This is a genomic window from Kordia jejudonensis (genome assembly GCF_001005315.1).
GTDB classification, from domain to species: domain Bacteria; phylum Bacteroidota; class Bacteroidia; order Flavobacteriales; family Flavobacteriaceae; genus Kordia; species Kordia jejudonensis.
The window spans coordinates 1-115,343 of the sequence record NZ_LBMG01000012.1; the positions used below are offsets into that span (position 1 = coordinate 1).

General features: G+C 33.2%; 96 protein-coding genes and 14 tRNA genes (1 of these 110 running past the window's edge). 44 read left to right on the plus strand and 66 right to left on the minus strand.

All coding sequences use genetic code 11. From position 1 onward, the window contains the following. The 22 genes from AA089_RS08410 to AA089_RS08520 form a co-directional block, all read right to left on the minus strand. Window positions 1-376 (minus strand): helix-turn-helix domain-containing protein (locus AA089_RS08410; RefSeq protein WP_046756506.1); only part of this gene is annotated, 376 nt, incomplete at its 3' end. A 203-nt stretch (window positions 377-579) separates the two neighbouring features. Beyond that, window positions 580-1,587: an RNA ligase, Rnl2 family gene (locus AA089_RS08415; protein WP_046756507.1), complete on the minus strand. Its 1,008-nt coding sequence runs from the start codon at window positions 1,585-1,587 to the stop codon at window positions 580-582. 130 nt (window positions 1,588-1,717) lie between these two features. After that, window positions 1,718-2,029, minus strand: a complete 312-nt coding sequence (locus AA089_RS08420) for a hypothetical protein (protein WP_046756508.1) — start codon at window positions 2,027-2,029, stop codon at window positions 1,718-1,720. A 95-nt stretch (window positions 2,030-2,124) separates the two neighbouring features. Next, window positions 2,125-2,197 (minus strand) — tRNA-Phe (locus AA089_RS08425). An 8-nt stretch (window positions 2,198-2,205) separates the two neighbouring features. Further along, a tRNA-His gene (locus AA089_RS08430) sits at window positions 2,206-2,278 on the minus strand. A gap of 6 nt (window positions 2,279-2,284) precedes the next feature. Further along, a tRNA-Ile gene (locus AA089_RS08435) sits at window positions 2,285-2,357 on the minus strand. A gap of 9 nt (window positions 2,358-2,366) precedes the next feature. Continuing rightward, a tRNA-Met gene (locus tag AA089_RS08440) sits at window positions 2,367-2,439 on the minus strand. A 4-nt stretch (window positions 2,440-2,443) separates the two neighbouring features. Then, a tRNA-Gln gene (locus AA089_RS08445) sits at window positions 2,444-2,514 on the minus strand. A gap of 6 nt (window positions 2,515-2,520) precedes the next feature. Beyond that, window positions 2,521-2,592 (minus strand) — tRNA-Arg (locus AA089_RS08450). Between the two features lie 28 nt (window positions 2,593-2,620). Continuing rightward, window positions 2,621-2,694 (minus strand) — tRNA-Leu (locus AA089_RS08455). Window positions 2,695-2,700: 6 nt separating this feature from the next. Beyond that, window positions 2,701-2,772: transfer RNA gene (locus tag AA089_RS08460), tRNA-Glu, on the minus strand. Between the two features lie 12 nt (window positions 2,773-2,784). Next, window positions 2,785-2,857, minus strand: a tRNA-Pro gene (locus tag AA089_RS08465). Between the two features lie 6 nt (window positions 2,858-2,863). Beyond that, window positions 2,864-2,936: transfer RNA gene (locus AA089_RS08470), tRNA-Asp, on the minus strand. A 170-nt stretch (window positions 2,937-3,106) separates the two neighbouring features. Then, window positions 3,107-3,179: transfer RNA gene (locus AA089_RS08475), tRNA-Cys, on the minus strand. A 106-nt stretch (window positions 3,180-3,285) separates the two neighbouring features. After that, window positions 3,286-3,358, minus strand: a tRNA-Ala gene (locus tag AA089_RS08480). Between the two features lie 710 nt (window positions 3,359-4,068). Continuing rightward, window positions 4,069-4,770: a hypothetical protein gene (locus AA089_RS08485; RefSeq protein WP_046756509.1), complete on the minus strand. Its 702-nt coding sequence runs from the start codon at window positions 4,768-4,770 to the stop codon at window positions 4,069-4,071. Window positions 4,771-5,092: 322 nt separating this feature from the next. Further along, the gene (locus tag AA089_RS08495) at window positions 5,093-6,163 is read right to left on the minus strand and encodes a nucleotidyltransferase domain-containing protein (RefSeq protein ID WP_046756511.1); all 1,071 of its coding nucleotides are present in this window, start codon (window positions 6,161-6,163) and stop codon (window positions 5,093-5,095) included. Beyond that, window positions 6,160-6,906: a nucleotidyltransferase domain-containing protein gene (locus AA089_RS08500; RefSeq protein WP_046756512.1), complete on the minus strand. Its 747-nt coding sequence runs from the start codon at window positions 6,904-6,906 to the stop codon at window positions 6,160-6,162. The genes AA089_RS08495 and AA089_RS08500 overlap by 4 nt, the downstream gene beginning before the upstream one ends. A 43-nt stretch (window positions 6,907-6,949) precedes the next feature. Beyond that, entirely contained in the window at window positions 6,950-7,510 is a 561-nt protein-coding gene (locus tag AA089_RS08505) for a 3'-5' exonuclease (RefSeq protein WP_046756513.1), read from the minus strand. Window positions 7,511-7,728: 218 nt separating this feature from the next. Next, complete coding sequence (locus AA089_RS08510; RefSeq protein WP_046756514.1) at window positions 7,729-8,607, minus strand: hypothetical protein; 879 nt, start codon at window positions 8,605-8,607, stop codon at window positions 7,729-7,731. A gap of 153 nt (window positions 8,608-8,760) precedes the next feature. Continuing rightward, the gene (locus AA089_RS08515; RefSeq protein ID WP_046756515.1) at window positions 8,761-9,243 is read right to left on the minus strand and encodes a hypothetical protein; all 483 of its coding nucleotides are present in this window, start codon (window positions 9,241-9,243) and stop codon (window positions 8,761-8,763) included. After that, window positions 9,240-10,628, minus strand: coding sequence for an RtcB family protein (locus AA089_RS08520; RefSeq protein ID WP_173427053.1), 1,389 nt, complete (start codon window positions 10,626-10,628; stop codon window positions 9,240-9,242). The genes AA089_RS08515 and AA089_RS08520 overlap by 4 nt, the downstream gene beginning before the upstream one ends. A gap of 223 nt (window positions 10,629-10,851) precedes the next feature. On the opposite strand from AA089_RS08520, the gene AA089_RS08525 reads away from it, so the two are divergent. Beyond that, window positions 10,852-11,466, plus strand: a complete 615-nt coding sequence (locus AA089_RS08525; protein WP_053002281.1) for a rhodanese-like domain-containing protein — start codon at window positions 10,852-10,854, stop codon at window positions 11,464-11,466. A gap of 148 nt (window positions 11,467-11,614) precedes the next feature. On the opposite strand, the gene AA089_RS08530 is transcribed toward AA089_RS08525, so the two are convergent. Together AA089_RS08530 and AA089_RS08535 are read right to left on the minus strand one after the other, a co-directional pair. Then, entirely contained in the window at window positions 11,615-11,911 is a 297-nt protein-coding gene (locus AA089_RS08530) for a hypothetical protein (protein WP_046756516.1), read from the minus strand. Between the two features lie 133 nt (window positions 11,912-12,044). Then, the gene (locus AA089_RS08535; RefSeq protein ID WP_046756517.1) at window positions 12,045-12,860 is read right to left on the minus strand and encodes a hypothetical protein; all 816 of its coding nucleotides are present in this window, start codon (window positions 12,858-12,860) and stop codon (window positions 12,045-12,047) included. A gap of 100 nt (window positions 12,861-12,960) precedes the next feature. On the opposite strand from AA089_RS08535, the gene AA089_RS08540 reads away from it, so the two are divergent. Continuing rightward, window positions 12,961-13,974 (plus strand): helix-turn-helix transcriptional regulator, encoded by a 1,014-nt coding sequence (locus AA089_RS08540; RefSeq protein WP_046756518.1) that lies wholly within the window; start codon window positions 12,961-12,963, stop codon window positions 13,972-13,974. A gap of 267 nt (window positions 13,975-14,241) precedes the next feature. After that, a complete protein-coding gene (locus tag AA089_RS08545) occupies window positions 14,242-15,060 on the plus strand; it encodes a T9SS type A sorting domain-containing protein (RefSeq protein ID WP_046756519.1) in 819 nt (272 codons plus the stop codon). A gap of 314 nt (window positions 15,061-15,374) precedes the next feature. On the opposite strand, the gene AA089_RS24675 is transcribed toward AA089_RS08545, so the two are convergent. Together AA089_RS24675 and AA089_RS08550 are read right to left on the minus strand one after the other, a co-directional pair. Then, window positions 15,375-15,548, minus strand: a complete 174-nt coding sequence (locus AA089_RS24675; RefSeq protein ID WP_156168953.1) for a hypothetical protein — start codon at window positions 15,546-15,548, stop codon at window positions 15,375-15,377. A 256-nt stretch (window positions 15,549-15,804) separates the two neighbouring features. Next, window positions 15,805-15,880, minus strand: a tRNA-Phe gene (locus AA089_RS08550). 99 nt (window positions 15,881-15,979) lie between these two features. Here AA089_RS08550 and AA089_RS08555 point away from each other — a divergent pair. The 7 genes from AA089_RS08555 to AA089_RS08585 all read left to right on the plus strand — a co-directional run bounded on the left by AA089_RS08555 (window position 15,980) and on the right by AA089_RS08585 (window position 23,713). Then, entirely contained in the window at window positions 15,980-16,717 is a 738-nt protein-coding gene (locus AA089_RS08555) for a type III pantothenate kinase (RefSeq protein WP_046756520.1), read from the plus strand. Further along, entirely contained in the window at window positions 16,710-18,023 is a 1,314-nt protein-coding gene (locus tag AA089_RS08560) for an outer membrane protein transport protein (RefSeq protein ID WP_046756521.1), read from the plus strand. The genes AA089_RS08555 and AA089_RS08560 overlap by 8 nt, the downstream gene beginning before the upstream one ends. Before the next feature lie 18 nt (window positions 18,024-18,041). After that, window positions 18,042-19,424, plus strand: coding sequence for a tetratricopeptide repeat protein (locus tag AA089_RS08565; RefSeq protein ID WP_046756522.1), 1,383 nt, complete (start codon window positions 18,042-18,044; stop codon window positions 19,422-19,424). A gap of 5 nt (window positions 19,425-19,429) precedes the next feature. Continuing rightward, complete coding sequence (gene lptC / locus AA089_RS08570) at window positions 19,430-20,005, plus strand: LPS export ABC transporter periplasmic protein LptC (RefSeq protein ID WP_046756523.1); 576 nt, start codon at window positions 19,430-19,432, stop codon at window positions 20,003-20,005. 30 nt (window positions 20,006-20,035) lie between these two features. Next, window positions 20,036-20,227, plus strand: coding sequence for a hypothetical protein (locus tag AA089_RS08575; protein ID WP_046756524.1), 192 nt, complete (start codon window positions 20,036-20,038; stop codon window positions 20,225-20,227). Next, window positions 20,228-21,505, plus strand: coding sequence for a hemolysin family protein (locus tag AA089_RS08580; RefSeq protein WP_046756525.1), 1,278 nt, complete (start codon window positions 20,228-20,230; stop codon window positions 21,503-21,505). A gap of 96 nt (window positions 21,506-21,601) precedes the next feature. Further along, a complete protein-coding gene (locus tag AA089_RS08585) occupies window positions 21,602-23,713 on the plus strand; it encodes a peptidylprolyl isomerase (RefSeq protein WP_046756526.1) in 2,112 nt (703 codons plus the stop codon). 143 nt (window positions 23,714-23,856) lie between these two features. Here AA089_RS08585 and AA089_RS08590 read toward each other — a convergent pair whose 3' ends face one another. After that, window positions 23,857-24,786 carry a GYDIA family GHMP kinase gene (locus tag AA089_RS08590; RefSeq protein ID WP_046756527.1) on the minus strand — a complete coding sequence of 310 codons (930 nt, stop codon included), beginning with the start codon at window positions 24,784-24,786 and terminating at the stop codon, window positions 23,857-23,859. Continuing rightward, window positions 24,786-26,111, minus strand: coding sequence for a hydroxymethylglutaryl-CoA reductase, degradative (locus AA089_RS08595; RefSeq protein WP_046756528.1), 1,326 nt, complete (start codon window positions 26,109-26,111; stop codon window positions 24,786-24,788). Before AA089_RS08595 ends, AA089_RS08590 begins: the two co-directional genes overlap by 1 nt. Before the next feature lie 313 nt (window positions 26,112-26,424). On the opposite strand from AA089_RS08595, the gene AA089_RS08600 reads away from it, so the two are divergent. The 4 genes from AA089_RS08600 to AA089_RS08615 all read left to right on the plus strand — a co-directional run bounded on the left by AA089_RS08600 (window position 26,425) and on the right by AA089_RS08615 (window position 33,429). Continuing rightward, window positions 26,425-28,596, plus strand: coding sequence for a S9 family peptidase (locus AA089_RS08600; RefSeq protein WP_046756529.1), 2,172 nt, complete (start codon window positions 26,425-26,427; stop codon window positions 28,594-28,596). 36 nt (window positions 28,597-28,632) lie between these two features. After that, window positions 28,633-30,519 (plus strand): peptide MFS transporter, encoded by a 1,887-nt coding sequence (locus tag AA089_RS08605; protein WP_046756530.1) that lies wholly within the window; start codon window positions 28,633-28,635, stop codon window positions 30,517-30,519. Between the two features lie 18 nt (window positions 30,520-30,537). After that, window positions 30,538-32,742, plus strand: coding sequence for a peptide MFS transporter (locus tag AA089_RS08610; protein ID WP_046756531.1), 2,205 nt, complete (start codon window positions 30,538-30,540; stop codon window positions 32,740-32,742). Between the two features lie 138 nt (window positions 32,743-32,880). After that, window positions 32,881-33,429 carry a thioredoxin family protein gene (locus AA089_RS08615; RefSeq protein WP_046756532.1) on the plus strand — a complete coding sequence of 183 codons (549 nt, stop codon included), beginning with the start codon at window positions 32,881-32,883 and terminating at the stop codon, window positions 33,427-33,429. A gap of 5 nt (window positions 33,430-33,434) precedes the next feature. Here AA089_RS08615 and AA089_RS08620 read toward each other — a convergent pair whose 3' ends face one another. The 5 genes from AA089_RS08620 to surE form a co-directional block, all read right to left on the minus strand. Next, the gene (locus tag AA089_RS08620) at window positions 33,435-35,480 is read right to left on the minus strand and encodes a ComEC/Rec2 family competence protein (RefSeq protein WP_046756533.1); all 2,046 of its coding nucleotides are present in this window, start codon (window positions 35,478-35,480) and stop codon (window positions 33,435-33,437) included. Between the two features lie 262 nt (window positions 35,481-35,742). Continuing rightward, the gene (locus AA089_RS08625) at window positions 35,743-36,258 is read right to left on the minus strand and encodes a C40 family peptidase (RefSeq protein ID WP_046756534.1); all 516 of its coding nucleotides are present in this window, start codon (window positions 36,256-36,258) and stop codon (window positions 35,743-35,745) included. Window positions 36,259-36,271: 13 nt separating this feature from the next. Then, a complete protein-coding gene (gene lpxB, locus AA089_RS08630) occupies window positions 36,272-37,378 on the minus strand; it encodes a lipid-A-disaccharide synthase (protein WP_046756535.1) in 1,107 nt (368 codons plus the stop codon). A 7-nt stretch (window positions 37,379-37,385) separates the two neighbouring features. Further along, on the minus strand, window positions 37,386-37,679 hold the full coding sequence (locus AA089_RS08635; protein ID WP_046756536.1) for a hypothetical protein: 294 nt from the start codon (window positions 37,677-37,679) through the stop codon (window positions 37,386-37,388). Next, window positions 37,669-38,448 carry a 5'/3'-nucleotidase SurE gene (surE, locus tag AA089_RS08640; protein WP_046756537.1) on the minus strand — a complete coding sequence of 260 codons (780 nt, stop codon included), beginning with the start codon at window positions 38,446-38,448 and terminating at the stop codon, window positions 37,669-37,671. Before surE ends, AA089_RS08635 begins: the two co-directional genes overlap by 11 nt. A 237-nt stretch (window positions 38,449-38,685) precedes the next feature. On the opposite strand from surE, the gene AA089_RS08645 reads away from it, so the two are divergent. From AA089_RS08645 to AA089_RS08655, 3 genes are all read left to right on the plus strand, one after another. Then, complete coding sequence (locus AA089_RS08645; protein WP_046756538.1) at window positions 38,686-40,812, plus strand: carboxy terminal-processing peptidase; 2,127 nt, start codon at window positions 38,686-38,688, stop codon at window positions 40,810-40,812. 14 nt (window positions 40,813-40,826) lie between these two features. After that, complete coding sequence (locus AA089_RS08650; protein WP_046756539.1) at window positions 40,827-41,936, plus strand: ABC transporter permease; 1,110 nt, start codon at window positions 40,827-40,829, stop codon at window positions 41,934-41,936. A 448-nt stretch (window positions 41,937-42,384) separates the two neighbouring features. Then, complete coding sequence (locus tag AA089_RS08655) at window positions 42,385-43,224, plus strand: DNA/RNA non-specific endonuclease (protein WP_046756540.1); 840 nt, start codon at window positions 42,385-42,387, stop codon at window positions 43,222-43,224. 70 nt (window positions 43,225-43,294) lie between these two features. On the opposite strand, the gene AA089_RS08660 is transcribed toward AA089_RS08655, so the two are convergent. The 11 genes from AA089_RS08660 to AA089_RS25655 all read right to left on the minus strand — a co-directional run bounded on the left by AA089_RS08660 (window position 43,295) and on the right by AA089_RS25655 (window position 54,037). After that, window positions 43,295-43,504, minus strand: a complete 210-nt coding sequence (locus AA089_RS08660; RefSeq protein ID WP_046756541.1) for a hypothetical protein — start codon at window positions 43,502-43,504, stop codon at window positions 43,295-43,297. 166 nt (window positions 43,505-43,670) lie between these two features. Continuing rightward, window positions 43,671-45,233 carry a vitamin K epoxide reductase family protein gene (locus AA089_RS08665; RefSeq protein ID WP_046756542.1) on the minus strand — a complete coding sequence of 521 codons (1,563 nt, stop codon included), beginning with the start codon at window positions 45,231-45,233 and terminating at the stop codon, window positions 43,671-43,673. A 209-nt stretch (window positions 45,234-45,442) separates the two neighbouring features. Further along, the gene (locus AA089_RS08670; protein WP_156168954.1) at window positions 45,443-45,925 is read right to left on the minus strand and encodes a hypothetical protein; all 483 of its coding nucleotides are present in this window, start codon (window positions 45,923-45,925) and stop codon (window positions 45,443-45,445) included. Between the two features lie 19 nt (window positions 45,926-45,944). Continuing rightward, complete coding sequence (rodA, locus tag AA089_RS08675; RefSeq protein WP_046756544.1) at window positions 45,945-47,237, minus strand: rod shape-determining protein RodA; 1,293 nt, start codon at window positions 47,235-47,237, stop codon at window positions 45,945-45,947. Then, window positions 47,230-49,113, minus strand: coding sequence for a penicillin-binding protein 2 (gene mrdA / locus AA089_RS08680; RefSeq protein ID WP_046756545.1), 1,884 nt, complete (start codon window positions 49,111-49,113; stop codon window positions 47,230-47,232). Before mrdA ends, rodA begins: the two co-directional genes overlap by 8 nt. After that, window positions 49,110-49,616, minus strand: coding sequence for a hypothetical protein (locus tag AA089_RS08685; RefSeq protein WP_046756546.1), 507 nt, complete (start codon window positions 49,614-49,616; stop codon window positions 49,110-49,112). Before AA089_RS08685 ends, mrdA begins: the two co-directional genes overlap by 4 nt. Then, on the minus strand, window positions 49,617-50,438 hold the full coding sequence (gene mreC, locus AA089_RS08690) for a rod shape-determining protein MreC (RefSeq protein WP_046756547.1): 822 nt from the start codon (window positions 50,436-50,438) through the stop codon (window positions 49,617-49,619). A gap of 13 nt (window positions 50,439-50,451) precedes the next feature. Continuing rightward, window positions 50,452-51,480 (minus strand): rod shape-determining protein, encoded by a 1,029-nt coding sequence (locus AA089_RS08695; RefSeq protein ID WP_046756548.1) that lies wholly within the window; start codon window positions 51,478-51,480, stop codon window positions 50,452-50,454. 67 nt (window positions 51,481-51,547) lie between these two features. After that, window positions 51,548-53,080, minus strand: a complete 1,533-nt coding sequence (gene purH, locus AA089_RS08700; protein ID WP_046756549.1) for a bifunctional phosphoribosylaminoimidazolecarboxamide formyltransferase/IMP cyclohydrolase — start codon at window positions 53,078-53,080, stop codon at window positions 51,548-51,550. Window positions 53,081-53,348: 268 nt separating this feature from the next. Then, on the minus strand, window positions 53,349-53,807 hold the full coding sequence (locus tag AA089_RS08705; protein ID WP_046756550.1) for a GAF domain-containing protein: 459 nt from the start codon (window positions 53,805-53,807) through the stop codon (window positions 53,349-53,351). Window positions 53,808-53,911: 104 nt separating this feature from the next. Next, window positions 53,912-54,037, minus strand: a complete 126-nt coding sequence (locus tag AA089_RS25655) for a hypothetical protein (protein WP_262495015.1) — start codon at window positions 54,035-54,037, stop codon at window positions 53,912-53,914. Window position 54,038: 1 nt separating this feature from the next. Between AA089_RS25655 and xrtF the strand changes: the two genes are divergently transcribed. Next, window positions 54,039-54,506, plus strand: a complete 468-nt coding sequence (xrtF, locus tag AA089_RS08710) for an exosortase family protein XrtF (protein ID WP_241479981.1) — start codon at window positions 54,039-54,041, stop codon at window positions 54,504-54,506. 7 nt (window positions 54,507-54,513) lie between these two features. Beyond that, window positions 54,514-54,954: an exosortase F system-associated membrane protein gene (locus AA089_RS08715; protein WP_046756552.1), complete on the plus strand. Its 441-nt coding sequence runs from the start codon at window positions 54,514-54,516 to the stop codon at window positions 54,952-54,954. Here AA089_RS08715 and AA089_RS08720 read toward each other — a convergent pair. The 11 genes from AA089_RS08720 to miaB all read right to left on the minus strand — a co-directional run bounded on the left by AA089_RS08720 (window position 54,951) and on the right by miaB (window position 68,816). Next, window positions 54,951-57,314, minus strand: a complete 2,364-nt coding sequence (locus AA089_RS08720; protein WP_082113239.1) for a hypothetical protein — start codon at window positions 57,312-57,314, stop codon at window positions 54,951-54,953. The genes AA089_RS08715 and AA089_RS08720 overlap by 4 nt on opposite strands. Before the next feature lie 289 nt (window positions 57,315-57,603). Further along, the gene (locus AA089_RS08725; protein ID WP_046756554.1) at window positions 57,604-59,970 is read right to left on the minus strand and encodes a hypothetical protein; all 2,367 of its coding nucleotides are present in this window, start codon (window positions 59,968-59,970) and stop codon (window positions 57,604-57,606) included. 156 nt (window positions 59,971-60,126) lie between these two features. Further along, window positions 60,127-61,761 carry a chaperonin GroEL gene (gene groL / locus AA089_RS08730; RefSeq protein WP_046756555.1) on the minus strand — a complete coding sequence of 545 codons (1,635 nt, stop codon included), beginning with the start codon at window positions 61,759-61,761 and terminating at the stop codon, window positions 60,127-60,129. A 27-nt stretch (window positions 61,762-61,788) separates the two neighbouring features. Continuing rightward, entirely contained in the window at window positions 61,789-62,067 is a 279-nt protein-coding gene (locus AA089_RS08735) for a co-chaperone GroES (RefSeq protein WP_046756556.1), read from the minus strand. Between the two features lie 151 nt (window positions 62,068-62,218). After that, complete coding sequence (gene secG, locus AA089_RS08740) at window positions 62,219-62,572, minus strand: preprotein translocase subunit SecG (RefSeq protein ID WP_046756557.1); 354 nt, start codon at window positions 62,570-62,572, stop codon at window positions 62,219-62,221. A gap of 6 nt (window positions 62,573-62,578) precedes the next feature. Then, a complete protein-coding gene (locus tag AA089_RS08745; protein ID WP_046756558.1) occupies window positions 62,579-63,553 on the minus strand; it encodes a hypothetical protein in 975 nt (324 codons plus the stop codon). Window positions 63,554-63,557: 4 nt separating this feature from the next. Next, window positions 63,558-64,061 carry an LptE family protein gene (locus tag AA089_RS08750; RefSeq protein WP_046756559.1) on the minus strand — a complete coding sequence of 168 codons (504 nt, stop codon included), beginning with the start codon at window positions 64,059-64,061 and terminating at the stop codon, window positions 63,558-63,560. Window positions 64,062-64,070: 9 nt separating this feature from the next. Continuing rightward, the gene (locus AA089_RS08755; RefSeq protein ID WP_046756560.1) at window positions 64,071-65,324 is read right to left on the minus strand and encodes a sigma 54-interacting transcriptional regulator; all 1,254 of its coding nucleotides are present in this window, start codon (window positions 65,322-65,324) and stop codon (window positions 64,071-64,073) included. Window positions 65,325-65,342: 18 nt separating this feature from the next. Beyond that, window positions 65,343-66,329: a hypothetical protein gene (locus AA089_RS08760; protein WP_046756561.1), complete on the minus strand. Its 987-nt coding sequence runs from the start codon at window positions 66,327-66,329 to the stop codon at window positions 65,343-65,345. A 43-nt stretch (window positions 66,330-66,372) separates the two neighbouring features. Continuing rightward, the gene (locus AA089_RS25445) at window positions 66,373-67,338 is read right to left on the minus strand and encodes a hypothetical protein (protein WP_046756562.1); all 966 of its coding nucleotides are present in this window, start codon (window positions 67,336-67,338) and stop codon (window positions 66,373-66,375) included. Between the two features lie 32 nt (window positions 67,339-67,370). After that, the gene (gene miaB, locus AA089_RS08770) at window positions 67,371-68,816 is read right to left on the minus strand and encodes a tRNA (N6-isopentenyl adenosine(37)-C2)-methylthiotransferase MiaB (protein WP_046756563.1); all 1,446 of its coding nucleotides are present in this window, start codon (window positions 68,814-68,816) and stop codon (window positions 67,371-67,373) included. A 167-nt stretch (window positions 68,817-68,983) separates the two neighbouring features. Between miaB and AA089_RS08775 the strand changes: the two genes are divergently transcribed. The 11 genes from AA089_RS08775 (at window position 68,984) to AA089_RS08825 (ending at window position 82,608) form a co-directional block, all read left to right on the plus strand. Continuing rightward, on the plus strand, window positions 68,984-69,808 hold the full coding sequence (locus tag AA089_RS08775; RefSeq protein ID WP_046756564.1) for a hypothetical protein: 825 nt from the start codon (window positions 68,984-68,986) through the stop codon (window positions 69,806-69,808). 73 nt (window positions 69,809-69,881) lie between these two features. Then, complete coding sequence (locus AA089_RS08780; RefSeq protein ID WP_156168955.1) at window positions 69,882-70,946, plus strand: hypothetical protein; 1,065 nt, start codon at window positions 69,882-69,884, stop codon at window positions 70,944-70,946. A gap of 41 nt (window positions 70,947-70,987) precedes the next feature. Further along, a complete protein-coding gene (locus AA089_RS08785) occupies window positions 70,988-71,533 on the plus strand; it encodes an RNA polymerase sigma factor (protein WP_053002286.1) in 546 nt (181 codons plus the stop codon). Continuing rightward, a complete protein-coding gene (locus AA089_RS08790; protein WP_046756566.1) occupies window positions 71,520-72,680 on the plus strand; it encodes a hypothetical protein in 1,161 nt (386 codons plus the stop codon). The genes AA089_RS08785 and AA089_RS08790 overlap by 14 nt, the downstream gene beginning before the upstream one ends. Window positions 72,681-72,784: 104 nt before the next feature. Then, on the plus strand, window positions 72,785-75,286 hold the full coding sequence (gene topA, locus AA089_RS08795) for a type I DNA topoisomerase (protein ID WP_046756567.1): 2,502 nt from the start codon (window positions 72,785-72,787) through the stop codon (window positions 75,284-75,286). Continuing rightward, a complete protein-coding gene (locus tag AA089_RS08800; protein WP_046756568.1) occupies window positions 75,286-76,455 on the plus strand; it encodes a formimidoylglutamase in 1,170 nt (389 codons plus the stop codon). Before topA ends, AA089_RS08800 begins: the two co-directional genes overlap by 1 nt. A gap of 151 nt (window positions 76,456-76,606) precedes the next feature. Beyond that, window positions 76,607-77,971 (plus strand): T9SS ring complex lipoprotein PorK/GldK, encoded by a 1,365-nt coding sequence (gene porK / locus AA089_RS08805; RefSeq protein WP_046756569.1) that lies wholly within the window; start codon window positions 76,607-76,609, stop codon window positions 77,969-77,971. An 85-nt stretch (window positions 77,972-78,056) separates the two neighbouring features. Then, window positions 78,057-78,689 (plus strand): type IX secretion system motor protein PorL/GldL, encoded by a 633-nt coding sequence (porL, locus tag AA089_RS08810; protein ID WP_046756570.1) that lies wholly within the window; start codon window positions 78,057-78,059, stop codon window positions 78,687-78,689. Window positions 78,690-78,739: 50 nt separating this feature from the next. After that, complete coding sequence (gene porM / locus AA089_RS08815) at window positions 78,740-80,299, plus strand: type IX secretion system motor protein PorM/GldM (RefSeq protein ID WP_046756571.1); 1,560 nt, start codon at window positions 78,740-78,742, stop codon at window positions 80,297-80,299. Between the two features lie 18 nt (window positions 80,300-80,317). Beyond that, entirely contained in the window at window positions 80,318-81,211 is an 894-nt protein-coding gene (gene porN / locus AA089_RS08820) for a type IX secretion system ring subunit PorN/GldN (RefSeq protein ID WP_046756572.1), read from the plus strand. Between the two features lie 332 nt (window positions 81,212-81,543). Then, window positions 81,544-82,608, plus strand: coding sequence for an NAD(P)/FAD-dependent oxidoreductase (locus tag AA089_RS08825; protein ID WP_046756573.1), 1,065 nt, complete (start codon window positions 81,544-81,546; stop codon window positions 82,606-82,608). 32 nt (window positions 82,609-82,640) lie between these two features. On the opposite strand, the gene AA089_RS08830 is transcribed toward AA089_RS08825, so the two are convergent. Then, a complete protein-coding gene (locus AA089_RS08830; protein WP_046756574.1) occupies window positions 82,641-83,030 on the minus strand; it encodes a DUF983 domain-containing protein in 390 nt (129 codons plus the stop codon). Between the two features lie 81 nt (window positions 83,031-83,111). Here AA089_RS08830 and abc-f point away from each other — a divergent pair, with 81 nt between their 5' ends. From abc-f to AA089_RS08845, 3 genes are all read left to right on the plus strand, one after another. Beyond that, window positions 83,112-85,034, plus strand: a complete 1,923-nt coding sequence (gene abc-f, locus AA089_RS08835) for a ribosomal protection-like ABC-F family protein (protein ID WP_046756575.1) — start codon at window positions 83,112-83,114, stop codon at window positions 85,032-85,034. Between the two features lie 17 nt (window positions 85,035-85,051). Continuing rightward, a complete protein-coding gene (locus tag AA089_RS08840; RefSeq protein WP_046756576.1) occupies window positions 85,052-85,234 on the plus strand; it encodes a CPXCG motif-containing cysteine-rich protein in 183 nt (60 codons plus the stop codon). A 57-nt stretch (window positions 85,235-85,291) separates the two neighbouring features. After that, window positions 85,292-85,364: transfer RNA gene (locus AA089_RS08845), tRNA-Met, on the plus strand. 405 nt (window positions 85,365-85,769) lie between these two features. Here the strand turns inward: AA089_RS08845 and AA089_RS08850 are convergent. Next, the gene (locus AA089_RS08850; RefSeq protein WP_046756577.1) at window positions 85,770-87,098 is read right to left on the minus strand and encodes a tyrosine-type recombinase/integrase; all 1,329 of its coding nucleotides are present in this window, start codon (window positions 87,096-87,098) and stop codon (window positions 85,770-85,772) included. 245 nt (window positions 87,099-87,343) lie between these two features. Between AA089_RS08850 and AA089_RS08855 the strand changes: the two genes are divergently transcribed. The 10 genes from AA089_RS08855 (at window position 87,344) to AA089_RS08900 (ending at window position 98,317) form a co-directional block, all read left to right on the plus strand. Continuing rightward, window positions 87,344-88,204 (plus strand): substrate-binding periplasmic protein, encoded by an 861-nt coding sequence (locus AA089_RS08855; RefSeq protein WP_046756578.1) that lies wholly within the window; start codon window positions 87,344-87,346, stop codon window positions 88,202-88,204. A 3-nt stretch (window positions 88,205-88,207) separates the two neighbouring features. Then, window positions 88,208-88,867, plus strand: a complete 660-nt coding sequence (locus tag AA089_RS08860; protein ID WP_046756579.1) for an ABC transporter permease subunit — start codon at window positions 88,208-88,210, stop codon at window positions 88,865-88,867. Continuing rightward, window positions 88,864-90,057 (plus strand): ATP-binding cassette domain-containing protein, encoded by a 1,194-nt coding sequence (locus AA089_RS08865; protein WP_046756580.1) that lies wholly within the window; start codon window positions 88,864-88,866, stop codon window positions 90,055-90,057. Before AA089_RS08860 ends, AA089_RS08865 begins: the two co-directional genes overlap by 4 nt. Continuing rightward, window positions 90,054-90,728, plus strand: a complete 675-nt coding sequence (locus AA089_RS08870) for a class I SAM-dependent methyltransferase (RefSeq protein ID WP_046756581.1) — start codon at window positions 90,054-90,056, stop codon at window positions 90,726-90,728. Before AA089_RS08865 ends, AA089_RS08870 begins: the two co-directional genes overlap by 4 nt. Then, window positions 90,725-92,026 (plus strand): NCS2 family permease, encoded by a 1,302-nt coding sequence (locus AA089_RS08875; RefSeq protein WP_046756582.1) that lies wholly within the window; start codon window positions 90,725-90,727, stop codon window positions 92,024-92,026. The genes AA089_RS08870 and AA089_RS08875 overlap by 4 nt, the downstream gene beginning before the upstream one ends. Window position 92,027: 1 nt before the next feature. Then, window positions 92,028-94,043 carry a hypothetical protein gene (locus tag AA089_RS08880; RefSeq protein ID WP_046756583.1) on the plus strand — a complete coding sequence of 672 codons (2,016 nt, stop codon included), beginning with the start codon at window positions 92,028-92,030 and terminating at the stop codon, window positions 94,041-94,043. Then, window positions 94,040-95,458 carry a hypothetical protein gene (locus AA089_RS08885; protein ID WP_046756584.1) on the plus strand — a complete coding sequence of 473 codons (1,419 nt, stop codon included), beginning with the start codon at window positions 94,040-94,042 and terminating at the stop codon, window positions 95,456-95,458. The genes AA089_RS08880 and AA089_RS08885 overlap by 4 nt, the downstream gene beginning before the upstream one ends. A gap of 122 nt (window positions 95,459-95,580) precedes the next feature. After that, entirely contained in the window at window positions 95,581-96,819 is a 1,239-nt protein-coding gene (locus AA089_RS08890) for a fatty acid desaturase (protein WP_046756585.1), read from the plus strand. A gap of 66 nt (window positions 96,820-96,885) precedes the next feature. Further along, a complete protein-coding gene (locus AA089_RS08895) occupies window positions 96,886-97,311 on the plus strand; it encodes a DUF2000 domain-containing protein (RefSeq protein ID WP_053002283.1) in 426 nt (141 codons plus the stop codon). Between the two features lie 4 nt (window positions 97,312-97,315). Next, window positions 97,316-98,317: a zinc-binding dehydrogenase gene (locus AA089_RS08900; protein WP_046756587.1), complete on the plus strand. Its 1,002-nt coding sequence runs from the start codon at window positions 97,316-97,318 to the stop codon at window positions 98,315-98,317. A gap of 50 nt (window positions 98,318-98,367) precedes the next feature. Here the strand turns inward: AA089_RS08900 and AA089_RS08905 are convergent, their stop codons facing one another. The 7 genes from AA089_RS08905 to AA089_RS25660 form a co-directional block, all read right to left on the minus strand. Beyond that, window positions 98,368-99,945, minus strand: a complete 1,578-nt coding sequence (locus AA089_RS08905) for an Eco57I restriction-modification methylase domain-containing protein (protein WP_046756588.1) — start codon at window positions 99,943-99,945, stop codon at window positions 98,368-98,370. After that, on the minus strand, window positions 99,932-100,525 hold the full coding sequence (locus tag AA089_RS08910; RefSeq protein ID WP_046756589.1) for an HNH endonuclease: 594 nt from the start codon (window positions 100,523-100,525) through the stop codon (window positions 99,932-99,934). Before AA089_RS08910 ends, AA089_RS08905 begins: the two co-directional genes overlap by 14 nt. Before the next feature lie 10 nt (window positions 100,526-100,535). After that, a complete protein-coding gene (locus AA089_RS08915) occupies window positions 100,536-101,180 on the minus strand; it encodes a hypothetical protein (RefSeq protein WP_046756590.1) in 645 nt (214 codons plus the stop codon). After that, window positions 101,177-103,609, minus strand: a complete 2,433-nt coding sequence (locus AA089_RS08920) for a sensor histidine kinase (RefSeq protein ID WP_046756591.1) — start codon at window positions 103,607-103,609, stop codon at window positions 101,177-101,179. Before AA089_RS08920 ends, AA089_RS08915 begins: the two co-directional genes overlap by 4 nt. A 461-nt stretch (window positions 103,610-104,070) precedes the next feature. Continuing rightward, complete coding sequence (locus tag AA089_RS25800) at window positions 104,071-104,265, minus strand: nuclease-related domain-containing protein (RefSeq protein ID WP_082113237.1); 195 nt, start codon at window positions 104,263-104,265, stop codon at window positions 104,071-104,073. 95 nt (window positions 104,266-104,360) lie between these two features. Further along, entirely contained in the window at window positions 104,361-107,561 is a 3,201-nt protein-coding gene (locus AA089_RS08925) for a zinc-dependent metalloprotease (protein ID WP_082113238.1), read from the minus strand. A 573-nt stretch (window positions 107,562-108,134) separates the two neighbouring features. Continuing rightward, on the minus strand, window positions 108,135-108,269 hold the full coding sequence (locus AA089_RS25660) for a hypothetical protein (protein WP_262495016.1): 135 nt from the start codon (window positions 108,267-108,269) through the stop codon (window positions 108,135-108,137). 71 nt (window positions 108,270-108,340) lie between these two features. On the opposite strand from AA089_RS25660, the gene AA089_RS23615 reads away from it, so the two are divergent. After that, window positions 108,341-111,583, plus strand: coding sequence for a M4 family metallopeptidase (locus AA089_RS23615; RefSeq protein WP_053002285.1), 3,243 nt, complete (start codon window positions 108,341-108,343; stop codon window positions 111,581-111,583). A gap of 122 nt (window positions 111,584-111,705) precedes the next feature. On the opposite strand, the gene AA089_RS08935 is transcribed toward AA089_RS23615, so the two are convergent. Continuing rightward, the gene (locus tag AA089_RS08935) at window positions 111,706-114,705 is read right to left on the minus strand and encodes a DEAD/DEAH box helicase (protein WP_046756593.1); all 3,000 of its coding nucleotides are present in this window, start codon (window positions 114,703-114,705) and stop codon (window positions 111,706-111,708) included. Window positions 114,706-114,991: 286 nt separating this feature from the next. Continuing rightward, a protein-coding gene (locus tag AA089_RS08940) for a hypothetical protein (RefSeq protein WP_046756594.1) crosses the window boundary here: on the minus strand, window positions 114,992-115,343 show its 3' portion. Its footprint extends 191 nt past the window's final position; 352 of the gene's 543 nt are visible here — the last part of the coding sequence; its start codon lies beyond the right edge, outside the window — the gene reads right to left on this strand; the stop codon is at window positions 114,992-114,994.

Genomic DNA, 115,343 nt, shown 5'->3' on the forward strand with positions numbered 1-115,343 from the left:
ATGTTTTTGAAAATACTTCACTACTTGTAAATCCCAACTTTTTAGCCAATGTTTTTACTGTTTTAGTTTTTAGCATTTGATCATTTTGCAATTCTTTTAAAAGATATTTTACACGTAAATCATTAATGTATGAATTGAAATTTTTTTCATAGTGAATGTTGATGATTTTAGATAAATATCTAGGATTTGTTTGAAGTTTCTTTGCTAATGAATGTAGTGAAACTGGTTTTAAGAAACCGTTTTTACATTCAAAATCAGTGAGTTTTTCTATGATATCCAAAATTACTTCTTGACGAATTTCTGGCACATAGTTTTCTGGTTCTTGTGATTTTCTGTTTAAGAACCGATTGAAGAACTTTTTTAATAAGCGTAACATTTTTTGTGTTTTATTCAGATACTAAAAATAGTCCTAGTAACTGTGTTGGTAGCACAGTTCTAGGACTGGATTAAAAACATAGTGATTATGTATCTTATACCAAAGCAGCTTTGCTTTTAAAGTCGCATTTTAGAGTAGGTTTGGTATTACTATCTTTATGATGACTGCCCAAAACTCCCTTTTTTTGGGCAGTCGCTTCTACATTACTTAAATAATAAAGCTTTCTTAACTATGGTTGCAGCTTCTCTATTTAGTATTTTTGTCATTACTTTTTGATGTTGCTTTTCCGTATTATTCCAATCCGTTTCATGATCTTTTACGAAATCTTCAAGCGCATCTTTTGCAAACAAACCAATGGTTTTTCCAGTTTGTTTTGGTGTAAATTCACCAAGTTTACTTTGTACATTCATCAAACGATTTTCATTTACATATCCTAAAAGTGTATGCATGAGTTCTTTTTCAAAATCTGATAGAATTTCTACAGCATTTGGTTTTTGAACATGATGTCTTTTTACACGTGACTTTTCCGTCCATTTTTCGTTTTTATTTTTGAAAATAACACGCTCGCCATTTCCGAAACGTCTACTAATTAATGGTTTAATGATGGTTCCTTCGCAAATATTATCTTCAATTGCTGGAAGTCCAAGCCATTCATGTAGTTTGGATTCAAATGCATTTGGATATTCCAAGCATTCGGTAAATGTTCCTGCAAAAAGTGTTTTTGCGTAAAACAATCCTACTTGTTCAAAATATGTATTCGCAATCGTAACATCTAAATATTCTGTGTGATTTAGACAAATGTCAAATGCATAAAAATCATTTTCAGGACTGTAAAAAACACCTTTTTGAATGCGTGTCATTCCTCTTGGAAGTTCAACATCAGGATGTGGATAACTTCCTCCGAAAATTTCCCCAAAAACAGTCATGATTTTAGTTTCTGGAAAATCATTCTTTACACGTTTGAACAAGTCCGTAATTGCTTTTTCATACTTGTTAAATACATATGTGTGATTGTTGAAATTTTCGCCTTCAGAAATCAAACTTGTACGTTTGGCAACTTTGATATCATTTCCATCTGTAATGAATGAAAAGTTTGCTCCGTGTACTTTTTCCTGAATTACAAAAACATCGTTTCCATAGTCGTGACGGTATACTTGTTCAACTGCTTTTTCGCGGTATGTATTTTCAATACTATTATATTTTTTAAACACGATTTCTTTATTTTTTTAATGAAACTCAATTTTGACAACCCTTTTAAGGTGTAATTAAAATGATTGATTGAATTAGCTCCGTTGAAAAACGGAATCTTTATTCAATTATGAGTTTCTATAGTTTTATATTTTAATTTTCTTCATACAATCGATCTCTGCGATCAATTTCTCCCAAAGGACTTCCTTTGAATGTGGAAATATTTTGGAAACCATTTTCTTCTGTAATTAGTGATTCTTCAGCCAAAACGGCGCCTCTTCTTTTATTTCCATAATCTCCAGTCAGTTTCTTTGTTACAGGATCTACATCTCCCCATAAAATTGCTGGTTTTCCAGTGTCTATTGGCTCAACAAAATAGATGACTCCTGTTCTTTTAGAAGTCACGAGAAATCTTCCTGAATCTTCAGTTCTATATAAGAATCTTTGTAATACATCTTGTCTCATAACTTTATTTTTATTGATGATAGAATGGCAAGATTTTCACTTGCGTCTTTGAGATATACACTCACTATTTTACATGTTAAACTACATTCTGTTTGTGGAATAAATAGGATTCGAACCTATATCTCTGGGACTTCAATCCATCGCATTGACCAACTCTGCCATTATTCCTTTTTTTTGGGTGACCTAGGGGATCGAACCCTATTCTTCTCATTCACAGTGAGACGTTTTACCAAATAAACTAAAGACACCATTTTGTAGTGATAGAAAGACTTGAACTTTCATCTGCCAATGTATCAGATTGACGCTTTACCAATTAAGCTATATCACTATTTTTTAGTGGCGATAGAAAGAGTCGAACTTTCAACTTCTGGCTTATGAGACCAGTGCTTTACCGATTAAGCTATATCGCTATTGTAGATCTGAGAGGAATCGAACCTCTTCTTCGAGAGTCAAAGTCTCGTGTGCTAGCCGTTACACAACAGATCAATTTGTAAGTTTAATAGGATTCGAACCTATACTCTTAGCTTCGTAGGCTAATGTGCTCTCCGTTACACCATAAACTTGTTGCACTCCTTTCTAAGATTGCGTTTGTACAGGAAGAGAGATTCGAACTCTCAAAAGACTGTTTCTAAGACAGCCGCGTATGCCAATTCCGCCATTCCTGTAAATTGTACTCCGTAAGGGAATCGAACCCTTATTATCTGCTCGAAAGGCAGGTGTCCTAGCCGTTAGACGAACGGAGCATTTATATGTTGTCTGGGAAGCAGGACTCGAACCTACATCCTCTCGCTTCCAAAGCGAGTAAACAGCCAATTGTTCTATTCCCAGATTTTGCAGTACCGACGGGATTCGAACCCGCAACTTCTCGAGAGACAGTCGAGCACTCTAGCCGTTGAGCTACGATACTATTTTGCGGAAGTAGTAGGACTCTAATACTGCATCAAGTGCGGCACAAGCTCTACATGCTTTAAAAGACCTGATTTTAACTCAAAGGAATCTATTTTTAATAGGTTTCGTTGAATTGACATTTCAGTCAAGCGAGCCACCAATTGCTCAATACTTCCATTGTAATTCTAGAGACAAGGACGAGAGTCGAACTCGTAAAAAACAGTTTTGCAGACTGCTGCCTTTGCCATTCAGCCACCTTGTCATTGCGATACTGTTAGGACTTGAATACTGAATTAAGTTCAGCACAGGCACCACAAACTCAGACTTAACAGGTCTTTATTCTACCATTGAGCTACAATATCATTTTGTGGAGACACGGAGACTCGAACTCCGTTCGGCGGGATGCAAACCCACTATTTTCGCCTGGTAAACTATATCCCCAAAATATGAACCACAAAAAAAGCATCTCTTTTTTGGGAGATGCTTTTATAAAGTTTGTATATAGTTACGATCAGCGTAACATATCTTTATCATACTCCCATTTTTTCATATATATAAAATCTACCTTCTGTTCTAGTGTAAACAGTCTGCAACTTCCCATCGGTCGGAGAATACTTGCTAAGGCGGATATGTGATTTATACTATGCTTCATGATGTCATTTTTTGTTTTTGACGTTGCAAATATGAAAACGATTTTTGAATTACACAACTATTTTTTGAATTTATTTTACTGATAATCAGTTGTTTATGTTTGAATTTAGACAAAGAAATTCCTGTCCGTTTTTAAACGAATATCGAACTTTTTCCAACTGTCTGTCTCTCAATTGCTTTTTGTTTCAACCTTTTATTTTTCTATCGAGTTATGCTTTCAACATTTTTTAAATTTTTTTCATAAAAAAAGCGCCCAATTTCTTGGACGCTTGTTGTTTTTATAGTTTTTGTGTTATTTCATCGTTTATTTCACTTATAAAAATCTACATAAAGCGTCCTGTTTCGTAAAAATGGTTCAACCATTCCACGATTTTTGTCTTGACTTTTCAGGCAAATAGCGGCTATATGTATATAATATCTTGTCATTAGTGTGGCAAATATGTGATTTTTATAGGGTTTCTTCCAAATTTGATGGTTTATTTATACTCAATCTAATTGATTTAATGATGATAATCTTCAAAAGGTTCTAAAAATCCAATGAGTTCTAGAGTATCTTTTTTCCAGCGAATTCCATGTCCACTTGCAATGCGAATTTCATATACAATATCGTGTTTGTAATGTGTAAATACATTCCACCAAGTTTTATGTTTGAGCATGTATTTGATGAGTTTTTGCACATTTTCTTCTTTTTCTTGCGTGCTTCCTTTGATGGTTCCCCAGAAATTATCAGAAGAACGTTGCGCATGTTTTTCCCAGGCACGAACTGCTTTTGAAATTTGATTGTTATGCGGTTTAAAACTACTTTTTATCAAATCTTTTCGTAAAGGAGGAATGGCGCGTTCATCTTGAATACTCGCTGAGGTCAATCGCTGACCAGTTAAGATTAATATATGTGCAAAAGGCGTTTGCTCTACTGCTGTAGCAAACGCCTTTCGTGTGATGACATTCCATTCAAAATTGTGTTTTTTGAGGATGTGAAATTGGGTTTTAAAGATTGAAAACGTTTCCTTCATATCGGGAATAATTTCTTCTTCAAAATGCGGTTTTCCATGAATTTTGCTAAAATCATTTCGATATAACGCGTAGGCATTTCGCGAAAGCAATGATACATGTTCATTTTGTAAAAATGCGCCATAATCTGCTTTCCATTCATCCGAAAGGAAACTTTTGATGGAGTATGCGATGTCTATTAATGCATTCATGATTTCTGTTCTAAAATGATCTATTTTCTAATGTTTTTACGAACAATATCTTTCTAGCGTTTTTTTGAATTTAGGAAATTCTACCCTTCGTCCTTCTAATTTTCTTCGAAGGACTACTTTACATTTTGCTTTGTATTCTCGGTTCAGTATTTTTCGATATACTTTAGAACCTATTTTCCATGGAATTGCTGCTTTTGCAGTTCTTTTTTTGCGTTTGTGAACTTTTTTGAAATTGTAAAATTTCTTGTTCTTGTACGTTTTCATTTTGTATTAAGTTATATGTTAAAAACTTAATACACTGTGCCTTTTTTGGTTTGCATGATTATATTTTTTTTGTGTTTTTATTGTAGAATTCAGTTCTAATATCAATTAGTAATTCGTTGATCTTTTCTAGGTTTGGACGATTGGGTAAACTAGAATTTACGTAAAGCGTTTCTAACTCAGTTTTTAATTCTGTTGCCCAAGTGACCAACTCATCATATTCAAATTTTCCTCGTTTTACATCAAGTAAAAATTCACGATCTGGACGTTTTACATGAATGTTATTTTCTTTTGCAATTTCTTTCGCCATGCGTAATAAGCGAAAGGTATGCATCATATTTTTAGCATCGTAATTTTTTCCATGTGAAATGGTGGTTTTATACCGTTCGTCATTACGTTTTTCAACCCAATCCCAATATTCTTTATATTTTTTACAATAGGAAGAATAGTTGTCTTTATTGAAAAATAACAATCCAATTGTTGGTTCTCCTTTCGGGATTGAACTCAGTGCCAATTCATTCGCGTTTTCACTTTTGATGATTCCTTTGTAGGGAACATTTTCATTGTGATATATATTGTAACAATTTTTTAAATGTGGAATGTTTGTAATGCCACAATGTGCTTGTTTGATATTTTTGTCTTGCAAAAACGTTCGTAATGGAATTGAAGTTCCTTTGTCATACATAAAACAAAAATCTAAGACTGATTTACGTTCTTTCTCCATTGGATTGACAATTTTCTTTTCCAATCCACGTGCTTTTTTTATTTGTGTAAACGCATAATTTGCAAATGATTTTTCACATTGTTTGGATAGAAATAACGACAACTTGATTTTATCAAATAATGGATCTTTTTGTAAAATGCAATCGTCCGAAATATTTAGTAATTCTAAAATATTTGGATTGTTTTTTGCACACAATGAAATGAATTTTTGTAATTCATAATATACAGTATCATTCGTTTCATCATTGATCTGATCAATGTAATCGAGCGAATAATACATCGATTTTGGCAATATAAAAACACCACGAATATCTATATCGGAAGTCGGCGTGTCTAATCCGTACGCACGACTTCCGCTAATACATTCAAATATGATATGTCCTGATTTTTTCAGTTCTGAGAGTGTCATGAGATTGATTTTATGAATAATCTATTGAAATCTTCAGGATTCGATTTTATCGTTTTCAAATCTTTTCGAACTTCATTATTTTCAGCTACGATGCGTTTTGCCAAATTAATCAAACGTTCATTTATAGGTTCATGACTTTTTTCGATGTGTTTGCTTTTTAGCAGAATTAATTCATCTAGCAACAAACGATATTCTTCATCAAGTAATGAATATAGTTCTCGAAATTCTACTGGCGGAATTGTTTCGTTTTTGTAAATCCAATTGGCACATAAGGCAGTTCGTATTGCATAAAAATAACTTTTTAGAGTCATTTCGCTAGAACCTAAGGTTTCTTCAAAGTTTTTATTCATACTGTGATAATGAAAGAAGCCTGCAACTGGGTTGAAATTGTGTTTTGCAACCGTTTTCATTTCTTCTAAAAACGTTCCAGAACTCCTGTAAACGATCGGAGAGAAGAGCCAACCCAACAACGAAGCATTTGATTTTGCTAGAAGTTTTAAAGCTTTTCGAATGTCCCAACCTGAACCGTCCAATTCGTCTTCTGTCATAAATTGAATCGTATCTTTTTGTTCCCAAAGATTCAAGTACCAATCGGTTTTGTGTTTGTAGACAAAACGGATGTCATAGTCAGAATCGGGAGAAGCAAAACCCCAAGCTCTGCTTCCTGATTCGACAGCGAATAAGATTTCGATATTTTTATCGCGTTCTATTTCGTTGAGTTTTTCTAGTATTCGTGTTTTCATCACTGTAATTTTTCTTTGAACAAAGATGAAATGTAACTGCGCACTATTTTTGCGTAGTTGAATTTTTCATACACCAATGTAAAATTTTGGCAATGTTTCTGGCATCATCAATTCCTCTGTGATGCGTTCCATCTAGAGGAATGTCTAATAGTTGCAAAGCACCTTTCATGCCTACTTTTTTACGAATGCCTTTTACTTCCGAAAACGTAGTTTTTACATTGATATGATTTTCGCCCATAGGATATTCCATGTTTCGCAATTTGCATTGACGTTTTAGCATGTTGAGATCGTATTGCCCGTAACTTGCCCACGTGTATTGCTTTGGATTGTATTCTACACGAAGTTTTGTACAAGCTTCTGCAAATGAAATTCCTTCTGAATCTAAGAGTTCTTGCGTGATGGTTGTTAATTCAGTGCAAAATTCACTGACTTCTGAACGTTCTGGTTTGATCAGAATTCCTTCGTTTTGCGTAATGTTTCCAGTTTCCGTATTTAATACACAGATACCAATTTCTATGATTTCATTGACCTGTCCGTCAGGAATTTTTCCGTTCCAGCAAGTTGCTTCTAAGTCAACGATGATTATATTTTTTGTATGATTCATTTTTATTTTTGATTATGTATGCCTTTTAGTTGATTTGCATTTCGACTGCGCTCAATGTGACAAATAAGAAGGCTTTTTTAAGTTGTTGAATTTGATTCAAAATCACATCCTTAGTTTTCCTTTCTACTACATTTTTCTGCAGAATTTATATGTAACGATATGGCAAACAGACGATCGTCACTTCCTTCTTTTTGGCTGCTTCGTGTTGGCACAATGGTTTATTTTTTCTTCTTTTTAATCTTCCAAAACATAAAACCAGCAGAAGCTAGCAATCCAATTCCTATGAGAAACGAAAGAGCGCCATATCCGTTAACATTTCCTTTGTTTGGAGCCATAATGAAGCTAATAAAGGATAAAATGGTTCCAATAGTTAATAATGCTGGAAGCTGTTTATTCATCGCTTCTTTGGAAGCACTTTCAGCTAGTTTCATGATGTTTGCAATTTCTTCATCCGTAAAACCATTTTCTTTCAGCATGCGCTTTACTTTTGATTTGGATTCTAAGTTTGCAAGTTCAGAAATTGCCTGTGAAATGATCGCTTCTTTTTGTTTGTTTTTGACAGATTCTTTGTGTTTGATAATCGTTAACGATGTATGCAAAAAATCAGACCATTGTTGTTTTTGCTTCGAATTATTGTATGCTTCTGTAACAGCTCTAGCACACTTTTTTATGTTGAAATAAACATCTTCCTCTTTCGTTTCAACTAAATCATCTTTTATGTACGATAGTTCTTCATTTAATCTATGAAAGTCATATACAATTTTATACTTGTGTTCGCTGTTAACAAATACTTCTCCCAAATTCACGGAATGATGAAAAGCAGTTTTTTGATCTGTTGTTTCAATTATGCGGATACAATCTTGATAAATTTTAAGACTGATCAATTCTTCTTTTGTGGTGTATTTTGAAATCACTTCAATAACTTGCTGTTTGTAATTATGATTTTCATAATGTACAAGCGATAAATCATACAATAATGAATCAGTTTTAGCTTTGTAAACATCTTGTAATAATAGGATGTCTTTCTTAAAATCTTCTTTTACTATTTTATCAAATAATAATTGATAGACTTTATTTTTTAGCTCTTTCTGATTCATTGTTTTGATGGTTTTGTTTTAAATAGTGTCGATTAAGATATGTAAACTTTCTAAATCTAATATTTCTTCATCTGAAAATTCATGATTTTCTTCCCAAAAAATACATTCTAACTTTGTTTTGACTTTATTTTTTGCGTCTTCATGACTTCAATTTTATACTTGTTTGTATGTTTCTTTTTTTAATTTTCGACTTGATAGTTTTATTTGTTTGTAAAAACTATATGGATTGTTATTCCGTTTTACCAATTGCTTGAAAGCTTTGTTAAGGTCTTTATAAATTAAGTTTTTACCATCAATTTTTACCAAACTAGGAAATGATGTTTCGGTACAATCTTTACTCAGATAATTACCAAAATCATTTTTTGCCTTCCCATCAGTTATTTTGATACATGAAATTGGTTTGTTATGCTTTTTGAAATAATTATCAAAGTCAAATTCATTATGATCTGCATATAATAAAAATATGTTACCACCATTGATTTTTAGTTCTTCGTTTAATGTAAGTTTTTTGAACATGTCTTTGTATAATAAGATTATCATGTAAAATGGACCTACAATAACACAAAAAAGTATACCTAATGGTACTATAAAAATAGTAAAACCAATGATGCTACATATTTTCTTTATTGTTTTCATTTTCTATTCTTTTTTCTACGTTTCCAAGGCGCGTTTTTACCAACATCGCCCGCCATGATACAACCGTACGGCATAACTTCATCTATGATTTTACCTAAACCAAAGTGTTCCATTTGATTTCTTACCGTTGCTGCATTTTTGTAAGCAGAAGGCAATTCGGTAATGTCAATTTCCTTAGAGAAGAAACGTACATCTAAACCTTTAGTTTCCTCGTTGAAGATGTCTTGAATCGTTCCCGTTTTACTTTTTCTATGTTGTGTTCTACTGACATTTCTTCCAGCTCCATGTGGCGCAAAACCTAAGTTCGATGCAGTGGTGTTTCCTTCAACAATTAATACAGGTTCAGACATGTTTAATGGAATTAATCTCGGACCTGTAATATCTGGCATAAACTTTTTATCCAACGGCGTTGCACCTTTTGCATGGTAGAATAAATCGCCATCTTTGAATACGAAGTTATGCTCGTTCCAGTATCTGTCTTCTTTTTCAATTCCTAATGTTGATAAGGTTGCATCGTGCAATACTTCGTGGTTTTTCTTTGTCCATTTACGTACAATTTGCAACGCTTCCCAATAGTTTTGTCCTTCTTCTGTATCGAAAGGAATCCAAGCGTTATGCTTTAAAGTTTGTGGCGATAATTCTCTTCTGAATTGTTCGGCTACTTTCATCCCTTTTTTATACAAGTTAGCTCCAAAACCTCTACTTCCGTGATGGGTAACCATCATTGTATTTCCTGTTTTTTTAGACGTTCCCACGAACAAGAAATGGTTTCCATCGCCTTGCGTTCCTAAATGTGAACGTGCTACTGAGATACATCTTTGATCGTTTAAGAAGTAATTCGCTTCTATTTCTGCTAATAAATCCATCGGAAATCTGAATTGATTATCACGATCTCTTCCGCCAGGACCAAAGTGTGTAATGCTATGTGCGGCATCCAACACATCTTGCGGATTTGCGTTTCCAAAATCTGTTAACATTACAGAACAACAAATATCGGCACTATGCATTCCTGGATGAATGGCATTTTTTGCCACAGCTACACCACCAACTGGAATGACACCATTTTGTCCTGTAGGACAGGCATCGGGCATGATAGCGCCGTTGACTAATGTTGGCGTTTTCATTAATGTTTCCATGGTTTTGATTACCGAAGCAACATTGTCTTCTTCCACTTCATTTTCGGCTTCTATATTGATCGCAAATGGAATATGATTTTCGTGTAATTCTATTTCTGGAGCTGCTTTGAACTGTTCTAAATATGAAAGCATTTCGTCATGTTGCAATTGATTGTCATTGATGTATACAATTGCTTCTTTAAACCATTTTTTAGGCTTGAATCCTAAATCGATTAATGTGTTTCCGTTAATTTGAATGTGTTCTTTCATAATTTGTTCTTTTAATAAGCTCCGTTGACTTCACTATTCAACGGAGCGTTGCTACTGTGTCATTTAATTATGACGTATGTATGATTCCGATACAAATATTTTACAGTACTGCGCAATTATTTTGCGTAGTTAAAATGAGTTTACTCATTCATATGGCTAGTTTACTCATTGTAAGTTACGTAACGTACTTTGATTGTGTAGTTTAGAGTGAAAATTAGAAATTATGCGAAGAACTGTTTTTATTTTTGTTGCCATTATTATTGTTTATAGTTTACTAGCGCAAAAACCAACGACTTCAGAAGATGAAGTGCAACGAATTGAGGCGTTTACAGAAGACTTTAATACTTCTCCTGACAATAAGCCACTGGTTAGTTTTGATGATTATAAAGATTTGGTCCAAAAAGTGGAAAAGCATCGAGCAGCGCGTTTGATCGATTTAGCAACTTTTGTAGAAATGAGTAGTAAAGAAGATGTGATCATTTTAGATACAAGAGCTGAAGATTTATATAAAAAGAGTCATATAAAAGGCGCGATTAATTTACCTTTTACAAAGTTTACGCAGCAAAATTTAAGGCGTTTAATTCCGAATCCTGAGACTAAAATTTTGATTTATTGCAATAATAATATTCAAAATGATCCGATTCATTTTGCATCAAAAATTGTATTACCTAAGAATAATCAACCTTTAATGTTGGCTTTAAATATTCCGACGTATATTAATTTGTATGGGTATGGCTATAAAAACGTGTATGAATTGAATGCTGTTGTAAACATATTAACTTCTTTGGCTGATCCTTCTTATATTCAGTTTGAAGGCACTAGTTTTTCTGAAAAGTAGTTACTTACTTCGCGTAAGCGGTTGAGTGGTTTGTTTGAGCTCCTTTGAAAGAATTTGAAAAGAGCGAGTAACGAAGACGCGACCACGCTTTTTTTGCGTGGTTACGCTCAAATTATAGCTTGCATGATTTTTTTGAAGTATAGAATGTCTATGACATTGGCAATATTTCTATTACTTTTCCATATACATTTTTGGTCCATCCGTTAATTCGTCCGTGATTGTTTCCAATTAACAATCCGCGTCTTTCGTTTTTGCCTTTCACTAAATGTGTAAATACATTTCCACGTACTTTGCAAAAAACGATGTCTCCAACTTCGCAATCTTCCCAAGAAATAGGCTGCAATTTTACAGGTTGCTTCGATTTTAGAAGTGGTAACATAGAATTACCAGGTTCTTTTGAAATGATGGTTTCTCCATCGAGTAGTTTTTGAATTTTCCAATTCATAATTTTAGTTTTTAAAAAGTTATATGTATCAGTATTGACACACATATCTTTTGGAAACTTGTTTCAAAAGAGTTTTTAATGAACTTTGGCAAATGAAGTAAATTACTGCGCAATCTTTTTACGTAGGAAAGAATTATTTATTGAAAATGTCAAAATATGATTCAAATTCACATTCTTCTATTAAGTTTGGTTGATGATAGTTAATATATTTTTTAATCTGATAAATTGAATCCAAATAATTAAAATCAATTACTTTCCTATAGAACTCTTTATATCTGACACTATTACAATCCGTTCTTGGAGATAAATGAATCAATTGATTTCTAAATTTTATAAAATCTTTTATTGATTCATACGTATTTAAATATTCTAATGGAAAGTTCTTATTTGTACATTGTGGAATTATTTTTGACATCTTAAATTCAAGATTAGCTTTTAAAATCCATTTGATATCTTTAGTTTCTCCTTTTCCCTTAGTTATGTATGTTGTTGTAACTGGAATTTCTTTATTTATAAATGTTTCTAAAGAAGAATTTAGCATTATGATATAGCTAGATGCAAATTGAAAAAAATATTGAAATTCTTGCATTGTTTTTCCTAGGTCTTGAGCGTCCTTATTTTTTGAAGGATCAATGAATGATAAATTGTTTAGAAATTCTTTTTTGTAACTATAAATCATTTTAGAAAACATTTGAGCACTAGAAAAATAAATTAAACAAGGGTCTAACTCAGGAACAAATTTCATTTGATTTTTATGCTTATAATCAAATCCTCTAATCTTTTTTTGATTGCTAGTAAAGCACCAAAAGTCATCATCTGTATATTCTTTCAATTTTAGATAATTTTTTGCATCTAAAATACTCTCATTTGGGACATTTGAGCTATTTATATTATTCAAATCAAAATTGATATCAACTTGAACTATGTTTTTAGGTTCTATATTTTTCATAAGATTTTATTTGCTAATAATATACGAATATGCAACTAATTTGCGCAATGATTTTGCGTAGTTAAAAAAGAGTTTTAATTTCACAGCAAATACGTTACACATGGCAATTAATAAAAACGCGCTCATTCGCTATAAAACCATTGATAAATGCTTGCAAAACTGTTATCGGCAATGGACGCTTAACGATTTGATTGAAGCATGTTCGGATACATTACACGAATATGAAGGACGCGAAGTGAATGTGAGTCGTAGAACTGTACAATTGGATATTCAGATGATGCGAAGTGATAAATTAGGGTACAATGCGCCAATTGTCGTGTACGATCGTAAGTTTTATAAGTATGAAGATGAAGACTATTCTATTACAGATATTCCGCTAACGGAAAACGACATGAATGTACTTTCGGAAACGGTAGAAATGCTGAAACAATTTAAAGATTTTTCATTGTTTTCAGAATTGGGCGGCATTATTCAACGGTTGGAAGATAAAGTATATACGGAGAAAACGCATCAGGCATCTATTATACATTTGGACAAAAATGAAAACTTGAAAGGTTTGCAGCATTTAGATCTATTGTATCAAGCTATTTTGAAGAAAATTGTCCTGCGACTGACGTATCAATCCTTCAAAGCACGTCATGCTTCTGAAATTATTTTTCATCCATTTATTTTGAAAGAGTACAACAATCGTTGGTTTTTAGTTGGTGTTACAGGAAACAAGAAACAGATTTCCACTTTTGCATTGGACAGAATCGTGAATGTTGATTATGATGTAAATATTCCATACAGAGATGAAAATTTTAATGGAGATTTGTATTATAAAAATACAATTGGTGTTACCGTTTTGGATGAAAAACACATTCAGGAAATCATCTTAAACATAGAAAAAAGTAATGCGCCGTATGTAATAACAAAACCATTTCATCATACGCAAGAAGTTATGGAAAAGCATAAAGATGGAAGTGTTACGATAAAACTTTGTGTACATATTAATTTTGAATTGGAACGCTTGATTCTTGGTTTTGGAGATGCTATAGAAGTTGTAGCGCCAAGAATTCTACGAAAGCGAATTCGTAAAAAATTAGAAGCTGCGGTAGGTAAATACATTGACTAATTGAAAAAACTACCTTTTAGGATTTTTACGATGCGATTCTTAGTATTCTAATTATATATACATGAGATATCTCAGTAGTCTGATATATGTTACTTTTGCTATGTGTTTTTAATATTGAGTTAAATCATTAGAAACAAACGACTAACTATACTCGTTATTTTACAAAATATACAATCACTTCTATGAAATTTTCTTAATTTTAGTACATTTGTTACTAATAAACAATTACCAGAAAATTGAATAAATAATACTTACAAACACATCGACATGAAAAAAACTACTTTTATTTTATTACTTTTTACTGCTTTTGCACTATTTACAAGCAATGTAAATGCGCAAGATGGTTATACGTATACATTGCAACACAACGGCGGTTATAGCTTCACAATACAAGCAGTGCCAAACCCAAGTGCGAATAACTTTGCTACTTCTGTACAGAGTTATGGATTTACAATTATTGTTCCAGATGGCGTAACAATTGACACAGGTTCAGCTACTTCATTAGGTGGTGGCGCTAGTGCTACTTTCTTTGATGGAAATAATGTAGCACAATCATCAATTGATGGATATTTGGTTACAGAAACTTTAGGAAGTCCAGTAAGTCTGACAGCACCATCGGCAGGTACAAATTCTGACATGTTTACATTTACAGTAAATGGAAACCCTAATATAGGAAACATGTACATATTGGAAAATAACTCAGCGTTGGCAAATGCAGTAACTCCTTTAAAATCATTTATGCAAGCAGATATGATTGATAACGGAACGGCGGAATATGTAAACGTGGTAGACCCGAATGCAGCGGCTGTAACTGCTCCTTCTACGTTTAACTTTGCTACTTTAAGTACTACCGAAGTAGAATTGACAGGCGTAAGTGTTTTTCCAAATCCAGTTAAGGATGTCGCAACAATTAGTGGAGTTACAGATTTAGAATCTGTTGAGGTTACTAATATTAATGGGCAACGTGTATTGTACAATACAACAAACTTAGAAACTATTGATATGACCAATTTGCCAGCTGGAATTTACTTGGCAAAAATACAAGCAACTTCAGGTTCAAAAACAGTGAAGTTAATCAAAGAATAATTGAAAAAATACTCATATTTATACAAAAGCGCCATTCGCAAGAATGGCGCTTTTTTCGTTTTAGAATGTTTGAAAACTAATATAGTTTTATCATTTTCAATCATACAATCTACTATATGTTTGTGCATACTGATTTAATCTAAAAAATAATCTAAATGATAAAATCAACTCTTTTAAAGTCATAATTTATAATAGAAACGTTATCAAATGCTACCAAAAACACAAAATCCAATCAAATTTTGATTGGATTTATCATAATGTGTGTGAATATATATCATTCAATAGAATATACTATTCAAAAAAATACTGTTTTATTAGCAATTACAAGTAATCGTAGGACACGTAACTACACCAGTGTTTGGTTGTTCCCAACAATAAATACTAGCACATTCATAATAGGCTGTATTTCCACCTGTAATAAGTTTGGTTTGAAAGTTTGTAATTTGTTTTTTGTTTAACCTAAGCGGTTTTAAAATTCTCTTTTTCATGTAATAAAGTTTTTAAAAGTTAATACTAAACTTAAAATTACAAAAATGGCTTATAAACTATTTACGGGAATACCGTAATCTTTTTAGAATCAAAAATATAGAGAAAAAACTTGTAATTATGTTAGGCGTTGCGGCTGCCAATAGGTGATTGAGGATATCATGTTGCAAAACATTACCTTTAGATTACATAAAAATTTTTGGACCACTTTCCATCCCTAAAACAAAAAACCCGATCAAAATTATGATCGGGTTTTTCTGGTGGTGCCTCCAGGAATCGAACCAGGGACACAAGGATTTTCAGTCCTTTGCTCTACCAACTGAGCTAAGGCACCAGTCGCAAATGCGGATGCAAATATAAGCGTTTTTTAAACTTGACAAAACTATTTTGCAAAAAAAACGTTTCTTAAATTAGCAATCTCTAAAATCAATCTATGAATTTAATTGTAGACGCTGGAAATACGTATGTAAAAGTTGCTGTTTTTCAGCAAGATAAAATGTTGCATCACGAAAGTTTTGAAAAAGAACTATTTCAAAAAAAAATTGAAAAAACTTTACAAAACTTTCCAGAAGTAGATCAAATGATCACTTCGTCCGTCACAAAGTTGACAAAAGAAACAAAAACATATCTAGCTAGCTTAGCGATCAAAATATTAAAATTGACACATGAAACACCAGTGCCTTTTCAAAACACCTATACAACACCAGAAACGTTAGGTGTCGACAGAATTGCACTTGTAGTAGCGGCAGTATCACAATATCCAAAACAAAATGTATTGGTCATTGATGCAGGAACGTGTATAACGTACGATTTTAAAACAGTTAACGAAATATATCTTGGCGGAGGAATTTCTCCAGGAGTACAACTTCGATACAAAACACTCAACCTACTTACCGCAAATCTTCCGCTCCTAAAGCCTGAAATACCAAAAAATTATATCGGAAATTCTACGAATAATGCAATTCATTCAGGTGTCAGTATTGGAGTAATTACAGAAATAGATGGCATAATTGAGCGTTACAAAGAACAATTTGAACATTTAACAGTTATTTTAACAGGCGGCGACACTAATTTCTTGGCTAAAAGGTTAAAAAATACCATATTTGCGAATTCAAAATTCTTGTTGCAAGGATTGAATAATGTTTTAGAATATAATAGATATAATGATTAGAAAGTTTTTAGGATTATCAATTTTGTTGTTTATCTGCCAAATGAGTATTGCACAACAAGGCACAGCTTCACCATATTCCTTCCTTGGAATTGGAGACTTGAAGTTTAAAGGAACAGCAGAAAATAGAAGTATGGGAGGAATGAGTATCTATTCAGATAGTTTACATATCAACTTACAAAACCCAGCTTCGTTTGGAAATTTACAGTTTACAACATATACATTAGGAGCTAGTTACGGTCAAATTAAACTAGAAAGTCCTTCAGGAACTGACAAAGGATCTTCCACAGCTTTAGATTACTTGGCTGTTGCTTTTCCAATTAGTAAAAAAATGGGCGTTGGCTTCGGAATCTTGCCATTTAGCTCCGTTGGATACAACTTTGAAGGCATTGGAGAAACAGGAATTGCTTCGACACCAAATAAATTTGCACAATATCAAGGAGAAGGAGGTTTAAACTCTGTATTTCTATCGCTTGGATATCAAATTACAAAAGAATTTTCTGTTGGAGCTACGGTAAATTATAACTTTGGAAACATTCAAAACCAAAATACAGAATTTCTAGGTGAGCTGGATGATGAAGGCAATTTTGTCAGAACATTAAATTATGGAACACGTTCCTTAGATGAATCAAGATTAAGTGGATTGAACTATAATTTAGGTGCATACTACCAAACAAAATTCAACGAAAAACTATCCTTAACTACGTCGTTGACATTCTCTCCAAAATCAGATATAAAATCAGACAACACACGTCAATTATTAGCATTAAATTTATCAGGAGTTGGAGGAGTCACTGTAAGTCCTGGGCAATTAGATGAAGTTGATTTGGGGAGCAAGCAAACAACAGACTTGCGACTGCCTACAAAAACATCTTTAGGAGCTGGAATAGGCGAAAAAAATAAGTGGTTTGCTGGAGCAGAATATACATTTATGAACAGTAGTAACTTTGGAAATAGCTTAACGACGATTGAAAACGTAACCTATAACAATGCTTCAAAATTTGCGGCAGGAGGATTTTATATTCCTAAATATAACTCATTTACAAGCTACTGGGAAAGAGTAACTTATAGAGTTGGAATTCGATATGAGCATACCGGAATTACAATTCGAGACGAAGATATAAATGACTTTGGCATGTCTTTTGGAGTAGGACTACCAGTAGGACGAACAATATCAAACTTGAACCTTGGTGTAGAGTTCGGAAATAGAGGAACGACTAACTCTGGATTAATCAAAGAGAATTATGTCAATTTCTTCTTAAGTTTATCACTTAACGATAGATGGTTCATAAAAAGAAAGTATAATTAACCGAATAAAATTAGAGAAATGAAGAAGATTTTTACATTATTAGTAACAGGATTGTTTACAATAACAAGCTTCACAACTTTAAATGCTCAAGATTGTAAAACAAAATTATCCCTATTCGCTGAAAACGCAAAAGCTAAAAACTATGCGGAAGCTGAAACGCAATTAAACGAATTAAGAAAAGATTGTCCAACAATAAGTTCTGCATTGTATGCATATGGTGAGCGAATTTATAAGTACAAACTTAAAAATGCAACAACAGATGCTGAAAAAACAAAAATAGCTGAAGAGCTAATTCAACTATACAAAGATAGATTGGCAAATGTGCCTGCAAAAACAAAAAAAGGTGATGTATTGGGTGATATCGGTACGTTAATGGTAGATTACAAAATAGGAAATGTAAAAAGCCAATATGATACGTTTGACGAAGCATTCAAAACCGATTTGGTAAACTTCAAAAATCCAAAATCACTATACCAGTATTTTGAATTGTACTACAACATGTACAAAACTGGAGATTCAGGAGTTGTGTTAGAAAACCTAATCGAAAAGTATGAAGAATTAAACGAAAAGTTTGAATCTGAAAGCGAAAGATTGGCAAAAACTAAAAACCAATTAATCGCGAAAAAAGAAGCTGGTCAAGAACTAACGTCTAAAGAAAAAAGAACAGAAAAAGTTGCAGATACAAACGTAAAAGCAATTGCTATTTTCTCTGGAAATATGGAATCTTTGATCGAAAGAGAATCAACATGTGAAACTTTAATTCCTTTATTTAGAAAGAACTTTGCTGAAAACAGAAGTAATGCACTTTGGTTAAAAAGAGCTGCTGGACGATTAGATGCTAAAGGTTGTGATGAAGATCCATTGTTTGTAGAATTAGTAGAAGCTGTAGATGCATTAGAGCCATCTGCAAACTCTAAAAGATACTTAGCTGGAATCTACGAAAGAAAAGGAAACCTAGTAAGAGCTGAAGAATACCTAAACCAGTCATTGGATATGGAAAAAGATCCAATTAGAAAAGGAAAATTACTTTATAAAATTGCTGACAAGGCAAAAAGAAGAGGTCAAAAATCGAAAGCTAGAAAATATTACTTAGATGCAGTAAAAAGTAACCCATCATTAGGTGGTGCATACTTAAAAATTGCTCAACTGTACGCTTCAAGTGTAAACCAGTGTGGAAACGATGAGTTCACGAAAAGAGCTGGATACTGGAAAGCTGCTGAAATGGCTAGAAAAGCAGGACAAGTAGATCCTTCATTAAAAAGTATTGCTAACAGAACTGTAAATTCATACATGAAGTCAGCTCCAAGCAAATCAGATATCTTTAGTAAAGGATACAAAGGTGGAGAAACCGTTTCACTAAACTGCTGGATTGGCGGAAGCGTTAGAGTTCCAAGTTTATAACAAACATGAACACATACACAAAATATATAATACATTGCATTGTCACAGCGTTCGCTGTGACAATGTTTTTTTCATGTCAGGGGAATTACAATAGCGAAATTCAAAAACTATCGTACACCAAACGGTTTCCTGTTGGAGAAGCAGAAAATATATTTTTAGTATACACAGATTCAGGAAAGGTAAAATCGACACTTAGAAGTCCGTACAACAAAGATTTTTCCAATCAAAAATTTCCATTTATGGAGTTTCCTAAGGGAATTACATTAAAGTTTTTTGATGAACAAAGTAATGAAAATACCGTAACTGCTGACTATGCCATTTTGTATAGTGACACAAGATTAGTAGATTTACAAGGAAATGTGCAACTTGTAACACACAAAGGAGACGTTTTGGAAGCTCCTCAATTATTTTGGGATCAAGATAGAGAATGGATTTTTACAGAAGGAGCATTCAAAATAAGCAACCAATATGGTGTATTATTACAAGGAACACACGGAATAGACTTTAGTAGAGATATGAGTGTCATGGATGCACATGAAATCTATGACAGTACCATACCAATTGACGAAGACGATAAATAAACAACCACAAACGAACAAAACCTAAAAGTTGTGAAAATATTAAGCTATACAAAATATTTATATCTCATCGTAGCCATTTTAGCTACTTACAAAGCAATCCAATTATGGAATGTTGGGACAGAATCGTACATATTTATTGCTTTTGCCGTAATATCACTCTTCATGTTTCTTTTTAGAAGACACTATGGAAAAAAATTTGAAGAGCGTAAAAACCAAGAATAAATGGAACTACAGTTGCTCATTATCATAACGGCATTACTGTTTTCAGCTTTCTTCTCCGGAATGGAAATTGCATATGTTTCTGCAAATAAAATTCACATAGAACTCGAAAAAAAGCAAGAAGGAATTCTAGCAAAAATACTCACACTACTCACACAAAAACCTTCTAAATTTATTGCAACAATGCTCGTTGGTAACAATGTAGCACTGGTAATTTATGGTTTTTTTATGGGAGAATTAATTGTCGATTGGATCCACGAAACACCATGGCTCAGTCAATACATTGGAGCCAAATATGAACTGCTCTTTCAAACTGTAATATCAACACTGGTAATCTTATTTACAGCAGAATTTCTTCCAAAAGTATTTTTTCAAGTATACGCAAACAAACTTTTAAAATTCTTAGCAATTCCAGCATATATTTTCTACCAACTATTTTGGTTAATCTCCGAATTTGTAATGTGGATATCGAATGTTGTCTTAAAAAAATTCTTCAAAACAGAAGGAGACGAAGTGCAACTCGAATTTAGTAAAGTGGAATTGGGAAATTACATTACAGAACAAATGGAGTCAGCTCATCAAGATGAAGATGTAGATTCCGAAATTCAAATATTTCAAAATGCGTTAGAATTCTCAGCCGTAAAATCAAGAGAAGTCATGATTCCAAGAACGGAAATAGTGGCAATAGAAATGCATGAAAGCACCAAAAGCTTAGCAAAACTATTCTCTGAAACAGGATATTCTAAAATATTAGTTTACAAAAACAGTATTGACGATATAACAGGATATGTACATTCATTTGAACTTTTCAAAAAGCCAAAAACCATCAGAAGTATTGTAATGCCTGTAGTTTTTGTACCCGAAGCAATGCTGGCAAATGACGTTTTAAACGTTTTGACGAAAAAGCACAAAAGTATTGCAGTTGTCATTGATGAATATGGTGGTACTTCTGGAATAATTACCGTAGAAGATATTGTAGAAGAACTCTTTGGAGAAATAGAAGACGAGCACGACAGTACCGAATTACTCGAAAAACGCATTGGAGAACACGAATACATATTTTCTGCCCGATTGGAAGTAGATTACATCAACGAAACCCACAAACTCAACCTTCCAGAAAGTGAAAACTACGAAACGCTTGGCGGACTTATAGTGAGTGAAACAGAGGAAATTCCACAAAAAGATGAAGTCATCATTATCAACAATGTAAAGTTCACAATCTTAGAAGTTTCCAACACAAAAATAGACACGATTCAACTTCAAATACTTTCTGAAGATTAAAATCCCTAAAATAAACGAATTAATACGTAGTTCTTCTTTTATTATTTGGAAGGAAATTGTATTTTCGCCCACTGAATTTCATAAAATTGAAGATAAATGGCAATTCTTGCAAAAATTAGACAACGTACATTAGTATTAATCCTAATCATTGGATTAGCACTATTTGCTTTTGTAATTTCTGACGTATTCAACAACTCAGATAACGGTGCAAAGCAACCAAGTGAAATAGGAATGGTAAACGGCGAAAGCATTCCATTACGAGACTTTCAATACAATGTAAAAAATATAATGGACCAATCTAGAGGTAGTCAATCTACAATTCAGGTGGTTAACAACGTTTGGGATCAACAACTAAGAAATCAGTTGATCGCTCAGCAATTAGACGAATTAGGAATTACGATTGAGAAAGATGAAATCTGGAACCTAATAATTGCAAATCCAAACTTCACTAACAATCCGCAATTTCAAGATGAAGCGGGTGTTTTTGTAGAAGGAAAACTAAGAGAATATGTCAATACCTTAGAAGCTACAAAAAATGATAAAAACGATCCTACAAAAGCAGCACAATACCAAAGTTGGTTAGCTACGGAGGAATTCTTTATCAATCAAGCTAAACAAAACTTATACTACAATTTAGTAAAGTCTGGTTCAATTGCGACGGTTAAAGAAGGAGAAATGGCATATCGTTTGGAAAATGACAAGGTAACGTTCAAATACGTTCAAATTCCTTACAATACCATAAAGGACGAAGATGTAAAAATCAAGAAAAGCGATATCAAAAACTACATTGACAATCACAAATCAATGTTTGAAGAAAAAGCTTCAAGAGACATTCAATATGTATACTTTGAAGAAAAAGCTTCTAAAGCAGATGAAGATGACGCAAAAGCTGAAATAACAAAACTAATCTCAGGTTTTGAAGCTGCGGAAGATGCGCAAGGATATGCAACTGAAAGAACGGACACAAACGAAAGTGTAGCATTTGTATACAAAAATGAATTGCCTACGGATATAGCTGAAAACTTATTTGCAACTGAAGTTGGAAAAGTATTTGGTCCATACAAAGTTGGCGACTTATACAAAATCTCCAAAGTTTTAGAAACAAAACAAATGCCTGATTCTGTAAAGAACAGACACATCTTAATTCGTTTCCAAGGTTCAGCTGGAGCAAATCCTGACCTTACAAAAACGAAAGAAGAAGCAAAAAAACAAGCTGACAGTATCTTAGCAGTTGTAAAAAGAAATAAATCTAAATTTGCTGACATTGCCGAAAAAATGTCGGATGATGGTTCTAAAAGTAAAGGTGGAGAATTAGGATGGTATTCTAATACAACAGGATTAACACCAACATACAAAGAATATATCTTTGGAAACAAGGTTGGAGACATGGATGTAGTAGAATCTCCTTTTGGATATCACATAATTGAAATCCAAGATCAAAAAAATATGCAGAAGACTATCAAACTAGCAACTATTACAAAATTAGTGGAGTCTTCTGAAAAAACGTTGAGCGACTTATTTACGACAGCGTCTAAATTTGAATCAGATGCAAGTAAAAGTGACGATGCTTTTGTTGACATTGCAACACAAAATAACTACAAAGTAAATCCAATCAATAAAATTGGAATACTAGATTCAAGAATCTCTGGAATCAATACAGAACAACGTCAAATAGTACGTTGGGCATTTGAAGACGAAACAAATGTTGGAGATATCAAACGTTTCCCTGTGTCAAACGGATTTGTAGTAGCACAACTAACAAAAAAACACAAAGAAGGCTTAGCTTCTGTTGAAGATGCTTCTGCACGTGTTATACAGTATTTAAGAGACGATAAAAAAGCTGAAATGATCAAAGCTAACAATACAGCAACGACATTAGCTGATTTAGCTGCGGCAAACAATGTACAAGTGCAAACAGCAACTTCACTCTCTATGAGCGCACCTATAATTCCAGGTGGTGGAGAAGAGAAAAAAGTAGTTGGAGCAGCATTTGCTTTAGAAGAAGGAGCAACCTCAAAACTAATTGCTGGGACAAGAGGTGTATACATGATTGAAGTTGTAACGAAAACAGCAGCACCAGAAAAAGATAGCTACCTTGCAGAAATGAACTCGTTAAGAAATCAAAGAGCTTCCACGGCTACAAACTCAGTATTCAATGCATTGAAAAGTGCTTCTGAAATTGAAGATAACAGATCAATATTCTACTAAGAATTACATAAAATAAATTTCAATTTTGAAATAGTAAAAAGCCTGTAAAATATTTTACAGGCTTTTTTAATATTATCATTTTGTACGTATTGTAAAATCTATTCTTTACCTAAGTTGATTTTGCTTTGGTAAGAATATATTTTTTATTTTGTAGAAAGCACCATCTCATCAAAAGGAAGCACAGTTTCATAGCCTTTTGCTTTAAAATAATCGGGCGTATCGTCATTTCCTGTTGCCAGAATAAAATCGCCGCCCCAAGCACCTAAGCTCTTTGTTTGTCCAAAATAATCTGCAAACAAACGTTCTTGCACTGGAATTTCCTGAATGATTTCGGCAATAATTGCTTCATGTTCTTTCAATAGTAAATTAAAATCAACCATAGACGAACTTGTAATCATTTCAGAAGTAATAGCATTAATCACTTTAATTTCGTTTGCAATCGCACCTTTTTTGGCATTATAATTTTCAATGGCGTTTCTGCTATTTTGTTTTTTATTTAAATGTACAAAGTATAATTGGTCGCTAAATGAAGGATGAAAAGTAACTTCTTCAACAATTGGTGTTGTCTTCTCTAATTGATACACTATTGGCGAGTCATATCTTGCGCAAGCAATATCATAACCACTACCTTTAAAAGCATTCCAAAGCAAGGTAAACGGATTCACGTTTGCCCAAAGCGCAATATTATGAATTAAGGTAGAAGATGAACCCAAACCCCAATTTTGAGGAAAACTCAAGCTAGTTTGTACTTCAAGACTGGTTTCTCCATTTAAGAAAGAAGGATTCAAACGTTTGGCTTCTGATAAAATATTGTGCAATAATTGGCTTTCAGGATCAACATAGGAAACTTCATCACCAAAAGATGTTACTTCAAACGAACGTTGGTACCAAATCAAATCTCGTACATCATAACTTTTCCAGACCAATTTTGGCGGTTCAATCGGATTTGGTAACTCAATTGAAGTTACACTCATCGATTGTCCATACGTTGTCGGAATCGCCAATGCTTTTGCACCATCCAACACGACATATTCGCCAGTTAATAATAATTTTCCGTTGCTATAAAAATTCATTAGGCTTGTGCTACTTTATACGCGTTAAACGCATCAACAACGGCGCTATGTGTTACCGTTTTATCTTTAAAAAAGGTAATAAAATGTTTCTTTTCGGCTTCTGTAGCTTCTAGTTGATTCAGAATATTTACCAAATGCATCTTCATATGTCCTTTTTGAATTCCTGTAGTAACCAACGATCTAACAGCGGCAAAATTTTGCGCCAATCCGGCAACGGCAACAATTTTCATCAACTCTTTAGCCGTCGGTTTTCCTAACATTTCCAAAGCTAATTTTACCAACGGATGCAATGATGTCAATCCGCCAACAGTTCCTAATGATAGCGGAATTTCTATCCAAAAGGTAAAAATACCATCATTTACTTCGGCATGCGTCAGACTAGAATACTGTCCGTCTTTTGCGGCATACGCGTGAATTCCAGCTTCTACAGCTCTAAAATCATTTCCTGTAGCCAGCACAACGGCGTCAATTCCGTTCATAATTCCTTTATTGTGCGTTACAGCGCGATACGGTTCTGTTTTTGCAATCTGAATGGCACGTACAAACTTGGCTGCAAACTCGTCAGCGTCCATGGTTTCGCCTTCTGTTAATGAAGCTACAGGACAACTCACTTCAGCTTTTACCAAACAATTTGGCACATAATTGGAAAGAATGCTCATCACAATTTGAATGTACTTCTCTTCAGAAGTAAAATCTTCAAAATTTTCTGCATTGTCTTTAAACGTTTTTGCAAATTCCTCCAAGCACGAATTGATAAAGTTTGCACCCATAGAATCAACCGTTTCAAACGTACAGTGCAACTGAAAATAGCCGTCGAGTTCTGCGGTTTTATCACGTAATTCAATATTGGTAATTCCACCGCCACGTTTTTCCATATTCTGAGTAATATGTTTCGTAGCCGTGTAAAATTCAGGTTTAATCGATTCAAAGTAGTTTTTCAATTTCTCGGTCGAGCCGAAATACATAAAGTGAACCTGACCCACTTTTTCTGTACTAACAACCGTAGCTTTAAATCCGCCACGATCTAGCCAAAACTTGGCAGCTTTACTTGCTGCGGCAACTACTGAACTTTCTTCAATTGCCATGGGAATTACAAATAATTGATTGTTAATCAGAAAATTAGGTGCAATTCCTAACGGAAGGTAAAAATTTGAAATCGTATTCTCAATAAATTCATCGTGTAACTTTTGAAGTATTTCATCAGTATTCCAGTATTTCTTTAACGTATTAACAACAGTTTCGTTGTTTTGAAAATACGTATTCGCAAGCCATTCAATTTTTTCGTCTTTTGAAAGTTTTGAAAATCCAGCAATAGGAGCAATCATAAAATAGGGTTTAATATCCGTTAGAAGTGCAAAGATACACAATGAAAAAGTACCATTTTAACTGAAAAGCACTAAAATACAGATAGAAAACAACCGTTTTAGCAGCTAAAAAGGACGAAAGTGTATATTTTGCTACATATTCAATACTATAATAGCACAAATATGGTGTGAAAAGAATCTAATTTTCGCGACTATAATTTAAGGTTCGATTTTTGTTGTAATTGCTTGATATTTGTATATTGTCAGCCTTAGAATTGAAAATTATTCAAAATAACAACCTTTTAACAAGGATATTTCTAAAAACGCAACACACATGAGATTAAAATATGTTTTCCTTTTTGTTTTTCTAGCTGCAGCCAATAGTATAACAGCACAACAAAAAGAAATTACCCTTAAAGAAATATGGGGTGGTACTTTCAGAACACAAGGAATGGATGTGCTTCGCTCATTGAACAATGGAAAACAATATACGGTACTCAACAGAAGTGCTGGAAGTGTTGATAAATACGATTACGAAACCCTTGAAAAAGTTGAGACTATTGTAAAAGCGAGTGACCTTTCGGAAATTTCATCATTTTCATCGTACAGTTTTAGTGATGACGAAAGTAAGTTAATCTTAGCAACAAAAGTAGAACCAGTTTTTAGAAGATCTAGACTGGGAATCTACTATGTGTATGACATCGCTTCAAAAAAAGCAATAAAAATTTCAAACAATAAAATACAAGAACCAACCTTTTCTCCTGATGGAAAAAAGGTTGCTTACGTTTATGAAAATAATATTTATGTAAAAAAATTATCATCAGGTACAACAACTAAAATTACAAATGATGGTGTGAAAAATAAAATCATCAATGGTGTAACGGATTGGGTGTACGAAGAAGAATTTGGATTTGTACGCGCTTTTCAGTGGAATGCTGCAAGTGATCATATTGCCTTTATTCGATTTGATGAAACAGAAGTGCCAGAATTTTCAATGGACGTTTATGGAAGTGAATTATATCCACAACAACACGTATTTAAATATCCTAAAGCTGGCGAAAAAAACGCAGAAGTTTCGTTGCACTTACACAATTTAAATGCTGGAAAAACATCTGAAATCAATTTAGGAAACTATACTGATTTCTACATTCCAAGAATCAAATGGACAAATAATCCTGTAGTATTGAGTGTGCAAGTCATCAATAGACATCAAAACGAATTAGATTTGATACTGTACAACGCGGCTACAAATCAAGCAAACGTAGTTTTAAAAGAAACAGACAAAGCATACGTTGATATCACGGATAACTTAACGTTTTTAGCGGATAATAGTTTCATTTGGACAAGTGAAAAAGATGGTTTCAATCATATATATCATTACAAAAAAGATGGAACGCTCATCAATCAAGTAACCAAAGGTCCTTGGGAAGTCACTGCGTATTACGGTTACAACGAAAAAGATGATATTATTTACTATCAATCTGTTGAAAATGGTTCTATCAACAGAGATGTATATGCTATCAAAATAAATGGAAAGAAAAAGAAAAGACTTTCTACCAAAGAAGGAACAAATGGAGCTAACTTTAGTTCCAACTTCACATACTACATAAGTTCATTTTCTAGTGCAACTACACCAAACGAATATGCATTGCACTTAGCCAAAAATGGCAAATTGGTCAAAGAAATCAAAAACAATGCTGATGTAAAAGAAAAATTAGGCAACTATACAATGTCTACAAAAGAATTCTTCACACTCACAACAGCTAAAGGAAACGAATTAAATGCATGGATGCTTAAACCAGCAAATTTTGATGCTTCTAAAAAATATCCAGTATTTATGTATCAGTATTCTGGTCCAGGTTCTCAACAAGTTGCCAATAGATGGAACAGTAGTAATGATTATTGGTTTCAAATGTTGGCACAAAAAGGAATCATTATCGTTTGTGTTGATGGACGTGGAACTGGTTTCAAAGGTGCTGATTTCAAAAAAGTAACCTACAAAGAATTAGGAAAATACGAAGTAGAAGATCAAATAGATGCGGCAATTGAACTTGGAAAACGTTCCTATGTTGACAAAGATCGTATCGGAATTTGGGGATGGAGTTACGGAGGATTCATGTCGAGCAATTGTATCTTAAAAGGAAACGATGTATTTAGCATGGCAATTGCGGTGGCTCCGGTAACGAGCTGGCGTTATTACGACACCATTTACACAGAACGTTACATGCAAACGCCGCAAGAAAATGCAAGTGGTTATGATGACAATTCGCCGATAAATCATGTAGAAAAACTCAAAGGAGATTATTTGCTAGTTCACGGATCAGCGGATGATAACGTACATGTACAAAATACCATGCGTATGATTGATGCGTTAATCAAAGCTAACAAACAATTTGATTGGTTAATCTATCCAGATAAAAATCATGGAATATATGGTGGATACACACGTTTGCATTTGTACACTAAAATGACAAATTTTATCGACAATACATTACTAAAAAAATAATTTCAAAAACGAAACTAACCCAAACTATTTAAAATAATGACAAACTCAGTAAAACAAGCTCATCAAAAAGAGCTATTTGGACATCCAGTAGGATTATACGTGTTGTTCTTCACAGAACTATGGGAACGTTTTTCATACTATGGAATGAGAGCTTTATTAGTATTATATGTAGCTACGTCTGCTACAGCTGTAGATCCTGGATTGGGTTGGAGTAATGGAGATGCAATTTGGCTCTATGGTTGGTATACGATGTTGGTATATGTGGCATCAATTCCTGGTGGATGGATAGCGGATAAATTTTTAGGACAAAAAAGAACAGTTATGCTCGGAGGATTTTTACTCTGTGCGGGACATTTAGTTTTGGCGATTCCAGCTGAATGGGCATTTTTTACAGGTTTGTTTCTTATAATTCTTGGTGTTGGAGGACTAAAACCTAACATTTCAACTATGGTAGGTGGTTTATATAAAGAAGGCGATATCAGACGAGATAGCGGATTTACAATCTTTTACATAGGAATTAATATTGGAGCATTCTTATCAAGTATTATTGTTGGTTTGGTGGCTTATCAATATGGTTGGCATTACGGATTTGGTTTGGCTGGAATTGGAATGCTTATAGGACAAGCAGTTTTCATCTATGGTCAAAAATACCTAAAACACGTTGGAAACTTTATCGGGACAGCCGCTTCTGGAATAGATACAGAAGTAATGAAAAAACCATTAACTAAAATTGAAAAAGATCGAGTAATTGTATTATTGATTTCGTTCTTAATTGTAGTTGTTTTCTGGGGTGCATTTGAGCAAGCAGGTGGATTAATGAATTTATACACTGACGCTAAAGTTGATAGATCTATTTCTTTAGGTTCTTTAACAGAAATTCCAGCAGCAGTATTTCAGTCACTAAATGCGGGATATATTATAATTTTCGGAACTGTTATTGGAGGTTTTTGGATTTGGTGGAAAAAACAAGGAAAAGAATCATCTTCTTTATTCAAAATGGCTATAGGTACCATTATTATGGGATTAGGATATGTATTTATGATGTTTGCATCAAAAGAGGCAAGTGCAGAAACATTTGGAAAGGCAGCTATGTATTGGATATTTTTAGCATATTTATTTCATACAATTGGAGAATTGTGTACTTCGCCAGTTTCACTTTCATTTATCACAAAATTAGCACCAGTAAAATATGCATCAATCATGATGGGAATTTACTTTGCGGCAACTGGTTTTGGGAACAAACTAGCGGGAAGTATTGGAGAAGCAGCTCAGTTAGAATCTTACAATGGAAAAATGATTGCCAACAAAGAGCAAGTGTACAACTTTACGGAAAAAGATAGTATTGAAGTTAAGAAACTAGTAGACGGAGAAAAGGTAATTACCAATGTTTATGATTATCCGATCAATGAAGATAAAAATTTCACAGTTAAAGCAAAAGTATTCTTAGAAGGAGATAGAATTGTTTTCAATGAATACGACAAAGGGACAAATGTTAACAATCTATTTGATCTCACTAAAGTTGATACAGAAGGTAAAAAACCAGAAGAGGTCACAAAAGCACAAGAAAAGAAAAAAGAAGAACTCGAAAGTTTAAAAACATACTTAAAAGACAATAATGTAACAAAAGATGCTCCGCACCATGTGAAGTTAACGTTTGAAAAAGACGCAGACAAAGCACAAATGATAGAAAACAAAGGAGACGGAAAAGATTACGGAGTTTCTTTCGTAATTGAAGAAGCGCAAAGCGAACAAGAATATAAAATATTTACGTTCTTAGTGATCTTTACTGTAGCTTTTGGATTGTTATTAATCTTATTCTTGAAAAAATTAAAAAAACTTACGCACGGTGCTGAAGACAACGAAGGTGTTGATTTCGGTGAAAATGCAGGGTACGAATTAGCAGATCCAGAAATTAATGAATAATCTTTAAACGATAGTTGTATGAGTCAAAATTCAACAGATCAATATTTTAAAAGTACAGTCTTAGGACATCCTTCAGGATTGTTTGTACTATTTTTTACAGAAATGTGGGAGCGCTTTTCTTTCTACGGAATGCGCGCACTGCTTATTTTATTTTTTACCGCGTCACTATTTGATGAAGGTTGGGGCTGGCCAAGAGAACATGCATCTGCTCTGTTCGGATCGTATGTAGGTTTGGTATACCTTTCTACAATGTTAGGTGGTTATTTTGCAGATAAAGTCATAGGATTTCGTTGGGCAGTTGTACTAGGAGCATTGCTTATGACTCTTGGACATGGAGCCATGGCAATAGAAACACCAGTATCAATATACATAGGTTTAACCCTGTTAGTGTTTGGTAACGGATTTTTTAAGCCAAATATGACGTCGATTATCTCAGAAATGTATAAAGACAGGTCGGAGAAAAAAGATGGAGCATATACCATATTTTATATGGGTGTAAATGCAGGTGCATTTTTAGGAATTTTACTTTGTGGGTACTTAGGCGAAATGGTAGGATGGAGTTATGGATTTGGGTTAGCAGGTATTTTTATGCTATTCGGATTAATTCAATTTTGGCTGGCGCAAAACATCTTTGGAGACATTGGTTTAAAGCCTAAAAAAGAAGATGAAGCAAGACGCTTAGCAGAAGATACAGACAAACGTGTCCCTTTTGCGTCATGGCAATTGGTTATTGTGGCTATTTGTAGTATCATGGGGATTTTATGGATTTTAAATGATCCTGCTGCGATAATTACTGAAGGAAACTTCAATATATTCGATTTCAAATTATTTGGTTGGGAAGGAAACAACGTTATCATTATATCAGCTTTATTATTATTTGTAGTATTGCTTGTATATCGATTAACACAATACTCAAAAACAACAAGGGAAAAATTAATTGCAGTGACGTTCTTTGCGTTTCTAACGGCTTTCTTCTGGGCAATTTTTGAGCAATCGCCAAATAGTTTAACCATTTTTGCAGGCGATTATACTGACCGAGTTTTAGAAGGAACATCTGCCAATATATTTAGAATTGTAAATGTTTTAATTACGGTAATTCCATTAGGAATCATTACATGGGTTTTATGGATGCTATTCAAGCAAACATTTGCCAAATATAAATGGTCAAATATTATTCTTGGATTTAGTTTTGTTATTGTTTGGGCAATTGCAATTTGGATGCTAAATCACACGTTTCAATCTTCTTCATATAACATTAATTATGTAGATGTGAATGGTGTGCAACAACAAACAAAAATCCTTTCTTCAGATGCTTTAGCTGTAAATGATCAAATCAAAATTAGAGACAATCAAAACATCTCTATATACGACGCTAAAGCAGAAGCAAACAAAGAAAATAAAATTGTAGCTTCCTATTTAATAGATAAAAAAGGAGATCGTGGTGGCGAAATTTTAGATGCAAAAATCACAGGATTCTCAGAAGTTGAAAAACCAGGAGCGTTTGGCGCAAAATTAAGCATTGCCGAAATTGCCATAACAAACAGTACTGGTGCGACAGTAAATAAAAGCTTTAAAATATCAAATAAGGAAAAAGAAAAATTAAATATTAATGACTTGATTACGGTTCAATTGACGCATGATATCAAATATGATATTAAACAAGCATCAACTACAACAGCAACTATTTCTGCAGCAAACAATGCACTTGAAATTCCTGCAAGTTGGTTTGGGATCTTAAACTCGTTATTTATCATTGCCATGGCTCCATTATTCTCAAAATGGTGGGAAAGCAAGTATAATCCAAGCGCCAACATGAAATATGGTATCGGAATGTTTTTACTAGGTTTAGGAATGGCATGTGTTGCTTTTGGAGCTGACGGAATTGAGCCAGGTGCAAAAACAGCAGCCGTAAGTATCATATGGTTGATATTAGTGTACTTTTTCCATACAATGGGTGAATTGTGTATTTCACCAGTTGGACTCTCTTACGTGTCAAAACTTGTTCCTGCACGAATGATTGCATTTATGTTCGGAGTATGGTACTTAGCAGTAGCTATTGGAATGAAAGGAGCAGGAAAATTTGGAGAAAATATTGATAAAATTGCCAATGTAGAGGGAATTAGTTACTTCTTTTGGATGTTAACAATTGTTTCTGTAGTTGTCGGTGTTATTTCCATAGTATTCCAACCGATCATTAAAAAATTAATGCATGGTGTACGATAAATAAAAAAAACATACATACTAAAAAAAGCGTTTTTCTCAAGAAAGACGCTTTTTTACCTAAATTACGATTCGTAAATTAGTAGCAATTCGTAAAGTAGGCACAAACTTTGCGACAGATACCATATAAAGATTGAACATATGAAAAATATAATTGCACTCCTCAGTATACTTTTAGTCAGCATTACCACTGTAAATGCACAAAAAATCAATTGGGTTACCATGGAAGAAGCAACGGAGCTTATGAAAAAAGAGCCACGTAAAGTCATCATGGACGTTTATACAACTTGGTGTGGACCTTGCAAAATGTTAGACAAAAATACCTTTGGAAATCCAGATGTGGCAAAGTATATCAACGAGAATTACTATGCTATAAAATTTAACGCAGAAGGCGATAAAAGTATAACCTATGAAGGAAATACATTTACAAATCCTAATTACGATCCTGCAAAGAAAAAAAGACGCAATGCACAACATCAATTTGCACGTTATTTAAGTGTTCGTGCATATCCAACAATGGTATTTTTTGATGAGGATTTTAAACTCATTGCACCAATTTCAGGGTATTTGGTGCCAAAACAAATAGAAATTTATTTAAAACTTTTCAAAACGGACAAATACAAAGAAGTCGTCTCTAAAGAAGATTGGGACAAATATCAGAAAGAATTTGTAAATGAGTTTAAAAGCTAGATTTTCTATTTCAAATCAATAGACAGAAATCCTTTTTCATATGTTGCATGAAAAGGGATTTTTTGTTTTCTAGCCACTTCTTTCCAGCGTTTTACATAACTCGTATAATTACTTCCATCTGCTATAATTAACTCTGGTTTTAAGGTTGCTATCATGCGTTCGAGGTTAATTCTTGGCGATTGTGTCAACAACACATATTTCGGTTCAAAATTTAGCGATTCATACACACCTAGACTGTCAATTCGTAATAAATAATCATCTTGCAAACGATACACATTTTGAAGTGAGTCATTTGTAAAAGATGTCAAAAAACGCTGTGAACGTTGTTGCTGTACGACATAATTCTTCGCGAAAGCGATACTATCCAAAGTATGAAAAATATGTAAAGCTGCTCCATCTTGATACGCTACGACCGACGTTTTGTGTTGATGAAATACCGCAAAAGAACTATTTGTAGGAACATGTTGATAACGATCAAAAAACCAAATTGCTTGACAAATGAGAATGCTTGCAAATGCAAGTTTTAAGTGTTTTCCTTTCGGGAGATGGAAATAGTTTGCAAACGCTATAATGACCAAATAGCAACCGAGTATTTGAGGTAAACTGATGAAAATTTCAGCTAACAAAAACTGTTCGTGTGAAGCAATCCAAGCAATAAAATGATTCATTTGTTGAATGACGAAACTGTACAAAACACCTAAAAACTCAGGTAACACTTCAAAATAGGCTAGAATGATGACAGCAATTCCAAGAATCAAAATGATGCCAAGCACAGGAATAATTGTCAAATTGGCAACAAAAAACAATCCAGGAAACTGATGAAAATAATACAAGCTCAACGGTAAAACGCCTAACTGTGCAGATAAACTTACGGTTAATAAACTCCAAAATGATTTCAATATCCAACGTTTCGGATTCCAAAGCTTTTTCCACAATGGTTGCAACCAAACAATCGCAAAAACGGCTGCATAACTTAGTTGAAAACCAACATCAAACAAAAAATGTGGTTTGCAGATCAATAAGAAAAACATGGAAATTATCAATACCTGAAACGTATTGGTTTGCCTTTTAAAATAAGTTGCAATCACAATTGCAGTAAACATGGTTACGGCTCTGACGACTGAAGCGGATAATCCAGAAATCACGGCAAAACTCCACAAAATACAAATCATCAATATTAATTTTAGGAACTTTCCATGACGAAAATTAGTCATCGGTTTCAATAGAAAATTCAATAACAATACAATAATTCCGATATGTAATCCTGAAATGGCTAAGATGTGAATAGCACCAGCATTTGCATATTGCGTCTGTAATTCCTTTGAAATTTGTTGTCGCTGTCCTAACAAAAGTGCTTCAATAACTGCCAATTCATCATTTTTAAAATTACAGGCAACTAAACTTTTGTGAATCTGATTTCGAACGGAAGCTGCATATCCATAAATTGTTTTGGAAACGTTTTTAGTGCTAATAAAATCATTTGTTTTTAAATACAATTGATGAAAAATATACCGATCATTCAAATAGGTTTTATAATCAAAATTAGTTGGATTTAAAGGCGAACGAACCGTTTTCAATGAAATGTTTGTATGCAAATAATCGTCCACATTGAGTATTTTGGGAACACTATCTTTTTGTACGTGCATTAACAATTTTCCTGAAACTTGTAGACGATCTTTCCATAATACTTCTCCAATATATCGATCATAATATTTGGTAGATTTTAATACTTCGCGAATTTGAATTGTATAATTTGAAACTTCACTTTCGTCAGTTAAAAATTTTGTATAATGTGTAATATGATTTTTCTCTTGATGAAAATTCTCAATGACAATTCCTAAACTAATGGCTGTGAGAAAAACGATAATACCAAAGTAAATAGTTTGCAAAAATTGCCGTTGTGCTTTCCAAAAGAAGATGCATGACAAAAGAAATCCAATACAGAAACAGTAGTTGCTTATGGAGACTGAGATGGAAAAATAGTAACCAATTAAGATACCGAACACCAAACAAAGCGTAAGTTTTGTAATGAGAAAATCAAACAATTTCATAACCTATTTTATTTTTACTTGGATAAATTAGGCAATAAAAAGTGCATATAAACTATATTTTATACAAGCGTAGCATAAAGTTTATAAACGTTGGAAAATTAGTAATGAGATACTGAAACTATATATTGTAAATGTTGAATTTTAAGTTGAACTTTTTGTCAGATAGTCAACAAGAAACAAGAAACAAATTTACAGTTGTCACATCAAACATTATCGAGATGCAATCATCTAATTTTAAATCATCTAATCTTTCAATTAAATATCATAACACTCTTCGCGCTTCAGCAAAAGCATTTTTCCAATAGCGTTCGTCTAAGGTAGAAACCAAAACACCTCTAGAAGTAGTTGCATGTATAAAGCTAATCACGCCTTTTTTAGTTTCGACAACCAAACCAACATGATTGATGCGTTTTTTATTTTTGTTTGTTCGGAAAAACAACAAATCGCCTTTCTTTACAGCTGATTTGCTAATCTTTTTACCACGTTTTGCTTGTTCATACGAAACTCTCGGTAGTTCTACATTGTGCGATCTAAAAGCAGTATACATCAATCCTGAACAATCCATTCCTTTTCGGGTCGTTCCGCCATATTTGTAACGTGTTCCTTTGTATGCCAAAGCCGTTTCTATAATAGCTGCTGTTTTATTAAAAGAACGTTTCGTACTTGTTCGCGTTGTAGTTGTTTTCGTTTTTACGGTTCGTTTTGAAGAAGTTTTCTTGGAAGAACCACATGAAAATATAGAAAAAGCAAGAAGCAGCAGGAGTAATTTTTTAATCATACAGATAAGATACTTAATTTTTTTCAACAATAAGTTTCGCAGCATTTTCACTTGCACCTTTTCCACCAAGCTTTCGTTCTAAGTCGTGGTAATCGGAAAATAACTGTTCACGATGCTTTTGATCTAAAATCTTTGTCAATTCAGTCTTAACATTTTTAGTGTTCAAATCGTTTTGAATCAACTCTTTTACAACTTCTCTATCCATAATTAAATTGACCAACGAAATATATTCTAGCGTAATAATACGTTTGGCAATTTGGTATGAAATGTTGCTCGCTTTATAACAAACCACTTGCGGCACTTTGTACAAAGCCGTTTCTAGTGTTGCCGTTCCAGAAGTGACAAGCGCGGCATGAGAAATATTTAATAAATCGTAGGTTTTATTGCTGATAAATTTCACATTGGCATCTTTCATAAATTGATGGTAAAATGCTTCTTCCTGACTTGGAGCGCCAGCAATAACAAATTGATAGTCAGGGAAATCGTTTACCACAGAAAGCATTACGGAAAGCATTTTTTTAATTTCCTGTTTTCTGCTTCCAGGTAAGAGTGCAATAATTTCTCTATTGTCTAAACCATGTGTAGATTTAAATGCTGCATCATCTATTTTTGGTCTGTCAGCAATAGCATCTAATAGCGGATGTCCAACAAAATAAACATCATAATCGTATGTTTTATAAAATTCTTTTTCAAAAGGAAGAATCACAAGCATCTTGTCAACATACTGTTTAATACTCTTCACGCGTCCAGCTCTACTTGCCCAAACCTGAGGCGAAATATAATAATTTACAGTAAAACCGTTTTGCTTTGCCCATTTGGCAATCGGAAGATTAAATCCTGAATTGTCAATCAGAATAAGAACATCAGGTTGATAATTTGCAATATCTTTTTTACAAAAAGACATCATGCCCAAAATTTTACGAAGATTCATAATAATCTCAATGAATCCCATAAAGGCGCGTTCCTTATAATGTTTTACCAAAGTACCACCAACTGCTTGCATCAAATCTCCACCCCAAAACCGAAAATCAGCATTTGGATCTTGTTTTACAATGGCTTTCATCAAATTAGAACCATGTAAATCTCCTGAAGCTTCTCCTGCAATAATGTAGTACTTCATACCTTTTTTAAAATAATATTTTATGCGATAATACTAAAATTGCCGTAATGATTGTAACAATCAAAACACCTTTAGCTCTGGCTTCTTTATTAAACTTTAAAAAACCAAAAAAGGCTAAAAAGTTCAGCGCAGCTCCATATACGACCACCGAACTAATTTGACCAGTAGAAATGGCAAAATCCCAAATCGCATCAAAAGTAGCATTTCGTTGTGTTGCTATGTAAAATAAATACAATACTGTTCCAACGCATGTGGAAAGTAGTCCAACAACAATTCCTATGATAATCTCTTTATTCTTCATTAAATCCTAAACTATTAAGTTTTTGTATTGCGTGGTGCGCTGTCAAATCAAACTGAACAGGAACCAACGAAACATATCCATTAGCCAATGCCCATTCGTCTGTATCTTCGCCTTTATCTTGACTTACAAACTTTCCAGAAAGCCAGTAATATTGGCGTCCGTGCGGATTGGTACGTTTGTCAAAATCTTCTGCCCAATACGCTTTTGCTTGTCTGCAAATACGAATTCCTTTGATATCTTTCTCTTTCAATTTAGGAAAATTTACATTTAAAACCACACCTTCAGGCAAACTGTGCTCTAAAACTTTTTTTGTAATGGTTTTTACATAACTTTTTGTAGCTTCAAAATTAGCTTCCCAATCGTGATCAAGTAATGAAAATCCAATAGCAGGAATTCCTTCAATACCAGCTTCTACAGCGGCACTCATAGTTCCTGAATAAATTACATTAATGGAAGAATTAGAACCGTGATTAATCCCAGAAACACAAATATCTGGCTTTCGGTTCAAAATTTCATTCACGGCTAGCTTTACACAATCTACAGGTGTTCCAGAACTTGAATATTCAATCTGCGGACCATCATCAATGGTAATTGCATTGCAATAAATAGTTGAATTTGCCGTAATGGCATGTCCCATACCGCTTTGTGGACTATCGGGCGCAACGACAATAACGTCTCCAAGTTCATTCATTACATCAATTAATGCACGTAGACCTGGTGCGGTAATACCATCATCGTTGGTTACTAAAATTAAGGGTTTCTCAGTCATAAAAAAAATACTTCTTTTTCGAATGCTAAAGTACACATTTTACGCTATACATACACAGCATTTTAGGTTTAACAAAAAATTAGTAACATTGTTAAAAAATGGCATGGTTTTTTCGTTATTTTAGTAAAAAATTAAAATAATTAGCACCGATTACACCCAAGTTACCCAAATAGTGAATGAATAATAGGCTAATTAAAGCGAATGAAAAAAACAAAATGTGTGAAAATTCGAGATTTTATGAGAAGGAATAGAATATACTTAGTGACACTATTAATTTTTGCAATGGTGTCCTGTGGCTTTGCCAAAAAGTCGTTTGATGATCCAGAAAAAGACAAAACATTAGTAGACTTAATATCGTATGTGTTAGGAAGATGGCATTTTGATCCACAAGACATTGATGATGATTTTTCTGAAAATGTATACAACGATTTCATAGAAGCCGTTGACCCAATGAAACGTTATTTTCTAGCGTCTGATATTGAGGAATTTGAAGTGTACAAAGACAAAATTGATGACGAGATAAAAGAACCAGGTGTAAAGTTTTTTAATGCCGTTCATACACGTTTAGAAAAAAGGATGCAACAAGCTAAAAAGTTTCAAGATGAACTGTTAGCTATGCCGTTCGATTTTACAATTGATGAAACAATTGATCGTGATTATGAAAAAATGCCTTTTGCTGAAAACAAGGAAGCACTGAAAGAACGCTGGAGAAAAGAATTGAAATTCTCAACACTAGCAAACTACGACATCAAACTTGAAATTGAGCAAAACAAAAAGAAAGAAGACAAAGCATACACTATAAAAGATGCCGTTGTTTTAGAAAAAGAAGCGCGCGAATCTACTGAAAAAACATACATTGAGTTTTTTGACTTAATGGACGATTTGGAACGTAAAGATTGGTTTAGCATTTATGTAAATACAATTGTAGAAGAATTTGATCCACATACTTCGTACTTAGCTCCTGAAGACAAAGACCGTTTTGATATGAGTATGTCAGGAACTTTAGAAGGAATTGGCGCTCGTTTGCAAAAACGTACAGAAGGCGCAAAAATATTTGAAGTCATTTCTGGTGGACCAGCGTGGAGAAGTAAAAAAATAGAAGCAGGAGATATTATCTTAAAAGTAGCCCAAGAAGGCGAAGAACCTGTTGACATTGTGGGAATGCGTTTGGATGATGCGGTAAAACTCATCAAAGGACCAAAAGGAACAAAAGTAACCTTGACAATGAAAAAAGTTGATGGTTCAATTGATGTTATTACCATCAAAAGAGATTTGGTTGAAATTGAAGAAACGTACGCAAAATCTGCAGTGGTAAAGAAAAATGATAGAACCTTTGGAGTGATCAACTTGCCAAAATTTTATGTTGATTTTCAAGATTACAATAACAGAAATGCTGCAAGTGACGTAAAAAAAGAAATTGAGCGTCTCAAAAAAGAAGGTATGGAAGGTTTGGTAATCGATCTAAGAAATAATGGTGGAGGATCATTAAAAACTGTGGTAGACATGGCAGGATTTTTCATCAAAGATGGTCCAATAGTGCAAGTAAAAAGTTCTATAGATGGTAAAGAAGTGCTAAGAGATGAAGACAGTCGCATTCAATGGGATGGACCTTTAGTAATCTTAGTAAACGAATTATCAGCGTCTGCTTCGGAAATTTTGGCAGCAGCCTTGCAAGACTACAAAAGAGCAGTCGTTATTGGAAGTAAGCAAACCTACGGAAAAGGAACGGTTCAAAATGTGGTAGATTTAAATAGATTTATCAAAGGTAGCGATACTAACGTGGGAGCTTTAAAACTAACCACACAAAAATTTTACCGTATTGATGGCGGATCAACACAGCTTGAAGGTGTAAAAAGTGATGTTGTCGTGGTAGATAAATATAGTTTTATTGATATAGGAGAAAAAGACCAAGAAAATCCATTACCTTGGGATCGAATTGATCCAGCTGAATATGATGTTTGGGACGGATATATTGGATACGAAGAAACTATTGAGAAAAGTAAAGCGCGTATGCAAAACAATGCGCAACTAAAACTGATAGAAGAAAATGCAAAATGGATTCGTAAGCGTCGTGACGACAACGAATATCCATTAAATTATGCTACGTACAAAAAGGAAGCTGACGCAGATGAAGAGTATGCAAAACGTTTCAAAGCACTGTCAGATTATGATACGAAACTCGTATTTGTTTCATTGCCTTACGAAGAATTATTAATGAAAAAAGATTCTTCTTTGCAAAGAAAGCGTAAAGCTTGGCATGACGATTTAGCAAAAGATGTATACGTTGAAGAAGCAATAAACGTATTAAGTGATATCCAAATAAACAACATCAAAAAACAAAAAAGAGCTGTTGTAAAAGGATAATATAAAAGATATTAATGAGTAGAAACTCAAATTCATTAGCACAATTAGCGCTCCAGAAGTTCAAAAAGAATTTTTGGGGCGTTTTGAGTTTTGGCTTCATTGTACTTTGTGCGTTTGTGGTCATTTTTGCATATCTATTTACGCCTGATGACACCAAAAATGCAAATCAAATGCATTTGTCAATTCATTCTAAAAAACCTGGATTTACTGTGCAAATGTTGACAATTCCTTCCAAAGAAGTCGCAGCAGAAAGTTTTATCAGTACACTTTTTTTTGGGAAAGAAAACACTGCAACGGAAATTCCAATTTCCAGCTATCGAATAGAAAATGATGCTTTTTTTATAACTGAATATTCTGATGGAACCATAGCAGGAATTGAAAAAGAAATACCACTAACTTCATTTCCAAGTTTGACAAAAACTTCAGAAATACCGACAACGTTTATTCAACAAAAAACATTTCGTTTAGGAACTGATAAATACGGAAGAGACGTACTCAGTAGAATGCTCATTGGAATGCGAATATCGTTTACCATTGGTTTTGTTGCGGTATTTATATCATTGCTCATAGGTATTTCGTTAGGCGCATTAGCAGGGTATTTTGAAGGAAAAGTAGATGCGGTTATCATGTGGATTATCAATGTAACGTGGTCCATTCCTACATTACTATTAGTCATTGCAATTACGTTAACACTAGGAAAAGGATTTTGGCAAGTGTTTGTCGCTGTAGGATTAACCATGTGGGTAGAAGTTGCCAGAATTGTTCGTGGGCAAGTATTAAGTGTAAAGCAAATGCAATATGTTACGGCGGCGCGTGCGTTAGGATATCACGATTTTAGAATCATCATTAAGCATATATTGCCAAATATTATGGCGCCAGTTATTGTAATTTCGGCAGCTAACTTTGCAGCGGCAATCTTAATAGAAAGCGGATTGAGTTTCTTAGGAATCGGTGCGCAACCACCAATGCCAAGTTGGGGCGCAATGATAAAAGACCATTACAGTTATATCATTCTTGGAAAACCGTATTTGGCTATTATTCCAGGACTTGCTATCATGAGTTTAGTAATGGCGTTTATGCTAGTTGGAAACGCGCTGCGTGATGCGTTGGATGTGAAAAATTAGGTTTCTTAGTATTGAGTATTGAGAATTTAGTATTGAGGTTTCTGTTTGACTTCACAACTTAACAAAGAACAAAGAACAAAGAACAAAGAACAAAGAACAAAGAACAGAGAGCAAAGAATAGAGAACATAGAGCAAATTAGGATGAAAATTGGGAGAACTATTTATGAGGAATATGCAAAACCTAAAACCTAAGACCAAAACACCCAAGACCCAAAAACCAAAAACCCATATCAATGTTAAATCAAAAACGGTACAATTTAAGTTAAGCAACTCCACAACTTAACAGAGAACAAAGAACAGAGAGTAAAGAGCATAGAACAGATAACATAGAATAAATTAGGATGAAAATTGGGAGAACTATTTATGAGGAATGAGGAATACCCAAAACCCAAGACCCAAAACCCAAAATTCAAAACACCCAAGACCCAATAACAAAGAACTCAACACCTTGAAAAGAAACAAAATATATACTTTATTAATACTATTGATCGGTGCAGCTTTTGTGGTATACGAGCAATATGGTGATCAACTTGCAGAAGGTAGTGTCTACGATCCAAATGAGGAAATTCATGGAAGTAGAACGACAAATAGCAATCCGAAAGCATTGACAAATGAATTCTATTTGCCAAGTTCAACAACAGGACAAGTAATTCATCATGAAGGATATTCGTTATCCTATCACGAAGCGTTTGAGCAAGCAGAATGGGTTGCATATGAATTGAAGAAGAATCAAGTCGTATATACAGATTTTAAACGCCCATATTTTGAGCAAGACAATTCCATAGCAACAGAATCGGCACATTGGCGAAACTATAAAAAATCTGGCTACGACCGTGGACATTTGTGTCCAGCAGCCGATCGAAAATATACCAAATCAGCTTTTACAGAAACATTTTTAACTAGTAATATTTCTCCTCAAAAACATGAATTTAACGCTGGTATTTGGAACCGATTGGAGCAAAAAGTACGCTATTGGGCAAAAAAATATGACGTCGTTTATGTGATTACAGGTGGAATTTTAGAAAAAGGACTCAAAACTATCGGGAACGAAGAAGTTGCTGTGCCCAATTATTTCTATAAGATTTTATTAGATAATACAAACGGACAAACCAAAACAATCGCATTTCTAATGCCGCATAAAGACGCAGACAAACCTTTATACGAGTTTGTAGTATCAATTGACGAAATTGAAAAACGTACAGGCATTGACTTTTTTCCTGAATTGGACGATTCAAAAGAAAATAAATTGGAAGCTTCTACAAGTTACAAACAATGGAGTTTTCGATAGTGGCAACTTTATAAACTATAAAAAGCAAAGAAAAGCGACTTCAAAGTCGCTTTAAGTCATAAGACATTCACTATTGGCATGGTCCGTAATCACAACCATTCATTGTGCCTCCATGTTCTTCTATAAACATACATGCATCATAAACCTGAGCAAAATAATTCGGGAAATTTCTTGTTGAATCTGCTGCGTACATACTACAATAAATATGATCTCCACCATTAATTGCTTGTTGCTCGTTTTTGGTTAGGACTCTTCCTAAACTCGAAAATTTTTCTAACATAATAAAAAGATTTTAAAATTTGTAATGAGTCAAAACTATATAAACACAGTGATGGGAAGAAAAGATGTATAGTCAATTTTATAAAAATAACTAATAAAATAATACCTTCTTTCTAGTGTATTCCTGCCTTTTAAACGATGTTGAAACAGCAATTAGTTCAATCGACTTATGAAGCATTTTCTTGTGTTTCTTGTTGTGTTTCCAAAATCATATCCTGAATGAATAGCGGTAAATCCTTTATTTCATAGGTTTTTGGAAAGAAATTATTGTTCAAAATACTCGCAGGTGTATAATTTACTCCGTTAATATTTGCCCATTCACGATGTGCATCCAATACTTGTGTAACCATTGGATTTTCGGAAAAACCAAAGTTTTCATGCCACGCTTCAATATCTCTATTGGCAAACCATTCTTTTAAGGCAATATATGCTTTTTTAGGATCTTGTTGGTATAAATCTACAAGTCGTGAAACAATTTTTGTGCTTTTATTTTCAGCATTCTCTGGAACATTAAAAATAAATTCCAAGCGAATATCGTTTCCATACGTACTTAATAATTTGTCATACGACTCAAAAGCCGCTGTACAAAAACCACATAACGGATTTGTGACACCTTGTAGTTGAATGGCACCTTTTGGATTTCCAAATATGACGCGTAATGGCGCTGGAATTACACCTGGATTAATGACTGTTTGCTCTTGAAGTAAGGTTTTAAATAACTCAGGATTTCGTTTAAACTTTAAGAAATCACGTTCGGTATTTCCTAATTTTTCATGACTTTCCCAATATCCTTTACAGTAATTCCACGCGATATAGATTAACCCAAATATTCCTGCCGCTTTCGCAATATATTCTAAGTCAAATAACCATTCATACGTATATGTGCTCGCTAAAAGTCCTGTTTGTAAAAATAATATTCCAGCAATGAGTAAACACAAAGCACACCATTTTTTTAGCACAATTCCTTGTCGGTAAATTGCATACAAAACCACTGGAATTCCTGCTAAAGACAACGCAAATAGCACATCTTGATTAAATCCGATAGAAGATAATATGAGGAATAAAGCTGCAAAAAATACAAAAGTGGCATCGCTTAATGAAATGAATCCGAATAGTAAATTTCCTTTGGTAGTAATAACGTCGCCACAATCACTATTCTTAGAAATAGCACCACACACTTTGGCAACGGCTTTGCTTTTAATGCCCAGATCTTCTCTGATAATTAGCACACTAATGTACAATCCTACGAGTGTAAGTGCCGTATAGATGAGGTAAGCCAAACTAAATTCGAACATCACATTTACAGCAGCTACAATAGCAATAACAAAATAGGGAAGTGCTGCCTTGAATGATTGTGTCCCAGCAATACTTTCAATTTCTTCCACGGCTATAATAGTGCCTGTCCAACGAGTTACAAATGCTTCTTCAGTTAGTTTTTCTTTGGTTTCGTCAGCTAATGACATATGAATCATTCCCCGTTTCTTTTCCACCAAAACGATGGCATCGCCGTTATCAGAATTTACCAAAGCTAAGAATGATTTTGGCATTTCTGAAAGTGCTTCTTTTGGTACTGTTGCCGCTATATTGTCAATTTCAAAATAATCAAACGTATCTGTAATCGATTTTAAGCTTGGATATTCAGGATGTGATAACAGTTGCAGGTTAAGCTGTTCGCTATCTACACTTAAATAGCCATTGGTTCTAAGTAGCGAAAGTATAATTTGTTCCATCTAATTCATTTCAATTTTGGTAGGGGAAATTAAAATATTACATATTGTATGCTAAAGATAGAAAGTATTTTTGATGTTTATTGTATGATTGAATGTTTTTAAATGTAAAGAGTGTTCAATTTATAAAATAGCAAATTAAGTCGTGATACTAATTTTGCTTACATATCTGATAAGACGAATATTAATGGTATGTTCGTTTTATTAATTAATTATAACTTTGTTTGATCAAAAAAGAAATAGGGAACTAAGTGTCCTTTTTTAGATAAGTAGATATCAATACAAAACGCATATAGTTTTTCGTTTTCAACTACAAATAGGGCAAGTGGTTCTCCTCCAGAAACCATAAAATATACCTTTCCAGCTCCTTTGTAAACTACCTCTTTATAATCTTTGTGTATAAATTTATCTTTTTCAATGATTTCATACATTGAATTATTTTTTCTGAAATCCTTTCTAATGTATGCGACTATTTCTTCAAGATATCTTTTGTGAATTTTCTGGTTATCTTCTGAAAGCGTTTGTTTTTTTTCAAAATATTCAGGAATCATAAAAGCCTCAATGTCTTGAAATGTGTACGAATCACTTTTGAAAATTTTCGTAATGAAATCTTCTAAGAGATCTTCAGATGCTGATTTTTTGCTCGTGCAAGAAGTGAAGAGTGTTAGACTTAGGCATAGAATTAAATATCTCATAGATTTAAATTGTGAATCTTTACCACTCATTAATACGATTGGCATCAAGCTTAATAAATATAAAGAGTAAAATAGTAAATCCCCAAAGTCCTGAACCTCCATAACTAAAGAAAGGGAGTGGAATTCCAACCGTTGGAAACAAGCCAATAACCATTCCTATATTTATAGCAAAATGGAAAAATAATATGGCGGCGACACTGTAGCCATACACGCGACTAAACTTGTTTTTTTGTTGCTCGGCTCGGTTCAAAATCCGCAAGAGTAACACCACAAATAGAAAGATAACAATAGCGCTTCCTAGAAATCCCCATTCTTCACTTACGGTGGTAAAAATGTAGTCAGTGTCTTGGGCAGGCACAAAATCTCCTCGTGTGCGTGTTCCTTTTAACCAACCTTTTCCCCAAAAACCTCCTGAACCAATTGCAATTTCAGATTGATTGGTGTTAAAGCCAAAGGTTTTTCGCATCTTTTCAAGCTTTACAGGATCTTTTTCTAAACCTAATACTAACGTAAACCGATCGCGATGGTGTTGTTTAAATACATTGTAAAAAATATAGTTTACCGCCAAAATGAACATAATAGCAGTCACCAATGAAGTAATGGCTAATGAAGTCTGTCGTTTTCGTTTTAATTGCTTTCTAAAGAAATAAAAGATACACACCAAACCAATAATCAGCGTAGCAACAATGGTAATTATGTAGCCTAATTTTAAGGTAATGATAAAGAGTAAAATTAGTAAAAGACCAATCCATAAATAAATTGCTGGCAAACCTTCTCTATACATGACAAAGAAAAAAGCCATATATACCATGGCGCTTCCTGCATCGGGTTGTAGCATAATGAGCAAAGGTGGCGACAAGATGATGGCAAAAGCAATAAGTTGATGCTTGAAGTTGTAAATATTTGTTTGAATGTCACTAAGAAACTTAGCCAATGCTAATACGGTGGTCACTTTTGCAAATTCAGAAGGTTGCAACGTAAATCCGCCAATAGCATACCATGAAGTAGCGCCATTAATGTTTTTTCCAAAAATGATAACACCTATCAAACTCAGTAATCCTGCAATGTATATAATACTGGAAAATCGTTCATAGAATTTGGCTTCTATGGAAAGAATTAAAATGATTAAAAAGATACTTGTAATAATAAATACCAACTGTTTTCCATACAATTCGCTCATGTCTAAAAACCCTGTAGAAGCGGTAGTTACAGATGCTGAGTAAATATTTATCCAGCCAATTCCAACTAGCAGAAAGTAGAGGAGAATGGAAAACCAATCAATTTTTTTTATAAATTTTACTTCTCTACTCATTAATGGTAAAAGGTTCTCCACTTAGTGGCTTTGCATATTCATCTTCTAAACTCTTCTCTAAGACGAGTTTTTCCATCGCTTTCAAGGTTATTTCGCCTTTTAAGTATTTCTCAATCATTAAACTAGATATCTTTCCAGCCCAGCGAGCGCCATAGTATCCATTTTCTACAAAAACGGCAATGGCAATTTTCGGATTGTCCTTTGGTGCAAATGCTACAAATATGGAATGATCGGTTAGCTGCGTTCGGACACTATCAATAATTGCAAAGTTTTCAGCGGTTCCAGTTTTTCCACAAATTTCAATACCAGGAACATTTAACCATTTCGCAGTTCCACCTTTTTTCATACTAAATACATCGTGCATTCCCTGAATGACAGGTTCAAAATGCTCTTTGTCAATCGTAGTATATTTTGGTTTTGTAAAATGATCGTTCTCAATAGGTTTTCCATCAATAGATTTGATAATATGCGGTGTAAAATAATGACCTCTATTCGCAATTGTTGCCGTCATGTGTGCCAACTGAATTGGCGTCATTTCTACTTGCCCTTGTCCGATAGCATTCGAAATGGTGTTTAGCACATGCCATTTGTTATGTTTGAAATAACTATCTGTGTAATAATCACCTGTTGGAATTCTCCCTTTTCGTCCAGTTGATAAGTCATTGTCAAAATAATCGCCCAAGCCAAAACTTTTGATATGATTACTCCAAACGTTCATTCCTTCACGTGGTGTTTCGTAGTTACTAATAATTTGTCGGTATGCATTGGCAAAATAGGCATTACACGATTTGGCAACTCCATTAACAACATTTCGTTTTCCGCTTCCACAGTGACAACCCATTTTTCGGCCACTACGTCCATATATATAGCCATTACGGCAGGTATATGTGGTTTGTGGCGTAATGACTTCTTCCTGCAAAGCTACCAAAGCATTTAGCGTTTTAAATGGAGAACCTGGAGGATACATCGCTAATAAACCTCTGTCGTATAATGGTTTGTTGATAGAGTCGTAATGTAATTTTGTGTAGTTTTTAGAACGTTTTCTCCCTACCAATAAGTTTGGATTATAGCTTGGTGCCGTAACTAAGGCGAGTATTTCTCCCGAAGAAGGTTCAATAGCTACAATGCCACCACGTTTGTTAATCATTAACTTTTCGCCGTATTCTTGTAGTTTGCTATCAATTGTGATTTGAATGTCTCTTCCATTCACGGCAAGTGTATCATGACGACCATTTTTGTACGAACCTAATACTTTATTGTGAATGTCTTTTTGAATATATTTTACACCTTTTACACCGCGTAAAACGTCTTCATATGATTTTTCAATTCCTGTTTTTCCAATTAATTCGCCCGATTGATAATATGGATTTTTTTCTAAATCAGCATTGTTTACTTCTGCAATAGAACCTAATACATTGGCTCCAACAGCCGTTTGATAGTTACGAATGGAACGTTTTTGAATGTAAAAACCTTTAAAACGATGCATTTTCTCTTGAAGATACGCGTAGTCTTTCTTTGCCATTTGTGCAACAAATACAGACGGAATACGCCAAGAATACCGTTTCGCTTTTTCAATTTTCTTTTGATATTCTTCTTCCGTGATTTTTAATAATTTACAGAACTGAGGAATATCAAATTCTTTTACTTCTCTAGGAATAACCATCACATCATACGATGGCTGATTGGCAACGAGTAAAACACCATTTCGGTCGTATACATAACCACGTTGCGGATAATCATATACGGTTTTTATAGCACTGTCGTTTGTCAAATCTGTGGCAACGACATTATCATTAAACAATTGCAAATACGAAAGTCTTCCTGTGTAGATAACTCCAACAGAAATGATAACAAAGTATAACAACAGCTTTCTCATGAATTTTTTCGACTAAAAAAGGTTACAGATAGTGTGATGACTAGTATGGTAAAGATACCAAAGAATAACGTGTTTCTCAATACAATAAGTATGTTAGAAATGTTAAATATTTCTAACAAAAACACAAAAAAGTGATGGATAAATGTAAGAATTATAATGTACAGCATTCGTTGTCCAAAAGCAGTATTTTCTAGTTTTATAGATTGATGCTCGTAACTGATTCCGAAAGAAAATCGCAATACAAAAGGTCTTATGTAAGCAATAATAACACAAGCTGCAGCATGTGCACCGCCAGTATCTGAAAACATATCAATGGTTAGTCCTAATATAAAAGCAATTACCAAGAACAAGCTTTTGTTGGCGTTAAATGGAAATAAAAGCAAAAAATAGATATACACCAACGGATTTATATAGCCCAAAAAGTCAATGTGGTTGCAAATTAATACTTGCACCAACACAGCAATTACGAATCGTACACTATTCCAAAAAACAACTGTACCCATTTAATTTTCAGGTGCTAATAAATTATCAATTTCTTCTCGGTATAAATTTTCAATGACATATATATTTTCCAAATTGGTCATATCATTAAACAATTGTACATCTACAACATACAAATTTTCTTTTGTATTTAATTTAAAATCTTTGATCATTCCAATAGGAATTCCTTTTGGGAATAACGTAGAATCTCCTCCAGTAATAATCGTATCATTAACGTTAAAAGTGGCAAGTTTTTCCACATCTTCTAGTTGCACTACATTTGCATTTTTTCCATTCCACGTCAGTGTTCCATAGAAGTTGGTATTCTTTATTTTGGCATTGATTTTCGAATTGGAATTCAAAATACTAATGACTGTTGCATGACTTCCACCAACTCTATCTACCACACCAATAATTCCGTTTGGAGTAATTACGCCCATATCTGTTTTGATACTGTCCGAGCTTCCTTTGTTGATCAAAATAATATTGTCAATTTTAGAATAACTGTTTTTAATGATTTTTCCAGCACGAAACAAATAATCCGTACCAAACGAAGTACTATCTATATATTGAATGTTTGTCAAGCTATCTTCCTTGCTAAATAATAGGCTTTTTAACCTACGATTTTCTTCAACGAGTTTTTCATTTTCAGATTTCAGTGAGAAATAGGATGAAACACCATTTGCTTGTTCGTAAATTCCGCCCGTTAACCAATTGGCAGAATTGATAAACTTACTTTTGTGATAGGAATGTGATTGAATCGTAAAAACCAACGATATAAACAGCAACAGCATAAAAAGAATAAAATTTTTATTCCTTATCAGAAAATTAAGAATCTGTTGCATGGATTATATGTTCTTATTTAATCAATACACTTTTGAATTTGCTTAGGTTTTTCAGGGTAATTCCTGTTCCACGTACTACAGCACGTAATGGATCTTCGGCAATATATACAGGTAAATCTGTTTTTTGAGAAAGACGTTTGTCCAATCCGCGTAACATAGATCCACCACCAGCAAGATAGATTCCTGTGTTGTAAATATCAGCCGCTAATTCTGGCGGAGTTTGTGATAAGGTTTCCATAACCGCATCTTCAATACGTAAGATCGATTTGTCTAAGGCTTTGGCAACTTCACGATATGAAATTTGAACTTGCTTTGGTTTTCCTGTAAGTAAATCACGTCCTTGTACTGACATTTCTTCTGGCGGAACTTCTAAATCTTCTGTTGCTGCTCCAATTTGAATTTTAATCTTTTCCGCAGTACGTTCTCCCACATATAAGTTATGTTGTGTACGCATGTAGTATACAATATCGTTGGTAAATACGTCACCGGCAACTTTTACCGATTTGTCACAGACAATTCCGCCCAAAGCGATAACTGCAATTTCCGTAGTTCCACCACCGATATCAACAATCATGTTTCCTTTTGGTTGCATGATATCGACACCGATACCAATAGCCGCAGCCATGGGTTCGTGTATCAAATACACTTCTTTTCCATTGACACGCTCGGCAGATTCTTTTACCGCTCGCATTTCTACTTCTGTAATTCCTGATGGAATACAAATAACCATACGAAGCGAAGGTGGGAAGAGTTTCTTTTTGAGCGCTGGAATATTTTTTATAAACAGACTGATCATTTTTTCAGAAGCATCAAAATCGGCAATTACACCATCTTTCAATGGACGAATCGTTTTGATGTTCTCATGGGTTTTTCCTTGCATACGAGCAGCTTCCTGTCCGACAGCAATAATTTTATTGGTAATTCTGTCCCTGGCGACAATAGATGGACTGTCTACAACTACTTTGTCATTGTGAATGATCAACGTGTTTGCCGTTCCTAAATCTATTGCTATTTCCTCCGTTAAGAAATCAAAAAATCCCATGTGTTTTGTCTGCTGTTTGTATGTGTTTTGTAATTCAGTGCTAGTGACTTACAAAGGTATAAAAATTTTAATGTTTAAAGTGTCTTGTGCCAGTAAATACCATAGCAACATCATTAGAATTACAATAATCGATACTCAATTGATCTTTTATTGATCCACCTGGTTGAATTACGGCTTTTATTCCTGCATTATTTGCAATTTCTACACAATCAGGAAACGGGAAAAATGCATCACTTGCCATGACTGCGCCGTCAAGGTCAAAGTTGAAGCTATTTGCCTTTACAATGGATTGATTTAACGCATCAACTCTACTCGTTTGTCCTGTTCCGCTTGCACACAATTGTTTGTTTTTTACCAAAACGATTGTGTTTGATTTTGTATGCTTACACAATTTAGAAGCAAATAATAAGTCTTCAAGTTGTGTTTCTGTTGGTTTTAATTCGGTAGCGTATGTTAAACCTTCTAGCGTATCTGTTTTTCCATCTTTATCTTGAAGTAAGATTCCATTTAAGCAAGTACGAACTTGCATTTCAGGTAACGCAACTTCATTTTGAATTAAAATGATTCTGTTTTTCTTTCCTTTTAAAACGTCTAACGCATCTGTGTCGTATTCTGGAGCAATGACAACTTCGCAGAAAAGTTTGTGAATTTCCTCAGCGGTTGGCTTGTCAATTTTTGTATTTGAAATTAAGATTCCTCCAAAAGCAGAAACTGGATCGCCCGCTAAAGCATCTATATATGCTTGATGAATGGTGTCGCGCGTCGCAAAGCCACAAGCATTGTTGTGTTTTAAAATGGCAAATGTTGGCGCGTCGTTTGTAAACTCGTTCATTAGGTTTACTGCGGCATCAACATCTAATAGGTTGTTATAACTTAGTTCTTTTCCATGTAATTTTTGGAACATTTCATCGAATTTTCCAAAGAAGAATCCTCTTTGATGTGGATTTTCTCCGTAGCGCAATACTTTTCCTTCCGTTTCGCTCACTTTCAATGCAGGAATTGCATGATCTTGATTGAAATAGTTAAAGATTGCCGTATCATAGTGTGAAGAAATATTGAATGCTTTTGCGGCAAACGTTTTTCTATCTTCTATTGAAAAAGAACCTTCTTGCGTTTCTAATAAGTGCAAAAAGTTTTCGTAATCGTTTACTGAAGATACACAAAGTACATCTGCAAAGTTTTTCGCCGCAGCTCTGATTAACGAAATTCCTCCAATATCAATTTTTTCTATAATATCTTGTTCAGCAGCTCCAGAAGCCACTGTTTTTTCAAACGGATATAAATCTACAATAACAATATCGAGTTGTGGAATTTCATATTGTTCTAATTCAGCAACATCACTTTCGTTGTTTTGACGGTTTAAAATTCCTCCAAATACTTTTGGATGCAATGTTTTTACACGTCCGCCCAAAATAGAAGGATAAGAAGTTACATCTTCAACAGGAACGACAGGAATACCAAGGTCTTTGATAAATTTTTCTGTGCCTCCTGTGGAGTAAATGGTAATGTTTAAAGCGTGAAGTTTTTCAACAATTGGAGCTAATCCATCTTTGCTGAAGACCGAAATTAAAGCGGATGTTGCTTGTTTTAGGGAATTCATTCGAGTTACGTTGTTAATTGTGTTGTTGTGAAGCTGCAAAAGTAATAATTAACACCTAAAAAACACGTTCTTATCTAAATAAAAATAGAGAATTTGTACTGGTTAATACAATTGGTAGAATTGATGCGAAAATTAACTCATAAAAAAACTGACGAACAGGTTAAAATTCCATTCGTCAGTTTTAATTTTTTAGATCCTGAGTCAAGCTCAGCATCGCGTTTTATTGTAAGCTAAAAAGTTTCTAGCAGCAGTATCTCAATTCTCATTACTAACTAAGAATTTCCGCCACTTTCGCATTGATAAATTCCAAAAACTCTTCGTCTTCTTTGGTAAATGGATCTACTGTGTGCGAATCAATATCAATTTGTCCAATGTTTTCGCCATTTAGGAATAACGGAATTACAATTTCGGCTTTTACGTAGATACTGCAAGAAATGTAGTTGTCCTGTGCTTTTACATCTGGCACTAAGAAGTTTTCGTTAGAAACGGCTACTTGTCCGCAAATTCCTTTTCCGAATGGAATGATGGTATGATCTGTTGGTTCGCCAGCAAATGCTCGTAGTTTTAATTCAGGTTTGTCGCCGTTTTTAAAGTAAAATCCAACCCAATCATAATATTCAAAGTTTTCTTGTAATAATTCGCAAACTTTCGTCATACGATCGTCTACAGAAAGTGATTCGTTTGCTAATATTTCAGTTACTTGTGGTTTGTATGTTGCAAATTTCATGTATGCTAATTTTTTAATGAACACAAAAATAGTCGAAAAAAGTATAAAAATCTTTCTCTAGTTATCGAATAAAGTTGTCTGAAAAAGCAAATGAACAAAATTTATTAAAAATGTGAGATTTTCAACGGCTTTTGCAGTAAGTTTGTAGGAGTTGCATCTTTAATTTGAATTGTGTTAGAAACTATTCTTCGGTATAAATCAGCATTGGGATTTATTTTAAAATTCTTCATTGTGTACATCGTTTTAACGTTTGTGTACAGTTTGTATTTGTCAAATTTTGAAGGAGAACCCGATGGAGTTACCCGCATTGTAGCCGATCAAACAGCGTATATTATTGATTTGTTTGGCTACAATTCACAAGTAGCACAACATGAAACAGAACCTACCATGAAGTTGTTGGTCAATGATGCGTATGTTGGACGTATTGTAGAAGGTTGCAATTCTATCAGTGTGTTGATTTTATTTATAACGTTTGTGATTGCATTTACAGGAAATTTTAAGAATACACTTTTTTTTGCAATTATAGGAAGCGTTTGTGTGTATTTGGCAAATTTGCTTCGAATTGTAGTTTTAGGAATCGGATTGTATCGTTTTCCTGAGTATGAAAATATCTTACATCATATTGTGTTTCCAACTATTATTTACGGAATGGTGTTTTTGCTGTGGATGTTTTGGGTAAAACGATTTTCAAAAAAGTAATGGATGTATGAGGAAGATTTGGAAATATATCGCAGCAGGTTTTTTGTTCAGTATTTTAGTATTGATTCGTGCTTTTGAGGATACACTTTTTTATGATCCATTTCTGAATTTTTTTAAACATGATTATTTGCAAGCTTCAATTCCCACGTATGACGCTTGGCTTTTAGTTGTCAATCATATGTTTCGTTACGCGTTGAATATGCTGGTTTCGTTAGCAATTATTTACGTTGCATTTCAAAATAAACATGTGTTAAAACTTTGCGCAGCTTTGTATGCAGTCGCTTTTGTGATTTTGATTGCTTTGTATTTTTATTTTATTCAACACAATTTATCAGAAGATTATCTGCTTACTTTTTATATCCGTCGTTTTTTAATTCAGCCACTTTTTGTGTTGATTTTATTGCCTGCATTTTATTACCAACGCAAGATTAAAAACGAAGAAGTTTAATCTTTTAAGTTGATGGTTTGTTTGTGAGAAATTAAATTTCCATTTTTGGTTACTCCTTCAATCCATACCGTTACAAGTTTTGTTCCCGTATCAAAAACTTTCACGACAGCTGTTTTATTTTCCGTAAGTTCCACTTCAGGAATCCAAGAAATGACACCATATTTTTTAAAGTAACTATTGTTATACGAATTGTATTTTGGTGTGTAATATTCCTTGGCACTTGCAAATGCAAATGGCGCTACACTTGCGTTTGAAATCGTAACGTCACTATCTCCATCTTGGTATAAAGCGGTTGTTCTTGTGTAAATTTTTATAACGCCACCAGCACTTCGAAGTCCGTAACCGCCACCAGTTTTGTCAATGACAATTTTTTCAACATTTCCCATTGAAAATTGATAGAGAATATCAAAATCATTCAATTGTACATCATCCAAAAAGATTAATGGAGATGTTGCGGAAGCAAAACTGATTCTATTTCGTAAGGTAATGGAAACACTGCCTGCATTTTCAAAAACTCTATATCCGTTATTTTGAATATAATCTGCTACAAACGGAAACTGCGCATAGGTTTCTACATCTACGTCTCTTGATCTTCCGTTTATCAAAGTTGGATCTAAATCTTCGACTGTTTTTTTCTTCGTTTCTAAAATAATCGCGTCTAGATCAACTGAATCTTCGCTAAAAAAATCGTTGGATGAAGCTACATTTGATATCGTAGTAGTGGTGTTAAGCTCAGGAATGGTAGGAAGTACATCGCTAATATTGTCTATATGATTTGTGATGGCATAGTTAATATACAATCCAGGTTTTTTAAAGGCACCTTTGTTATCTTGGTAAGAAAAACGAATTTCTTCGCCATCTTCGATAAAGAAATTACTAATCGTAAATGATTGGTCATCACTCAAATCGATAAATTGAGAATTATGATTTTTCGTCGCGTATAAAAATATTCTGTCCACACCAGAAGCTGGAGAATTTACTTTCCCTTTGATGGTAATTCCATTTTCAAACGGATAGTTTTGCTTTGGCGGATTGGTAAAAATAGTATTCCAATCGTATTTGCTCCAACCTTGTGTAAGCAATAAAATATCTAGTTCGTATTTTTGTTTTCTATCAAACTTTGCAAAGTAATATTCAGGATTTTCAATAACTCCTTTTACATACGGTTTCAATAAAAAACTCGATATGATATTGTTTGTTGGTGCGTAACTTTCTGTTTCTTCTGGCAATATAGAAATGCTAATATTTGCGGTTGTGTTGAGGTTTGATTTTTGTACAGCGATCAAAATAGAATCGTTCACTTTATTTAGTTTAGCTACTGAAATAGCTGATTTTTTCATCTCTAATGCGTTGAAAAACAAGCGCTCTACTATTGGTTTTTCGTTTTCGTCAAATACTGTAATTGTATTAACGCCTTTGAAAAGTTCTTTTTTAGGAATTGTAATTGTTTTTGATGCTCCTTGGTCAAATGTGAAATTAACCGTTTTGAGTTTCCCACTTTGATGAATAAGCAATTTGTAATTTTTATTGTTGATAGTTGCCAGCGTTTCTGCATTGGTGTTCAGCGTAATCACGGCTCTATCGGGAAACAGATTGTTCATAATGATCGTGATTCCTTGTTTTTTGACAACACCTAACTTTTTCTCAATTGTTTTTCCTGACGCTAAGGTAATTTTTGAGGTGTAATTTTGATCCGATTCGGGTTGAAATAGAAATTTGCCAAGACCTAATGTATTGCTTTTAAAAGTCGTAACTTCTTCATTATTTTCGTTAAAAATACTTCCTGTCGCCGCAATTCCTTTTCCATTGGCATCTGTGACTTTAAAACCGATATTATTTTTTGTGTTGGCTACAATATGTCCACCTTCTGGCAAAAACTGAAAATCGTAGTTTTTTTCGGAAACGGTTTCAGGAGTTGCACTGGTGATTTTGTTTCCAAAGACTTGTATTTTCTGAATATATGCGCCATTGTCATTAAAATTTCGCATCCAGTTTGTGGACGCTTTAATGTAGTATGTTCCTGTAACGAACGTAGAATCGACTAAAAAGTTTCCTTTCGTGTATCCGTTTTCGCCTTTGAATAACGCCCTTTTTACCTCTTTTCCTGTTGCATCATAAATACCAACATTGAAATTTGTGGACGCTTTTGAAGTTAATTGGTTTTTTTGATCGTACGCATAGCCTTTAAACCAAATTTCCTCGCCTGCCAAATAGTTTGTTTTATTGAGATGAAGAAAGATAGTTTCACGTGGTAATTTAAAGAATTCAGTATAGCTATCTTCTGCTTTTGCGTCTGATTGCGCGAATCCAGAGAATGAAATTAATAGAAAAAAGGATAGTAGTGGTAAAATGCGTTTCATGCTGAAATGATCGGTTTTGAATTTGATACTAAAAATACCACAAAAAAAACATAGAAATGTTAAAGAAAACAAAAACTGTGAACGTATTTTTTCTACTGTTTTCATAGTTGGCGTGTTTTTGATGGACGTACTTTTAAAGATATCCTAAATCCGTCATTTTTTAGTGTTAGAATGAGTAAACGTACCTTTTGAATGCGTGAAATAGTGTTTTTGATACGTAAAACAGAAAAACCTTGAAAAAATTAATTTTCAAGGTTTTTTATATATTGTATATTTTTATAAAAAGGAATTATTTTTTTAGTGAAGCTTGTTGTAAATCAATGATTTTCTTTTCAGAAATTAGTTCTCCATTGTTGGTAACTCCTTCAATGTATACGACAGCATACGCCGTTTTTGTGTCTGGAATTTTAATCACTTTAACTTCATTTGCTGTAAGACTGAGTTCTGGAATCCATGAAATAACACCATATTTTTTAAATAAATTGTCATCGTAATTTTTATATTTCGGAGTATAAAATTCTTTGGCTTCTTTAAATGCGTACGGCGCTTTATCTTGCGAAAATAACGCATTGTCAAATTCACCTTCAATATATAAAGGGGAAATTCGTGAATTTATTTTTATCACACCACCAGAACCTCTAAGCCCAAATTCAGAACCCATTTTGTCAATTAATATGTCTTCTATATTTGCCATTGATAATTGATATATTAAATTTAAATCAGTAAGTGGTACACCATCAAAAATAACCAATGGAGTTCCTAAAAATCTACTTCTTGGTTGAATGCTTACCGTACCAAATCTTTCAATAACAAGATATCCGTTAAAACTTAAGTAGTCAGCTAAAAATGGAAATTTGTGATACGTGTCAAGCGTTACTCTTGTATAATTACCATATATAACAATTGGGTCGTCTTTTTTTCTCTTTTTTTCAGCTTCAATCACTACAGTATCTAATTTCTCAGAATCTGGAGCAAAGAAACTTCCTGAAATGGCAAAATCATTTGTTTCTAGCTTAGAAGTCACTTCATTTTCTATTTCAGTAATAGATTCTTCTTTGTCTGTTACGTTGAACGCAACGTACATTCCAGGTCTTTTAAAAATTCCTTTTCTGTTTAGATAGGAAAAACGAACAGATTCATCTTCTTCAATGTATAAATTTTTGATAATGAATGATTGATCTTCTTGTAAATCAATAAATTGTGCAGGATGATTTTTTGTAGCATACATAAATAATCGATCAATACCAGAAGCAGGAACGTTTACTTTTCCTCGTAATGTGATGCCATTTTCAAACGGAAATAGTGTTGCTGGTGGATTTTTGAAAATAGTGTCCCAATTGTACTTGCTCCAACCTTGCGTGAGTAATAAAACATCGAGTTCATACTGACGTTTTCTATCAAATTTAGTAAAGTAGTATGCAGGATTTTCAATAGTTCCTCGAAGATATGGTTTTAATAAAAAACTAGAAATGATGGTATGATCAGGCTCATAAGCGGCAGTTTCTTCTGGTAGTATAGAAATGCTAATATTTGCTAGCGAGGCTACATTAAATTGTTGAGCTGATAGTAATATGGTATCTTTAATTGTGTTGAGTTTCGAAATTACAATTGAAGGCTTTTTAGTCGTTTTTTTATTAAAAAATAAGCGTTCTAAGATTGGATTTTCATTTTCGTCAAATAGTGTAATGGTATTTACACCTTGAAAAAGTTCTTCTTTCGAAATGGTAATCGTTTTTGAAATTCCATCGTCAAATTTGAAGTTAACCGTTTTGAGTTTTCCACTTTGGTGGATTAATAACTTGTAGTCTTTCTTTTTGAATCTTTGCAACGTTTCTTCGTTGGTGTTGAGTTTTACAATGAGTTTGTCAAGAAATAAATTGTTGATAATGATAGAAATTCCTTGATTTTTCACAGCAGGAACGTCTTTTACGATGGTTTCCTCAGAATTTAGTACAATTTTTGAAGTATATTTTTGATTTGCTTTTGGCTGAAATAAAAATTTACCAAGTCCTAATGCATTGCTTTCAAATACGGCAACTTCTTCATTATTTTCATTAAAAATGCTTCCTGTTGCTTTTACACCTTTTCCATTGGTATTGGTCACTTTGAATCCAATATTATTTTTGGTGTTTGCTACCAAATGTCCGCCTTCTGGCAAGAACTGAAAATCATACAAATTTTCCACTTCACTTTCAAAAGTAACTTTGTTATCTAGTGAGCTATCAATTTGATCCGTGTAGATTTTTATTTTTTGAACAAACGCACCATCATCGTCAAAATTTTTCATCCAATTGGTTGATGCTTTGATGTAATAAGTGCCAGTCACAAAAGTAGAGTCAACTAGAAAGTTTCCTTTGGTTACGCCATTTTCCCCTTTAAATAACGCTCTTTTTAGTTCTTTTCCTTTGGCGTCGTAAATACCGACATTAAAATTGGTAGTCGCTTTGGAAGATAATTGATTTCTTTGATCGTATGCGTAACCTTTAAACCAAATTTCTTCTCCTGACAGGTAAGAGGTTTTGTTCAAATGTACGTGTAAAGTTTCTCTGGGAAGTGTGAAATAGGTAGTATAATTTTCTTCAGCTTTTTGTTGTTGTGCTTGTAAATAGGATACAAAACTGAAAATGAGTAGTAGTAAAATGTAGCTTTTTTTCATAGTATATGGTTTTGATGTTATTAATTTACCACAAAAAAAGTACCAAATCTAAGGAAACTCAAAAAAATTATTAAACGTCGTTTGGCTAAAAAACAAAAGCCTTGAAAATTGATTTTCAAGGCCTTCGTATATACTTAGTATGTAATAATGCGTGTTTTACATCATTCCTGGCATTCCTCCGCCCATTGGTGGCATTCCACCTGCAGGCGCTTCTTCTTTGATGTCAATTAACGCACATTCTGTTGTTAAGATCATTCCTGATACAGATGCAGCATTTTCTAAAGCAATACGTGTTACTTTTTTAGGATCAATGATTCCTGCTTTTAGCATGTCTACGTATTCGTCAGTTTTTGCATTGTAACCAAAGTCTTTTTTTCCTTCCATTACTTTTGACACTACTACACTTCCTTCGCCACCAGCGTTAGAAACAATGGTACGTAATGGCTCTTCAATAGCACGTGCAATGATTTTGATACCTGTTACTTCGTCTAAGTTGTCAGTTGTAATGCTATCTAAAACTCCTTTTGCTCTTACCAATGCAACACCACCACCAGCAACAATTCCTTCTTCAACGGCTGCTCTTGTAGCGTGTAATGCGTCATCAACTCTATCTTTTTTCTCCTTCATTTCTACTTCAGAGGCAGCTCCAACATATAAAACAGCAACTCCACCAGCTAATTTAGCCAATCGTTCTTGTAGTTTTTCTTTGTCGTAATCAGAAGTTGTAGACTCTATTTGTGCTTTTATTTGTCCGACACGTGTTTTGATCATTTCTGGATCTCCAGCGCCATTTACAATAGTCGTATTGTCTTTGTCAATGGTAATTTTTTCAGCAGTTCCTAATTGATCAATTGTTGCATTTTCTAACGTGAAACCTCTTTCTTCCGAAATTACCGTTCCACCAGTTAGGATTGCAATATCTTCTAACATTGCTTTTCTACGGTCACCAAATCCTGGTGCTTTTACTGCTGCAATTTTTAACGCACCTCTTAGTTTGTTGACTACTAAAGTTGCTAATGCTTCTCCATCAACATCTTCTGCAATGATTAGTAATGGTTTTCCAGTTTGAGCAACAGGCTCTAACACTGGCATTAAGTCTTTCATTGAAGAAATTTTCTTATCAAATAATAAGATGTATGGACTTTCTAACTCTGCTTCCATCTTTTCAGAATTGGTCACAAAATATGGAGATAAATATCCTCTGTCGAACTGCATTCCTTCTACAACATCAACTGTTGTATCTGTTCCTTTTGCTTCTTCAACAGTGATCACACCTTCTTTTCCAACTTTTCCAAACGCTTTTGCGATTAAATCTCCAACGACTTCATCATTGTTTGCAGAGATAGACGCAATTTGTTTTATTTTTTCAGAAGAGTCGCCCACTTTTTTAGCTTGCTTGTTTAAGTCTTCCACAATTGCTGCGACTGCTTTGTCAATTCCTCTTTTTAAATCCATCGGATTTGCGCCAGCGGCAACATTTTTTAAACCTTCTTTTACAATTGCTTGTGCCAATACGGTTGCTGTTGTAGTTCCGTCTCCTGCTAAGTCATTTGTTCTAGAAGCTACTTCTTTTACCATTTGTGCTCCCATATTTTCTAATGGGTTTTCTAGCTCAATTTCTTTTGCTACCGAAACACCATCTTTTGTTACTGACGGCGCACCAAATGATTTGCTTATAATTACGTTTCTTCCTTTTGGTCCTAAGGTTACTTTTACTGCATTTGCTAATGCATCCACACCACGTTTTAATCCGTCGCGTGCTTCAATATCAAATTTTATATCTTTTGCCATGTTTTTTTAGTTTTGTTATTCTTTCAATTAAATAATTGCTAAAATGTCGTCTTCTCTCATAATGATGTAATCTGCTCCTTCATATTTAATTTCAGATCCAGAAAACTTTCCATAAAGAACCGTATCACCAACTTTTACCGTCATTGGTTCATCTTTTTTACCTGATCCAACTGCTACAACAGTTCCACGTTGTTGCTTTTCTTGCGCTGAGTCTGGAATGTAAAGCCCTGAAGCCGTTTTTGTCGCCGCTGGCAATGGGGCAATCAAAACTCTATCTGCTAGTGGTTTGATGTTAACTTTGCTCATTTTGTTAAATATTTTTTATTGATTAATTATGTTAATTTTTACGAGTAGCATATAGTCAGAAATTATGCCATTGTAGAAATGCTGACAAATTGAAACAAAAAATGCCAGCTTGTCATAAGCTGGCATTTTGTATCGTATACGTTCGAAAAAATTACTGTCCGTCAGTGTTAGTTTCGTCAGTTGTATTTGTGTTTGAGTCTGCTGGAGGAGTAGTTTGCTCAGTAGTAGGAACTGTGTCTCCTGCTACTTTCGATTTTCCACTCGCGCTGCTTAAGTTGGTAAAGTTTGTTACTAAAATTAAACCAATTAAGATGGTTGCTAATGCCCATGTACTTTTATCAAGGAAATCGGTTGTTTTTTGAACACCACCAATTTGCTGATTTCCGCCACCTCCGAAAGAAGAAGATAATCCTCCACCTTTTGGATTTTGTACCATTATTACTAACATTAATAAGAATGCTACAATAAGGATTAAGATTATAAAAATGTAATAAGTTGAACTCATTTTGTACTAATTATTTTGTTGTATTTTTTTTATTGCTCGAATTTGGTCTGCAAAGAAACCACTTTTTTCTGGATATTTCAAAATTAATATATTATAAGCTTTAATTGCTTTTTTATATTTCTTTTGCTCCAAATATACTTTTGCCAATGTTTCCGTCATTAAGATAGATTGGTCAACGGTTGAAACGTTTGCAAGATTGACTGTTTTTTCAAGTGTTGGCTTCGGTTTTATCTTCGGATTTTTTGCGATGAACTTGTCAATCAGATTGAATCTTTTGTCTTTTTCGTTTTCCGCTACAGTACTATCTGTGTTCGTTTCTGCTTGTTGTGACTTTTGAGTTTCTTCCGTTTCTTTTGTTTCGTCTGAACGATCAATAGGTTTTAAATTGGTTAGTTGCAACCATTCTGAGAAAGAGTGTTTTTCTTTTTTCTGAAATTGTAGCGGTTTTCCAAGTTGTAATGTTTCTTCTGGCACGACTACTTTTTCAGTTATTTCTTCAATGGTTTTTTCTTCCTGAATGCTGTCTTCTTCTACCTTTATTAAAGGAGTTTGTGGTACTTTTGGTTGAAATAAGTTTGGATCAAGAATGGCATTTGCTTCTTGTATTTTTGTTTTGATAGCATCTTCCATGCGAAGATTTTTATCTACAGTGACTTCTTCAACTTCTACAGGAATTTCATGGATATCAATAGCATCAGGATTGCGTTGTGCTTCTTTTATTGCGTTTGAAGTTTCGTGTTGCTCAAATAATTCAGATGTTATAAAATCGAATAGAATACTGCGATCTGTTGTGTGTGCAGCGGCTACTTTTAGACTTTGATTGTATTTGAAACTATCCTGATTTTTTAATCCTTTTAAGTATAAAATATGCGCCGCTTGAAAGTAAGGGAATTCTTTTGAGATATCGCCAATAGCTTCCGTTTGCGCAGCATTGATATACGCAGGATTTTTTAGAATGTATGTAAAATCAGAGATGTTCATGGTGTTACCAATTTGCTAAACTTGCATTGAAAATATCTAATGTGATACGGTCAAATATTTCTTCAAAAGCTATCGATTGTACTGATGCTAATTGTGTACTTGCAGGATAATCGTAGAAAAACGAAAAACGTTGATCAAAGTCATCTTCAGGTCTGTTATTATGTGTAAAACGAACTTGCACACCAATCGTTAAGCGGTTTTGAGCCGCAGTATTGTTTGCTGTAGCTGTCATAGGTGAAATTCGATATTCAACAATTTCACCTTCATATATTAAATCTCCATTAGATCGTACAAGCGTTAAACTTGTTTGGTTTTGGATTAAATCTTGTAAAGCGTTTGTGAAATCAATATCCAATCCTGGCTCTACTATTGGAGCACTGTTTTGGAAGAAGTTTACCTGATAGGTTTCAGCTTTTAGATCTCCTGTTCCTGTAAAGTTGTAAAATTTACAGCTTAGTAATAAGAGTGAAATGATAATTGTGGTACTATATATTTTGATGTTTTTCATCGGTATGAATTATAAATCGAATTGTTTGATTTTTCTATATAATGTGCGTTCTGAAATTCCTAATTCGCTTGCGGCAGCTTTGCGTTTTCCTTTGTTGCGTTCGAGTGCTTTTTTTATTAATTCGAGCTCTTTGTCATGAAGCGATAGTGTTTCTTCTTCTTCAATTTCTTCTGCAAAATGATATTTGTCGGTTTCAGGAACTACAGTAACTTCAGGCGAAACAGGCAATAGTTTGATGTTTTCTTCTTCTTCTTCATGGAAAACTTCATCATCATCAGAGCCGTATATTTTTTGAATTAGGCTTTCATTTTCTTCTTGTACTTTTTGAGAAACTCCATTTTGCATGAGTTCCATGGTAAGTTTTTTTAAATCATTTAAGTCACTTTTCATGTCAAAGAGTACTTTGTAAAGAATTTCGCGTTCTGAGCTAAAGTCACTTTCACTTTTGGACGTTTCTATAACTGCGGGCAAGTTTCCAGTTGCATTTGGCAAGTATTGCTGTAACGTTTCGGCTGAAATTCTTCGATCTTCTTCTAACACAGATATTTGTTCGGCTACATTTCGCAATTGACGAATGTTCCCGTTCCAACGATATTTTGTGAGTATTGCAACAGCGTTTTCGTCCAAACGAATGGAAGGCATTTTGTATTTCATAGCAAAGTCAGAAGCAAATTTCCTGAATAGCAAATGAATGTCTTCTTTTCGTGCGCGCAACGGCGGAAGTAATATTTCAACGGTGCTTAAACGATAGTATAAATCTTCCCTAAATTTTCCTTTCTTGATCGCTTCAAACATATTAACGTTGGTTGCAGCTACTATACGAACATTGGTTTTTTGTACTTTGGACGAACCTACTTTTATAAATTCTCCATTTTCCAACACACGCAATAAGCGCACTTGTGTTGTCAGTGGCAATTCGCCAACTTCATCTAAAAAAATAGTTCCGTTATCGGCAACTTCAAAGTATCCATTTCGCGTTTGTGTTGCGCCAGTAAAGGCTCCTTTTTCATGTCCAAATAGTTCACTGTCGATAGTTCCTTCTGGAATTGCTCCACAGTTTACTGCAATGTATTTCCCGTGTTTTCTGTGCGATAGTGAGTGTATAATTTTTGGAATACTTTCTTTTCCAACACCACTTTCACCAGTAACAAGTACCGAAATGTCTGTTGGAGCTACTTGAATCGATTTTTCAATAGCACGATTAAGTCCAGCATCATTTCCAATGATTCCAAAACGTTGTTTTATAGCTTGTATGGATTCCATGTTTTTGTGCGTTGTTTTTTAATTTATGTATTGAAAAGTTTCATCGATGGTAATGATAACGTCATTTGAGATATTTGGCAGCGATGAATATAATGTGCCACTTCTGCTGATGATTCTATTGCCTGCATCGTATTGTACATCTAAGTTTGATGCTCCTTGCATAGTTGTGACTCCTGTAACATTGTTATTACTGTACACCATGGCTTGCCAATGCTCATATTGATCGTCATATTCATCATAGAATATTAAAAATTTATACAAATCATTCATCGTCAGACTTAATGGATTCTGATTGGTGTCATGTGTGTATGTAAATGTATTTGGATCTTGTCCCGTAATTGCTGCGGAGACTAAGTTGCCGTTGCTGTCGTACGTAATGTTTTCTGTTTTGACAACAACACCGCTTTCCATCGTTTCTCTTTTTATAAGTCTGTTATCATCATCAAATGTAAATTTTGTGCTGTATATTGTTCCTTCTTTTACACGTGTTACTTCATTGACGAAATGTGAAAATGTAAATGTGAAATTTTCCGTAGCATCTTCTAAATCTTCATAAACAATAGTTGCAATTTTTCCAACATTGTAGGTCACTGAAGCTCTATTGGTAATTACTCCACCAATTCTTGTTATGGCTCCAATAACTCTTGTATTTTGATCTCTAATAATAGCAGCATTTGCATCTACCGTTATTCCTAAAAAGGTTAAACTTGTATTTTGTGATAGAAATTGATTTTGACTATTAATTGTAAAATCTGTCGTAAACGAAGTGTCGCTTCCATTACTCGTAAATACTTTTCCGTAGTTGTAATTACTTAATTGAATGTCGCCTCCTGGATCTGTTGGCGGATTAGGATCAGGATTCATTGGATCTACAGGATCAGGTTCTGTAGGATTTACAACTGCGGGAACTTCTTCTACAATAATTTCGAAGTCAACAGGCTCATTATCACATGAAAAACATAAAAATGCCAATACTATGGTTGTCAATACAAACGTTTTTTTCATTGGACTAATTTTTATGAGTTATACCTAATTTTAGCGTGCTTTTTTAATATTGATACGCTTCAGACTGAGCAATAGTTACGCCATCGCCTAAATCGTAATTTCCACTTTTACTGATGATATTGTTGTTGGCGTCATATTGCGGATTGAAGTTGAAATTTCCTTGTGGAGTTTCTCCAGCGATCCAATTGTTTTCACTGTGAAAATTGGCAAGTGTTCCGCCGATATCTTCCTCTTCTTCCGTATTGAATACAGAAAGTTGATATTGATCTGCAAATACCGCTTTTAATGGATTTGTAAATGTATCATACGTATAGTTATTTACTTCTGTTGTTCCGTTGGCTTCTACAGTTGATGACATGCAGTTTCCGTTACTAGCGTAGGTAAATGTTTCTACACGTGTAGATGTACCTGCATCAAACCATTCAACACGTGATACTCTACTTGTAGCAGCATCAAATGTATATGTAGTGGTTACGGTAGAACCTTCGATTGTTTTTTCAACAGTATCTCCTGTGTAGGTAAAATTGAATGTATAGTTTTCTGTAGGATCTTCTAAGAATTCATATTGTATGCGCGAAATGTTTGCGCCGTCATATGTAATTGTAGTCCTGTTTGTTGGCATTCCACCAGCATTATCTTCTATCAGTGTAAGATTTCCATTTGTTTCTCTTGTAAATGTACTGAGTGAATTTACCATAACGCCAAAGGTTGTAATTTCAATATTAGCGCTTGTTACAGCACCGTTTTGAATATTAAAATCGGTATCTGTAATGATTTCGCCAAAAATAGGCACATTCGTTGTTACATCATATGTATACACAGATAATTGACCTGTAGTCGGATTTGTTGGATCCGTAGGATTCGTTGGATCTGTTGGGTTGGTAGGATCTGTTGGATCGGTAGGAACTGTCGGATTTGTTACTTCAATATCAAAATTTATAGGTTCATCATCACATGAAAAGCATAAAAAAGCTACAAGTATTGAAGTTAATAAAAGTGTTTTTTTCATTTTGTTATTGTTAGAGTGTTGGTTTTTTGTGTTTAATTGTTTTCTGAATGTGCAATCGCTTCTCCAATAAGAGTTGCAGATGTACAATCGTTTATTTTTACATTGACAAATTCGCCAAGTTGATAGTGTTCTTTAGGAAAAACCACAACTGTATTATGAGAGGTTCTTCCTTTCCAATGCGTATCTGATTTTTTAGAAGTGCCGTCAATCAGTACTTCTTGTATTGTATTTAGATACGCTTGAGTTCTAAATGCGCTATGTTTTCGTTGCAGTTCAATAATTTCTGCAAGTCTTCGTTTTTTTGTTTCTTCAGGAATGTCGTCTTCCATTTTTCTTCCAGCCATTGTTCCAGGGCGTTCAGAATAGGTAAACATGTATCCAAAATGATATTTTACATAGTCCATTAAAGATAAAGTATCTTGATGATCTTCTTCGGTTTCGGTTGGAAAACCAGCAATTAAATCTTGTGAAACTGCACAGCCAGGTAATATTTCCTGAATTTTATCTATTAACGTAAAATATTCTTCACGCGTATGCAAACGATTCATTTCTTTTAAAATACGATTGCTTCCACTTTGCACAGGTAAATGTATGTGTTTGCAAATGTTTTTGTGTTTTTTCATCACATGAAATACATTTTCATGCATATCTTGTGGATTCGAAGTGGAGAAACGAACGCGTAGTTTTGGAAATTTTGTTGCTACCATATCTAACAACTTTGCAAAATTGACCGCCGTAGCTTTTTGCATTTCAGACGCTTTTTCAAAATCTTTCTTCAAGCCGCCGCCGTACCATAAAAAGCTATCTACATTTTGTCCTAATAAGGTTACTTCCTTAAAATTCTTATCTGAAAGTTCTTGAATTTCTTCTAAAATCGATTGCGGATCACGACTACGTTCGCGTCCACGTGTAAACGGAACTACGCAAAATGTACACATGTTATCGCAACCTCTCGTGATAGAAACTAAAGCGCTGACACCATTTGTATTTAGCCGAACTGGCGCAATATCGCCATAAGTTTCATCTTTAGAAAGGACTACATTTACAGCGTTTCTACCTTCGTCAATTTCTTCAATCAAATTTGGTAAATCTTTGTAAGCATCTGGTCCAACGACCATGTCTACTATTTTTTCTTCTTCTAAAAATTTACTCTTTAAGCGTTCTGCCATACAGCCCAACACACCTACTTTCATCTTTGGATTATGACGTTTTACGGCATTGTATTTTTCCAAACGTTTACGAACTGTTTGTTCTGCTTTGTCACGAATAGAGCAAGTATTTACCAATACTAAATCGGCTTCTTCCAATCGATCCGTGGTATTAAAACCTTCCTTAGCCAAAATAGAAGCCACTACTTCGCTATCTGCAAAATTCATCTGGCAACCATAACTTTCAATATACAATTTTCGTGTATTTTCAGGTTTTTTTGCTAAAACAATGCTTTCTCCTTGTTTGCTTTCGTCTATAATCTTCTCCATGTATGTTGTAGTCTAAACGGTAGTTTGCTATCAATTAAGATGCAAAGATAGAATTATTTCAAAACAAGTGACATAATGGCATGTTAAATAACGTCCGATCTTTTTTGCTTAAATGAAAAGGCTTTCAATAATTCTGCTATTTTTGTGACCGATTGAAATGAATAGCTATGAATAAAGAAGTATTGCAGGAAAAAATAGAAGCTGAAAAAGAGTTGTCATTTGAACATATAATGAGTGAGTCAGGAACGCTATTTACTAAAGTTTGGGGACAAGCATTGCTAAGTAGTTTGCTTATTTCAGTAGTTTCTGCTGGTATGGCAATTTTATGTTTTATACCGTACATGATTACACTTTTATCATTAGGAATTTCTTCGAAATTTATAGACTTACATAGTTCAAATGATGATCGTTTTGAAATATTTTCAATTATATTTAGTGGGATATTTTCTGTACTTGCAGCCGCTGTTTTTATAGCAATTTCCGCAGCATTTATCCGTATTTGTAAAATGAAAGATCACAACCGACAAGGTTATCATGATTTCTTTTTTTTCTTTAAAAAAACATACTATTCAAAACTTCTGCTTTTAGGAGCAATTGCCATGGCAATTAGTATTCCTTCGGCATATTACTTGTCGTACATTCCATTGGTATATTTAATTGTTCCAATTTTTTACGGCATTACTATTTTCACCTTTAATTATGAACTGAACGTAAAAGATATTATCAGTCTTGGTTTCAAGCTCGGTACAGAAAAATGGTTAATTTCCTTAGGATTTCTTTTCATTGTAAGTTTCTTTTCTGTCGTTGTTGGAATGCTTCTTTGCGGATTTGGATTCATCGCTACCATGACGTTCGTACATATACCTTTATACGTAATTTACAAAAATATTGTTGGTTTTGATGATGAAAAACCTGTAGATGCCTATCAGGAAAAAACAGATTTAATCATTCAGAAAATCAATGAATTAAACATCAACGACCAAAAAAAGTAACATTTTTTACGTTTTTGGGAACCTTTTCAAAAAATGATGCGTCTCTATATACAGAACATTAATACCAATTGTTATGAGAAGTCATTTATTAAAAGTATGTATCGTAAGTTTTTTAGTCATATGTGTGAATTCCTGTTCGGATTTAGATGATAATGAAGAAATAGGAACTGTTAATATTGAAAATCTAATTGAAAAAGAATCGGAGCTTTTCGGTTTAATAGCGCGCGTTGCCGACACAGATTCGGACGCAGAAATTACCTGTATCAAATTCATTTACTCGTTTACAATGCTAGAATTTAATAGCAATGTAGAAGTTGTAGCGCAACATGTCGTTTCCAGCGATGCACAATTTAGCACTATCTTAGAAAACATAGCCGCAGGAAACAGTATTGGAATCAATTTTCCTATTCAAAGTACACTGGAAAATGGAGACGAATTTCTAATTCAGGACAAAGATGAACTCAAACAAGCTATTGATGATTGTATCGAATTACAACAAACTACCATTGCTGGAAACTGTCGTCAACTATTGCAAGAATGTGTTTGGATTGTCAGTCATGATGATCCTACGGTAGATACCTATGAAAATGCAGTATTTGATATTGCAGAAGACGGAACATTTAACTTCTATAACAACGGCGAACTATTTGAAGGCACACGTATTGTATATTTCATTGAAGACGAATTGCACATCAACATTGCGTTTGAAGCAGCAAGTGCCACAGCAGACGACTGGAATTTTGATTGGAAAACAGAAATCTTATCAGACAACATGATGCAACTTACAAACATTGACGATGTCGTCATAACACTGACAAAAGAGTGCGAAGAGGAAAACTATTGTACGGAACTGATATTTGTAGAATGCGAAGACATTGATGGTTCTGAAACTTCCGAATTTATATTTGAAGAATACATACCTTGTATCATTGAAATAAAAGATTTGGACGAATTAACGGCAAATGATACCATTGCATTTTATGAAACAGAAATAGATGCCAACAGTCAAACAAATCCATTACCTTTAAACTCGTATCAAAATATAGCAAGCGTACAAACTATATATGTGCGGATTGATTATGATATGAGCACAGACTTTATTTTAATTCCAATTGAAATACAAGCTGTCAGTTGTTAAAAGCAATTAAAATACAAAACAATCAAATAGGTCAACCATTTTTGGGAAAAGTTAACACACAAATACATGACATTGATGGGTTGCGAGCGAATGATGAACTGGTGCAAAAAGCAGTTTATGAATCGTTAGCGCCCAAAATGTTAGGAACTTGTCTGAACTTTATTTCTGACCGATCTATGGCGGAAGAAGTCATGAATAACGGTTTTGTAAAAGTCTTTTTCAACATAAAAAAATACAAACAAGAAGGAAGCTTTGAAGGTTGGGTTCGTAAAATCATGATTCGCGAAAGCTTGTCGTTTCTACGAAAAAAGAAATTTCTTATCTCTGAACAAAGTGATACCATACTAGAACATCAAAAAACCTACCAACAACCAGTAGCTGAAGTTTCAGAAATACAACGCTTGATCCTGCAATTGCCTGTAGAATTCAAACTCGTATTCAATCTATACGCGGTAGAAGGATATTCGCATAAAGAAATTGCCGAATTGCTCAACATTCCAGAAGCTACTTCAAAAACTCGCTTATTCAGAGCGCGAAGACTATTAAAAGAACAATTAACAACAAAAAAGTCCAATGGAAGATTTTGATTACATAGACGCACTTGCCAAAAGTGAACTTTCGGGTCGTGAAGCAACGCCTTCCTCAAATGGTTGGGACATTGTTCAAGGAAAACTAGCGCAAAAAAGAAAAAAGCGAAGATTGCTATATCTCTTACTATTCTTTGTGCTTATAAGTTCGGTTGGAATTTACCAAGGAATCAATTTTAACGAAAGCAGCAATGATAATTCAATAACGAATACAAATACAGAACAGCAAAAATCTGGAAACACAGAAAACACGAATTCAACATCAACTTCAACTTCGAATTCAGATTCAGATTCGAATTCAGATTCAACTACACTCAGTCAAGCTGAAAAAAACGCAGTAAGTACACATGATACGTTGCAAACAAAAACAAAAAACCAGTCAGGAAACAAAGTTCGTGGAAGTGGAAACGGCGTGGTAGAAACGGCTTCAAAAGCACAATCTCGCGGAAGCGATACAAAAAATAATACCATATATAGTAGTCAACAAAACATACAATCAACTGCAGTTGAAAACGCTACCAAAGCTTCAAAAACAATAGGAAATGAAGAAATCATCGCAGAAGCTGAAGATTTACAGATATACAATTGGACGCTCATTTCGCCGGAAACACTAAAAAAGAAACGTAAAAAGACAAACAAGCAAACATCTAAAAAAGCGTCGCCTATATATAAAAACACAGATATTATGGTGGGTCTCAATGGTTTCTTTACACCAAACGATTATCAAATCATAACATCTTATGTTGTGGAACTGTCGTATGAATTTAAAAACGAACTCAAAAAAGACTATGCATTCAATTACGGAGTTGGTTTGCAACTTAGAAACTTACACTTCAAAAAAGATAGTATTCGGTTTAACAAAGGAGAACTGAGTTTCAACTTATTTTCCAATCTTGAAAAACGATTTGGAGACTACAGTGTGGAAGCTGGCGTATATGCAGGATATGAAATATATTCGCCAAACAATGAATTTTTTAATGACAAAGTAAAAAGTTTCTTTGATCAAAAAATAAATTATGGGCTAAGTACGGGAATCAATTATAAAAATATTGGACTTATTTTTAAATACGAACTTTCGCCGTACGTAAACTACCTTGGAGACAAGAAATACGGCGGATTCATCTTGGGTGTAAAATATGATTTTTGAGTGCTAAAAAAGCGTTTCGCTACAGGTCAAAAAAACGTATAAACGTAAAAAAATGTGCCCGTTTTTAAAAATCTACATACTTTTGTACTCTGAAAAATCAACATATGGCAAAAAATCTGGTAATTGTAGAGTCACCTGCAAAAGCGAAAACGATTGAAAAATTTCTCGGAAAAGACTTCAAAGTAGAATCGAGTTTCGGACACATTGCAGACTTACCATCCAAAGAATTAGGCGTAGATGTAGACGGCGATTTTGAGCCTAAATATATAGTCTCTGATGATAAAAAATCAGTAGTAAAAAAATTAAAAGACTTAGCGAAGAAAGCAGAAATGGTTTGGCTCGCTAGTGATGAGGATCGAGAAGGAGAAGCAATAGCATGGCATTTAGCAGAAACACTAAAGCTGACGCCAGAACGTACAAAACGTATCGTTTTTCATGAAATTACAAAAACGGCTATCCTAAAGGCAATTGAAAATCCGCGCGACATTGATTACAACTTAGTCAATGCACAACAAGCCCGAAGAATCTTAGACAGATTGGTAGGTTATGAACTGTCGCCAGTACTTTGGAGAAAAGTAAAAGGTGGTTTGTCAGCAGGACGTGTACAATCGGTTTCTGTACGTTTAATTGTAGAACGCGAACGTAGCATTCAAGATTTTAAACCGCAAGCATCATTTAAAGTTGCTGCCGAATTCCTAAACTCAAAAGGGAAAAAATTCAAAGCACGACTCAATAAAACATTTCCAACACATCAAGCAGCAAAAGAGTTCTTAGCGAAAAATGTTGGAGCCGATTTTAAAATTGCCAACTTAGAAACAAAGCCAGCAAAAAAGTCGCCAGCGGCACCATTTACCACATCAACACTGCAACAAGAAGCATCGCGAAAGCTATATTTTTCGGTAAGTAAAACGATGACATTGGCGCAACGTTTATACGAAGCAGGTTTGATAACCTACATGAGAACAGATAGTGTAAACTTATCCAACGATGCAAAAAATGCCGCTCAGGCAGAAATTATTCGTTCATACGGAGAAGAATACAGTCATCCACGAAACTATAAAAGCAAAGCAAAAGGTGCACAAGAAGCGCATGAGGCAATTCGTCCGACCAATATGGAAAACCATACGGTAAGCGCTGAATATGATCAAGTACGTTTATATGAATTGATCTGGAAACGTACCTTGGCTTCTCAAATGAGTGATGCAAAATTAGAGCGTACCAACGCAAAAATTGAAGCAAATACACACGGCGAACGTTTTACGGCAAATGGAGAAGTACTAAAATTTGAAGGTTTCCTAAAAGTATACCTTGAAGGAAAAGATGATGATGAAGAAGAACAAGAAGGAATGTTGCCAGCATTATTTGTTGGAGAAAACCTAAGCAACGAATATATCACAGCAACGCAACGATATACAAAAGCACCATACCGATTCACGGAAGCTTCATTGGTAAAACAATTAGAAGAACTCGGAATTGGACGTCCGTCAACATATGCGCCAACAATTTCTACCATTCAAAATAGAGGATACATCGAAAAAGGAACTGTTGAAGGTGTAGAACGAAACTATGAGCAATTGACCCTAAAAGGCGATAAAATCATAGAAAAAGAACTCACGGAAAAAGTAGGTTCGGACAAAGGGAAATTAGTACCGACAGATATTGGAATGATTGTAAATGATTTCTTGGTAAAAAATTTCTCGTCCATCTTAGACTATAACTTTACAGCAAAAGTTGAGCAAGACTTTGATGATATTGCGTCTGGAAACGAAAAATGGAAAGACATGATGAAGGATTTCTACAAAGACTTTCATCCAAAAGTAGAAGACGTAAAAGAAAATGCCGAGCGCGAATCGGGAGAACGTATCTTAGGAACTGATCCTGAAACGGGAAAACAAGTAAGTGTGCGTTTAGGAAAATTTGGACCAATGGTGCAAGTAGGAACGGTTGACGATGAAGAAAAGCCAAAATTTGCAAGTCTAAGTCCAGATCAGCAACTAAATACCATCACTTTTGAAGAAGCAATGGATTTATTTCAATTGCCAAAAACGTTAGGAGAGTACAAAGGCGAAACAATTGAAGTAAACAACGGTCGTTATGGTCCGTATGTGAAATTTGGCAAAAAATTCATTTCGTTAGACAAAGGCGAAGATCCGCTAAGTGTAGAAATGGACAGAGCTATGGAACTCATCGTAGCGCGTGAAAAAGCCGATGCGCCAATTGCACAATACGAAGGACATGATGTTACCAAAGGAGTTGGACGTTTTGGACCGTTCTTAAAATGGAATGGAATCTTTATCAACGTAAACAAAAAGTACGATTTCGACAATCTTTCAAAAGCTGATATCGAAGAATTAATAGAAGATAAAAAGCAAAAAGAACGCGACAAAGTCATTCATAACTGGGAAGAAGAAGGAATTCGTGTTGAAAAAGCACGTTGGGGAAGAAGTAATATTCTCAAAGGAAAAATAAAAATAGAGCTTCCCAAAACGGTCGACGCTTCAAAACTAACGTTAGAAGAAGTGCAAAAAATGATCGAGGACAAAGCGCCAAAGAAAAAAACAAAAGCAAAAGCGAAACCAAAGGCAAAAGCAAAAGCTAAAAAATAATGGAGTTCGAATTTTTATCGCCTGTCAATGATGTATTGATGGCTCATAACGAATTAGTATCGCCTCAAGCTTTAGGAAATCAAATTGAAATTCATACAGCCAGACAAGGAATTCCAGAAACAACCCATACGGCAAAATTTGCCATCATTGGTGTGCTGGAAAATCGTAGTGATGTTAATTACTTAGGAGAAAATCTCAATCTGTTAGAAATTCGGAAAGCATTATACAGTCTATTTCCCGGAAACTGGAGTAAAAAAATCGTAGATTTGGGAAATCTCCAAAAAGGAGAAACGGTTGATGATACCTATGTGGCGTTAAAAACCATCATGGAGCCATTACTAAAAAACAACACCATTCCTATCATTATTGGCGGAAGTCAGGATTTAATGTATGCCATGTATAGAGCATATGATAAATTGGAGCAAATGGTAAATGTGGTCAATGTTGATAGTAAATTTGACTTTGGAGCAATAACGCATTCGGTAAGTAATCATTCCTACATGGGAAAAATCATTATGGAAGCGCCGCATAATCTATTTAATTATAGTAATATTGGATATCAAACCTATTTCAATGCACAAGAAGAAATTGATTTAATGCAAAAACTCTTCTTTGATGCGTATCGTTTAGGACAAGTTTCAAATGATATTAGTATTGTAGAGCCAATTACGCGTGATGCAGATATTGTTGGAATTGACTTATCGGCTGTAAAAGCGTCGGAAGTCAGTGGAAATCAAAACACATCGCCAAACGGACTAGACGGAAAAGAAATCTGTGCCATAAGCCGTTATGCAGGAATAAGCGATAAAGTTTCTTCATTTGGAATCTTTGAATATAAAAACTCAAAAGACGAAGAAATTACAGCAATGTTGGTGGCACAAATGATTTGGTATTTCATTGAAGGTGTTAATTATCGTGTAAATGATTACCCTTTTGCTTCAAAAGAAGACTACTTAAAATACATAGTGCCAAATGGAAGAGAAGAATTAATCTTCTACAAAAGCAATAAAACCGAAAGATGGTGGATAGAAATACCATTTATTTCAAGTTTGAATAATAAATTAAAAAGACATACGTTATTACCTTGCACACACCAAGATTATTTGAATGCTTGCAACCAAATAATCCCAGAAAGATGGTGGATGGCGTATAAAAAAAGTATAAATTAAATAAGCGTGTTAAGAAAACCTTAAAATGATATTTTAAAAAAGCAATTCAAAACCATTAGTTTTTAGAATAAAAAATTGTTTTTTTGAAAATAAATAGATAGGTTTACGCCCTTAAAATCTATAAAAAACGTATTAACCTCAATATTTCCGTATGAAAAAGATTGTTGTATTAACAGCCGTTTTAGCATTTCTTTATAGCTGTGGTTCTAAAGATAGAGGTGAGCTAGTCGGTGTCAAAGGAAAAAAATGGCATCCAGAGAAACCCTATGGTATGTCACTAATACCTGGTGGTTCATTCATCATGGGTAAATCTGATGACGACATTGCTCAAACTAAAAATGCACCCACAAAAACAGTTACTGTTCCTTCATTTTATATGGATGAAACTGAAATCACTAATAGTGAGTACCGAGAATTCGTGTATTGGGTTAGAGATTCTATAATCCGAACTAAGTTAGCCATATTAGCTGATGAAGAAGGAAAAACAGATCCTGATGCTGATGGTATTGCAAAGTATGTCTTCAAAGATGTAGATACTACAGACCAAACTGCTTGGCAAAAATATTACAATGATAATTATGCTGGAATGGGACCTACAGGTTATGAAGGTAGACGCCTAAACCAAGATGTAGATCTTATTTGGGACTTCTCTGAAATTCCTGATGAATTCTATGCTGAGGTAATGGATTCTATATATCTTCCTGAAGCAGAATCATACAACGGACAACGTACTATAGATTGGACTAAAGTAAGATTTCAATACACTTGGATGGACATTCAAGCTGCAGCGAAAAACAAAGGGATGAAGCGTTCAGATTTCATCAAAAGAGAAAACTTAGAAATATATCCTGATACAACAGTTTGGATCAGAGACTTCGAATACTCATACAACGAGCCAATGCATAATGACTACTTTTGGCACGATGCATACAATGACTATCCTGTTGTAGGTGTTACTTGGAAACAAGCAAAAGCATTTTGTGAGTGGAGAACATTAAAAAAGAATATCTACAGAAAAGAAAGAAAACGTCACATGATCAACAAATTCAGATTGCCATCTGAAGCAGAGTGGGAATACGCTGCAAGAGGTGGTCTGGAAGGCGCAACGTATCCTTGGGGAGGACCGTACACCATGAATGATAGAGGATGTTTCTTAGCAAACTTTAAGCCATTAAGAGGTAATTACGCGGCAGATCAAGCATTATACACCGTAGAAGCTGATGCTTACGAGCCAAATGATTTCAACTTATACAACATGGCTGGAAACGTAGCAGAATGGACAGCATCATCTTACGATCCTAGTTCATACGAATACATGTCTACAATGAGTCCAAACGTTAACGATACCTTAAACAAGCGTAAAGTTATCCGTGGAGGATCATGGAAAGACGTTGAATACTTCTTACAAGTAAACACGAGAGATTTCGAATACAGAGACTCAGCAAGAAGTTATATCGGATTCAGAACTGTACAAAGCTACATGGGTACTGATGTTGTCGGTACAGGAAAAAGATAATTTGACACAAAATAATTCAACAAATAATAGGTAAACCCAACACTTAAATTTTATTAACTAAACACTAAACTAAAATTAGATTATTATGGCAAAGAATGGCAAGATCACGCTGACGAACATGGTATATGGACTTGGAGCGGCAATCGTAATTGTAGGAGCATTATTTAAAATCCAGCACTGGCCTTACGGAAGTGAGATTTTAACGCTTGGAATGATTGTAGAAGCACTCGTATTCACATATTCAGCCTTTGAAAGACAACAAGATGACTTAGATTGGTCTCTAGTATATCCAGAATTATCTGGAGGATCAGCAAAAGCGAAAGCTAAAAAAGAAGAAGCTAAAGATGCTGAAGGATTATTATCTAAAAAATTAGATAACTTATTAAAAGATGCTAAAATTGATAGCGAATTAATGTCAAGCCTTGGAACAAGTATCCGTGGTTTTGAAGGAGCTGCAAAAAGTCTTTCTCCAACAGTTGACGCAATTGCATCTACAAAAAAATACAGCGAAGAAATGTCTTTAGCTGCTGCACAAATGGAATCGCTTAACAGCCTTTACAAAGTACAAATGGAAAGCGCTAGTCGTCAAGCTTCAATCAATGAAGAAGCAGTAGAAAATGCGGCGAAGTTAAAAGAGCAAATGCAATCATTAGCATCAAACCTTTCATCATTAAATGGTGTGTACGGTGGAATGTTATCTGCAATGAATAAAAACTAATTAGTAGTATAAATTAATTCAACAAAATTTAACAAAAAAACTAATTAGACATGGCAGGAGGAAAAGCATCTGCAAGGCAGAAAATGATTAACTTGATGTATTTAGTATTCATCGCAATGATGGCAATGAATATGTCAAAAGAAGTACTTTCGGCTTTCGGATTGATGGAAGCTAAGTTTGCCGACGCAAACGTAGCAACTACCGATAGAAATGACAAATTACTAGCTGAGCTTGAAACAAAAGCATCAGAGAACCCAAAAGAATTTAAAGTTCCTGCAGCTAGAGCACAGCAAGTAAAAATTGCTTCAGATAAATTATACAAATATCTTGAGACATTAAAGAGAGACTTGTTAAAACAAGGAGGATATGAAGTTGATCCTGAAACAGGGAAACTTCCTTTCGAAGCAATGGATAAAACAGATATATTAGACGAAGCTTGGTTTACAGGTGACGGATTGACTAAAAAAGGTCAAGAAGTAATGGCTAATATTGAAGCTTACAAAACTGAAATTAAAGATATCTTAGCTACCGACGAAAGTTATAGAGGAAGAGCTGAAGCATTCGACAAAACATTCAGTACGGATAAAGTAGAAAATAACGATGGTAAAAAAATCGATTGGTTAGCATATAACTACCAAGGTTTTCCAGCAATTGCTTCCTACACGAAATTAACGGCAATGCAAAATGACATTAAAGTTAATGAAGCTAACATGTTTAGTTTATTCTTAGGAAACATTGTATCTGAAGCGACAACTTTAAATAACTACCAAGCAATTGTATTGGCTGATAAGTCTGCTTTCTTTGCAGGAGAAAAATTCCAAGGAAAAGTAGTAATTGGTAAATATGCAAACGTTCCTCCAACAAAACTTGTTGTACAAGGAAAGGAAATCAACTTAGGAGAAGCTATTGACGAAAGTGGAGCTGCTACGTTAGACTTCAACGTTGGAAATGTAGGAGAGCACGAAATTAAAGGTGAATTTACATTTATCGAAAATAGTAAAGAATTAAAAATTCCTATCACGGCAAACTACGTTGTAGTACCACGTCCAAACTCAGCTACTATATCTGCTGACAAAATGAACGTTGTATATCGTGGAGTTAATAACCCAATGACAATTTCTTTTGCAGGAGTTCCTGATAACAAGGTTACAGCGTCTGCTCCTGGATTAACAAAACAAGGAAAAGGGTATAACATGAAGCCTAAAACTGGTACAAGTGTAACGATTAATGTTACAGCTAAACTAGATGACGGATCAACTTCTAGTGATAAGAAATCATTCAGAATTAAGGAAATTCCAGCACCAACAGGATTCTTTAGAAAAGAAAAAGGAGTGCTGAAAATGAGTAAATCAGGTGTTGCTAAAGGTAGAGTAAGTGCAGATTTCGAAGACTTCGATTTCGATTTACCATTACGTGTAACGCAATTTGATTTCAAAGTACCAGGACAGCCAACAATCACGGTAAGAGGTGATAAATTAGATGGTAAAGCTCAAAGCGCTCTAAACAGAGCAAAAAGAGGGCAGTCGGTACAGATCATTAATATAAAGGCTAAAAGTAATGGCCCACTTATTAAGAAAATATCACCTGTAATTATTGAAATTACAAATTAAAAAAATAAAACATTTGTTATGAATTGGAGAGGTTTATTTACAATTGCATTTGCACTACTCATCTCAGGATCTGTCTTCGGACAAGCAAACCTATTAAATGCGAAAGATCCAGGTGAAATAGGCGTTAAAACGCAAGCGCAAAAAGATGCAGATAACGATGGTCCATTGCCATATGGATATGTTGATGACAGAGATATTCTTTGGTCAGCAACGACATGGGAAATCATTGATCTTGATGAAAGAGTAAACTTTCCATTATACTATCCTATAGATACTATCGGAATGCGTAATGACAGACGTTCTTTATATGATGTGCTTTTGAAAAATGTTAAAAATAACAACATCAAAAAAGTATATGCGGATGGAAACTTTACGGAAGTTCGTACCTATGAAGACATCAAAACAAGTTTGCGAAAAATTGACACACTTGGAGCTGGATTCGATCAATTAAACAGAGGAGAAAAACTATCTGATGAATATATTGAAGTACGAGATTTAACTTCTGCTGACATTGAAGAATACAGAGTAAAAGGTGTTTGGTATTTTGACAAGCGTCAAGGAGAATTAAAATTTAGATTGTTAGCTATTGCACCAGTTGCACCAGATGTACAATTTATAGATCAAGATGGTCAGCAAGATTTAGTTGAACTATTTTGGGTATTCTATCCAGATGTTAGAGAAATACTTCATGAAGCAAAAGCATTCAATGATCGTAATGCCGCGAAACCATTATCTTTTGATCACTTACTAAACGCACGACGTTTTAACGGATTGATCTACAAAGAAGAAAATGTTCAAGGTGATAGACGTATACGAGACTATGTTCGAGAGAATTCTATGATGCAGCTAATCGAATCTGAACGTATCAAAGATAAAATCAGAGGAAGAGAACAAGACATGTGGAATTACTAACACATTACATTCATAACATTATCATACAAACGCTCACTTTTTAGTGAGCGTTTTTTATTTTAGTGAAACTCAATGTACAGAAGCCTGCAAGGCGCACTGTACATTGTAAGTTGAACTAATCCTGCTGTATAGCAGGATCTTTTGAATTCTTTTCTATTTTGATACTGTTGTAATTATCAGGTTTATTTAATTCTGTAGAAGCCTCAAAGGTGCACTGTACATTGAGTTTCACTAATTTCACGGGAAATGAAAATAAATAATTCATATTCAATTGAAGTAAATTAATTTGACCCTGAACTTGTACTAAGGATTAATACCTTTATTTTTGCACTATGGTAGATTATATAATTGTTGGATTAGGACTAGCAGGTATTGCATTTTGTGAAGAACTAGAAACTGCCGATAAAACATTTTTAGTATTTGAAGACGAGTCGCAACATTCGTCTACAGTTGCTGGCGGATTATACAATCCTGTAATTCTAAAACGATTTACACTATCATGGAATGCAGATGAACAATTAGCTACGGCATTGCCATTTTATGAAAAATTAGAACAAAAACTAAAAACTTCATTTGATGATAAAATTGCAGTAGTACGAAGATTTGCTGCAGTAGAAGATCAAAATATGTGGTTTGAAGCTTCTGACAATCCGAAACTGGCTAGATATCTCGATACGAATCTGATTCAAAATACAAATAAAGCTGTCAATGCGCCTTTTTCATTAGGTAAAGTAAAACATACGGGACGAATACAAACTCGGAAACTCCTTCAAGCGTATCGTGAATATTTACAATCAAAAAATGCAATCAAAAAAGAGCGTTTTCAATACAGTGAAATAATTATAGAAGATGACTTCGTGCGCTATCAAAACATAAAAGCAAAACACATCCTCTTTTGTGAAGGTTTCGGACTCAAAATGAATCCATACTTTGAATATTTACCGCTCAAAGGAACCAAAGGCGAATTGCTCTTCATCAAAGCGCCAGATTTAAAAATTGACTATGTGCTAAAATCTTCCGTTTTCCTCATCCCACAAGGAAATGACATCTATACTGTAGGTGCCACTTACAACTGGAAAGACAAAACACATACAACGACTCAAGAAGCAAAGCAAGAACTGATAGAAAAGCTCTCTAAGCTCATTCATTGTGATTATGAAATCATAGATCATGTAGCAGGAATTCGTCCAACAGTTGTAGATAGAAGACCGTTAATTGGCAAACATCCAACGTATTCACGATTAGCTGTATTAAACGGTTTAGGAACGCGTGGTGTTATGATTGGACCAACAGTTGCCAAACAATTATACAATCATCTAGAACAGCAAGTAGCATTGCCAAGCGACATTGATATCAAGCGTTTTGAACATTTTCAGAATAAAAAGGTAAAGCATTAAATCGAAAGTACTATCGCGTTAAGCGTAATCTGCTAACTCACTTTCTTATCCAAACTCTTGTCGTACGACATAAAAAGATTAATCCAAATATTTCTAGACAAACGCATAATTACAGGCATAAAAGCAATCAATGTTCCCATAATGGCAAAAAATGAAGTCAGTAACTCGGTTCCAATAAAATACCTTGAAACAACAAAAGCAGCCATTGCAAATGCAATTCCGACACCATAACTTACATACATTGCGCCGTAAAAAAAAGAAGGTTCTATCTTATAGCGCGTTCCACAATGTGAACAAGTTTCATGCATTTTCAGTGTTGACGCAAGTTTATAAGGATTTTTTTCAACATACATCGGTTCATTATGGCATTTTGGACAAGTTCCTTTTAAAATACTATTTAGTTTCGATCCTTTTTTTAACATTTGTAAAATATTTATGGTAAGTCTTACGAAATACAAAAATAAGACTTCCTTTTAAGAAACATTGTAACTTTTGTCACACATATGATAAATATTCACAACATTGGTGTTGCCTTTGGCGGAACCTACTTATTCAAAGACATTGCATTTCGGCTCAATGCGGGCGATCGTGTGGGATTGATTGGTAAAAATGGTGCGGGAAAATCGACACTTTTAAAAATTCTTGCCAAAGAAAATGAACCCAATGAAGGAGAAATTGCCACCGATAAAGATGTTGAAATTGGTTTCTTAAAACAAGATATTGAATTCGTTCAAGGACGAACAGTTTTGGAAGAAAGTTATGAAGCTTTTGAGGAAATTCGCGAATTAGAACTCAAAATAGATCAAATCAATCATCAACTATCCGAACGTACGGATTATAATAGTGAAGCCTACAACCAACTCATTGTCAATTTAAGTGAATTTACCTCACGCTATGAAATTCTCGGCGGTTACAACTACAAAGGCGATACCGAACGTGTGTTGCAAGGTTTGGGTTTCAAACGAAATGATTTTGACAAAAAAACCGATACATTTTCAGGTGGTTGGCGAATGCGAATTGAATTGGCAAAACTATTACTGCAAAAAAACGACATTCTACTCTTAGATGAGCCTACAAACCATTTAGATATCGAATCTATCATTTGGCTGGAGCAATTCTTAAAGTCGTTTTCAGGCGTCGTGATCATTGTTTCGCACGATAAAATGTTTCTAGATAATGTAACGAACAGAACCATTGAAATCTCTTTAGGAAGAATCTACGATTACAACAAACCGTATTCAAAATATTTAGTCTTACGACAAGAAATTCGTGAGCAGCAATTGGCAACGCAGAAAAATCAGGAAAAGCACATTCAACATACAGAAAAACTCATTGAAAAATTCCGTGCAAAAGCTTCCAAAGCTTCCATGGCGCAATCGCTGATTAAAAAGTTGGAAAAAATTGATCGTATCGAAGTTGATGAAGATGACAATAGCGTGATGGCAATTCAATTTCCAGTGTCAATCCAGCCAGGAAAAGTTGTGGTTGAAGGAGAAAATGTGTCTAAACATTATGGAAAAAAGCAAGTGTTGACAAACATTGATTTATTTGTTGAACGCAGTAGCAAAATTGCTTTCGTAGGTCAAAATGGACAAGGAAAATCTACTTTGGCAAAAATTATTGTCGATGAAATTCCACATGAAGGAAAATTAGAACTTGGTCACAATGTACAAATTGGATACTTTGCGCAGAATCAGGCAGAACATCTCAATGGAGAGTTGACTGTTGAAGACACCATGATTGAAGCCGCGGATGAAAAAACACGTCCTAAAGTGCGCGATATGCTCGGAGCTTTCCTATTCAGAGGCGAAGAAGTAGACAAAAAAGTAAAAGTGCTTTCAGGAGGAGAACGAAATCGTTTGGCATTGTGTAAAATGTTATTGCAACCGTTTAACGTGTTGGTGATGGATGAGCCAACAAATCACTTAGATATCAAATCGAAAAACGTCTTAAAAAAAGCTTTGCAACACTTTGAAGGAACGTTGATTTTGGTTTCGCACGATCGTGATTTTTTACAAGGATTAACCAACAAAGTCTACGAATTTAAAGATGAAAAAATAAAGGAATATCTCGGTGACATCAATTACTATTTGGACGAACGAAAAGTGGCCAATTTGCGTGAAGTTGAAAAGCGAACGGTTATCAAAGAAGAAATTGTCAAGGCGGAAGCGCCAAAGCAATCGTATGAATCTCAAAAAAGATTAAAATCGTTAAATAACAAACTCAACAAAATTGAACGTTCGATTGCTGACTTAGAAAAGGAAATCAAGGATATTGACATGGAATTGGCGGTTAACTATGAAGAAACCATTGCAAAGCCAGATTTCTTTGATACGTATCAAGGTAAAAAGAAGTCTTTAGAAAATTTAATGGAAGATTGGGAAGTGCTTCAAGAAGAAATGGACGCGTTGGAATCGCAGTTATAAAGTTGTATTTTTGCAATATGAACGAACATTTTTTTCAATGTCCCTATTGTTGGGAAGAAATTTCGATGTTAATTGACACGTCTGTACGTACTCAAAAGTACATTGAAGACTGTGAAGTTTGCTGCAATCCGATTGAATTAGAGGTAGTTAGCGAAGACGGAATTATCATGGGATTTAACGCGCAAAACATAGAACAATAAAAAAGTAATTTTTTTGTTGGTAGAATTAAAAATGGTTGTATATTTGCAGTCCAATATCGCGGGATAGAGCAGTAGGTAGCTCGTCGGGCTCATAACCCGAAGGTCACTGGTTCGAGTCCAGTTCCCGCTACTAATAAAGCACTGATTTTCAGTGCTTTTCTTGTTTTTAAGCACTAAATTACTAGTTGACCTCAAGGTTTACTTTTTCCCTAAGGTCACTCGAAAACATATTAATCTACTGAAAAGTAATTGCTTAACGATCAGCTTTTTAGGCGATATAACTTTGCTGAAATCATCCAAAGTGCTGTTTTAAGTGCTGAAAAAAAAGTACCTTAAAAGTATCTAATCATTAAAAATTTTAAACGTTTTTATTACTTTATGGACTACTTTTTCATCAATATAGTGCCTTTGTAAGACATTATGAGAAGTATGAGATGAAAAGTATCTAGTTTCTGCTTCAAATATAGCATATAGCTTTACAGAAATCATCCAAAGTCCAATTTTGAGTGTTTAAAAAAAAGTATCTTTTAAGTATCTAATCAGTAAAAATTTCAAACGAAGTAATAGCTTTATGAACCACTTTTTCATCAACATAATATCTCTGTAAAACAGTATCTGAAGTATGAGATGATAAGTATTTTGTTTCTTTTCCAAGTGTGGCATATAGATGGGTTAAATATGTTTTTCGGAGCGATTTTAATTGCAATTTTCTATTCGTTCCAAGCAAGCTATAAAAATGGGAAAATCCTTTTGATAAGCAATCCATCATATAAGCTGTAGATGATTCTGTACGATTAGGATTCAAAAGATATCTATCTTTCCTTCTGTACTTTTTATATCCAAGTCGATTGAGTAAATCTCTTAAATCTTTAGTAATTGGAATTATTTTAGGCGTAACATCTTCATTGAATCCATCACCAAGTTGTCGCTCCACTTTTAGATTTCTCATTTCTATATACATAGGAATATTATCTTTTTCAAAAATCATATTCCACTTTAAATTGACAACTTCTTCACGTCTTCCACCTGTATATAAAGCAAGTTCAATTCCATCCTTTAGATAAGATTTATAAAGATTTCTCTTTTGCTTTCTTTTACCTCCTAATTGAACTACACCGTTTTCAGGGGAAATAACTTTTAGTAATCGTTCGAATTCATCTCTAGTAATAGTCTCTTTTTTGATTGTTAACTTTCTACTTCTTACTTTATCAAAAGGATTTGTGATTTTGAGTTTGTAGTGACTAATACTCCATAGAAAGAACCCTTTTACAGCACTCATTTTATTATTATATGTCTTGTTTTGGTATTTTTTAACTTCGAGTAAATAGGAGTGGAAATACCCAACATACTCATCTGTAACTTCAGGAATCGTTGCAATGGTGATTTTTATACCATTAAAATTTAGGGCTTCATTAAAAAGTTGCAGACATTTGTAGACTTCTTTAATATGTTTTTGACTTCTCTGCACTTGTTGATGCGCAGGAACATCAATATTTTTAAGGAATTCTATATACTCTTGCTGTGCATCAAAAACATAAAACTGCTTTTGAGTTTTTCGTTTTTTAACCTCTTGTTCAAATTCAACAATCAATTTAGCAGCTTCTTTGTAATTATCAGTTTCAAAAACTTTACAGACAACTCTATTCGTTCCTGGAATATAAATTCTCGCTCTAAACTTATGCTGTTGAAAGAATTTACAATTAGAAAATTTACTTCCATTTTCACCACAAATAGGTTCTTCTTTTACTGACTTGCTGTTTTTCTGCTTGACTAATTTTGATGTCCACGAGAAATCTTTCTGACATTTATTACAGTAAATAAATAGTCCTTTCTGTTTTTGTGTAGGTACTTTTTTTCGCTTCATACTTATTTTGATTTAGGGGATTTGTTGAGAATGATTAATGTGTAAAATCATTCTTTTGAGTATAAAGTTAGTTTAGGGATTTTATGATTTAACGTTGGTTTAGATGAAAGCATAAATAGTGATGATTAGAATCAGTTTCATGTCTTTGAAATGTAGTTGTTGACTTTTCTTTAAGTAAAGTTCCTTAAAAAATAACTTGAAGTAACTTTTATAATCATGATATTTATATATAAAATTTAAGTATTATGTTTAGAACAAAATTAACAGCTATTTTATTTTTAATGCTAATGTTTACGGGTTGTAAGCAAGTAAATAGTAATAAAAATATAAAAGATACTACAAGTGTATATGCAAGGGTTATTCAAAAAGATAAGATAAGAGCTGCGTATATAAATTATCCACCTGCATGTATGAAAAATACAAAAACTGGGGAAATGTCTGGGATATTTGTTGAAGTTCTAGAAAAAGCTTGTGAAAACTTAGGTTTAGAATTAGAGTGGACGGAAGAAGTTGGATGGGCTTCCCAGATTGAAGGTTTGGATTCAAATCGTTATGATATAGTTGGAAGTCCTGTATGGGCTAATGTTGTTAGAGGAACAAAAACGACGATGTCTATTCCAGTTTACTATAGTGGAATAGGAATGTATGTGAGAGCAGGTGACAAACGTTTTGATAATGATTGGTCTAAAATTAATAATCCAGATGTTAAGGTTGGTGTTATTGATGGAGAAACATCATCTATTATTGCTTCTCAGGACTTTCCAGAAGCAAAAAAACACTCTTCAATTCAATTGACTGATATATCACAAAAATTCCTTGATTTAACATCACAAAAATGTGATGTTGTCTTTGCAGAACCATATTACGCTTATGAATATGAAAAGAATAATTCAGGAACAATTAAAAATATAGCTTCCGAGAGTCCTATTCGATTATTTGGAAACTGCTATATGTTTAGAAAAGGAGAGTTTCAGATGAAACATATGCTAGATGTTGCAATTCAAGATTTGATAAATAGTGGTTATGTAGAAAAAATCATATCCAAGTATGAACCAGCACCTAATTTGTTCTATCGTGTGGCAAAACCATATTCTGTTAATAAGTAATAAATGAGAGAAGTATTTAAAATTTTAATTGAGTATAAAGAAGATTTTCTAATAGGTATATCTGTAACTCTACAAATGACAATTCTAATTTGGGTTATTGGAATTCTTATGGGTACAATACTTGGGGTTTTATCATCTAGACATCCAAAAAAAATTGGAATTCCAATAAAATTTCTAACATTTTTTATAGGAGGTGTTCCAGTCTTAGTTTTTCTTTATTGGTTACATTACCCAGCACAAACAATACTAGAAATTCAAGTTGATGGATTCACAACTACAGTCTTTACTCTTTCTGTTTTAAATACTTTTCTAGTGGCTGAACAAGTTTCTAGCTCAGTAAGTAGTTTTCCAAAAGAATATATAGTTTCTGCTGAGGTTTGTGGATTATTACCTCTTCAAATTATCAAAGAAATTCAAATACCATTAATTATAAAGCAAATTTTGCCATCTATATTGTTTATACAAGTAGTTATGATGCATTCTACTTTATTTGGTTCTTTAATCTCTGTTGATGAGATTTTGAGAATTGCAAGTAGAGTAAATTCAGAAGTATATAAGCCAGTCGAAGTATATACTACACTAGCTTTATTTTTCTTGATTATTAGTCTTCCAATAACGGGATTCGCATATTATTTGAAACGAAAATACTCTTTCATTAAATGATAAAATGTAAAGGCATAGAAAAAAAATATGGAGAAGCAACTATTTTACATGGAGTAGATGTTGAAGTTGCATCGAATCAAATCACTGTACTTATAGGTCAGAGTGGAAGTGGTAAAACTACTTTGTTAAAGACATTATCATTAATTGAAAATCCAGATAATGGTATAGTAACAATAGAAAATGAAGAATTTCATTTTCCTAATGTTAAACAAAAAATCCGTAAACAGTTTAGATTAAATACACAACAGACCGTTGGAGTTGTATTTCAAAATTTAGATTTAATTCCACATTGGACAAATAAAAAAAACATTTTGAAACCACTAGGAAAATCTATAAGTATTGGTGATGAAAAAGAACTAGAATATCTGTTAGGCATTTTTAAAATGAAAGATTTTATTGATAAAATGCCTTATCAATGTAGTAGAGGAGAGCAACAAAGAGTTGCTTTTGTAAGAGCTGTAATGCTAAAACCTAAATATTTGTTTTTGGATGAAATAACTTCTGCTTTAGATCCAGAATTAATAGCAATACTTTTTAAATATTTAATAGAGCTTAAGAATAAAGGAGTAGGAATATTTATCATAACTCATTTTTTATTGTTTGCACAGAATTTGGCAGATAAAATAATATTTATTTCTCAGGGTAAAATAGTTGAGCAAGGATCAAAAGATATTATGATAAGTCCATCAACAAAAAAACTTCAAGACTTTTTGTTGAGCTTGGGGGGAATAATTTTACAGAATGTAAATCCAAAAGTTGAAGATGTTTCAAAAGGTGTTTTGGGTATAAATAAAAATTTACTATTAGAGTTTGAGGAGTCAACAGATATAAATAAAAAAATTAGATTGATTTATAGGATTTTAGATTATGAATCCTTGGATAAGAATGTAGTGTCTGATGTTTATTATTTTATAATGGATCACTTTTCAGATTTTCAAAAAGATTTAGAGCATTGGTTGGGAATTAAAAATGATGATGCAAACTATTGGGATGTCTTGGATAGCTATATCAAAGAACGTTTGTCAAATGAAAAGTATCCTATACATAAAAATTGGATTTATCTGCTTAGTTACCAAACAATAAGTAATTGGAATAAGCATGATTTAAAGCCTGTACTCAAGGAGTATCTTGCCCCAGAATACCCTATTAATTTTAAAGTTGCAAATGAAATGTTAAAAGAGTTGATATGAGAAAATCCGTTAATAATCAAGATCAATGGGCAAAAGTGCTTTCTGAACTTGAAGAAGAATATGCTAAGCTTCAATCTTATGATAAAACAATTATAGAGCATCTTGGCGATGTAAGAAATATAAAAGTTTTAGACTACGGAGCAGGACCAGCAGTACTAGCAGACTTGCTTCAAAATCTAGGTGCTCAAGTAAAAGTATATGACATTAGTAAAGAAATGAGAGAAATCGCAGTAGAAAAACTAGGTAGAGCTGCCGTAATTGATAGAGTAAATAGTATTCCTAAAAACTATTTTGATATTATTTTATGTAATCTAGTTGTTTGCATAGTTGCAGAAGAAGAAGTATATCAAATAATAAAGAATCTTCGAAGTAAGATTGCTTCAAACGGTAAAATTTATATAGGCTTTTGTAATCCAAAAATCTATGATATAAAAGAATCAAACCTCGATTATAGATTCCCAATTGGAGAAGACTACTCATGTAATCATGACTACAAAAAAGTGAAAAAAGAAGGAAATTATGAAATTATAGAAAGGCATAGGTCTATAGAATGGTATACAAAGGTGATGGAAGATGCAGGTTTAGAAGTGTCTGATGTGTTTTTCACACCAGAATATGAATTGAAAGGGTTTAAAATAAGAGATTTTATAATTTTTGAATTAACAAAATGATAAAAAAAATTAGATTATTTTTTGATTTTGAGTATCACAAAACGGACTTTAAAACAGAGATTATTGCTGGATTATCTACTTTTCTGGCAATGTCATACATATTTATAGTTAATCCTGCTATTTTGAGTGAAGGTGGTATTGACAAATCAGCAGCACTATTTGCAACAGTAGTTGTTTCTGCAATAGCAACTATTGTAATGGGGCTTTGGGCGAAAAAACCTTTTGCGCTTGCCCCAGGATTAGAAATGAATTCTTATGTGGTTTATTTTTTAATAATAGGTCACGGAACTTCTTGGGAAGTAGGGTTAGGGGCAGTTTTTTGGTCTGGTATTTTATTTTTAATATTAACTATAACTAAATTCAGGAAAAAAATAATAGAAGCTATTCCAGATTCATTAAAAATTGGATTGGCAGCATGTGTTGGAGTATTCTTGATTATTATCGCGCTTAAATTAAGTAACATTTTAGTATATGAAGAAACTAATATTAAAACCATTGGTGAGTTATTCTCTCTAAAATCTGGAGTATTAATTTTAGGTGTCGTTTCAGCTATTACTCTCCATAGATTAAAAATCAAGGGTTTTATACTAATCAGTATCGTATTATGCACTTTAATGAGCCATTTGGTTGGTTTGTATGAAGTAAATGATGATGTTATTTCTGTAAATAAGAATATGTTGACCGCTATTGGGGCATTAGATGTTACAATGATACTAGATACAAAGATGTTATCTGCTGTTATTATATTATTTGTAGTTGATTTTTATGGTAGTATAGCTAAGTTTATTGGACTTACGCAGAATACTTCTATACTTGATGAAAAGGGAAAATTACCCAATCAAAAAGAAGCGTTATTGGTAGATGGAGTAGCAACAGTTGCGGGTTCGGTAATAGGAACTACAAGTATTACAACATTTGTAGAGAGTGGAGTAGGTATCGCGGCTGGAGGAAGAACGGGTTTTACAGCTATAATTTGTGGATTACTCATGCTTTTATTTATACCTCTTGCTCCTATTGTGAATTTAGTTCCATTAATTGCTACCACTGGGGCTTTAGCATGGGTAGGAATGAAACTCATGCCTAAAGTTAAACAACTAAGAAAAATTCCATTCATTGAGAGAGTAACTATATTATTGATGATATTAGTTACTATTATAACTTTTGCTCTTGATAAGGCGATGCTTGTTGGATTCGGTTTTTATATTATAGCTAATTTAGTTTTTCAAAAAAAATATAAGATAAATATTTACTTGATAGTGTCTGTAATTATCATTATATTGTCTTTATTTCTTACATAAAATGACGAAAAAATATTTAAATGTTAATGAGTCTATACTTTGGGATAACTTAAAAAGATCTGCTAATTTATATCTAAGAGAAATTGCTAAGTTTAAGGGGCAAGAAAGATTAGATAAATTTGACCCATTAAAATATCCTGTTGAGATTGAAAAACTTCTAGTAGTTTTAGGTAAAAATTTCTTTAAAATTTTCTTTTTTGAAGCAATCAAAAATAAAAGGACGCATAATTCAATAATTAAAGAAATTGAAGAATTCAAATTTTATTTTTGGCCAGGTTATACGACTTTAGCTGATGACCGAATATTTATTACAGGAGAAAAAAAAGAAAAAAATCAAAAATATTTTACAGGAATTGGTAATTATTCAATTAAAATTCAGGACAAATATTTTAGCAATGATTATGGGGAACAACAAAAATTAGAGATAAAGTTTAAACGAGAGTTAGAATTTTATTTTAATGATTCTTTCTATACAAAAAATGAAAAAAGTGGATTTAATGATGATGTAAAGAAAAGCTTGACTCTTTTTAAAACATACAAAAATAGATTTTGGGTGTATGATATTCCAAGTTCTTATGCATTTGATGCAGTTTTGAATAAGTTTTATATCGATGAAGATAGAATACCATATTCAGTTCCATCTACACATTATTGGAAATCGTCTCAAATTGTTATAAACAAATACGGAAAAGAAGTCTACATGCCAATGCCTTTAACTACTGATGGCTCGGAATTGAGAATATTAAGTGTGTCAATTGCTAATAAGAATGGGGGTAAGGTTGGAAAAAATAGATATTTTATTTCAATAAAAAAGAAACAAATTGAAAAAATAGGAGAGCAAATAGCATACTATTTATCTAGGCGAAGACTACCAGTTCTGTTTCAGAATAATCACAGACTAGCATATCTAGATTGGCCTCATTTTAGTAAAAAAAAGGAAGGAAGAGAGCTGTTAATTCAGCAAAATTTAGGTTTACAAGCGTATTCTTATTGGATTGCTAATACGCTAAAAATGCCTAATAAAATAAAAAATAAAATAGTAGCAAATACGTGTAAATATTTTAATGACTTTAACCTTCATCAAATTTCTGAAAGGATAAAAAATGTTGATATTGAATCTTTAAATTTAAAAGAGTCGTTATCAAATCATTATTTTAAATATTGGGAGACAATATTTCTAGAGAGTTTTTCTGATAAAATGGATTTAGGAAGTGTAATGTTCTTGACATCTCATAGATATGACTCAGAATTTCTCATGAAATGTTCGAATTGGTTAAGATGGGTGTATAATGAATTACGTATTTTAGAGGCTACTGCAAAAGAAGGAGTGAAGGTCAAAGATCAGGAATTTAAAGATTTCAAACATGATCTAGATACAATAATATCTGCTCAGAACTATTTTGTCAATGACATTTTAAGTGAAGATCTCTCAGAGAATAAACTTGAAACATTAAGGTATTATACATCTAGTATAAGGGGGCTTATGAAGTTGAAAGGAACAGGTTATTTAATAAAGTCTCAAAAAATTGATGTTTTAGAAGAAATTCAATTAACAATTGATTATTTCAAATTAATTTGTAAAGATATACATCGATTTAATCTAACCTTTAGACTTAGTTTAGAGGAAGATCGTTTTAGAAATTATGAGAATTTATCATTTTTAAAACGTGAAGAGTTTAAAGCTACTTCTCGCGGAGATAAAATTGTATTTCGATTAATATTAAAAGATATGATAGAAAACTTAATTAAACATTCAAACACCTTGTACCCAAAATGTGAAATTAAGTTAGAAAAGGCAGAAAAAAATATTGTAATAGTCTTTTTAAATACTAAGTGGCCAGATGTGAAAATCTTGGCAAATATGAGAAATAACTCTTTTGAAGAGGGGAAAAGAGGGTGGAGAAGAATCGTTGAATTATGCGAAACAACTAATTTTGAATTAGAGACACCTGAAAATATTGAGCATAAAGTATATAATGATTTTTTCTGGATAAAATTAAAACTACCGCTATTATGATAAATGTATTTATAGTTGATGATGAATTCAGTTTGTTTATTCAAGAAAAAATTATTAATGCGAATGGTTCTATTCTAAATAATAGATGCCATTTCTTTAGGTATAAATTTGCTATAAAAATACCCGAATCTAAAAGAGGTGAGGGGTATGCTGATAAAGATATTGCAATTAATAATATACATAAAATACCTACTTTAGACTTAGCTATTTTAGATATTCATTTTTCAGGAGAGTATGAAACAGATGAAGCAAATGAAATTGTAATACAATTAATAAATGCATTAGATCAGCATCATCCCGATTGTCAAATTATTATAATGTCAAAATATAGGAATCACCCAGATTTTACCAAGGAGTTTGCGATAAAAGGATTACCCAATAGAACATTTTTAGCAGTGTCAAAAGAAGTTGGGGAAGTTAAGGGTGACGAATATAGAGAGGTTTTTATGACAGCTTTATCAAACTGGAGGCATAAAATTTTTGCAAGGATTTCTGATTTCAATATTAAGTCAGAAATCCTAAAAGTAACAAATAAGACTATTGATAAAGAAAAAATATTAAATAGAGATAAAGAAGATTTTCTGTTTTTTTCAGATGAAACAGAAAGTATTGTCAAATCATTTGTATATATACCAAAAATACAAACATCAACAGAAAATTACAAGAATATAAAGCCAGGTGAATTATTTCGAGAATACTTTATTCACTATTATGATTCATTCATATCTGATGTAAATGCTGAACGATACATAAATATTCTATCAAGGATAATAATTAATGACTATTCGTGGGCTCATAACAAACGATTATTTCAAGAAGCAAATTCTCAAAGAAGTATAAATAAAGAATTTGAAAAAGAATTTTCTATATACTTTGAAAATAATGACTTCATTAGGAACCAAATTGGATTTCCTCCATATACTAATATTGTAAGTAGTTTTAATTATGCAAAAAATAGATTTGGAAATATTGAACAAGAAGTATTAAAAGAATTTGAGAAAATTATAGAAAAGAGAATATTATGTTTTTATCTTTTCTTTAGTTTGCATTTGTCATTAAAACAAATTTATAATTATTTATTAATGTTATCTTTCGAAGAGACAGATGCAGATAAATCAAGACAGTTATATTCACAAGTATTACTTATTAAAGGGTATGACAGTCGTTCTATTAAAAAAATGGATGGACAAGAAGACTATAGAAATAAAAAAATAAAAACAGTACTTTATCAGTATACATCTTATGAAATAGAGTTGATGATAAAAATCTCACACGGTATTTTGGATCTTTACAATAAAGAAAAGTTAGTATCCAATGAAGTAGCGAAAATTAGATTTGAGCAAATTTTACGATTTTGTAAGGTAATTTTGGAAGAGATAAAGCCATGGACTAAAGGTAACTTTAATAAAAATTAAAAGTAGTTTTTGATTATTGTATGAATAACTTTTTTTAAAACTAAAAGTCTGAAAAACAATTATTTATGGTAATTTAACTTAATTTTTTCTTTGTACTATTATTAACCAAAATAGTACAAAAGATGAAAACAAAATCAACTACTATCGATGGGCAAAAAGTGGACGCAGACGTAGATGTCCGCGTTACAATGTCCAAATTGCCAAAATTTTTACAATGGTTTTTAACATGGCTTACTGGTAAAGCACCAGAAGAAGAAAAACCCTTATGGAGACGCTCTAACTTGTCACACCTATTTACAGCTTATATATGGTTGATGCTAGGTATTTCTCTAAGTATTCTAGCACAAACATTAGAATATTATTGGTTACTTCCAGTTGGATGGCTTTTTACTGTATCGGGAGCTAGAAAACTTATTACTACAATTAATCATTATTGTGTACATGGCGACTTTTTACCTAAGAAGGTACGCAAACGCTTTGGTTGGCTGCATAAATACATTGCAGACTTTAACAGTTCCATTCTGTTTTTACAAGATATCAAATCATATACGAATGAACATTTAACTCATCATGATATAAAAGTCGTTGCTTCAATTGACGATCCAGACATGGAGTTTATGTGGCAACTGGGATTTAAAACAGGAATGCACAAAGGAAAACTGTGGAGAGTATTAATTGTGAACTTACTATATCCTTTTTCAAAATTACATAGATTATTTTTTATAGCCAGATTCAGAATAACATTTTTCAACTCCAACTGGTTTAGAGCTTTTGTTCAGCTACTTACAATTTCATTTTTGTTTTTAGTTGGATACTATACTTCTGTAACTGTAGTTGTTGTAGCAGTAGTATTTCCAATGACATATTTATACCATGTTGCTTCATTATTACAATTTGCTAGTGAGCACTTATGGCTTAACGATGTAGAAGGAAATGGGCAGCTGAAAAAAGGAGGAAATCATAAAAATTTGGTCTCTAGGTCTAAAAGAATTACCAACGCGAGGTTTTGTGGAGAAGCTTTAATTCTCTCTGATGCAGATACTATCTTCGTTAAGGTTTTAAAAGTAATGTATTGGAGTATTAAAATGTTATTCATTCATCTGCCGATTCGATTATTTGTTTTAAGTGGTGATTTAGTCGTTCATGATTGGCATCATCGATGTGGATTTGACGCAGATTGGGCAAATGCATTTTATGCGCGCACATTAAAGTCATTAGAGCTTAAGAATACTAGCCATCCATTAACTGAAGTTTGGGGCTTGGCTAATGCTTTAGACTTAGTATTTGAAAGTTTATCTAATATGCCAAAAATTAATCCTAGTTTTATTAAGAATGATCCAGACGCAGTTTTGGGTATGTGAAAACTCTTTATGGTAGGTAGTACTAGGCTGCCTACCGCTTTAATCTTTAAATAAATAATTATGTCAATGTATAGTAACAACAACAAGAAATTCGTAGTAGTACTCAATAAAAAAATTGAGATGCCTAAATTAATCAATGCAGTAGGTCATATAACTGCTGGTTTGGTAAGCTTAATTCCTGACAAAGCTGAAATGAAGTTTATAAAGTATGAAAATGGTAGTGGAGGACTGCATCCAGCAATTAGTGAATATCCTTATATTGTACTAAAAGCTAAGAATGGTAATCAAATTAGGAGCCTCAGATTTGCCGCTCAAGAATTAGGAATTCTTACAAATGATTTTGTTGATACAATGATTGGGATTTCCGCAGAAGCTCAGTTAAATCAAACAATAGCTAAAAAAGATGAAGAATTGGATTATTGGGCATTAGTAATGTTTGGAGATGCTAATGATATAAACCCTTTGACAAAGAAATTTTCACTTTTTAAATAAAATTATGAAAGCATACATAACAAGTAAAGAGAATTTAGGTAAAGTAAAGCTAATTGAAAAGTCAATTACTTATCCTCAGAAAAGACAAGTATTAATTAAAATATTAGCAGTTTCTCTAAATCGTCGTGATGTTAGAATGATAGATGGAACATACTCTTTTAAGTTTGAGTGGGGGCAAGTTTTGGGAGCTGATTGTTGTGGACAAGTAATTTCTTGTGGAGGATCAGTTAAGAAGTTCAAAGATGGTGATTTTGTGGTGGTAAACCCAAATGTAAATTGGGGAAATACTTCAGAAATTCCTTCAAGTGAATATAGTATTTTAGGTTCACCAAAAGACGGAGTTTTTCAGGAATATATAGCTGTTGATGAGAGTCGAGTATTCTATAAACCAAATCATCTATCCATAGAACAAGCATCTTGTATACCTCTTACTGGCTTGACTGCTTATCGAGCACTATTTGTAAAGGCAAAATCAGTCCAAAATGATGCTTTATTTATTCCAGGAATAAGCGGGAACGTTTCACAGATGCTCTTGAAATTTGCAAAGGCGATTGATATGTCTATATATGTAAGTAGCAGTAAAGAAGAAAGTATAAATAGATCAATTTCTAATGGCGCAATATTAGGTTTTAATTACAAAACAGATTCTTTGAAGAAGTTCTGTAAAAGAAATAATTTAAGGTTTGATATTGTGATTGATTCCATAGGAGGTACTAATATAAATGATTATATAGATGAAATGAAACAAGGTGGAAGAATTATTGTTTATGGTGCTATGAAAGGAAAAGCACCAAATTTTGACCTTTTTTCTTTGTACTATAATCAAATATCTATTTTAGGTACACTTATGGGAAATGATTCAGAGTTTGAATCTATGTTAAATTTTGTGTCAAACTATACTATTATCCCAACTATTGATAAGGTATTTGCTTTTAACGATATCGATATAGCTTTTTCTCGTTTAAGGAATAATGAAAACTATGGTAAAATTGTTTTGAAGTTTTAAAATTCAAAAGCACTATGATTGTAGTTGTAGAATTATAATCATAGTGCTATTTATACTCTCATTCTTTTATTTGTCAATTTACTTTTTATTGCTCTGATCTTTTCCAAATCTTTATAATTAACTCCCAATATAGAATTTAAGATATTAAAATCATTCTGATTAAGTATTTCTTCAATATTTAATTTATTCTCAAAGTTTGTTGTAAATGTGTCAAATTCTTTATCACTAATTTTAGTATAAGGAATTGGTAACTTTTTAAATTCACTAGGAATAAGTTCCAAAACACCACCTCCGTAATACCTTCCGTCTAATTCAGATAGAAGCAGGGTCAATGTGTTGTAAAATGAATAAATAAAACTATTCAAATCATAACTGCCTTTCATTTCAACTTTATATGCTGAATCCGTTACAAAAGCATCTGAATTATTTTTTAGAAGTTTTGGATATAAATGACTTCGTTTAAAGAAAAGCGCATCTGGTTTTTCTGAAATATTTGGAATGACATACCAATTGTTTCTTATCTTACATTTATATCTATTAGGTATTTTTTCTGTTTCTCCAATAGTTAAATATTCTCTTAGTTTTTTTGAAATCGTATCGCTATCATTTAATTGCAATAATCTAGTTGGATGATTTTTTTCTTCAAGTCTTAGGATATCCTCATCATTAAAAACAACACTTCCATTAACAAAAAGACCTTTTTGAATAATTGGCTTAGTAAACCTTGATAGATTATATTGCTTTTCTATTTCTTTATTAATAATAAAAAACTTATTTGCAGCTGTTACAATTCCAGGTTTTGAATCTGAATAATCATTGACTGTTTTAAGTCCTTTTTTTAAGTTATCTATAAATGTCAATTCATCAGATGTTAAAAAATGATGTGTCCACTTTACTTTTGATTCAATTAGTAAATTATTATTATTTAATACAAAATCATTCTGCTCTAATGATTCTTTTGATGAAATATTAGTAAAAAACTCACCCTTTTGCTTTGACTTCTTGTAAGCAAATAAAACAATTGTATCTTGTCCTTTGCATTCAAACATAAGATTATTAAAAGTGAAAATTTCGATTCTTGCAAATTCCTTTTTTAAATATTCACGAACTTCTTCTGCATATTTAACTTGTAATAATTCTGAGGGCAAAACAAATGCTAAAACTCCATTTTTTGACAATAAAGTATTAGCTTTTACTAAAAAGGTAATCCAGATATTTTTAACTGATGCTTCAGTTAGATTCTCATTTGAATGTATTTTTTTACTGAGTTCAATTTGATTAGAAGTGAGTATGTTTTTTTTGATGTAAGGTGGATTACCTATAACTGCTGAATATTTTTTAGTCGTTGAATATTCTAAAAAATCAGTTCTTATAAAAGAAGCTGTTTTTTTGTTCCATTTTTCAGAAGCTATATTTAACTCACCTTCATTAATATCTAATGCCGTTAATTTGATGTTTATATTTTCTTCTTTTCCTAATTCAGAAATAAAAGCACCATCACCAACACTAGGTTCCAAAATAGACATACGGACTCTGTTTTCAAAATGAGATAAAACTCTTTTTGAAATAAAATTCGCCAAGTAATGTGGCGTGTAATATGAACCTGTTCTCTTTTTAAAATCCTGCACTACTTAGATCTTTAACGTATTTTTTAAATTCTCTATATCCTTTTAGTAACCTACTAGTTAATTCGTCACTTGGTGAAGATTTTAAAAGCTCCTCTATTTCATCGATTAATTTATCTAATAAATCAATATTCCAAATGATTTCATGTTGTGGTTTATACAATTTCATTGCATTATACATCCACTCACCTAGCTCTGTTTTAGGTATTATTCTACCTGAATCTAACCTATCAAATTGCTCACTGTAATTATCATCGCAAGGATCTATAAATCCCTTATTATTTATGTTAGGAATATTTTGATTATTTGAAGGCCATTTGTTTCGTTTCGCATTATTACATGAGCGACATGAATAAACCAAATTACTATAATCTGTTTCAGTTTTAATTGTTAGGAATGGCTTTTTATTTCTTGTTTTAGGTATAAAATGATCAATTTCAAACCAAATAAATCTCCAAGTGTCGATATCATTACAATATCCACATCTATTTTTATAATCTATTTTTAGATCATTTCTATGCTTTCTATATGCTGAAACATCAGTTGTTATATTCCTTCTTTTGGGTGTATATTCTCGAAACATATTCTTTTAATTACTTACTTTTCTTTTTTAACTCTTCTAAGATTTCTCTTGTTTGGTTAACAAAGTCATTTAGTTTAGTTATTGCTTCGGGCTGAATTAAATTAGCAGGCATATCCTTTCCTTCGGGTTCCAGTTCGTCCATTAATATAAATAATTTTGTCAACTCTTCTTCTTCATTTGGTTCTAGCGAGTTTTCATTTTTCTTTTTAACTAAAGCTTCTATTTTTTTCTCTGTTCTCTCTATTTTTTTATGATAGCTCTCAATACTTGATTTTATTTTCGCTTTTAAAATTTCTAAATCCTCATCACTTTCACCATCCAAATCACTTTTACCATTAATTATATGTACATCCTCTGTATTACTGATAGCTTGAGGTTCATAAGAAGTTAACATTGTTACAGGGAAATACGGTTTTTTTTCCCTAATAGCTTCAACAATTTTGTTACCATTAAAATCGACATCACCTTCCTCTTCAAGTAAATAGTCTGTTATTATACAATCTACTTCAGAGTTAAAAACTTCATCTAGTATTGATATTACTGTTGAATCAGAGTTAACTTTAATTTTAAAAACTTCAAATTCATTTTTAAAAGTTTGATAAAATGTGTTTAACCATCCATCATTTTCATCTATATATGCTATTTTGTATTTCATTTTCGAGTTTTAAAAGTAATTTTTAATGAAAGTCCACTTTGAGCTTTAATAATTGAAATTGTAGAATTATTATATTCTTCTATTATGGATTTTACAATGTAAAGGCCAAGACCAGTTCCAATTATATTTCCTGTTTTATCTTTTTTAGAGGTTTCTAATAATTTAAAAATATCATCAGGATTTTCTTGATATTGTTTATCTAATCCTTTACCATTATCAGAAAAAATAATTTCAATGTTTTCGCCAACCTTTTTCCAGCTAATTTCAATAGATTTCTGATCATCTTTTTTACCCTTTAAGGCGTTTAAAGAATTAGACAAAAGATTATTAAAGATTGAGTCCATATCAACTTCAAAAGCACGAATTTTATTTGATTGGTGCTTTTCTGTTTTAAGAGAAATTTGAATATTTCTTTGTTCTAAAGCCTTACTCCAAGTCGATTTAAATCTATTGAAATAATCATTAAAATCTAAGTTCCTCCTTTCTCTCTTATCCCTTTTAAGGGTATTTAATGAGTATTCAAGCCAGTGTTTTAACTTTGTGTCTTCTTCTTGGATTAATCGAATCATATAAAAAGGGTTATCATCTTTATCAACAGATAATTTTAATTCCTTTTCATTTAAATGATTTCTCAACTCTTTTATCAAATGAGTTGTTCTTGGGATAAGACGAGACCTTAAACTCTTCACTTCGTGTGCGAAAGAGGAAATAATAAGTCCAACACTTGCCAAATTTCTTAATAATCTAATTTCTTCCTCTTTTTCCTCTATTTCTTCGGTTAATAATTTGACTCCTTTGGCTAAAGACTTTTCTGTTTCTGTTGACTTGGATTTTCCTTGAGAATCGTTTTCATTTACATCATTAGAATTATTTTCTTCTCCAGTATTTTCTTCTTCATTATTGATTCTATCTGCTTCTTCTTGAGCTTTTCTTTTAGCTTCTTCCTCCTTATTTCTTTTTTTGTGAAGTTCGGAAAGATGAAACATTATTGTGTTTCTATCTTTCTCAAATAATGAAATAATTTCCTCTAATATGTTTTTGAATAAGTCAAAAACTTCATTTTCTCGAATTCCTTCTCGTCCTGATTTGTCTTGAAAACTCAGATTGTGAATTCTTGAAATATTTATTGTACCTGCTATTTGGTTTGGTCTTATTCTAAATCCACCTAATTTTTGACCTGCACCTCCTGGACTTTTTGCTTGTCTTTCACCAAGTTTTAACCAATCTTCCCCATTTTCTCCATAAGGTCTAACTCTAAAATCATCTCTAAAAACCTTAACACCACCAAATTTTTTAAGCCAAGCTTTTCTATTAGAACTGTTGAAACTATTGTACGGGTATTTTTTTAAATCTCCATCTTTTTTATCGTCAGATATTGTGTTCTTTAAATAATAAAAAGTAAATCCAAATTTTCCGATTTTATTTATTAATTCTTTTTCAACATCAGAGGATAAAACAGTACCCAAAGAGGTATTAATTGTGAAAGTTTTAGACCTGAAATCTTCTAGTCGATATGGGTGTTTTGACATATCTTTATAATCAAATACTTCCTTGTATCTATTTTCTAATGCGTCAACATCAAGCTCATTCCTAGTAATTTTTAATTCTAGAGTTTTATTCTCATCATCAAGGTATTTGGCTTTGATTTTATAATCAAAATCATCATAATAAGCACTTTTTACCTTGCCGAAACTTTCTGTTTGTGATGTAGAATAAAAATGAATATCAAAATCTGATTGTTCTTTAGGAGGAAGAAGCATTTCCAAGTTTCCAAAAAGTTTTTCCAATTGATCGAACTCCCAATCATCAGTTAAGTTTGAGATTTTTATGATTGTACCAGAATCGAAAGTTGTACTTTTTAACAAATCTTTAAGTCCAGCTATGTGATTAAATTTTGAAACTATTTCATTTTTTAAGTTTAAATCAGATATTTTTTCTAAATCAGCTTGAACCTGAGAGACAGTAGTGTTTGCTTTATCAAAATCTCCCCAACTTACTTCCCAAGAATAACCAAGACACGTTTCTTTTGAGATAGTTAATAGCTTAGTCATTAATCCTAGTCTATTTAATGCAAAACGACCAATTCCTTTAGCTCCAGTTTTAACTCTTCCTTTTTCTGTTAAGTGCTTATATAATTTATTATCAGTACCAATTGTCATCCATTGATTTGATATGATTTCATCCGTCATACCAACACCATTATCAATAATGTAAATACTGCTTTTCTCTTTATCTAGAATTTCTTTTATTTCTTCATTTTCTTGGTTGACCTTGATAAATTGTAAATCAAAGATTAAAACACAGTTTCTTGCATCAGCATCATATGTATTTTTCACAAGCTCTATTATAGCTCCTTCTTCATTAGAAAAGTTTTCTAAACCAATTAATTTGGCTGTTCTTGCTGATACTTTGAAAGGTATTTTAGCCATTGTTTAATTTTAATTAATCTATTTTTATTTTAATGTAGTATATCCACAAATATAGATAAAATAGAAAGATGATTTAAAATTTTAAATATGACACTAATATTACAATAATTTGAAATTGAAAAACATTAGATCTAATATAAATTCATCCATACGATTCATACTAATATTTACACATTGATAGAATCAAAATAGAGTATATTTTGCATTAATGAAAATATAAAGTTCATCTCACAAAATACCTTAATAGTTCAAAAATGAAAAGTACCTTTTTGAAGCACCTAAAAGCATGGAAAGTCAGGGTTTTGAAAACGGCTATTTTTGTAATATAATGAAAATCAATCAACTAAAATTTGAACTTTTCTACTCATAACCCGAAGGTCACTGGTTCGAGTCCAGTTCCCGCTACTAGGAAAATTCTTTACAAAACGAAAAGCTCAACAGAAATGTTGAGCTTTTTTTATTTAGAAAACTGTTTCGTTCCTATTCAGAATTTTCATGCCATGAATCCATCCAGAATAATTTTTAGAATCAATTAGAATAATACCACTTTTACAAATTATGATGCGGTCAATTTGAGCAGTTGAATTATTCGTTTTTAATAAAATATTATTCAAAACGATATCTTCTGTATTTCGTAGACGTTTTATTTTGTTCATCACCTTACATGCTCCATATACGTCTTCATGTATAGTAAAAACAATAAGCCTCTTAAGTAAAAGTTAAGAGGCTTATATTATTTCATATAATCTGTTTATTTAACAATCAGCTTTTTTACACCTGATTTATATCCAGACTTAGATATGAATTGTACAAAATAGATTCCTCTAGGATATCTACTAATATCAACTAGTGTGGATTGATTAGCATCAGTAATACGGTTTAGTACGGATCCGTTAAATGATCTAATTATGTATTCACCACTAATATCTTCATCTGTTTGTATTTTGAATTCTACTTTTGAAGAAGCAGGATTAGGCGTAACAGATAAACTTAGTGTCTCTTTGTCCACTCGTTTAGGATTTCTTATCGGATCATCAAAACAATCAGCACATTGTTTATCACTCCAAACAGTTTCACTTAAACCATCACATTTTGCGCCTATTCTATAAGAGAAGCAATTGTTTTCAAGATTTCTAGGAAAAATACGAACTCTATTTGTATCACCAATATTCCAAGTGTCAGTAGTTACTGCACCTCCAAAACAGAAACAATCAGGATCATTCCAAATCACTTGAATAACATATTGATCTGCACCATTTACTTGATCAAATGTAGCCCAATACGTATCACAATCATAGTCTAAGTTTGTAGGCTTACCTTCAATTCTACAACATGTTCTACATTGCGGATCTCCCCAAATAATAGCACCATTACATCTAACTCCTATTTGAATGGTTAGACATTCAACATCTTCTGCATTAGGGATTGTATAACTCGTTTGAGTATAACTTAAGTATTTTGTAATACTAGGCTGCGTTAATGGTTTTTCGCAACATGTACCTTCATTAAGATATACACGTAAGACGTAACCATCTACATTAGCTTGATTAACCCATGAAACCGTACTATCTGCACAATCAAATCTAGGTCTAACCTTTTTTGAATCACAAGGGAAATATGTATCTATAATACTACAATCGACGACTTGTTCTGGGGTAAAAATGTCCACTTTGTTTTTGTTTTTTTCTGATATTTTTACAGTTCTTGCAAAACATATTTCACCACAAGGAGTCCGTAATTTATGAATAAGTGTATACTCAACACCAAATTCAGCGCCACTGTAACTAAAATTATCTATAGAAGAGCTTACAGCAGTATAGCCTCCACTACCGTCACTTTTTAACAAATACCATTCATGCAATACATTGTGACTACTGTACGTCTCAAAATTAGAGCTAGAAATTGTGTAAGTAGCACCCGAACCTCCACTAGTAGCAGGGAAGAAGCTGGCGTCCCAAAAATTATCACAACATTGCACGGTAAATCTCTTTTCTACAGGTGTCCATACTCTACATTTATCTAAATTGGAGAACGCAATAGTTAATTGGTATTCGCCTTCAGTAAAGTATTTAGGAGTGTCAAGAGAAGCAAATTTTTCAGAAATATTTACTTCATTCATATTTCCATAAAGCCATCCAAGAGATCCAAACCACTGTTTTTGACCGTTTACAATTTTCCATGCATGAATGTTGTACTTACTTTCTCCAGTTGTTGCGGAACCATCTGCCCAAATATCTTCTCCAATACAAAAGACGTTTTTCTCATTGTCGTTTACATCTTCCAATATATAATCAGCAGGTTCTACATAAAAAGGTTCAACTGGAATACGACGCTCACGCCAGCCATAACAAAAGTCACTCCAAATACCGTGTTTAACGTAGTATCTTTTAGACATGTCTAACCAATCCCAATTCGCTGTAAGTCCATTTTGTATGCCACCAATAGGACCATCAACCGTATTTGCATCTGAAACTTCGCCTTGTGTATCTGTTTGATACAATCCCCACCAATGATTTTGTGGATCTAAATCTGATGCTGTTACCCTTACTTTCCAAGTACCATCATCACAATAGGTTTCAATTTCGAAATCGGCATTGTCTGTAGTATCACAAGGGAAACAGCTTCCGAGACAATTGGCATCACTGACTCTATCTCGTAATAAATCTCCAGGTTCATTACCAAATCCTAAGGCAAAACTAATTCCAGGACCAGATCCATGACAATACGACATTATTGTACCTCCATTTGTAGGCGGAATGATGATACTGTCATCATCACAATCATCAATATCGCTCCAAAACTGACTACCGCAATCATCTATTTGTTCATTTCCATTTGGTCCCCATGCACAATCATGTGTATGACGAGAACCTATTGTGTGTCCCATTTCATGTGAAAAAACCATTACAGACCACGAATAATTTGGAATATCCATTACATCATCCCTTACATCTGAGTACGCGTGTGCATCATCTTTATCGCATAATTGATCTCTTCTAGCTCTACCGCCGTTGTTCCCAGGATCCATATCAACTAAATGTGCAATATTACCAGTGTAATTATCATCTAACTCATCGCGGAAATCACTCAATATATCTGCTGAATTACTATCTGCGTATGGATCATCTGTGTCCCAGACTAAAATGTCCGAAATATCAATAGCTATATTTTCATTTTGATATATAACAGCTACCTGATTAAACAGATTTATTATATACGCTTCACTATTTGCTACACTTCCTCTGTCGGTAAATAACTCAAAACCAGCTTCTATGTATACTTTAATACAAGTAGGTTCAAAAGCTTCAAGGTTTCCATTCAATCTATTTGTATCCTTTTTTTGACCAGAATCAGTCTCTTCTACCTCACAAATGAAATCAGGAAATGATGTAATATCAGAATCCTTATATACTATATGTATTGATTCATTTTCCATTTTTCCAATGGAATAATTACCTAGATTCGGTAGTGAAAACATTCCACTTATTTCTGTTTTCCCAATAGTTAATGCGGCAATTCCTTTTACACCATTATGCACTACTTCTCCTCTAAGAATAGTTATTGTATTTCGAATGCTAGTATAGGGTTTTCCACTGCTTGTACGCACTGTATAATTCCCTAAGAGATTTGAGCTTTCTATTAAATTTAATTCAGCAAAAGTGCCATCAGGAAGTGGAACTGATACGGTAAAAAAGCGTTCTTCAGATGTATGAACCTGATCTAAAGCCGACGCAGATACATTCAGAAATTTAAATGCCTTAACATCTTTTTGAACTAGCCTACTTAGTTTAGTGTCTGAGGTCTCTTTAAAAAAATCTAGTTTTTCAAAATGAACATTGGATTCTTTTAATTTAGAAATATCTTCAATAAGACAGCCATGTTTTCGCTCTTGGGCATTTGAGAACAAACATCCCAAAAGACAAATAGTCAACATTAATAAAGTTTTTTTCATTATTATATATTTTATGATTCCTACTCTTTTACTTGGCTTTTCGGATTCCGCCTTTTATATATCGTTTCATAAATTAAGAGTCATCGATTGAATTTTGTTACCGATGTATCAAAGCTGCTGCGAAAAAAATTCCGTTAAGAAGAATTCTTTCTTCATAGTACTATTTTGTATGTATTTGATAGACAAGTTTTAAAAATTGATATGAGGTAAAACTAATAAAACAACAATCACTATAGTAGTTATACATAATACAATTCCCTGAATTGTAATAACCAAAAAGAAGTAAAGTGCAGGAATTCAATAAAGGGAGAAAAGTAAGTCAAGGTTAACTTAAGTTTTTGTAAATCAAGCTGTTTTGATTATCAATCCTACATTGTATGAAATGCTTTAGGCAGTTTTCTTATTTGTAGAATTTGAACATGTCATTTCGTTTATTTCCTTGATGTTGGAATATTCTTTCAGCTTTTTCTCCATTATAAGAGTAAAAATCAGATTATTTTCAAGCTATTGCGCATTTGAATTCAAAAAATATCATGAAACATCTGTTCAAGTGATTTTGAGGTGCGAAAAATTTTATTGAGAATATTTTCCATTCGTCAATTGATATACCAATGAAAACGTATTAATAATTAGTTTCTCAGCTTTTAATGATACAATATTCTTTTCCAAATCAATATAAAATCGGGTAACAAAATACACTAAACTCATCTTAGTAATGTGTTCGCACCTCATTCAGGGTAAGATTCAAAATAATAATAAATAACAACTAAAACACACCGATGAAAACAAAAAAACTACTCATTTTAGTACTCTTTTTTTGCGGGCTATTTTTTCAAGGAATAGCGCAAGAAAGTAAGATAAAAGAAAAGAAAATTTCCAAACTTGGGAATTCAACCTTTATCAGATTTGAAAATGATAATTCCTATCAAACAAATCAAATTCCAACTTTTTTTAAAGAAGAATTAGCAGTAAAAGCAAGCGACGAACTCAGAGAGATGAACTCAAAAAAGGATGAGCTCTCTTTTACCCATTACACGTACCAACAATACTACAACAATATCAAAGTAGAACACGGTATTTACAAAGTTCACGCAAGAGATAATTACCTCACAAGTGCTAATGGTGAGTTTTTTGATGTGCAAATCGCAGGAACAACAGCTTCCATATCTGCAAAAAATGCATTTGAAAGGCTATTAAGCCAAATCAACGCTACAACGTATGCTTGGGAAAGCGAAACCAACGCATTACGTGGCGATTATCAAAAACCAGAAGGCGAATTGGTAATACTTCCCGTTAAAAATAATGATCGTACAGGTTTTGACTTTAAGTTGACGTATAAATATGATATATATACACTAGCTCCTTTTAACAGAGCGATTTATTTTGTAGATGCCAATTCGGGGAATATTGTTGCAAGAGAACAAGTGATGTGTACCTCAGATGCAGATACGATGTATAGCGGACAAAGAGATATTGAAACGGAAAGCACAGCAGACGGTTTTAGACTTCTCGACGATACAAGAGGTGGCGGAATTTATACCAGAAACAATGAAAGTGCTTTGAGTACTAACTTAGGTGGAGCAATTGACTTTTTAGACGCTGATGATGATTGGACAGTTGCAGAATGGAATAATGCAGATCAAGATCAAGCAGCTTTAGATGCACATTGGGGATTGGAAATGACATACGATTACTTTTCAAATGTTCACGGTAGAGATAGTTTTGATGATAGTGGCACTAGAATAAACGCATTTGTACATGTGCTTTTTCCAATTACAGACATATTTGGGAATGTTGTTGGGAGTGATCCAAACAATGCTGCATGGACAGGAACTAATATCGTTTTTGGTGATGGAGATGGTACACAATTTACGCCATTAACAGCTTTAGATGTTAGCGCTCATGAAATGGCACACGCAGTTGATCAATTTTCTTCTGACTTAATATATCAAGATGAATCAGGAGCTTTAGATGAAGGTCTAGCAGATATTTGGGGAGCTTGTGTGGAAAATATGGCTGCGCCAGAAAAAAATAGATGGTTTATTGGTGAAGATGTAAGATTGACTGCGTATGCCCTAAGAGATATGTCTGATCCAAACAATTTAAACTTACCAGACACGTATGAAGGTACGTTTTGGGCTACTGGAGCAGGTGATTTCGGAGGTGTTCATACCAATAGTAGTGTGTTAAATCACTGGTTCTTTTTATTAGTGGAAGGTTCTGCTAGTACTGATGAAGTAAATGATAACGGAGATGCATTTTCGGTAAACGGAATTGGAATTGCAGATGCCGAACGTATTGCCTTTAGAATGGAAACTGTATACTTAACAGCTAGTTCTAATTATGCTGCGGCGAGAGAAGGTGCAATAAATGCAGCCATTGATTTATTTGGAGATTGCTCTGTGCAACGTATAGCTACTCAAAATGCTTTTTATGCGGTTGGTGTAGGTGATGAATTTGAAGAAAATATAGCTTTTCATTTTGAAGATTCGCAAGGAAACATAAAAGATACTTTTTGCGTAGGACAAGACGTTATTTTAAATGCAAATGCTACAGTTCAAGGTTCTCAGAACGCCTATTTTATGGATATTTGGAGAGTAAATACTGACGGATCTGTCACTTGGTTGGCTAGTCAAGGATCTTCAAATGTTGCTTGGCCAGGTTGGTTTGATGGTACTCCAACAGAAATAAATATTTCTGATTTGTACGAAAATGATCCTGATGGAAGCCTAGTTTTTCAAGAAGGAGTAACCTATCGTGTAAAATTGGCTATCAATAGCGATGATTGTGGTTGGTTGCCTTTAGAACGTGATTTTACAATAGGAGACGATATAGATTTTCATTTTCAAGATGATCAAGGAAATAGACAAGATGAATTTTGTATTGGCGAAGATGTTTTCCTAGATGGAAGAGAAAACATGGATACAGGTTCCTATTTTATAGACCTTTGGCGAGTAAACGCTGACGGAAGTCAATCTTGGTTATCCGCACAAACTAGTACTGGTTGGGATACAGGAACTCCTGATAATGTAAATATTACAGAACTTTTTGAAACTGATTTAGAACATCCAATCGTATTTCAAGAAGATGTTATTTATTCTGTGAAACTTGCATTGAATATTCCTGATTGTGGTTGGACTTCTATTCAACATGAATTTGTATACCGAGGAAAAGGCGATATTGATTTCCTTTTCCAAGATGCACAAGGTAATCCTAAAACGGAATTTTGTGATGATGAAGACGTTTTCTTAAACGGAAGTGATAATGTAGATACAGGTTCATATTTCATTGATTTATGGAGAGTAAACGCAGATGGAAGTCAATCTTGGTTATCTGCGCAAACAAGCAATGGTTGGGACACAGGAACTCCTGATAATGTAAATATTACACAGCTTTTTGCAACTGATTTAGAACATCCAATTGTATTTCAACAAGGTGTTACGTATTCCGTAAAATTAGCACTTAGCATAGAACCTTGTGGTTGGACATCTATTCAGCATGAATTTACAATAGTGAACTGCCTAATTGGTGGAGGAGATCCTTGCGATAAACTTATTGAAAATGTAGTGTACACTAGAAGTGGAATTTCATGGGAAGCAATAAGAGGCGCCGTAGGATATGAAGTAGTAGCAATTTGTAACGAGCGAAGCAAAACCTGTGATTGTTCCACTCAAAAAGAAGATATAGCTTCGTCAACAATCGTGAGAACAAATTCATATCAAATTCCTGCGTCTCTTCAAAATGGTTGCTACACTTGGAAAATACGTGTGCTTTGTGACGATAAAGTTGGCGCTAGTACATATCCAAATCCAACTACTGGAGCAGCTGATGTAAAAATGAGTGAATCGTTCGCCAAGTTGAATGTAAAATTGTATCGCATGGACGGATTCCAAATTATAGAAAGAGAGTATCAAAATACTGACAATTTTAAAATTGATCTATTAAGATATCCATCTGGAGTTTATTTTATGCATATTCAAACTGAAAGAGGCTTGATTATTCAAAAAATAATAAAAGAATAATTTAATAATAATTTACTATTAAAAAAAGGCTGTCACTTTTATGTGATAGCCTTTTTATTTATATGGTTTTTACCCACGTTCCTTATTTAAACGTCACACTATTATTTATTCGCTTAGCGTAATTAATTTATCGAATCGTAGTTGTCAAACAATGTTTTTTGATAAATATTCCCTTTAAATTTATTTATTAGCTCTCTGATAAATTCATAGTGTTTTACATATTGATTTGGAATAAATAGTAATTTAATTCCTTTAGCTTTTAAAAGCTCCATTTTGATTTTATCAGATTTCATTGTGCTTTTTCTCGAATAATGTTCTCTACCGTTTAGTTCAAAAACAATTTTAGGAACATTATCTTCATATAGCACTCCATCAAATTCTTTTCTATTTACCAACCCATTATTCTTTTCTTCAGGGAAAACATCAATAATTTTAACATTCCTTCTAAAGTTACTACCTATAATAGAACAATAATGGTTCATGGTTAGGTAAAATTCATTCTCAAATCTTGAATCATTTGAGAAACCTATGGTAAACTTATTTACAGTACTCTGGGGCACAATTGTTGTTCCATTTTTTGCTACATAATCAATTAAAGCATATAAATCGTCATCTCTTTTTGAAAGAGTATCAATGGCTTTTGTATCTGTTACAACAATAAGATTTTCTTTTGCTCTAGTAACTCCAACATTTATTAACTGACTATTATTTTTTATCCAATCGTATGTTTTAGAAGATGTGTTTTTTGAAATTGCAGTAGATATGATTATGGTTTTATTTTCTTGCCCTTGAATTTTATGAATCGTTCCACAACTAACAGAAGCCGCTATTTCTCCTTTCTTTTTTGCAACCTTTAGATAATGATTAATGACTTCTTCCTGATTTCTAAATGGTGTAATAATAAATACGTCTTTTAAATTATTTTCTTTTATATAGTCTACAATTACATTAGCTTCTTCTATTTGTGAGTTCTTATTTTTATGATTTGTATTCGTTACATCTATAAGTTTAATATCGCCTTGCGTTTGAATTGCTTTAAGATTTAATCTACTCTCATAAAACCTCATATTGGAATAATTGATAATCTTTTTACCACATCTATAATGATAGCTTAATAGTATATTACGTGAAATATTATCGATGCTTTTATACACAGAAAGAATTGAATTATTAAAATAGTCATAAATTTCGTCAACTCGGAATTTTTTCATCAATTGCTCATTTCTCGTTTCTTCAAAAATTACAATAGGTTTTAGTTGATTTGTGTCGCCAATCAAAACCATGTTTATACATTTTGAAATAGGAATTAGGCTTGTAGCAATATCACATTGTCCTGCTTCATCAATGGCTAGTAAGTCAAATTTGAATTTTCTTCCCAACTTACGGCACGATAAGTTTGTTGTTAAAATGATAGGAAATACTTTTGTAAATCTTTCTAAATTTTCATCGTCTGCAATCCATTTATTAAAAAAATTAATTTGTTTCTTTTCATCTTCTAAATACAGTATTTCAATTAAGTCACTGTATTTTTTTGTTTTCAATCGCTTAATGTATTTTAAACATTCAAAATAAAAGAATTGTTGCAACTGATAATTATCTTTGATTACCTCAAATATCCCTTTTATGTTATCGTCTGTGGTTTGAGGAATCTCTTTTAATCGTTTTTCAAGTTTGTGTTTTTCTTGCTCCAGTAAATAATAACTGCCTTTTGATAATAAACTATCAACAAAATCCAAATTTTGTTCTAAATCAATTTTGTCTTCATAGTTTTTCAGTTTTTCAAGAAGCATTTCATTTTTCGCTCTTGATTTTTCTTTTAAATTAAAGAGGAGTGTTTCTTTTGGAACGTCCCTTGTTTGAAATTCATATAGTTCTTTTATCTTTTTTAAAGCTTTAACTACTAACTTATTATTTCCAAGTCGAATAATGGGAAATAATATCTCCTTATTCTTGTATTTGCCAAGAAATAATTTGTCTTTTATTCCATCGATTGGAATATTGTTATTTGAGGAAATCAGTAAGGTTTTAGTATTAGTCAAACAGTTCACTACGATATTTAGGATCGTTTGTGTTTTACCAGTACCTGGAGGACCTTGCACATACGTTATAGGAAACTTTAATGAATTATAAATTGTTCTTAGTTGATCTATATTAATACTATTGTCATAAAGAACTATATGAGGTTCTGTTCTGTTTTTTCTATCGATCAAAGAAAAATTTTGAAAGAAAGCTCTTAATGGCGGATCCATTTTCTCCTTTGAATACTGTACGTTTATCTCATCGTAAATGCCAGATATATCAATTTGGGCATACCCTAACACAACTATTTCGGGTCTTGTATTAAGTAATTCTCCAGATTTAAAACTACTTTTTAAGAGTTCAATAGTTTCATTCTTATTTCTAAGATACAAAGCTTCAAAATCAGCAGGATTCATATCCGTATAATACGACAAAGAATATTTGATATCTTCTACATAGAAATTTGAATTAAAGTAGATATTATTTCCTATTTGTAATGTCTTTTCTATAGGATCAAAAGTTAGTTTTCTGTACGCAACTACAAATTTTCCTCTGGATTCTAAATCTATAGAGAATTCACAAATGGCGAGTTCGTAATCATGAAATCTATTATAATCATTGGAATAAATTTCTTTTAGTATTTGTTTTTGTTGCGTATAAGATAATTGATAAGGATTTTTCTTAATAAGTTCATTTATTTCAAGATTTTGAATTAGATGTTGCTTATATAAAAAAGGATCTGAGTTGGCTTTGTAGCATGCTAAATAATAGTTGAGTATATTATTGTCAAACCGATCAAAGTCATATTTATGTAAACTGACATCTTCATCAAGTTTTTTTATCAGTTCTTCAGAAACTTCATAATGGGAGAATTTCAAAATTTCAGCATTCTGAATGCTTGAAATATAAATCTTTTTATTTAGAAGTGGTTCATTCTTTGTAACATTAAATATATTTACAAAAAGCTCGTCACTAGCGTTGATATCCAAAATTGAAATCCAGAAGGGGGTAATCTCACCTTTTATATTCTTATAACGTATGTTTAGGTATTTACCTTCTCGAATGGCTTTTCCTATAAATGCTGTCGTACTTATTTTTGACATGAATTAGGAGTGTTTCTATTCCTGTTTTTTCTAAAAATACAATTTTTCTCACAAAATTCAGAAATCTTTGTAACGGAAGTAATGTTTTAAAAAACAGTATATTTTTCTTCTTGAAATCTTCTATTAAAAAAGTTCGATTGCGGAAGTGTTAAGTCTACTAAAAAAAGGATTCTCAAAAATATGAAGCTTTTTTAATGTCTTTTCTAAAATATACCTAAAACATTTTTTAGGTGTAATAAACATTCGTAGTTAATTTTATTGAGATAATTTGGGCTAAACGACTATATTATTGAACTTTCGTCAAAACAATATCAGTTGGGATATTAAGTGGTAACTTATTTGAGGGCGTAAGATCAGAATAAGCGACTTTCCACGATGCAGTTGTCGAGCATCCTATACAGTTATTAGCCTGTAAAATTTTCATACGTAACCTAGAATGCCATAGCGTAAATCCATCCCATTGAGGAGCTTCGTAGTTTAAAGAATTATCCATGATACGACCATCAAAACTATTTTCATAATATCCACCAGATATAACAGGATGCCAATTTTGTGGTGTTTGTGTATTATAGGGTTTATTCGATTTATAAATGGTTGTTTCTACTCCGTTATTGACTTCAATCATTTCAAAATGTCCT

What these genes read in the sequence shown, in the direction of transcription:
- AA089_RS08420 (WP_046756508.1), bottom strand. Translation starts at nt 2,029, where the DNA reads ATGAGACAAGATGTATTACAAAGATTCTTATATAGAACTGAAGATTCA.
- AA089_RS08485 (WP_046756509.1), bottom strand. Translation starts at nt 4,770, where the DNA reads ATGAATGCATTAATAGACATCGCATACTCCATCAAAAGTTTCCTTTCG.
- AA089_RS08495 (WP_046756511.1), bottom strand. Translation starts at nt 6,163, where the DNA reads ATGACACTCTCAGAACTGAAAAAATCAGGACATATCATATTTGAATGT.
- AA089_RS08500 (WP_046756512.1), bottom strand. Translation starts at nt 6,906, where the DNA reads ATGAAAACACGAATACTAGAAAAACTCAACGAAATAGAACGCGATAAA.
- AA089_RS08505 (WP_046756513.1), bottom strand. Translation starts at nt 7,510, where the DNA reads ATGAATCATACAAAAAATATAATCATCGTTGACTTAGAAGCAACTTGC.
- AA089_RS08510 (WP_046756514.1), bottom strand. Translation starts at nt 8,607, where the DNA reads ATGAATCAGAAAGAGCTAAAAAATAAAGTCTATCAATTATTATTTGAT.
- AA089_RS08515 (WP_046756515.1), bottom strand. Translation starts at nt 9,243, where the DNA reads ATGAAAACAATAAAGAAAATATGTAGCATCATTGGTTTTACTATTTTT.
- AA089_RS08520 (WP_173427053.1), bottom strand. Translation starts at nt 10,628, where the DNA reads ATGAAAGAACACATTCAAATTAACGGAAACACATTAATCGATTTAGGA.
- AA089_RS08525 (WP_053002281.1), top strand. Translation starts at nt 10,852, where the DNA reads ATGCGAAGAACTGTTTTTATTTTTGTTGCCATTATTATTGTTTATAGT.
- AA089_RS08530 (WP_046756516.1), bottom strand. Translation starts at nt 11,911, where the DNA reads ATGAATTGGAAAATTCAAAAACTACTCGATGGAGAAACCATCATTTCA.
- AA089_RS08535 (WP_046756517.1), bottom strand. Translation starts at nt 12,860, where the DNA reads ATGAAAAATATAGAACCTAAAAACATAGTTCAAGTTGATATCAATTTT.
- AA089_RS08540 (WP_046756518.1), top strand. Translation starts at nt 12,961, where the DNA reads ATGGCAATTAATAAAAACGCGCTCATTCGCTATAAAACCATTGATAAA.
- AA089_RS08545 (WP_046756519.1), top strand. Translation starts at nt 14,242, where the DNA reads ATGAAAAAAACTACTTTTATTTTATTACTTTTTACTGCTTTTGCACTA.
- AA089_RS24675 (WP_156168953.1), bottom strand. Translation starts at nt 15,548, where the DNA reads ATGAAAAAGAGAATTTTAAAACCGCTTAGGTTAAACAAAAAACAAATT.
- AA089_RS08555 (WP_046756520.1), top strand. Translation starts at nt 15,980, where the DNA reads ATGAATTTAATTGTAGACGCTGGAAATACGTATGTAAAAGTTGCTGTT.
- AA089_RS08560 (WP_046756521.1), top strand. Translation starts at nt 16,710, where the DNA reads ATGATTAGAAAGTTTTTAGGATTATCAATTTTGTTGTTTATCTGCCAA.
- AA089_RS08565 (WP_046756522.1), top strand. Translation starts at nt 18,042, where the DNA reads ATGAAGAAGATTTTTACATTATTAGTAACAGGATTGTTTACAATAACA.
- lptC (WP_046756523.1), top strand. Translation starts at nt 19,430, where the DNA reads ATGAACACATACACAAAATATATAATACATTGCATTGTCACAGCGTTC.
- AA089_RS08580 (WP_046756525.1), top strand. Translation starts at nt 20,228, where the DNA reads ATGGAACTACAGTTGCTCATTATCATAACGGCATTACTGTTTTCAGCT.
- AA089_RS08585 (WP_046756526.1), top strand. Translation starts at nt 21,602, where the DNA reads ATGGCAATTCTTGCAAAAATTAGACAACGTACATTAGTATTAATCCTA.
- AA089_RS08590 (WP_046756527.1), bottom strand. Translation starts at nt 24,786, where the DNA reads ATGAATTTTTATAGCAACGGAAAATTATTATTAACTGGCGAATATGTC.
- AA089_RS08595 (WP_046756528.1), bottom strand. Translation starts at nt 26,111, where the DNA reads ATGATTGCTCCTATTGCTGGATTTTCAAAACTTTCAAAAGACGAAAAA.
- AA089_RS08600 (WP_046756529.1), top strand. Translation starts at nt 26,425, where the DNA reads ATGAGATTAAAATATGTTTTCCTTTTTGTTTTTCTAGCTGCAGCCAAT.
- AA089_RS08605 (WP_046756530.1), top strand. Translation starts at nt 28,633, where the DNA reads ATGACAAACTCAGTAAAACAAGCTCATCAAAAAGAGCTATTTGGACAT.
- AA089_RS08610 (WP_046756531.1), top strand. Translation starts at nt 30,538, where the DNA reads ATGAGTCAAAATTCAACAGATCAATATTTTAAAAGTACAGTCTTAGGA.
- AA089_RS08615 (WP_046756532.1), top strand. Translation starts at nt 32,881, where the DNA reads ATGAAAAATATAATTGCACTCCTCAGTATACTTTTAGTCAGCATTACC.
- AA089_RS08620 (WP_046756533.1), bottom strand. Translation starts at nt 35,480, where the DNA reads ATGAAATTGTTTGATTTTCTCATTACAAAACTTACGCTTTGTTTGGTG.
- AA089_RS08625 (WP_046756534.1), bottom strand. Translation starts at nt 36,258, where the DNA reads ATGATTAAAAAATTACTCCTGCTGCTTCTTGCTTTTTCTATATTTTCA.
- lpxB (WP_046756535.1), bottom strand. Translation starts at nt 37,378, where the DNA reads ATGAAGTACTACATTATTGCAGGAGAAGCTTCAGGAGATTTACATGGT.
- AA089_RS08635 (WP_046756536.1), bottom strand. Translation starts at nt 37,679, where the DNA reads ATGAAGAATAAAGAGATTATCATAGGAATTGTTGTTGGACTACTTTCC.
- surE (WP_046756537.1), bottom strand. Translation starts at nt 38,448, where the DNA reads ATGACTGAGAAACCCTTAATTTTAGTAACCAACGATGATGGTATTACC.
- AA089_RS08645 (WP_046756538.1), top strand. Translation starts at nt 38,686, where the DNA reads ATGAGAAGGAATAGAATATACTTAGTGACACTATTAATTTTTGCAATG.
- AA089_RS08650 (WP_046756539.1), top strand. Translation starts at nt 40,827, where the DNA reads ATGAGTAGAAACTCAAATTCATTAGCACAATTAGCGCTCCAGAAGTTC.
- AA089_RS08660 (WP_046756541.1), bottom strand. Translation starts at nt 43,504, where the DNA reads ATGTTAGAAAAATTTTCGAGTTTAGGAAGAGTCCTAACCAAAAACGAG.
- AA089_RS08665 (WP_046756542.1), bottom strand. Translation starts at nt 45,233, where the DNA reads ATGGAACAAATTATACTTTCGCTACTTAGAACCAATGGCTATTTAAGT.
- AA089_RS08670 (WP_156168954.1), bottom strand. Translation starts at nt 45,925, where the DNA reads ATGAGATATTTAATTCTATGCCTAAGTCTAACACTCTTCACTTCTTGC.
- rodA (WP_046756544.1), bottom strand. Translation starts at nt 47,237, where the DNA reads ATGAGTAGAGAAGTAAAATTTATAAAAAAAATTGATTGGTTTTCCATT.
- mrdA (WP_046756545.1), bottom strand. Translation starts at nt 49,113, where the DNA reads ATGAGAAAGCTGTTGTTATACTTTGTTATCATTTCTGTTGGAGTTATC.
- AA089_RS08685 (WP_046756546.1), bottom strand. Translation starts at nt 49,616, where the DNA reads ATGGGTACAGTTGTTTTTTGGAATAGTGTACGATTCGTAATTGCTGTG.
- mreC (WP_046756547.1), bottom strand. Translation starts at nt 50,438, where the DNA reads ATGCAACAGATTCTTAATTTTCTGATAAGGAATAAAAATTTTATTCTT.
- AA089_RS08695 (WP_046756548.1), bottom strand. Translation starts at nt 51,480, where the DNA reads ATGGGATTTTTTGATTTCTTAACGGAGGAAATAGCAATAGATTTAGGA.
- purH (WP_046756549.1), bottom strand. Translation starts at nt 53,080, where the DNA reads ATGAATTCCCTAAAACAAGCAACATCCGCTTTAATTTCGGTCTTCAGC.
- AA089_RS08705 (WP_046756550.1), bottom strand. Translation starts at nt 53,807, where the DNA reads ATGAAATTTGCAACATACAAACCACAAGTAACTGAAATATTAGCAAAC.
- AA089_RS25655 (WP_262495015.1), bottom strand. Translation starts at nt 54,037, where the DNA reads ATGAAGAATTTTAAAATAAATCCCAATGCTGATTTATACCGAAGAATA.
- AA089_RS08715 (WP_046756552.1), top strand. Translation starts at nt 54,514, where the DNA reads ATGAGGAAGATTTGGAAATATATCGCAGCAGGTTTTTTGTTCAGTATT.
- AA089_RS08720 (WP_082113239.1), bottom strand. Translation starts at nt 57,314, where the DNA reads ATGAAACGCATTTTACCACTACTATCCTTTTTTCTATTAATTTCATTC.
- AA089_RS08725 (WP_046756554.1), bottom strand. Translation starts at nt 59,970, where the DNA reads ATGAAAAAAAGCTACATTTTACTACTACTCATTTTCAGTTTTGTATCC.
- groL (WP_046756555.1), bottom strand. Translation starts at nt 61,761, where the DNA reads ATGGCAAAAGATATAAAATTTGATATTGAAGCACGCGACGGATTAAAA.
- AA089_RS08735 (WP_046756556.1), bottom strand. Translation starts at nt 62,067, where the DNA reads ATGAGCAAAGTTAACATCAAACCACTAGCAGATAGAGTTTTGATTGCC.
- secG (WP_046756557.1), bottom strand. Translation starts at nt 62,572, where the DNA reads ATGAGTTCAACTTATTACATTTTTATAATCTTAATCCTTATTGTAGCA.
- AA089_RS08745 (WP_046756558.1), bottom strand. Translation starts at nt 63,553, where the DNA reads ATGAACATCTCTGATTTTACATACATTCTAAAAAATCCTGCGTATATC.
- AA089_RS08750 (WP_046756559.1), bottom strand. Translation starts at nt 64,061, where the DNA reads ATGAAAAACATCAAAATATATAGTACCACAATTATCATTTCACTCTTA.
- AA089_RS08755 (WP_046756560.1), bottom strand. Translation starts at nt 65,324, where the DNA reads ATGGAATCCATACAAGCTATAAAACAACGTTTTGGAATCATTGGAAAT.
- AA089_RS08760 (WP_046756561.1), bottom strand. Translation starts at nt 66,329, where the DNA reads ATGAAAAAAACGTTTGTATTGACAACCATAGTATTGGCATTTTTATGT.
- AA089_RS25445 (WP_046756562.1), bottom strand. Translation starts at nt 67,338, where the DNA reads ATGAAAAAAACACTTTTATTAACTTCAATACTTGTAGCTTTTTTATGC.
- miaB (WP_046756563.1), bottom strand. Translation starts at nt 68,816, where the DNA reads ATGGAGAAGATTATAGACGAAAGCAAACAAGGAGAAAGCATTGTTTTA.
- AA089_RS08775 (WP_046756564.1), top strand. Translation starts at nt 68,984, where the DNA reads ATGAATAAAGAAGTATTGCAGGAAAAAATAGAAGCTGAAAAAGAGTTG.
- AA089_RS08780 (WP_156168955.1), top strand. Translation starts at nt 69,882, where the DNA reads ATGAGAAGTCATTTATTAAAAGTATGTATCGTAAGTTTTTTAGTCATA.
- AA089_RS08790 (WP_046756566.1), top strand. Translation starts at nt 71,520, where the DNA reads ATGGAAGATTTTGATTACATAGACGCACTTGCCAAAAGTGAACTTTCG.
- topA (WP_046756567.1), top strand. Translation starts at nt 72,785, where the DNA reads ATGGCAAAAAATCTGGTAATTGTAGAGTCACCTGCAAAAGCGAAAACG.
- AA089_RS08800 (WP_046756568.1), top strand. Translation starts at nt 75,286, where the DNA reads ATGGAGTTCGAATTTTTATCGCCTGTCAATGATGTATTGATGGCTCAT.
- porK (WP_046756569.1), top strand. Translation starts at nt 76,607, where the DNA reads ATGAAAAAGATTGTTGTATTAACAGCCGTTTTAGCATTTCTTTATAGC.
- porL (WP_046756570.1), top strand. Translation starts at nt 78,057, where the DNA reads ATGGCAAAGAATGGCAAGATCACGCTGACGAACATGGTATATGGACTT.
- porM (WP_046756571.1), top strand. Translation starts at nt 78,740, where the DNA reads ATGGCAGGAGGAAAAGCATCTGCAAGGCAGAAAATGATTAACTTGATG.
- porN (WP_046756572.1), top strand. Translation starts at nt 80,318, where the DNA reads ATGAATTGGAGAGGTTTATTTACAATTGCATTTGCACTACTCATCTCA.
- AA089_RS08825 (WP_046756573.1), top strand. Translation starts at nt 81,544, where the DNA reads ATGGTAGATTATATAATTGTTGGATTAGGACTAGCAGGTATTGCATTT.
- AA089_RS08830 (WP_046756574.1), bottom strand. Translation starts at nt 83,030, where the DNA reads ATGTTAAAAAAAGGATCGAAACTAAATAGTATTTTAAAAGGAACTTGT.
- abc-f (WP_046756575.1), top strand. Translation starts at nt 83,112, where the DNA reads ATGATAAATATTCACAACATTGGTGTTGCCTTTGGCGGAACCTACTTA.
- AA089_RS08840 (WP_046756576.1), top strand. Translation starts at nt 85,052, where the DNA reads ATGAACGAACATTTTTTTCAATGTCCCTATTGTTGGGAAGAAATTTCG.
- AA089_RS08850 (WP_046756577.1), bottom strand. Translation starts at nt 87,098, where the DNA reads ATGAAGCGAAAAAAAGTACCTACACAAAAACAGAAAGGACTATTTATT.
- AA089_RS08855 (WP_046756578.1), top strand. Translation starts at nt 87,344, where the DNA reads ATGTTTAGAACAAAATTAACAGCTATTTTATTTTTAATGCTAATGTTT.
- AA089_RS08860 (WP_046756579.1), top strand. Translation starts at nt 88,208, where the DNA reads ATGAGAGAAGTATTTAAAATTTTAATTGAGTATAAAGAAGATTTTCTA.
- AA089_RS08865 (WP_046756580.1), top strand. Translation starts at nt 88,864, where the DNA reads ATGATAAAATGTAAAGGCATAGAAAAAAAATATGGAGAAGCAACTATT.
- AA089_RS08870 (WP_046756581.1), top strand. Translation starts at nt 90,054, where the DNA reads ATGAGAAAATCCGTTAATAATCAAGATCAATGGGCAAAAGTGCTTTCT.
- AA089_RS08875 (WP_046756582.1), top strand. Translation starts at nt 90,725, where the DNA reads ATGATAAAAAAAATTAGATTATTTTTTGATTTTGAGTATCACAAAACG.
- AA089_RS08880 (WP_046756583.1), top strand. Translation starts at nt 92,028, where the DNA reads ATGACGAAAAAATATTTAAATGTTAATGAGTCTATACTTTGGGATAAC.
- AA089_RS08885 (WP_046756584.1), top strand. Translation starts at nt 94,040, where the DNA reads ATGATAAATGTATTTATAGTTGATGATGAATTCAGTTTGTTTATTCAA.
- AA089_RS08890 (WP_046756585.1), top strand. Translation starts at nt 95,581, where the DNA reads ATGAAAACAAAATCAACTACTATCGATGGGCAAAAAGTGGACGCAGAC.
- AA089_RS08895 (WP_053002283.1), top strand. Translation starts at nt 96,886, where the DNA reads ATGTATAGTAACAACAACAAGAAATTCGTAGTAGTACTCAATAAAAAA.
- AA089_RS08900 (WP_046756587.1), top strand. Translation starts at nt 97,316, where the DNA reads ATGAAAGCATACATAACAAGTAAAGAGAATTTAGGTAAAGTAAAGCTA.
- AA089_RS08910 (WP_046756589.1), bottom strand. Translation starts at nt 100,525, where the DNA reads ATGTTTCGAGAATATACACCCAAAAGAAGGAATATAACAACTGATGTT.
- AA089_RS08915 (WP_046756590.1), bottom strand. Translation starts at nt 101,180, where the DNA reads ATGAAATACAAAATAGCATATATAGATGAAAATGATGGATGGTTAAAC.
- AA089_RS08920 (WP_046756591.1), bottom strand. Translation starts at nt 103,609, where the DNA reads ATGGCTAAAATACCTTTCAAAGTATCAGCAAGAACAGCCAAATTAATT.
- AA089_RS25800 (WP_082113237.1), bottom strand. Translation starts at nt 104,265, where the DNA reads ATGAACAAAATAAAACGTCTACGAAATACAGAAGATATCGTTTTGAAT.
- AA089_RS08925 (WP_082113238.1), bottom strand. Translation starts at nt 107,561, where the DNA reads ATGAAAAAAACTTTATTAATGTTGACTATTTGTCTTTTGGGATGTTTG.
- AA089_RS25660 (WP_262495016.1), bottom strand. Translation starts at nt 108,269, where the DNA reads ATGAGTTTAGTGTATTTTGTTACCCGATTTTATATTGATTTGGAAAAG.
- AA089_RS23615 (WP_053002285.1), top strand. Translation starts at nt 108,341, where the DNA reads ATGAAAACAAAAAAACTACTCATTTTAGTACTCTTTTTTTGCGGGCTA.
- AA089_RS08935 (WP_046756593.1), bottom strand. Translation starts at nt 114,705, where the DNA reads ATGTCAAAAATAAGTACGACAGCATTTATAGGAAAAGCCATTCGAGAA.